This is a genomic window from Streptomyces sp. NPDC020681 (assembly GCF_044334895.1).
Taxonomy (GTDB): Bacteria; Actinomycetota; Actinomycetes; order Streptomycetales; family Streptomycetaceae; genus Streptomyces.
Genome location: NZ_JBIRTX010000001.1, coordinates 1 through 111,713 on the forward strand (window position 1 = coordinate 1; position 111,713 = coordinate 111,713).

A 111,713-nucleotide genomic window follows, 5' to 3' on the forward strand; every position below is an offset into this window, starting at 1 on the left:
TGGATCGCAAGGCGGAGGAGGGAGGCATGGCGGAGCCATGCCGACCGACGACAACGCGGCGAGGCGCGGTGCCAGGGCACGCGAGCCCGGCAAGACCCAGACGACAGGCCCTAAGTGGGTGTAGGGGCGCAGGCCCCGGGGTCAGCGGGGGATTCCGTGGCGCGGGTGTGAGCGTTGGTCGCGGTGGCGGCGGGGGCCTGGGCTGATGCGGCCGGGTCCGGGGCCGACCAGGCCTGCCCGGAACAGTCCGTAGGTGATCCGCCGCGCGGCGGCCGCCTCCAGTTCGTCCCGCAGAGCGCCGCTGCGCAGCAGTGCGTCGGGGCCCAGCAGGCCCTCGACGACGGCCAGCGCACCGGCGATGTCGCCGTGGTCCAGGCGTTCGCGGACGCCGTCGAGGCAGTCCGGATGACGGTGCGCCTGGTCGATTGCCTGGAGGCAGGGAAGCGGAGTCCCGGTCAGTTCTGCCAGGAGTTCCTCCCGGCGGATCTCGGCCGGGTCGTGGTCCAGTGGGGCCAGTACGCCGTGGACCAGGCCGATCCGGTGCCGAGCTCCCCGGCAGTCCACGAGGTGTGGTTGTCCGGCCCGGTCCGGTTGTCCTGCGCGGTCCGGTTGTCCTGCGCGGTCCGGAATCCAGGACGAAGCTGCCGGTGAACGATCCGGTACCAGTGCCGAGGCGACCAGCGGGTGCAGCCGATCGGCCTCGATCGAACCGGTGCGGATCAGTTCCAGGTCGGGCAGCACCCAGGTCGCCGCGTCGGGCAGAACCCGAAGCACGGAGGCGTCGGCGTCCGCGGACGCCGACGCGATCCGCAAGACCGGCGGCCCGAGGCCCTCCGGGTCCGCGACCAATTCCAGGAACAATTGGCGTCGGGCACCGAACCGCACGGCGACGGTGCCGGCAGGCCGGCCCTCGGCGTGGAGCAGCATCCCCGCCTCGGCCGCCCACCGGTCAACGGCACATCGGTACCCCTGCGGCACCGCCCCCAGCACATCAGGGTCCGTCCCAGGACCGCCGTCACCGGGCGGCCGATCGGCCCCGGACCGGATCCGCAGCTCACCGGTCCTGCGCGCGTCCCACAGGTGACGGTGCAGGTCGAGGCGGAACCGCCGGCCGGGACGCGGGTGCGGATGACGGCGCGCGGTCTCGGAGAGGGATCCGTCCCACAACATGAGGCTGATCCGCTGACCGGCATCCGCCCAGGCCGGCGCAGTCCGGGCCACGAGGTGGACCGGGCATGCACCGGCCGGTCCCTCAGCCTCGTACCGGGCCAGAGCGATCGTCAGACCCGGGCGCAGCAGCCCGTGAGGAGCGATCCTCGGCATGTGCCAGCGCAACAGGTCAGGAGCCAAATGGCGCAGATCGGCCCGGACTTGGGCTGCGAGTTCCTGGCCATGGGTACGCGCCACGGCCCGCAGATTCAGATCGACATCGACCCCTGCAGCGGCACACGCCCCTGCCCAGTCACCGACAGTACGGCGGGCGGTCGCAGTCTCGATCATGGACGGCGGCACGGCGAACTCTCGCACGCGCAGCCAGAAGGAAAGGCGGGAATCCCCATTCGCGGTCTGAGTGAGCATCAGCACTCACCTTGCGCGGACGGGACCCCCATTCTGCCAACAGAGTGAGTCATCATCGCGGGCGAGCATAACCCTGCCCAGCCCCGATCTGCCAGGTGTTTACGGTCGGAGCGCCAACCGGGCCCTGTCGTCACGCCGTTGCCCCTGCTCAGCGGGCTCCGATGAGACCTGCGGTCTCTCCGCGACCGCCGCGCTGCTCCGGCAGTGCGAGCACCGCGAAGGCCCGGTATGCCAAGCCTCCGCGCCGTACGACCAGGAGTGCGGCGAGGAGAGCGGCGGCCGGGACGCCGAGCCACCAGCCCAGCAGGTGTACCAGGACGGAGGCGGCCACGGCCGTGCCGAGCGCCACCACGAAGACCGCCCCCAGCACGGCGGCGAGGATACGCAGGTGGCTGGTGACCGGTGCCGCGTCGCCCGCCTCGCGCTGTCCGGACCGGATCCAGGACACCATCAGCGCCAGCATCGCCGGGACGAGCACGACTCCCATTCCGTACAGCGTGAGCGCGACGGGCGAGGTGAGCCAGTCGGCCACGCGCGACAGTGCCTCCCCCGCGCCCGCTTGCGTCGGCCAGGCCGCGAACGACTCGCGGTCGGCGGAGAAGAAGCGCTGGTATCCGCGGCCGTCCCAGCCGTGGACGAGGATGAAGAACATGCCGACGTATCCGATGCCCGCTTGCAGGAAGGCCGCGTACACCCGGCCGGATGCGATGAGCCGTTCGGCGACCCAGAAGCCGAGGACGCCCTGACTCACATTCGTCGCGGCGAACAGCGCGACGAGCCAGGCGGGCAGCGCCCCGTGCCCGCTTGCGACCTGCATCGTCTCCCAGTCGGGAAAGCCCCACAGCAGCCATGCTCCGCTGGGTGCGAACAGGAGCGCGCAGTAGAGGACGGCACCCATCAGATACGGATTGGACCACCGACTGCCGTGCTCCGCACGGGCGTTGCGGACCGTGAGCTGGCGGGCGGCGGCGGTCGCGAAGCTCGCGCCTATCCCGTACGACCAGAAGACATCGACCTGGACCATGGTGCTCTCCTTCCGGAATGACACGTCATTCCGTTCTCAAGGCATGGGAAACGAGCGGTCCTTGCGGGCCTGCAGTTCAGGAAGAGCCGAGGCCGTCGAACATGAGCGCCTCCACCGTGCGGATCCATGGATCACGCATGGCTTGAGGGTCCTGAGCGTGCAGCAGCCGCACCGCTCCGGTGAGGATCATTCCGTTCACGGCGAGGCCCACGACATGGGCGTCGAGGTCACGCCGGAGAAAGCCGCGGTCCTGGCCGTTGTGGATGAAGGCGGCGGTGTACTGAGCCGCCGCCTCCATGGCCCGGCCGGCGAGTTCCGGCTCGGCCCGGTCGATCGCGATGGCGTCGTAGAAGAGAATGCGGCACAGCGCCGGCTCCGCCGCCACGAGGTCGAAGAGCTTGTGGCCGATGCGACCGACCTGTTCCCGGTACTGCTCCAACGACTGGCTGGAGCCGGGGTCCTCGTCGGCGATGGCATCCATGACCTGACCCAGGGCACGGGCGACCACGCTGCGCGCGATGTCCTCCTTGTTCTTGAAGTACCGGTAGAACGTGCCGTGCCCGGCGCCGAGTTCTCGGGCTATGTCGGAGATGCCTGTGGCGTGATAGCCGCGCTCGGCGAAGACCTTGCCGGCCGCGCGCAGTATCGCGTCCCGCTTGTCCGCCACGTCCTGCGGCATAACCAGCCCCTCTTCCAGCGGAATGACATGTCATTCTGGAACTGGACAGCAACTCCCGTCAATACCAAGGGAGTAGACAGGGCGGGTCCGCGCCGTTCCTGTGACGTGATCCCCTTCGACGCTTCCGCGCCACGCGATGCGGCACGCCGTCAGACGACAGCGACCGGAGCGATCAGCCCTTCAGTGGGCTCCGCCGGAACGGGCGTGGCCCGAGTGCTGATCAGATCGCCCGCCTCCATGGTTCCGGATCCGGAGACATCGACATGGACGCGGAGTCCGTAGGAGGCAGTGGGGTCGAGGTCGGGCACCTTCACGCTGAAAGGGACACGGCCGCCCGGCGCCAACTCGATGTCCGACTGGACCTGTGCGCCGACCACGGTGGAGGGCGCGTCGGCCCGGGAGACGTCGCGGACCTCGACGAGGATGCGCGCGGCCGGGCCGGCCGGCGCGTCAGGCGGCAGCGACACAAAGCCTGTGACGGTATGCGTCATCCCGCCCTGCCCGCCAGGGAACGTACTGCCGTCGTCTGCTCCGGCTCGCGGCCGTCGAGCCGCGACAGGAGCGCGGCGACCTCAGCGGTGATCGGCAGCCCGGTCCGTTCCTCCACGAACAGCCATTGTCCGGCCGGATTGACCTCGAAGAACACATACTCGCCGTCAGGACGCCGACGCAGGTCGATGGCGCCGTACACCAGGCCGAGGCTGCGCATGAGCCGCAGGAGCGTGTCGGTGAGGGCCGAGGGGAGAGTCACCGGCCGTACCGGTGCTTCGTGGACCACCATCCGCATGTCCACCGGGTAGCTGGTCTCCGAGGCATCGATCTCGGCCGCGAAGACACGGTCACCCACGACCGTCACCCGCAGATCGGCCCCGGGCACGAACTCCTGGAAGATCACGGGAGCGAAGCGCACGGCGTCCAGGGCCGCCAAGTCCTCCGCGCGCACCAGCCGAGTCTCCCGCCAGGCGTCGGCGGAGGCGATGAACGCCTTGAAGACGGTGCGGCCCACCCCCACCTCCCGAATGAACCGGCGCGCCTTCTCTGCCTGGTTGGTGACCAGGGTCCGAGGCAGCGTCAGCCCCATGCGGCGGGCCACTTCCCACTGGTAGGGCTTGTGGTGCGCGATCCAGTCCAGCCCGGGCGGATTGACCCAGGTGCAGCCGAGCGAATGGAACAAGCCGTGCAGCGCCTGGCTCGTCTCGCTGGTCGCGAAGCTCTGGTCCCGGGCTGTGCCCAGCGCCGGGTCGACGGTGAACGGACGCACACGCCGCCACCAGGCGACTCGGCACCGGTCGAGGCGGGTGTGGGCCGTCGGCGTGGTCAGCGTGTGGACCGGTCCCCCGGCCGCGGCGAAATCAAGAGTGATTTCGCCGCGGGCGGGGAAGTCGCCCAGGTCGACACGGACCACCTCGCGACCGGCCGTCTCCAGCCGGCGCGTCACCGCGAGGGTGTGGTCCTCGTCGTAGGAGACGACAAGGATCATCGTGGCTGCCCTGCGCCGGAGGAACCGGAACCCAGCTGGGCCAGAAGGGTGTTGTGGCTCGCCGCGACCGCGGACAGCCCCTGCTGCAGTGTGCCGACCAGCTGGCCCAGCTGGCGCACCTGCTCCGCCAGCCCGTCGGACTGGCCGGCCAGTGCCGGCGACTGGTGCGGTGTTGCGAGTACGAACGGGCTTCCGACCGGCTGGCCGAACGGAATGTCCATTGCGGGAAGCTTGTGATGCACGTCGTGCAGCGGATCCTTGGGGATCTCCTTGATGGTCCCGTCCATGATGGGGTCCTTCGGGATCTCCTTGAACGTGGGTGGCACCTGGACGGCCGGGTACATCATGTGGACCCCGTCGATGTCGCCCTGCGACAGCCCCGTGCGCTGGCCCATCACCACGCCCGGCGGCAGCGCGCTCCGCGGGATGATGGTCGGCTGGTTCGGGTTGATCGCGAACGCATTGGCCGGGTAGTGCATGATCGAGCCGAAGTCGTACGGCCCCAGGTCGTCGCCGTCGGCGACGTGCTGAAAGAAGTTGTGCTGCATGTCCGGGTCGACGTTGGTGAACACGATCGTGACCTGCTGATCGCGGTCTTCGCGGCTCTGCTCGTGCCACAGGCCCACCGTGTGGCCGATCTCGTGGATGGTGTTGCCGGTGGTGCAGTTGGTGCCCAGCGTGATCGTCTGCCGGCCGCCGCGCCGGCCGATGTTCGAGGAACACCCGCCACCGGGGACGAAGCGCACAAAGTCCGGGAACTGTGCCGCGTTGGCGGATGTCCGCGCCACGAACCGGATGCGCGTACGGGACTGCCAGTGGGCGATGGCGTCTGTTACGCGCTGCTGGTTGGGAAGGGCGGGATCGATCTCGAAGGGCACGGTCGCGTTCGGCCAGCGGCGCTGCTGGCCGCCCTCGACGGCCGGGATCCCGATCGACTCGAGCACCGGCCCCTGAGCGGCCAGATCCTCGATCTCCTGCACGCTGCCGAGCACGATGTCCCCTTCGAACATCGCCATCCCGTCCACCTCGGCGTACTGGAGACCCTTGGCACGGAAGGTCCCGCCGTCCACCAGCGCGGTGCCTGCGATCGGTCCCGAACGGAGCTCGCCGCTGCCATTGGCCTTGCGGGAGGACGTCGCCTTGCGGGCGGCCGCCTTACGGGGAGGAGTCGTCTTCTTGGCCGCGGGCTTCTTCCGGGCGGCGGTGTTCTTGGTTCGGCGGGCGGGTTCGGACGGGCCGGCGTTCATGCGTCACCTTCACTGCAGGGGGACAGAAGTACTCGGACGAGGACTTCGCACCTTCATGCGTTCCACCTCTTGCCGGTCTTCTCGTACGCCCATGCGGGTCTGTTGCCGGACGGCCGCCACCTGGCTCAGGCGTCGCGGTCGCAGCCGGCCGCCCCGTCTGGACCAGTCGGACTGCGCATGCGGTGTGGTCGGCATCAGGCTGGAGGCATGAAGGCTGAGGCCAGGCCATGGTCAAGGGGGACGCCATGACTGGTTGCGCCTCCCCTGGCCCCATCCTCCAGAAGGAGCGTGATCAGCGTGGCCCGCAACCGCCGTCTGATCCTGAGCTCGCCGTCCGAGGTCTGGCGGCTGCTGTCCGACGGCCACCGCTACGGGGAATGGGTGACAGGAACCCGGCAGGTCCTCACCGCGGACCCGTACTGGCCGGAAGTGGGCGCCCGCCTGAGGGTCCGAGTCGGCGCCGGCCCCTTGACCTTCGACGACACGTGCGTCGTCCGCATCTGTGAACCGCAACGCCGCCTGGAACTGGAAGCGAAGGCAGAACCGTTCGGTGCGGCCCGCATCGCCATGAACTTGATCCCCTGGGGCGAGAACACCCTGTTCACCCTCGACTGGCACCCCCTCCGGGGCCCCGGCACCCGGATGCACGGACTCCCCGTGGATTACGTCGTCTCGGTCCGTAACGGCATGATGCTGACGAAGCTGGCCCGGATCGCGGTGCGTGAGCACGGCAGAAGCGTTTGAGGCACCTCACCCGCCCCCAACCGCTCCGACCGCCCACCCCAGCGCCGGTAGTTCGACACCGCCGCGCCCGAACACACCCGCCCCCGCCACCAGTTGCCAAGGCGCGTCCGGCAGAGCCAGTTCCGTCGAGCCGTCGGACAGGTTCAGGGCGACCGACAAGCGGTGGGCGTCGGCCGTGGCCGTGTAGGCCAGTGCCTCCTTCGTCAGGGTCGTCACCGTCGTGCGGGCCCGTACCAGCCAGGGGTGGCGGCGGCGCAGGCCGATGAGGAGCTGGTGGAGCTGGTAGTACGGCCTGCCGTACGGGGCGAGTTGGTCGGGGTGGGCCGGGAAGGGCGGGCGGATCGCGTCGTCGCCGCCCTCGCGTTCTTCCTTGATGCCGCGGAACGCCTGCTCGTCGCCCGCGTACACGGACGGGACGCCTCCGAGGGTGAGCAGGACGACCAGCGCGTGCTCCAAGTGGCGCGCGTCGTCGAGTCTGCTCGCCAGCCGGGTCACGTCGTGGTTGCCCACGAAGGTCTGCGGGGCGAAGGTGTCGAGCAGTGCGTTGTGCCGGTCCAGGGCCCAGGCCAGTTCGTAGAAGTTGCGGTCGTTGAGGGAGCTCCAGATCGCCTTCCACAGTTCGTACTGGGTCACGGAGTCCAGCCCGCCCTCGTCGACGAACCCTGCGTAGTCGCCGTGGATGACCTCGCCCGTCAGCCAGGCGTCCGGATGCCGCTCCCGCACCCGTGCCGTCACCGTCCGCCAGAACGGCAGCGGCACGGCGTAGGCCGCGTCGAGGCGCCAGCCGGCGATGCCGCGGTCCAGCCAGTGGACCAGCACGTCGGTGACGTAGTCGGCGACGCGCGGTGAGGTGTGGTCGAGTGCGACCAGGCGCTGATGGCCCTCGAAGACGCGGAGGCTGCCGTCCGGGTCGTAGGCGGCGAGGTCGGCCAGGGCCGGAAAACTGCGGCCGACGTGGTGGAAGACGCCGTCCAGCAGGACCCGTACGCCGCGTGCGCGGGCCTGTTCCACCAGGTGCAGCAGGTCGCGTTCCGTGCCGAGGCGGCTGTCGATGCGGAAGTGGTCGACGGTGTCGTACCCATGGGTCTCGGAGGCGAAGACCGGGCCGAGTGCGAGGCCGTTGCAGCCGAGGTCTACGAGATAGTCGAGCCAGGGCGTCAGCCGGGCGAGCCGTGGGACGGGCGGGGTGTCCTTGGGCAGCGCTGCCTGCTCGGCGCCGGTGAAGCCGAGCGGATAAACGTGCCACCAGACGGAGTGCGCCGACCAGTGCATGGAGCCCCCGGAGAGTTTGGTAAGGGATTCGGTAAGGATCTCCTCAAGGACTGTCCGCGAGGCGGTCCATCAAACGTGCCGCGAGCAACAGAACCTGTCGCTCGGTCTCGGTGAGTTCACCCATCGCCGACCCCAACCAGGCGTCGCGCTCGGCCACTTCGCGGCGCAGCGCGTCCTTTCCGGCCGGGGTGAGAGAGAGCACCGACTGGCGGCCGTCGCGCTGGTCGCGGGCGCGCGAGACCAGGCCGTCCGCCTCCAGTTCGGCGAAGACCCGGGTGAGCGACTGGGGTTGCTGGTGCTCCGCCTCGGCCAACTCGCCGGGGCTTGCCGGGCCGCCCCGATACAGATTCCCCAGTACGCCCAGCTTGTTGTTGCTGAGTGCGCCCGGGGCGCGCACCGCCCGCAGGCGACGGGCCAGCCGGGTGACGCCCTGCCGGATTTCTGTCACCGATTCCATAGCAACAACAGTACGCTATCACTTACTATCTCGATATGACGAAGACCGTACCGGAAGAGCTACGGGATTCACTGGTCATCACGGCCGCGGTGCTCGCGAGCTACGGCTCCGCGCTGCTCCTGGAGGACGCAGCCCACCTCCATGTCGACATCGTCATCCAGTCCGTCGCCCTGGCCTGGGTCCTCGCCTGGACCCAGCGGGACGCCGATCGCGTGGACTGGGCCATCGGCTTCCTGGTGCTGCCCGCCGTCGCGATGGCCGCGGCGGGCACGGACGAGTTGATGTCCGACGCCGCCGCAGCCGGGGACGTCGTCTTCGCCGTCGCCGTCGCCTTCTCCATCTGGATCCGCCGCTTCGGGCCGCGCGCCACCCGGGCGGGCACCCTCGCCGCCCTGCCCTTCGTCGCGACGCTGGTGGTGCAGGGGCCGATCGGCCTGCCGGCCTCGGCGCGCGACGGCCACGTCCTGTGGATGGGCCTCGTCGCGCTGATCGCCGCCTGCTGGGTCCTCCTCGTCCATGTGGCTGCCGGCTGCGCGGGCTTGGCCGAGCCGGTACCCCGGCGGCGCTCCACAGCCCCCGTCGTGCCGCAGCAGCGGGCGCCCGCCGGGAAGGGATGGGCCCGGCTGCTGCCCAGTACGCGCATGGCACTGCAGATGGGGCTCGCGCTCGGCGCGGCGTTCCTGGTCGGACACCTCGCGTATCCCGACCACTGGACCTGGGCCGTGCTGACCGCGTTCATCGTGTGCAGTGGCGCACGCGGGCGGGGCGACGCCCTGTACAAGGGCGCGATGCGCACTTTCGGCGCGGCCTTCGGCACCGTGGCGGCCACCGGGATCGTCGGGTTGTTCGGACCGCAGGACCCATGGGCGGTCGTACTGCTCTTCGCCGTGCTCGCCCTCGCCACCTGGCTGCGCCCGCTGAACTACGCGTACTGGGCGGCCTGTGTCACCGCCGCCTTCTCACTGCTGTACGGGTACTTCGGCGAGAGTGACGCCGGGATTCTGCGCCAGCGGCTCGAGGCGATCGTGGTCGGCGCCGCGATCGGCATCGCGGCGTCCTGGCTGATCGCGCCGGTACGGACCGTCGATGTCGTACGGCGCCGGGTCGCGGACGCGCTCGCCGTACTCGCCGACGTCCTCGGCACGCAGGCCGGGCAGACCGACGAACTCGGTTGCCGGCGAGCCCGGTTCGACCGGGCCGTCGAACTCCTCGTCGAGATCGCCCGGCCGCTTCAGACCCAACGGGCGCTCGCCAGACGGATACGGAAGCCGTTCGCCGGACGGGTACGGAAGCCGTCACCGCACCTCGCGGACGCCATCGACGCCGTACGCGCCTGCGCCGACCCGGTCCGCACCCTCAGCGAGAACACGGAGCCCATCGCCGACGCCGCTGCGCCCGTACTCGCCAATGTCACCGCCGTCCGCCTCGCCATCGGCCGGCTGCCAGGCCCCGCCTACCAACCGGCAACGGTGCAGATACGGGCCGTCCGCGAGATCGACGCGGCACTCGGGCGGATCGCCCAGGTGTTCCCGCCGGCCGTGAACGGCTACGGCGCCGAGGTAGCCGGGAGCCGGCGCGAGCGGGAACAGTGACCAGGGACCGGGCGGCGCGAAGTCGGAGGGCACCGAGAGCAGCCCCTCGCCGCACGCCTTGACCAGGGCCTCCTTGCGGGTCCAGCAGCGGAAGAACGCGTCCCGGTGGTCCTCGGCCGGCCGGTCGAGGACCTGACGGCGCTCGACGGGTGAGAAGAAGGAGCGGATCAGCTCGTACATGGCGTCCGGCACCCGGTCCACGTACTCGACGTCGATCCCGACGGGCGTGTCGCCGAGCGCGACCAGGGCCAGGGCGCGCGAGTGAGTGAGGTTGAAGTGCAGGTGCGGGGCGCCCGAGAGATACGGCTTGCCACGGCTGCCGTAGCTGAACTCCACATCTCGCGGCAGGAGTTGGCCGAGCGCGCCGAGCAGCGTCCGCAGCGCCCATCGGCTCACCGTGAACCGGGCCCGGTCGACGGGCAGTCGCAGCCGGTCCGCCCGCTCCCGCTCCCGGGGCGACAGCACCTCGCGGCAATGCCGCACCCGGTGCGCGGACACGGACAGCGGTACGGCCCAGACCTCGATCACCCCGAACCGCCCCCGCCCCACACCACCTCGTCGAAGAAGGCCCGTACATCGGTGGCGGCGCCGGCGAACGGCTCGTGGGTGTTCGGGTAGTCGAAGTACTCCTGCCAGAACACCGCGTGGCCCCACGAGAGCAGCAGATCGCGTATCCACTCACCGACGAAGTGCGGAACGATCCAGTCGTAGCGGCCCTGCCCGATCCATACGGGCAGATCGGAGTTGGCCGGGGTGCGGGTGTCGGCGAGCGGCAACTCGCCCGGCAGGTAGGGGGCGTAGAGCAGGAGACCGCCCAGCCGCTCCGGGTGGCGCAGGGCCGTGATCAGCGCCATGCTCGCGCCCTGCGAGAAGCCCGCGAGCACGACGCGTTTGGCACCGACGACCGTCGCCTCCGCCGCCACCAGTTCTCGCAGCGCACCTTCACTGGCCAGCAGCGTCGGCAGATCGGCGTGGTCGAGAGCGAAGACCCGCTGATGAAACCAGGCGCGGGCCGGAGCGCCCCCCGTCAGCCCCGGGGACTGACGGGGGGCGTTGGGAAACACATGGCGCACTCCGGAGCCCGGACCGGTCAGTCCCGAGCGGAGGGCCACGTGCATCAGGGACGTGGCGTCCTGCCCCAGGCCGTGCAGCCAGATCACGCTCGTGTGCGGCTGCCCGGCCGGCGCGATGACGTCGGTTTCCACCTCCACGGCTCAGACGGCTGGCGTCGCCGGTTCGGTACGGGGGGAGGCTGGTCGGCGGAAGACCATCGAGGCGTACTGCCCGCCGAAGCCGAACGAGTTCTTCAAAACGGTGCGCACCTCTCGCTCCACCGGCCGCAGCGAAGTCTTCACATCGCACTTCGGATCCGGCTCCGTGCAGGTCACCACGGGCGGGATCACCCCCCGGCACAGCGTCAGCGCCGCGACCACCGACTCGACGACACCGGAGGCCGCCGAACCGTGCCCCGTGAGGGACTTGACGGCGCTGACGTCGATCGACTTCATGCGTTCGCCGAAGACCCGGTGCAGGGCGCGAGCCTCCGTGATGTCGTTGAGTCGGGTCGAGGTGCCATGGGCGTTGATCGTGTCGATGTCGTCGGGTGAGGTGGCCGAATGCCTCAGCGCGCCGCGGATGACACGTTCGACGGCGTCGACACGTGGCGCGGTCACATGGGTGATGTCCACCGCGATGCCCCAGCCGTCGACGACGGCGTGCGCCGTCTCGACACCGCGCCGGCGCGCGTGCTCAGCGGTCTCCAGAACCAGCGCCCCGGCGGACTCGTTGATCACCATGCCGGAACGCCGCCTGTCGAACGGCATGGACGCCTGCTCCGGCGGTCCCTGCCAGCGGGAGAGCGCCATCAACTGCCCGTACTGGGAAAGGACGTAGTGCGTATTGCGGGACACGCTTGCCGCGACGACGGCAATGCCGACGCGCCCCGTGCGCACCAGGCGGGCGGCCTCGGCGATGGCGCGCAGCCCGCCCGCGCAGGTGGCTTCGAGCCCCATGGTGATCAGCGGAGTGCCGAGGCGCTGCGTGAGCTCGGTCGGGAACGCCGACAGATCGGAGATGTCGATCGAGGACCGCTCGCTGCGCAGCCGTTGAAGGGCGGCCCTGCGGTCGGAGCCCACCGTTTTGTGGCGCGCCGCCACATTCTTCATGTACGCGACGTAGTCCTCCGGGAACGAGCCACTGGGCCCCGGCCACACCCGGGACCACATCAGCCCGGCCGGCCGGTCCAGCGGGCCGTCGACCCGCGCGTCGCGCAGTGCCTCGTCCACGGTGGCGTGCAGCAGCATGTCCACCCAGGGGCGGCCGGGTTTGCCTGCCCGGTCCTCGACGGACTTCTTGACGTCGTCGGGGATGATCCCGGCGACCCAGCCGCACGGAAGCTGGGACAGATCCATCCGGCGTTCGAGCGAGAGACCGGACCTTCCGGTGAGATTGGCCTCCCAGAACGTTTCCACCGAGCCCGCGTTGGGGGTGACGACCCCCATGCCCGTGATCACGACCTGTTGGTCAGTCACTGAACAACTCCCCTGGTGAGCATGGCCGCACCCGCCGTCGTCGCGTGCGGACCGGGGCTGAAGGTGGTCACGAGCGCAGTTCCGGCCGGGGACACGGGCCGCGGTCCGTCATGGACGAAGTCGATGGCGCCCAGCGCCGGATCGGGCTCGCGGAGCAGGCCGACGGGCGGGATCCGCCCGCGGTCCAGCGCCTCGACCGCGAGCGCCGTGTCGATCAGGCCCGCGCACTCGAAGGCATTGCCGATGGTGCCTTTGCTGGACGTGACGGGTGTGCCTGCCGTGAGCGGGCCCACGGTGCGGCACTCGTCGAGATCCGACTCCACCGAGCCGGAGCCGTGCGCCCACCACAGATCGGGCTGCCGCCCGGCCTGGTCGAGGACCGAGGAGACGGCGGTGCCGAGCGCCTGCGTGCGCTCGGACGCGCACAGCGTCTCGCACGCCAGGATCTCGGCGACGGCCGGGACTCCTCGCTCGCGGGCGGTGTCGGCGCGCTCCAGCATGATGGCGGCCGCGCCCTCGCCGAGGAGGGTTCCGTTACGGCCCCGGTCGAAGGGGCCGCTGCCCGTGCTCGCCCTGGTTCCGATGGCCTCTTCCTGGTCGAGGGCCGCGAGGACGGTGGCGGAGAGCGGCGGCTGGACCCCGACGACGAGTACGCGGTCCAGCTCGCCGCTGTGCAGGATGCGCAGGGCCACCGACAGCGCCCCGAGGCCGCTCGCGCCCGACTCCCCGTACACCGCGACGTTCGAGCCCAGGAAGCCGGCGGCCATACAGACGAACTGGCCGACCTGGGACGGAATCCCGCGCAGATAGGAGTAGTCGGGGACCTCGTCGTACAGCAGCTTGGCCAGCGGCCGAGGATCGGTCTCGGCCTGGACCGCCAGCTTCGGGATGACCTCGTTCAGCTCATCGCCTCCGCTGATGCCCGCGGCCAGGATGGTGCCGCACCGCACCCCCTCCGCATGGTCGTCCGCGCCACCGGCGACAGCGACAGCGAGCCGGGCGGCGGCGACGGCGGCGTGCGCGGTGGCACTGGCGTACTTCTGGTTGTTAACCCACGCATCGCCGTCGGGCCAGGCGATCTCGGACAGCCGCATTTCGGCCACCGGCCACGGCAGCCACGACGTCCCGGCACGGTCCGGGAACAGCGCGGTCCCGGAGAACATGGTGTCGAGGACGGGGCCCGGGCCCGATCCGGCGGCGGTGATCACTCCGGTGCCGGTGATGACGACGCCTGTCATGAGGGCACCGGTCCCTGCTGCGCCTGGCGGGGCTGGTGACGCATGCCGGTGTTGCCCCACAGGCGGTAGCCGCCGTCCACGGTGATCGTCTGGCCGGCGATCCAACTGGCCTCCTCCAGACAGAGCATGGCCACCACGTCGGCGCTGTTCTCCGCGGTCGTCATCAAGCCGCCCTGCCACGGAGTCACGGCCATCTCGTGCTTCACGCCTCCCGCGAAGTCGGGCCGCACATTGAACACATCGGTCTGCACCAGGCCCGGGCGGACGCAGTTGGCGACGATGCCGTACGGAGCGAGCTCGTACGAGAGGTAGTCGGTCAGGGTCTCCAGCGCCGCCTTGGCCGCGCCGAAGAGGCCGGCGCGCGGGACGATGCGCTGGGTCGTGGAGTTGGTGATGGTGATGAAGCGCGCGCCCGGCCGGTCGCGCATCAGGGGGATGGCGTGCTTGGCGAGCAGCCAGGTCGAGCGGGCGTTGGTGTCCTGGACGAACTGCCACTGTTCGGGCGTCGCGTCCTCCAGGGCGATGAACTTCGTGGCGGCGGCGTTCTGGACGAGGATGTGCAGATCGCCGTGGAGGGACCCGATCTCTTCCAGGAGCCGGGCCGCGGCGTCCGGCTCGCCGAGGTCCGCGCGATGCAGGCTGACCTTTGTGCCCTGTTCCTCGAGTTCGGCCGCGATCTTGCGCGCGGGCCCGGCGCGGTCGACGTAGTTGATGCACAAGGTGCAACCCCAGGCGGCGAGTTTGCGGCTGATGCCCGCGCCGATCCCCCGGGATCCACCGGTCACCAGCGCGACCCGGTCCTTGAGCGGCCGGCATTCCTCGATGCTCACGAAGAGTCCTCCTTGTACGAACGCCGCAGCATCACCACGCTCATTCGTCCTATCGCGTACACACGCGCATCGGAGTCATGCACGCGGCGCACTGATTTCAGCAGGCCACACCTGTCGTCGATCACTTCGGTGTGCTCGGTTTCGGTGGTGAACCAGAACGGGGTGTCCGGATACAGCGGCCTGACGAAGTCCCAATGCATGGAACGCATGCCGATGATCGCGCCGGGGCTGCCGTGCTGGACGACCCAGCCGGACGTGATGGCGTGGATGAACCCGCCGGGAACGATGCGATGGCGCCGGTCCACCGTCTCCGCGAAGGCGCCGCTGTCATGGATCGGGTGTTTCTCGCCGAGCAATTCCAGCAATGCGTCGAGCAGTTCGCTGCTGAAAACGACCGGTCCGTAATGGCGCGGTCCCGCCTCGGCGAGATCCTCCCAGTACATGATCGGGCGCCGCTTGGAGAAAGGTGTTGGTTCGGCGGTTCGGGATGTCGCTTCCGTCATGTCTCCCGCTTCCCTCACGCGCCGCTCTTCGAGCCGCGCGGACGCATGGCCAGACGGCCACCATCGACCGTGAATGTCTGTCCCTGGATGTAGTCGGCTTCGTCACTCGCCAGAAATGCGACCAGCCCGGAGATGTCTTCCGGCAGGCCCCATCCCGCGCCTTCGGGACTGACTCCCAGGCGAGCGGAGAGATCGGCCGTCATATCGGTTCTGATCGCTCCGGGGGCCACGGTGTTGACCCTTATCCCTTTGTGGCCCACTTCGGCGGCAAGCCCACGGGTCAGCGCTTCGAGGCCGCCTTTCGACGCGGCGTAGGACGTCTGTCCCGGGCCGGGCTGACGTACCGAATTGGACGAGATGTTGATGACGCGGCCCCAGGACTGTTCGAGCATGACGGGCACGACGGCCCGGCACATCAGGAAGGGCGCGGTGAGATTTGTGCGCAGCACCCGCTCCCACTGCGCGGTTCTGGTCAGGGCCAGCAGCCGGTCGTCGATCACGCCGGCGTTGTTGACCAGGACATGGACGCCGCCGTCCTGCTCCACGACGCTGTCCACGAGTCTGCGCACCTGCGCCTCGTCGGACACGTCGGCCTTGTGGCGGAAGACGAGGCCGCCCGCCGCCCCGATCTCCTTGGAGACGCGCTCCGCCGCGTCGTCGGCGTCGCGGTACACGAGATGGACGGTGAGTCCGTCACCCGTGAGGCGCCGGCAGATCGCCGCGCCTATGCCGCGCGATCCGCCCGTGACGACCGCGACGCGAGTGCCTTCCGTTTCCCGTTCCGTTTCCGGGGTCACGGCCGCCTCACACGCTTGTGGGCTCGAGGTGCTTCAGAATCGACTCGACCGACCTGTGGTGTGTGTCGGACTCGCTTTCCCATTCCTCCAGATCGAAGGATCCTCCGAGATCGCGGTTCACCTTTCGGGAGAGCTGTAATATGTCGAGCGAGTCGAGCCCGAGGTCTTCGACGATGGAGTGCTCGGGTTTGATCTGAGTGTCGTTCAGGCTCGGCTTCACACCCCGAATCAGGACGACCAGGGCGTCGAATTTGTCGGCCGCGATGTCCGCCATTCCAGGCCTCCACTCAAGTGGCATTCATGGGTGAATCAAGTGCGGTCCTGGGTCATGCCAGCAGACTGTGCCAGATCGCCGCAAGTGGTGACCTGTGGGCGGCTGCCGGACAGAATGTTCCAAAGAATTAACGGGTCCGTTTCGGGCGCCTTGGCACGCTGTGCGGACAGCACTTCGGATGCCGTGCGAGGTTTCGCGCGGCTTGATTGTTTCCTGTGATTTCCGGACAGCTCTGAATCAACGACCAGAAAGTTCTGGACCACCGGCGCACGAACCCTCCATCCTGCTATTCGGGAGCCCGGGCTCCGGTACGGTCCCCATTACGCGGCCAGGCAACCAAGGAAGGGCCGGACGGAAAACCGGTCAAGGAAAGGTCAAGGGGACGTCAAAGAGAGCCAAGGGGGAAGGTGTCGAGGAGGGGGGAATTGCTATGGGGCGGCGCAAGACGGCTCTGGTGAAGTCGGCCCCGTACTACGAGCTGGCGCGGTGGCTTCGGTCGCTGCGCCAGAACTCAGGCCTCACGTACCGCGAGATGGCCGACCGGGTGGGTCGTGCCGGCTGTTCCGCGGTGACGCTCTCGCGGGCCGACAGCGGCAGCGTCCTGCCGAGGCGCAGGGTCGTGGAAGCGTACGCAGCGGCGTGCGGCGTGCCCGCGCAGCAGGCCCGGGCCGTGTGGGAGAAGGCCGCGACGTCGGTCACCGAGCAACAGCGCATCCCGGTCACGGTGCTGCCGGCCCGCGGCCGGGCCCGGCGCCTCGAACTGGTCTATGAACCCGCGCATCTGCTCGAGGCAATGCACCGGCTGCGTCACGACGTCGGCAACCCGTCGCTGCGCGAATTGCAGGACCGGGCAAGGGGATCCGGCTTCGGTCCGCTGCCGCGCAGCACACTGGCGGATGTGCTGGCCGGCCTGCGGATGCCGTCGGAGGCGCTGCTGATTTCGTACGCCCTGGCGTGCGGGCAGCCCCACGACCGCATCCTGGCCTGGCGCGCCGCCTGGGACCGGGCACGCCGGGGGGCCACCGGGCGGCAGCAGGTGGCGGCGCGGCTGGCGGGCTGAGGCCAACACCGCGCAGCAGCTGGACCGTTGGACGCGCGCCGGGCGGGACAGGCGCGGATCTAGGGTGTCCGGGTGACAAGACACATGGCGTTCGAGGCTCTGCACAACTTCCGGGACCTGGGCGGATACCGCACTCAGGACGGCCGCACCGTGCGATGGGGCCGGCTGTACCGGTCCGACTCGCTGGCCAAGCTCCAGGGAGCCGACTGGGACCGCTTCCTCGCCCTCAAGGTGGGCACCGTGATCGACCTGCGCTATCCGTGGGAGATAGCGGCGAAAGGCCGGGTACCCGACAGCGACGGATTCGAGTACGTCAACCTGAGTGTGGAACACCGGCCTTACGACCAGGCGGAGATCGACCTCGGCGTGGACCCCTGGCGCTTTCTCGCCGACCGGTACGCCGAGGTCGCCCTCGACGGAGCGGCCGAGCTCCGCCAGGCCCTTGACGTCATCGCCTCCGGGACGAGCCCGCAGGTCTTCCACTGCGCCTCCGGCAAGGACCGCACCGGCCTGCTCGCCGGCCTGGTCCTCGCCCTCCTGGGAGTGTCCGAGGACGACATCGCCGCCGACTTCGCCCTCACCGAGCACGCCACCCCACACCTGATCGCCGAATGGAAAAAGGCCAACCCCGCACGAACGCTGAAGTGGCCCGGCTACGGGCGCGCTCCGGAACAGGTCATGCGACTGTTCCTGGCCGACCTCACCGCCACCTACGGCTCCGTGCACGACTACACCGTCAAACACCTGGGGGCCGACGAGACCCTGATCTCACGGCTGCGCACCCAACTCCTCGACACCTGAGCCCGTTGGGCCCTCCAGCTCGCCGGAGCCCAGGTCAGGACTCCGCAGTGTCCTCGCCCGCCGGAGCGGGGCCTGCCCGGGCGATGAGCAGAGCCACGTCGTCGTGGTCTCCCGGGTGGCGCAGGCCGCGCAGCAGCAGGTCGCAGGTTTCGTCCAGCGAGCGGTTGGGGTCGTCGAGGATGTCGAGGAGCGCTCCCAGGCGTACGTCGATCGCCTGGTCGCGGGTCTCGACCAGGCCGTCGGTGTAGAGGACGAGTTGGTCGCCCGGCTCGATGTCGAGGGTGGTGGTGTGGAAGGTGACGCCGCAGCCGCCCAGCGGTGCGCCGGTGGGCAGGTCAAGGAGCTCGCGCGTGCCGTCCGGATGGTGCAGGACGGGCGGAAGGTGCCCGGCCAGGGAGACCTGGCACTGCGCGGTGCAGGGGTCGTAGACGGCGTAGACGCAGGTCGCGATCGCTTCGCCCAGGCCGTCGGTGATGCGGTCGAGGTGGTGCAGTACCTGGGCCGGGGGCAGATCGAGATCGGCCAGCGTCCGGGTGGCGGTGCGCAGTTGGCCCATGGTGGCTGCGGCTGCGACACCGCTGCCCATGACGTCGCCGACGACGAGGGCGGTCTTGTCGCCGTTCAGGGGCATGACGTCGAACCAGTCGCCGCCGATCTCGATGGTGGCCTGGGCGGGACGGTAGCGAGCGGCGATCTCCAGGCCCGGCCGGCGCGGTGGCGGGTGGGGCAGCAGGCTGCGCTGGAGCGTGAGGGCGGTGTGGCGTTGCTCTTCGACGACACGGTGCCGCTCGGTGACATCCACGCTGGAGGTGGCCACTCCCAGCACTGTCCCGTTCGGTGCTTCGAGCCGGTAGAACGAGACCGACCAGGCGTGGTCGTGTTCCGGGTCGGCCGGGGTCCGGCCGACGGTGTACTGGTCCGTGATCGGGATGCCGGTGGCCAGCACCTCGTGCATCGCCGCCTCGAAGGACTCGTCCAGGAAGGGCAGCACATCACGGACGTGACGGCCGATGTGTTCGGCGGCAGGCACCCCGTTCATCCGCTCCTCCGCCGGGTTGACCGAGACATACCGAAGATCCGTGTCCAGCACACCCAGTCCGATCGGCGACTGGGACACCAGTCGGGCGGACAGTGCGAGGTCCCGTTCGACCTGTCGTACCGTCGTCTGGTCCGTGGCCAGGCCAAGGGCCCAGTAGTCCTGCTGGTCGTCCTGCAGCCGCATGTTGCGGAACTCGACCATGCGCGTGCTGCCGTCCTTGTGCCGGATGGGGAAGACCCCCGCCCAGCTGGTGCCGCCTTCCATGACCTGGGCGAACAGCGTCAGCACCTGCTCCAGGTGCTCGTCGCGCACCAGCAGTTGGACCGCGTACTGGCCCAGGGCCTCCTCGGTGCTGTATCCGAAGAGATCCTCGGCCTGCGGGCTCCAGAGATCGATCCTGCCCTGGGCGTCGAGGAGAATGGCCGCAACGTTCAGCACATCGAGCAGGCCGCCCGGCCCGGACGGAGCGACCTCCGTCACGTCGGGCCCGCGCCGCGAAGGCTCGGTCGCACCCATATTCCCGGGCTCTCCTTCCGACCACCGCCACGGCGTGATGCCTGGTGCCGACCAGGACCGTGCGCCGGCGTCCGTTGCCCCGGCCTCCCTATCGTCCCCCTCTACCGGTCGCTCACGCACGCCACGCGGTTGTCGACGCCCCGCGACCCGGCTGGTCCGGACCGGGGCGCATGGCCCATCGGCTCCGTGCGCCCCTGCCCGCCCCCTCAGATAGGCTGATATTGGATAAATGCGCCCGAAAAGCTGCGCCAGATTCGTCATACCCGGGACGCTGCATCGACCGTGCGTCAGCAGCGCTCGGCCGGAGAGATCGCCAGGGAGTGGCCGGCGAGCAGAGGCCCCCACACCCCGGGGTGAGGTCATTGCGTTGGACACACACCAGTCGACGAGTGATGTACCGGATCACCCCCTGTCGACGGCCGGGTACGCGGGTGTTCTCCGCGACCTGCTGCCGATCGCACTGTGGAGGTCGGATGCGGAAGGCCGCATCGAGGAGTGGTCGCTGGCCGCCCGGGATCTGCTCGGCTACGAGCGGGAGCAGATGCTGGGCCGCTACGGGATCTCGATGCTGGTCCCCGAGCCCAACCGGGAGCTGGCCGTTCAGCTGGCGGAGCGGGTCGTGGCGGGTGAGGCGGTTGTCGCGACCGTTCCCGTGCTCCACCGCGACGGACACCTCGTGCCGATGGAGATGTGGATCTGCCCGTCCGCGGACCGGAAGGGCGGAACCGGCGTCCTGGTCATCGCCGTGGAGACTTCCGCCGTGCTGAGAATGCGGGATTCTCTGGCGGCCCTGGAGGGCCTGTTCACCCAGTCCCCCATCGGTCTGGCCATGATCGGCCCCGACCTGCGCTTTCTGCGGGTCAACGACGCGCTGGCGCGGATGAACGGCGTCTCCGCGGCCGCGCACCTCGGCAAGCGGCTGGCCGAGGTCGCGCCGGGGATCAACGCCGCGGCGCTGGAGGCGGTGATGGGGCAGGTGCTGGAACGCGGTCGGGCGATGGTCGACGTACGCCGCACCGGTCGCACCCCGAGCGATCCCGACCACGACCGGACCTGGTCCTGCTCCTACGCCCCACTGCTCGGCGGCGACGGCCGGCCGACGGGACTGATCGCTTCCCTGATCGACATCACCGACGGGCAGCAGGCACAGGTCGAGGCCGAACGGGCGCGGCGGCGCTTCGCCCTGCTGGCCGAGGCCGGCACACGCATAGGGACGACCTTGGACCTGAGGCAGACGTCCGAGGAAGTGGTGCAGGTACTGGTGCCCCGGCTGGCCGACTCGGCCGACGTACAGCTGCTGGAAGCGGTGCTCGACCCCGATGAGGCCGCCGCATCCGCCCAGGGCGTGGTGCGCCGGATGGCGGCCGCCTTCCCCGACCCGTCCGCCCCCACCGCGAAACTGACGGCGGGCATGACCTTCCAGCTTCCACTCGGCTCGGTGTACGAGCAGGTGATTGTCGAGGGGCGCCCCATGAACCTCTCCCAGGCCGACATCCCCGCGTTGATCCCCGATCCGCAGGCCGAGGAGCTGCGCGCCTATCTCAGTACCAGCACGGGCTGCGCGCGACTGGTGCCGATGGTCGCCCGCGGCAAGGTGCTCGGCGCCGTGGTCGTGACGCGTACCCGCAGCCGCGAGCGGTTCGACGAGCAGGACTGCACGCTCATCGACGAGCTGGTCGCCCGAGCGGCGCTGAACATCGACAACGCGCGCATGTACACGAGCCAGCGCGAGGCGGCCCTCACCCTGCAGCACAGCCTGACGAACACCGCGCTGCCCGAAGTGACCGGTCTGGAACTCACCGGGCGCTACCTCCCGGCCAGCGACCACGAGGTCGGCGGCGACTGGTTCGACGTCATCGCCCTGCCCGAGGGCAGGACCGGCCTGGTCATCGGGGACGTCATGGGCCACGGAATCCATGCGGCGGCCGTCATGGGGCAGCTGCGCACAGCGGTGCGAACGCTGGCACGCCATGACGTCCCTCCCGCTCAGATCCTCTACTCCCTGGACGCCACCGTGGCCGACCTGGGAGAGAACGAAATGGCAACCTGCGTCTACGCAGTCCACGACCCCGCCGCCGGCGGCTGCCTGATCGCCAGAGCCGGCCATCCGCCCCCGGCCGTGGCCGACGGCCGAGGGACGATCACATTCCTCGACGGCCCCTCCGGCACGCCGCTGGGAACGGGCGGACAGGACTTCCAGGCCGAGGAGGTGCCACTGCCTCCCGGCAGTCTGCTGGCGCTGTACACCGACGGGCTCATCGAGGCCCGCGACAGAGACCTCGACCAGGGCATGCACCAGCTCGCCCAGGCGCTGCGGGACTTGGACCGCCCGTTGGAGGAGATCTGCGACCACGTCCTCGAACGGCTGCTGCCCGCCGCGGCCCCGGACGACGTCGCGGTCCTCCTCGCCAGAACGCTGGGTCCGCGGGGCTCCGTGAGCAGTCGTCCCGAGCCGCACCGCAGGGGCGCTTCCGCCCGGAAGGCGCGAGAGTGGTAGCGATGGACACTCCGGTGACAACGTTCAGCGAGGGCCCGGAAGACCCGTTCGCGGTACGGCGCGCAGCCTCGGCGGTCCTGGACGACCGCGGGATCGTCGTCGGCTGGAGCGAGCGGGCCGAGGCGCTGCTCGGCCACCCGCCCGAGGAGGTGCTCGGGCGGGCGGCGGCCGAATTCCTGGTCGACCCCCGCGACCGGGACGTCGTCCTGGACGCCGTGGCCGCCTGCGTGAGCGACCAGGGCTGGTTCGGCGTCGTGCCCATCCGGCACCGAGACGGCCAACGTGTGGAGCTGGGGTGCCGGGTCCGGGCGATGGTCAGGCGCGACTCCCCCGGTGAATGGTTCCTCGTCGCCGCGCCCGCCGAGGATGTGATCCAGTGGGAGACGGACAGGTCGGTCCTGGACGGCTTGTTCAGCCGCTCCCCCATCGGTCTGTCCGTGCACGACCCGGACCTGAGAATCCTGCGCGTGAACCGGGCGATCGCACGGTTCAGCGAGCTGCCGGTCGAGCAGCACCCCGGGCTCCGCACCAGCGACTTCCTGATCCAGCAGGACACCGACACGGTGGAGAGGCAGCTGCGGGAGGTACTGGAGACCGGCCGGTCCTCGATCTTCACCGAGCAGCCCGCCCGGCTGCGCCGGCATCCCGACCGTGAGCTGGTCGTATCGGTCTCCGCGTTCCGGATGCAGGACCCCGCCGGCCGGATCCTCGGAGTGACACAGACGGTCGAGGACGTGACCGACCGCTACCGGGCCCGCCGTCGGCTCGCCCTGCTCAACGAGGCCAGTGCCCGGATCGGGACCATGCTGGACGTGGCGAAGACGGCGGACGAGCTGGCCCAGGTGGCGGTCCCGGACCTTGCCGACTGCGTCTCCGTGGACCTGCTGGAGCCGGTGGCCCGCGGCCACGAGCCCACCCAGGAACTGCTCGGACCGATGCGCAGGGCGGCCGTCCGCAGCGTCCTGCCGAACACGTCGGAAGTGATGTATCCGGTGGGCCAGACGATTCACATCCCGCCGGAGACGCTGCAGGCACGGTGCCTGGCCGAGCAGCGCGCGCTCCTCGACGCGCGTCTCGAGGGCTCCACCGCTTGGCTCACCATGGACCCGGACCGGGTCGAGCGGGTTCTCGCACTCGGCATCCACTCGCTGATGGTGGTGCCGCTCGTCGCACGAGGGCTCGTACTGGGCCTGCTCAATCTGTGGCGGTCGCAACGGCTCGAGCCGTTCGAGGAGGACGACCTCACACTCGCCGAGGAGTTCGCCTCCCGCGCCGCCCTCTGCATCGACAACGCGCGCCGCTACACCCAGCAGCACGAGGCGGCCCTCACCCTGCAGCACAGCCTGCTCCCGCACGACGTGCCCAAGCACCCGGCGGTCGAAGTCGCCCACCGCTACCGGCCGGCCGACGCAACGACCGGCGTCGGCGGTGACTGGTTCGACGTCATCCCGCTCTCGGGGCTTCGCGTCGCCCTCGTCGTCGGCGACGTGGTCGGCCACGGCATCCACGCGGCGGCCACCATGGGCCGGCTGCGTACCGCCGTACACACCCTGGCCAACCTTGACCTCACGCCGGACGAAGTCCTCTTCAACCTCGACGATCTCGTGGACCGGCTGGCCGCCGAGCAGGAGCCGACCGACGAACACTCTCCCCAAGTCGTCGGCGCAACCTGCCTGTACGCGGTCTACGACCCGGTCTCGCGGCACTGCGCCCTGGCCCGCGCCGGCCACCCGCCGCCCGCGGTGGTGAACCCGGACGGACAGGTACACCTCCTCGACGTGCCCGCAGGCCCGCCGCTGGGCCTGGGCGGACTGCCGTACGAGGCCGCCGAGTTGCAACTGGCCGAAGGCAGCCTCCTGGCCCTCTACACCGACGGCCTCATCCAGGGCCGCAAGCGGGACATCGACGAGAGTCTGGCCGATCTGTGCGAGGCGCTGGTCGTGCCCGCCGGCTCGTTGGAGGAGACATGCAAGGCGGTGGAGGACGCGCTGCTCCACGACCGGCCCTCCGACGCCGTTGCCGACGACGTGGCCCTGCTCGTCGCCCGTACCCGCCTCCTGGCACCGGAGAAGGTGGCCACGTGGGAGCTGCCGGTGGAGGCGACCGCCGCTGCCCGGGCCCGGATGCTGACGGCATCCCAACTGGCCGAGTGGGGACTGGAGGAGATGGCATTCACCACCGAACTGATCGTCAGCGAACTGGTCACCAACGCCTACCGCTACGGCGGCGGGCCGATCGCCCTACGGCTCATCCGTGACAGCCACCTGCTGTGCGAGGTCTCCGACACCGGCAACACCTCACCGCACCTCCGGCGGGCGCGCACCACCGACGAGGGCGGCCGTGGACTCTTCCTGGTGGCCCAGCTCACCGAACGCTGGGGCACCCGGTACACGCGCGACGGCAAGACCATCTGGACCGAACAACTGCTGTCCCCCGCGCCGGCGTCCACGTAGGCTTCGTCACCGCGATCCGGACTCCCGGAGGCTTTGATGCAGAACGCTTCGCTGCCGTACGTCGATGAGCACTCGACGGTGATTGCGGCGGGGACCGACGACGTCTGGCGCAGTCTGTGCGAAACGCTGGACCGATCCTTCTCACGCCCCGGAGCGGCCGGCTACGCGAGGCTGGTGGGATGCGCCGACCGCACCGTGTCCGGGCCACGGCCTCTTGCCGAGGGCTCGGCCTTTCCCGGGTTTCGCGCAGTTGCTGTGATCCCGAGCCAGGAGCTGGTCCTCCAAGGGCGTCATCGTTTCTCGTCGTACGCCCTGATCTTTCGCCTTGAACATGTCGGTCCCGGTCAGTCGCGGCTGCGCGCCGAAAGCCGAGCTGCCTTCCCGGGCCTCGCCGGTGGCCTCTACCGACGGCTCGTCATCGGGACGGGTGGACACGTGGTCGGCATGCGGCGTCTGCTCTCGGCGATCCGGCGTCGAGCCGAATAGCGCACCCGTGGTCCACAGCCCGAAGCGTCCCGGCACACTCGCCGGTTGAGTGGCCATCCGGAGCCGTTTTGCTGAAGCGGCAACAAAACAAGACCCGCTGCGACCTTCCCCGCATGATCGGCACCAGCGCCGGCACACGGCAGCGCGAGAGCCCTGGAGGATTCATGTCGCAGCAGGCCACGGACGTCACTCACCGGCTGGTCGCCGCACCCGCGGGCCGGATCCATCTCGTTGAGCAGGGTTCCGGGCCTCTGGTGTTGCTCGTGCACGGCTTCCCCGAGTCCTGGTTCTCCTGGCGCCACCAGCTGCCGGTTCTGGCCGCAGCCGGGTATCGCGCCGTCGCCGTCGACGTCCGCGGCTACGGCCGGTCCTCCAAGCCCGAGAACACGGACGCGTACCGGATGCTCGACCTGATCGAGGACAACGCCGCGGTGGTGCACGCACTCGGCGAGGAGACCGCGGTGATCGTCGGGCACGACTGGGGCTCGACCATCGCCGCGAACTCCGCCCTGGTGAAGCCGGACGTCTTCCGCGCGGTCGGACTCCTCAGCGTTCCCTACACGCCGCCCGGCGGGCCGCGGCCCAGCGAGGTCTTCGCGCGGATGGGCGGGGACGAGGAGTTCTATGTCTCCTACTTCCAGGAGCCCGGCCGTGCCGAGGCCGAGATCGAACCGGACGTACGCGGCTGGCTCGCCGGCTTTTACGCCGCCCTGTCCGCCGGCACCATGCCCGCACCCGAGGCCCCGGACCTCCACTTCGTCAGCAGGGGCGGGACGCTGCGCGACCGGTTCCCGGCCTCTGTGCTGCCCCACTGGCTCAGCGAGGACGAACTCGACGTCTACGCCGGGGAGTTCGAGCGGACCGGAATGAGCGGGGCGCTCAACCGCTACCGGAACATGGACCGGGACTGGAAAGACCTCGCGGACTTCGCCGGCGCCTCCATCACACAGCCGTCCCTGTTCGCCGGCGGCAGCCTGGACGCCTCCACCACCTGGCTGGCCGACGCGATCGACGCCTACCCCAGCACGCTGCCCGGCCTGGTCTCCTCGCACATCCTCGACGGCTGCGGCCACTGGATCCAGCAAGAACGCCACCAGGAGATCAACCAGATCCTGACCGACTGGCTCGCCTCCCTGCCCGCCTGAAGCCCTGCGGCCGAAAGGCGGCGGGAGCGGATCGATCACCGGGCCTGTCACGGCGGCGGAGAACTGTGGTGTGCTGGCGCAGTGAGCCGCGCAGCAGAAGAGACCAACCGCCGCATGCTTCGGGCACGGGACGCGATGGACCGCGCGTACGCGCAGCCGCTGGACGTCCCGGCACTGGCCCGGATCGCGCATGTGTCTCAGGCCCACTTCACACGCACCTTCCGGGCCACGTTCGGCGAAACGCCGCACCGCTACCTGCAGCGCCGCCGTGTCGAGCGGGCGATGTTCCTGCTGAGGGAGACCGACCGCAGTGTGACGGACATCTGCTTCCAGGTCGGCTTCGGAAGCCCGGGAACCTTCAGCCGCACGTTCCACGACATCGTCGGCCGGTCGCCGAGGGCGTACCGCAAGGAAGCGGCTGCCACGAACGTACCGACGTGCTTCACGAAGGCGTGGACACGGCCGAGCGCCTGATCGTTTTCACTGCCCGCACCCTCCGGCCGCCTGAGCAGTTTTGGATAAGTTTTCGTCCGGCTTGCCCGCTAGCGTGATGCACATGTTGAACGCCATCACGCACTCGCAGATCTACGTCCTCGACCAAGACGAGGCCCTTGAGTTCTACGTCGGCAAGCTTGGCCTGGAGGTCCACACCGATGTCGACCTGGGCCCCATGCGCTGGCTGACCGTCGCCATCCCCGGTCACCCGGAGCGCCAGATCCTGCTGGAGAGGCCGGGCCCCCCTGCGATGTCCGAGGAGACAGCGGAGCAGGTCCGCGAACTGGTGACCAAGGGCGCTACCGGTGGCTCGCTCATCTTCAGCACGGACGACTGCCGCAAGACGTACGAGACGCTGCTGGGCCGGGGCGTCGAGTTCACCGAGGAGCCCACCGAGCGTCCGTACGGAATCGACTGCGGCCTCCGCGACCCCTTCGGCAACAGCATCCGCTTCACCCAGCCCGCCTGAGGGCTGTCCTGTCGCAGGGCTCGACGCGCCGCGTCCCGGTGCCGTACGGCCAATGGCCCGGCACCGGGACGCGACATTGCTCAACCGCTCACCGTGTACTGACCGGCGTCAGCCGCCCAGCCCCTCGGCGGCCTTCTTGATGTCCGCCGCGAACGCGCTCACCTCGGTGTAGACACCCGGCTTGCCCGGACGCGCGCAGCCCTCGCCCCAGCTGACGATGCCGACCTGGAGCCAGGCACCCGCGTCGTCCTTGCGGAACATGGGACCACCGGAGTCGCCCTGGCAGGTGTCGATGCCGCCGGTGTCCAGGATTCCGGCGCAGAGCTCCTCGCCGGGGGTCAGGTCATCGCCGTACGCCTTCTGGCAGGTCGCGTCGTCGATGGCCGGGACCTTGGCCTTGAGCAGGTACCGCTGCTGGTCGCCGCCTTCCTTGTCCGCGCCCCAGCCGGCGATGTCGAAGTCGCCGGTGTTGAACGAGTCGTCCCCGGCGATCGGCAGGGTCGGCAGGTCGATCGGCTTCTCGAGCTTGATCAGCGCCCAGTCCTTGCCCTTGCCGTTGTAGCCGGGCGCCTGGAGGACTTCGGTCGACTTCACGCTGACCGCGTTGGGGTCCTCCAGGTCGACGACGCCCGCCGTCGCGGTGATGCCGGTGTTCGGACCGCTGCCGTCGACGCAGTGGGCGGCGGTCAGCACGATGTCCTTGGCGTACAGCGATCCGCCGCAACCCATGGACAGCCGGACCATGAACGGGAATTCACCCTGCTCGGCCTTGGTCCCGCCGACGACCTTCGTGCCTACCTCACCGGGTGGGGTCGGTGCGGGGGCGGCGTTGGCCGCGCCGGGCTGGAGGCTGAACGCGGCGAGGGCGACAGCACCGGCCGCGGTGGCCGTCCTGAGGTGCTTCAGGTAGCTCTTCAACTGACTTCCTCTCGTGGGGGGATGCGCCACACACGAGCCCACCCGCCCCCCGGGAACCGGAAGTCACCACCGAATGACATGCATGAAAAACGGCAGCACACCGCAAGGCACCCGAACCCAGTGGGGGATGAGTCCGCAAAGCGCACTTGCGATTATGTGGAACGAACAACCCGGGCAACAAGGCCGCCCCGGACGCCAACTCCCCTTCACCGCAAGCCACGTTGAGTCCATACCGACCCATCCCGACCGCAAATACCCCTGCTGTTACACGAGCGACATGAAACCTCCGGAGAACTGTGTGGCGGAGGTCCGGCTTCTTCATCCAGCCGATCGCGGGCCCGGGACGGTCGGCGGGCAGTGACTGTTTCGCGCCACCGAAACGATGAGTTCCCGCAGCCGCTCGATACACAGCCGCATGTTCTTGTACGCCGCGTCGGTGTCCGGATACCGGCTGGCGAACTGCAAGCCCTCGTGCAGTCTGGTGACCCACGCGCACACCTGGTCGCCGTACGAGACCCGGATCAGCCCGTACGCCTTGAGGTCCTGCCAGTGCTCCGACCCCGGGATGCCGCGCGCGTCGACGAACGAGACGATCGAGTACAGGTCCGGAGAGGTGGGCCGGAAGTCGGAGCCCAACAGCCGGAGTACGCGGGCGATGGGCATCCGGGACAACGGCCGGTTCTCCCGCAGCGCGGCGCGGACCATGTCCAGAGCGCTGTCGAAATCCGGCGCCTGCGCCACGGGAATCTCGATCGGCGCACCACCCACGTACCAGCCCACCGAGTTCGACCACTGGGATTTCGCCCTGGTGTGGAACGGCACGACGGTCCGGTACACCTGCTGTCCGCTGATGTCGCGGACAATGAGGCCGACGGCCGCGAGAACGCCGACCAGGCTTCCGCCGTATGGACGGCAGTACGCCTCGAACGCGGCCGCGTCCGCGCCGTCCACGAGCATCTCGTGCATGAACTTCTGGGTGGGCAGCGGCCCTTCGGGGTCGAGTCCGAGGTCGACAGGGAAGTTCGGCAGCTTCCCGTCGCATTGGGCGATGAATTCCCGCCAGCGGGCGACGATCGCGTGCGTGTCGTCGATCTGATCGGCGTTCTCGCGCTCCGTTGCGCAGAAGTCGACATAGCTGGCGACCGGTTTCGACTCAACAGCCCGGCCTTCGAGACCGGCTGCGTAGAGTTCGTGGATCTCGGCGGCGATGCGCAGGATCGAATACGAGTCCACATTGCTGTGGTCGAAGGCCATGTAGACACTTGTGCCGTCGTCCCTGACAACTGCCGTGAAAATGAAGTTCGGCCAGGTGAGCGCGTCCGCCGCGATGTCGAATCGGTCCTGCAGATAGTGGGTCAGCGTTGCCGCGTCGGGAAAGTCTCCGATGTCCTCGCGGTGCAGTACGACGGACTCGGCGTCCAGCGTGAAGCGCCGCATCTCGTCGCCGATCCAGCGGAAACCGCTGCGCAGCGTCTCGTGTCGAAGTGTCCAGGCCCGCAGCGCGCCTTGGAGGACATCGAGATCGACCGGTCCCGGGATGTCGAATGAAGTGCCGAGCCAGGTCGGCACGAACAGGCCATCCTCACGTACCGATCGCGCCGTTCGAACGTGGGACTCCTGTACGTACGCGGGCGGGCGGGAATCGTCCGGCAAACGAGTCGCGGCCTCGACGACCGCCGGATGGAGCACCCATTCCACGAGATGTCCGGGCCGGATCTCGCAACGCTGGATGTCGGACATTCGCAAGGGGCTCTCCGTTCACACGCCCTCGGGACGCAGGTAGGGCAAAGACACAACGAGACCAACGATTCGGATGATCCGAAAGAAACGCCGTAGGGGCGATTCAGCAAACGCGGCGGAAAACGGCGCGGCAGACCCCGGGTCCTGTGACGTGGAGTCGGAGGGGTGGCACGATGGGTATACAGGCCCTATCAGTGGTCGGTCCAAGCTTCTTGGAGCACTTATGAATATCGCGCTCCCGTTCCGTGTCTTCATCGCAACGGCCATGACCGGCCTGCTGCTCACCGCCTGCTCAGGTTCCGACGGGTCCTCGGACGCGTCGGGATCGCCGTCCGCCACAACTGGGACATCGCAGCCGCCAACGCCATCACAGTCGCCGTCCCGCGCCACACCCACCCCTTCACTCTCGGCGACCACCCCGCCGGGCACACCGGCGCCCACCACACCCGCGCCCGGCGGCACCACGCAGGCGATCGGCCCCGGCCGCCTCCAGCCGATCTGGCCGTTCACCACGCTCACCCAAGCCCAGGCGTGGCAGCGTGACTATCGCTCCGGCGGGCACCAGCCCTGGCATCTCGACCCGGAACAGACCGCGTTGTCCTTCACCCAGGGCTACCTCGGCTTCCGCGACATCGACCGCGTCACCACACGCAACATCAGTGGCTCGCACGCCCGCATCGGCGTCGCGACGAGCGGTCCCGAGGGCGGCACCGCGGCGACGATCCACCTCGTTCGGTACGGCACCGGCTCCGACGCCCCGTGGGAGGTCGTGGGCACCGACGACACGACGTTCACCCTGACCCTGCCCGCGTACGGTGCAGTCGTCCGGTCCCCGCTGCAGATCGGCGGCCGTATCACAGGCGTGGACGAGAGCATCCGCATCCAGGTGCGCCAGCCGTCGTCCAAGGCGCCGTTGGGCAGCTCATGCTGCGGCTCTGCGGGCGGGGACAACCAGCCGTGGAAACAGTCGGTGTCCTTCTCCGGCGCCCGCGACACGGTCCTCACGGTTGTCGCATCGACCGGCGGTCATGTCGCCGAGGTCGAACGCTTCGCCGTCACGGCGGTGCGCACCGGATGAGCTACATCTTTGAGCTCACACCTTGCCGCCGAAGAAGACCTGCACCTCCTGGATGAGTCCGTCCCGGACGGTGATCGCCTCGACGTTGCGGTGTCTGTCCCCCGTCGTGAGTTCGTACTCGTAGTGGACAAGGACGAGCTCGTCGTCGGCGGGTGTGACATGCAGCAGTCGATGGTCCTTGAACCGGTCGGCGGTCGGAAAGCACCGCTCGAAGAACGCCGTCTTGTCGATGTGGTCGTCCTGCGGACTGGTGAACGAGAAATCGTCGGCGTAGAGAGCGAAGGCCGCATCGCGGTCCTGTGACCTGTAGTACCGAAACGCCGCCTCGACGACGCTTGCCGGGTTGCCGGACATTCGGTCCCCCTGGTCGGAAGGTGACGTACTACGCCACCGTACAACCGCGGTTCGCACACCTCATGGGCGACACCGTGACCGGCGGGGCGGGGAGATTTCGGGGCTAAACTCGGCGAATGGCAAAGTACTTCGACGTGCACCCCGAAAACCCTCAGCGGCGCACCATCAGCAGTGTGGCTGACAGCATCCGGGCCGGCGCGCTCGTCGCATACCCGACGGACTCCTGTTACGCACTGGGATGCCAGCTGGGCAGTCGGGACGGCATCGGCCGAATCCGGTCGATCCGCAACCTCGACGATCGTCACCACTTCACTCTTGTGTGCCAGAACTTTGCGCAGCTGGGTCAGTTCGTGCACATCGACAACGACGTGTTCCGCGCGATCAAGGCGGCGACTCCCGGCAGTTACACCTTCATCCTGCCCGCGACGAAGGAGGTGCCGCGCCAGCTGCTGCACCAAAAGAAGAAGACGGTCGGAGTCCGGATTCCTGACCACGTCGTCGCTCAGGCCCTGCTCGCCGAACTCGGTGAGCCGCTGCTGTCGAGCACGCTGCTCCTGCCCGACGAGGACGAGCCGCTGACACAGGGCTGGGAGATCAAGGAACGACTCGACCACGTGTTGGACGCCGTGGTCGACTCGGGCGACTGCGGGACCGAGCCGACCACGGTCATCGACTTCTCCAGCGGCGAGCTCGAGATCGTACGCCGAGGGGCGGGCGACACCGCGCGGTTCGAGTAGCCACGCCGGTCGCATCACCACGTGTCGCGCGCAGGACTGATCTCCGCGACCCGGAGGACCGCAGGGTCAGCCGGTGGGCCGGGCGGCTCGCGGCGTCAGGGCCAGGCCGGTCGGTGTGTTGAGGCCGGTGGCCGGGAGCGTGGTCTGGCTGCCGCCGCGCGCCGGCAGTTTCACGACCCGGTTGTTGAAGCTGTCGGCAACGTAGAGGGTGCCGGCTGTGTCGAGCGCCAGACCCAGCGGGTTGCTCAGGCCGCTGGTCGGCACCGTGGTCTGGCTGCCGCCTTCCGCGCGGATCTTCACGATGCGGTTGTTGGCGCTGTCGGCGATGTACAGGATGCCGGCGCGGTTCACCGCGACGCCGGTCGGCTGGGACAGTCCGATGGTGGGCACGGTGGTCTGGCCGCTGCCGTCCGCGGCGACTTTCACGATGCGGTCATTGACGAAGTCGGAGACGAAAAGGTCCCCGTCGGCCTCCAGCGCCAGGCCCCACGGGTGGAGCAGTCCTGTGGTGGGGATCGTGGTCTGTCCGCTGCCGTCCGCGGGGACCTTCACGATCCGGTCGTTGAAGCTGTCGGCGATGTAGAGGTCGCCGGCCGCAGAGAGCGCCAGGCCCAGCGGGCGGGACAGATCTGTGGTGGGGACGGTGGTCTGTTCGCCGTCCGCGGCGATTTTCACCACCCGGTTGTTGCCGGTGTCGGCGATGTAGAGCGCGCCGGCCGCGTCCCGGGCCATGCCTGTCGGACGGAGCAGGTCGACCGCGGGGACGGTGGTCTGCTCTCCGCCGCCGGCCGGCAGCTTCACCACCCGGTTGTTGCCGTAGTCGGAGACGTACAGCGACGCGCCGCCGGTCGGGGGCGTGCTGGGAGCCGCCTCGGCGCCCGCCGGTGAGAGCGCCGACGCGCACAGCACCAACAGCCCCGCCGCGGCAGCCAGCCGCCCTCTCCACGTACCTCCGTCCCGGCCGGCGACGGCCGACGGAACGCCCGTGTGAGAAACCCTCGTCCTGCGTCCCATGACTCACCCCTGTGTTCCGTACGCCCGGCCCGATGCCGTAGCCGCCCTGCCGTGGGGGTCTGTGCCCGACCCACTGCGGGAGTGACAGGCCGTCAGCGCCCGTCGGCCACCGACCCTAGAAACAGCCGCCGAGCGTGCGGGTGCGCCACGCCACCGGCCGACGCGGCGTCCACTCCAATGCCGACGCGTCGGGCTGTCCGGCGTTCCTGCTGCTCGCGGACGCGCACGTCCGGGCAGAGGACTGATCGGCGCTTGCTGAGAACGTCAGCACATCTCAGGGACCGCGCGGTAGGTGAAACCTGGCTTCGGCGCGGCGTGCCGCTCACCGGGTGAAGATTCGGCCCACTCCACTCGAAGGGCTCAAGGAGGGTCCTCCGCCCCGGCCTCCCGAGTGGTGAGGAGCCAGGTTTCGTCTGACGGTGGATCACGTCGCTGCTGCGGACCGATGAGCCGACGCCGTGTCAGCCTTCGCAGCTGCGGCGGAAGGACCCCTCATGCGCTCTGCCCGCATTCTTATCGCCTCGGCCGCCGTGGCCGCGGCCTTCACCATCTCCACTCCAAGCGCCTATGCCATGACCATGGCCGATGACTGGAAGAAGGAAGACAGCAGCTCCTCGTCCTCAAGCAGTGACCACGGCGACTCGTCCGGCAAGCACGAGAAGCCGTGGGGCGGCGTGCACACCGGCGGCGGCGCTCTCGGCGCGACCTCGGCCGACGACTGGCAGAAGGTCGACGACTGGGAGAAGGGCTCCAGCGACAGCTCGAGCGAGATGAGCGGCAAGGAGAAGCCGGAGTCTTGGAAGCACGAGAAGCCGAAGGGCGGCGTGCACACCGGTGGCGGCGGCACGGCCATGTCCGGCAGCACCGCTGCGGCCGGCACCGTGCTGCTGCTCGGTGGTCTTGGTGCCGGCACGTACATGCTGCGCCGTCGCGGCGCAGCCGGTTCCGCCGCCGCCTGACGCGACACCTGACACCACGCACTCCCTGCCGTGGCCACCGCCTTTTCTGGCGGTGGCCACGGCGCCCCTGTCCTCTCGGCCGCAGAAGGAAAGGCGCTTTCGATGACTGGCCAGTTGCCCGCAGTCAAAGGTTCGTCGTGGAACGCTCGTACCCCTCAACGCCCCGGACGCCCGCTCATGTGGCCCGCCGTAGCGATCGTGCTGGGCGTGATCTTGCTCTGGGGCTCCATCGACTCCTCGACGCCCGGCACGGCGGCCACCGCCCCTCCGCTCGGCGTTCATGAGCCGGCGAAGGCCGCCCCTGCTGAGGAGGAAGCGGAGTACGAGGTCGAGGCCCCGGCGGAAATGTCGCGTTCCCTTCCGACACGGCTGACGATTCCCGAGATCGCCGTCGACGCACCCTTCACCGGTCTGACTCTCGGCAGGTCGGGAGAGCTGAACGCGCCGCCGGCCGATGACACGAATCTGGTCGGCTGGTTCACGTCGGGCGTCACACCCGGGGAGCTCGGCACGGCCATCGTCGCCGGTCATGTGGACACCATGACCGGCCCTGCCGTGTTCGCCCAGCTCAGCGTCTTGCAGCCGGGAAGCAGGATCGACATCGCTCGCGAGGACGGATCGACGGCCACGTTTCGGGTCGATTCCGTCGACAGCTTCAGCAAGGCGGACTTCCCCAACGAGCGCGTCTACGCCGACACTCCGGACGCCCAGCTGCGTCTGATCACCTGCGGCGGCGACTACGACCGCAAGGCCAAGGACTACACCGAGAACGTCGTGGTCTTCGCGCACCTCGACACTCCCGCGTAGCCGCGCCGACCCCCGCCGGACTGATCGGGCCGTGCACGACCATTGACTCGGGTCGCACGAGGTCATTACGTTCTGCCCATCATTTCGAACGTGTGACGAAATCTCGAACAACGTGAGGGGCTCACTCCCGTGCGCATCACCGGAGTCACCACACATGTCGTCGGCACCGCCTGGCGCAATCTGACGTACGTCCAGGTCCATACCGACGAGGGTCTGACCGGCGTCGGCGAGACGCGGATGCTGGGGCGGACCGATGCGCTGATCGGCTACCTCCGGGAGGCCGAGGCCAACCACATAGCCGGTTCCGACCCGTTCGCGGTCGAGGACCTCGTACGCCGCATGAAGTACGGCGACTTCGGGCGGGCCGGCGAGATCGTCATGTCCGGCATCGCCTGCGTGGAGATGGCGTGCTGGGACATCAAGGGCAAGGCGCTCGGCGTCCCGGTGTGGCAGCTGCTCGGCGGCAAGGTCACCGATCGGGTCAAGGCGTACGCGAACGGCTGGTACACCACCGAGCGCACTCCGGAGGCGTACCACAAAGCGGCACAGGCGGTGGTCGACCGCGGCTACCGGGCCCTGAAGATCGACCCGTTCGGGACCGGGCACTACGAGCTCGACCATGAGCAGACCGCGTACGCGGTGTCGCTGATCGAGGCCGTACGGGACGCGATAGGCCCCGAGCGCGAACTGATGCTGGAGATGCACGGGCGATTCAGTCCGGCCACCGCCGTCCGTCTCGCGCACGAGATGGCGCCCTTCCGGCCCGCCTGGCTGGAGGAGCCGGTGCCGCCGGAGAACCTCAAGGCGCTCGCCAAGGTGGCCGGAAAGGTTGATCTCCCGATCGCGACTGGTGAACGCATCCATGACCGCATCGAGTTCCGCGAACTCTTCGAGTCGCAGGCCGCCGACATCATCCAGCCGGACGTCGGCCATGTCGGCGGCATCCTGGAGGCCCGCAAGCTCGCCGCCACCGCCGAGACCCACTACGTACTCGTCGCGCCGCACAACGTCGGCGGCTCGGTGCTCACCGCAGCGTCCCTCCAGCTCGCGGGCTGTACCCCGAACTTCAAGATTCTCGAGCACTTCAACGACTTCGCGGACGCGGAGATCAAGAGCGTGGTCAAGGGCGCTCCGCAGGTGGATCCGGAGACCGGCTGCTTCGAGCTGTCCCACGAGCCGGGGCTCGGCGTCGAGCTGGACACCGACGCGGCTGCCGAATTCCCGCAGCAGCAGGCCCGGTTCGACCTCTGGTCCGAGGGCTGGGAGAAGAGGTCCCCGAAGTGACCGGCGCAGAAGTGAGCCGCGCCGTCGTCGTCGAGGCGCCCGGCGCGCATCGGCTGGTGACGGCCGCGGTCCCCGAGCCGGGCCCCGGTGAGGTGCGCGTACGGGTGGCCGCCGCCGGGATCTGCATGAGTGACCGCGAGGTGTACGACGGCCACCGCGACCCGGCGTATGTCCGCTACCCCGTCGTGCCCGGCCATGAGTGGTCGGGCACCGTCGAGGCGGTGGGCGAGGGTGTCGGCACTGAGCTCGTGGGACGCAGGACGGTCGCCGAGGGGTTCCGCGCCTGCGGGACCTGCGAGCGCTGCAGAAACGGCGAGACGTCCCTGTGCACCGCCGAGTACGCGGAGACGGGGTTCACGCATCCCGGCGCCTTCGCCGACCATGTCCTCGTCCCGGCCCGGCTGCTGCATGTGCTCGCCGACGCCTCGGATCTGCGCGCCGCCGCGCTGCTGGAGCCGGCCGCGGTGGTGGCGGCAGCCGTACGGGCCGGGCGGCCCGAGGCCGGTGAGCGGATCGCCGTGGTCGGCGCGGGCACCCTCGGTCTGCTCGCGGTGCAGCTGCTCAGCTCCTTCTCCCCGGCCGAGCTCACCGTCATCGATCCGCGGGACGCTCGTGCCGAACAGGCACGTGACTTCGGTGCGAGCGCGATCCGCAGTCCCGAGGAGGCCGAGGCGGTGCGCGGCCGCTATGACCTCGTCGTGGAGACGGCGGGTGCGCCGAGCACCGCGAACGACGCCTGTCTGCTGGCCCGGCGCGGCGGGCGGGTGATTCTCACCGGGATGTTCGCGCCCGGCGCGCACGGCATCGACCCGGTGCATCTGTCGCTGAGCCAGCTCTCGGTGCGCAGCGTCTTCGGCGCCCCGTCCGCTGCCTGGTCCTTCGCCGTACGCGCCTTCACCACCGGGCTGATCGATCCGGCACCGCTGATCACCCACCAGTTTCCACTGACCCGGTTCGCCGAGGCCGTCGCTCTGGTCGGCGCCGGTGGCGCCAAGACCGGGAAGGTCCTGCTCCTCCCCTAGTACGCGCGCCGGCTCGGGCTCCCTGACGTGTCCGTGCCGGCGCGCAACGTCCCGAACGTCATCCGATATTTCGAACGACTGCAGATCGCGGCAGACAGCCAGACCAAGGAGCCCCGTGAGCGACCCCGCCACCCATCGCCGCCCCGGCGCCGACGCCCTCGCGCGCATCGGTCACCCCTCGCCCGAGACCCATCACGACGACGCCTCGCCGCACACCTTCCCCGACGGGGGCACCTGGCGCACCGAAATACCGTCGGTCGAAGGCCCCGAGGCACTCGCCGTCGTACTCAAGGAGAGCGCACGGCTCGACGTCCCCGTCCACCGCGTCAGCCAGGGCAGTGGCGTCTGGATGCTGACGGACTCCGAGATCACCGAGATGGTGGAGTCGAGCGCCGAACGCGACATCGAGCTCTGCCTGTTCACCGGACCGCGCGGCACCTGGGACATCGGCGCCGGGACCCGCGCACCGTCCGGAGGCGCCGGGCTGCGCGCCCGCGGCCACGACGCGCTCGCGGGCTGCGTCGAAGACGCGCTGCGGGCCACCGAACTCGGCGTCACCTGCCTGCTCGTCGCCGACGAAGGCGTGCTCTGGACACTGCACCGACTGCGCGAACAAGGCGTGCTGCCGGCCGGCACGACCCTCAAGGTCTCCGCGCTGATCGGCCCCGTCAACCCGGCCTCGTACGCCGTCTACGAAGGGCTCGGCGCGGACTCCGTCAACATCCCCTCCGACCTCACCCTGACCCACCTCAGCGAGATACGCCGCACCAGCCGCGCCCCGATGGACTTCTACATCGAGGCCCCCGACGACCTCGGCGGCCATGTCCGGATGTACGAGGCGGCCGAACTGATCAGGCGCGGTGCGCCGCTGTATCTCAAGTTCGGCCTCAGCAAGGCCCCCGGGATCTACCCCTACGGCGCACAGCTTCGCGACGCCGCACTCGACACTGCCCGCGAACGCGTACGCCGCGGCCGGCTCGTACTCGATCTGCTCGCCCGGCACGGCGCAGGCGGCGGCATGTCCCCGCTCGGCTGCCACGCGCCCGGCGTGCTCAACCGCTTCCCCGTCCCCGCCCGCGAACTCCCCGCCCGCGAACTGCCCGCCTCCGAACTCCCCGCCTCCGCAAAGGACTGATCACCATGCGCACCCGCCGAGCCGCGACCGCCCTCACCGCAGCCCTCGCCCTCACCCTCACCCTCGCCGCCTGTGGCCAGAGCAGTGCGGGCGGCAGCAACGAAAAGAAGGACTCGACAGGCGGCACCATCGGCATCGCGATGCCGACCAAGTCGTCCGAGCGCTGGATAGCCGACGGCAACAACATGGTCGCGGAGTTCAAGAAGCTCGGCTACAAGACAGACCTGCAGTACGGCGAGGACGACGTCGACCAGCAGGTCTCCCAGATCGAGAACATGATCACCAAGGGAGTGGACGTCCTGGTGGTCGCCGCCATCGACGGCCGGGCGCTCAGCGACGTCCTGCGCCAGGCCGGCGAGCAGGGCATCAAGGTGATCTCGTACGACCGGCTCATCCTCGGCAGCCCGGACATCGACTACTACGCCTCCTTCGACAACGAGAAGGTCGGAGAGCTCCAGGCCGGTTACATCGTCGACAAGCTGGGCCTGAAGACCGGCGCCAAGGGCCCGTTCACCATCGAGCTCTTCGCCGGCTCGCCCGACGACAACAACACCCGCTACTTCTTCCAGGGCGCGTGGAAGACCCTCAAGCCGTACATCGACAGCAAGCAGCTCGTCGTACGCAGCAAGCAGACCGCGCTCGACCAGGTCACCACGCTGCGCTGGGACGGCGGCACCGCGCAGCGGCGCATGGACGACCTGCTCACCAGCGCGTACTCCACCGAGGACGTCGACGCCGTGCTCTCGCCCTACGACGGCATCTCCATCGGCATCCTCTCCGCACTCAAGTCGGACGGATACGGCACGGCTGCTAAGCCCTACCCCGTCGTCACCGGGCAGGACGCCGAGGTCGCCTCGGTGAAGTCGATCATCGCGGGCCAGCAGACGCAGACCGTCTACAAGGACACCCGTGCGCTCGCCAAGCAGGCCGTGCAGATGGCGGACGCCGTGCTCCACGACAAGAAGCCCGAGGTCAACGACGTCAAGACATACAACAACGAGAAGAAGGTCGTGCCTTCCTTCCTGCTCAACCCGGTCAGCGTCGACAAGTCCAACTACCAGTCCGTACTGGTCGACTCGGGCTACATCAAGGCAAGTGACCTGAAGTGAGCACGCCCGTCCTTCAAATGCGCTCCATCGTCAAGACGTTCCCCGGCGTCAGAGCGCTGTCCGACGTTTCCCTCACGGTCACGGAAGGCGAAGTCCACGCCATCTGCGGGGAGAACGGCGCGGGCAAGTCGACCCTGATGAAAGTCCTCAGCGGCGTTCATCCGCACGGGAGTTACGAAGGAGACATCCTCTTCCGCGGCGAACACTGCACCTTCCGCGACATCGGGGCGAGCGAGGCCCGCGGCATCGTGATCATCCACCAGGAGCTCGCCCTGGTGCCCTATCTCTCGATCGCCGAGAACATCTTCCTCGGCAACGAACACGCCAGGCACGGCATCATCAGCTGGAACGAAACCCTCCGGCATGCGGCCGCGCTGCTGAAGCGGGTCGGCCTCAAGGAGCATCCGCAGACCCGGGTCGCGGACATCGGCGTGGGCAAGCAGCAGCTCGTGGAGATCGCGAAAGCCCTCTCCAAAGAGGTCAAACTGCTGATCCTCGACGAGCCGACCGCGGCGCTCAACGACGACGACAGCGCCAAACTCCTCGAACTCATCCTGGAGTTGAAGGCCCAGGGCATCACCTCGATCATCATCTCGCACAAGCTCAACGAGATCGCGTCCGTCGCCGACTCCGTCACGATCCTCCGGGACGGCCGGACCATCGAGACCCTCGATGTGAAGGCGGAGAGCACCACCGAGGACCGGATCATCCGCGGCATGGTCGGCCGCGATCTCGACCACCGCTTCCCCGAACGCACCCCGTTCGACGGCGAGCCCGGTGCCCGGCCGGCCCTGGAGATCCGCGACTGGACCGTGCACCACCCGATCGACCAGCAGCGCAAGGTCGTGGACCAGGTCTCCGTACAGGTCCGGCGCGGCGAGATCGTCGGCATCGCGGGGCTGATGGGCGCGGGCCGCACCGAACTCGCGATGAGCGTCTTCGGCCGGTCCTACGGCCGCAACATCAGCGGACAGGTCTTCAAGGACGGCCGTGAGATCCGCACCAGAACCGTCCCCGAGGCGGTGGAACACGGCATCGCGTATGTCACTGAGGACCGTAAGCAGTACGGCCTCAACCTCATCGACACCATCGGCCGCAACATCAGCCTGAGCGCACTCGGCAAGGTCGCCAGACGCGGAATCGTCGACGAGCACGAGGAGACCAGGGTCGCCGAGTCCTATCGCACGAGCATGAACATCAAGGCCCCCACCGTCTTCGAGCAGGTCGGCCGGCTCTCGGGCGGCAACCAGCAGAAGGTCGTCCTCAGCAAGTGGATCTTCGCCGGACCCGAGGTGCTGATCCTCGACGAGCCCACCCGAGGCATCGACGTCGGCGCCAAGTACGAGATCTACACCGTCATCGACAAGCTCGCCGCCGAGGGCCGGGCCGTCGTCTTCATCTCCTCCGAACTCCCCGAACTGCTCGGCATGTGCGACCGCATCTACACGATGGCCGCCGGCCGGGTCACCGGGGAGATCCCGCGGAGCGAAGCGACCCAGGAAGTGCTGATGCGCCACATGACCACGGACAAGAGGTAAGCCAGATGGGCCCGGTCACCACCGACACACCGAAGGGCGCACCGCCCGCGCCCGCAGCGAAGGTCTCCGCGGCCCGCGCGCTGCTCCTGGACGCCGCGCGCCGCAACATGCGCCAGTACGGCATGCTCATCGCGCTCGCGCTGATCGTCGTGCTGTTCCAGATCTGGACCGACGGTGTGCTGCTCAAGCCGAACAACGTCACCAACCTGGTGCTGCAGAACAGTTACATCCTGGTCCTGGGCATCGGGATGATGATCGTCATCATCGCCGGCCACATCGATCTGTCGGTCGGCTCGCTCGCCGCCTTCGTATCGGCCGCCTGCGCCGTGATGATGGTCCAGCACGATGTGCCCTGGGTGCTGGCCCTGGTGCTTGCACTGGTCATCGGCGCGGCCGCCGGAGCGTGGCAGGGCTTCTGGATCGCCTACGTCGGGATTCCGTCGTTCATCGTCACGCTCGCCGGAATGCTGCTCTTCCGCGGCGGAACCCAGATCCTGCTGGGCTCCCGCTCGCTCGGCCCGTTCCCCGAAGGCTTCCAGAAGATCTCCACCGGCTACCTCCCCGAACTGGGGCCGAAGACCAACTACCACAATCTCACCATCCTGTTGGGGCTCGCACTGCTCGCCTTCGCCCTCCTCCAGGAGATCCGCGACCGCCGCCGCCAGCAGCAGTACGAGCTGGATGTGCTGCCCCGCGGCCTGTTCCTGGCCAAGTGCGCGGCGCTGGCCGCGGCGGTCCTCGCCTTCACACTGACCCTGGCCAGCTACCGCGGCGTGCCGGTGGTCCTGCTGCTGCTCGCCGCGCTGCTCATCGGCTTCGGCTTCGTCATGCGCAACGCGGTCGTCGGACGGCATGTCTACGCGCTGGGCGGCAACCAGGCCGCGGCGAAGCTCTCCGGCGTGAAGGACAAGCGCGTCACCTTCCTGGTGTTCGTGAACATGGGCGTGCTCGCGGCCCTGGCCGGTGTCGTGTACGCGGCCCGGCTGAACGCGGGTGTCCCGCAGGCGGGCGTCAACTTCGAACTCGAGGCGATCGCGGCCGCGTTCATCGGCGGCGCGTCGATGAGCGGCGGCGTCGGCACCGTCCTGGGCGCCGTCATCGGCGGTCTGGTGCTGGGCGTGCTGAACAACGGCATGTCACTGGTGGGCATCGGCACCGACTACCAGCAGGTCATCAAGGGATGCGTGCTGCTGGCGGCGGTCGGGTTCGACGTCTGGAACAAGCGCAAGGTCGGTTCATGATCCACTCCAACTCTGGGAGCCGCACATGAGCACGAGCAGACGCACCGTACTGGCGGGCGCGGCGGCAGCCGCCGCGACCCTGACAGCGACGGGCACGGCACACGCCTGGTCCGGGAGGCTTCCGTCCCGGGAGCTCTTCGGCCAGCTGGCCGACGGCACGAAGGTGTACCGCTGGACCCTCGCGAACGGAGGGACGCGGCTGAAGGTCCTCTCGTACGGCGGGATCGTCCAGTCCCTGGAGATCCCGGACCGCCGTGGCCGGCACGCCAACGTCTCACTCGGTTTCGACAATCTCGCCGACTACGTCGCCAAGTCCCCGTACTTCGGCGCGCTCATCGGCCGCTACGGCAACCGCATCGCCAAGGGACGCTTCACCCTCGACGGCCACAGCTACCAACTGCCGCTGAACGACGGGCCGAACAGCCTGCACGGCGGCGACCGTGGCTTCGACAAACGGGTGTGGGACATCGAGCCGTTCACCCACGGCTCGGACGTCGGTCTCGTCCTGCGGTACGTCAGCCCGGACGGCGAGGCGGGCTATCCCGGGACCTTGCGGGTGACGGTCACGTACACCCTGACCGCGGGCGGTGAGTGGCGGATCGACTATGCGGCGACCACCGACCGGGCCACCGTCGTCAACCTCACCAGCCACACCTACTTCCAGCTGGCCGGTGAAGGGAGCGGCGGCGTCCACGACCACACACTGGAGCTGGCAGCCGCCCGCTACACGCCCGTCGACTCCACTCTGATCCCGACCGGCGAGCTCGCGACGGTGGCACGCACCCCGTTCGACTTCCGGCGGGCGAAGGCCATCGGCGCCGATCTGCGCGAGCCGCACCCGCAGATCGTGTACGGGAAGGGCATCGACCACAACTTCGTGCTGGACAAGGGGCTCACGGCCCGTCCCGAGTACGCGCTGACCGTCGGGGAGCCGGCGTCGGGACGAGTGATGCGGATGTACACCACCGAGCCCGGCATGCAGTTCTACAGCGGCAACTTCCTCGACGGCACGCTGGAAGGCACCTCGGGGCGGCTCTACCGGCAGGGCGACGGCTTCTGTCTGGAGTCCCAGCACTTCCCGGACTCGCCGAACCGGCCGGAGTTCCCGACGACGGTGCTGCGCCCCGGCGCGGTGCTCCGGTCGACGACTGTGCACGCCTTCTCGACGCGCTGAGCCGTCCAGGAGCGGCGGGGGGCGCTTCAGGCGGTCAGCCCGCGAACGCCGGCTGGGGAAGTCCCCGGCCGGCGTCCGGCACGACCAGCAGCGAGCCCGCGAGCGGGTGCGGGGTGTGACCCACTCTGGCCGACGTGATGTACAGGTCGGTCAGGCCGGCGCCGCCGAAGGCGCAGGCCGTGGGGCGGCGCACGGGCACCGGCAAGGTGCGGTCGAGACGGCCGTCCGGTGTGTAGCGGCGCAGCGCAGCGCCGTCCCACAGCGCCACCCAGACACAGCCGTCGACGTCCACGCACAGACCGTCGGGAAAGCCCGCGCCGGCCTCGATCGCGGCGAACGGCCGTCGCCCCGACACCTCGGAGCCGGACACGTCGAAGACGTCGATGCGGCGGGTCGGACTGTCGATGTAGTACATCCGCCGGCCGTCCGGGCTCCAGCCCGTGCCGTTGCTGACGGCCACGTCGTCGAGCACGGTCGCCGGCTCGCCGTCCGCGCCGATCCGCAGGAGGGTTCCGCCGCCCGGTGCTTCGTCGTAGCGCATGCTTCCGGCCCACAGTGAGCCGTCCGGGCCGACTGCCGCGTCATTGCCCCGGCGGCCGGGGACCGGATCGCGTACCAGCCAGGAGAAGCGGCCGTCGGTGTCGTACCGGCCGATGCCGTCGCGGAGATTGACGACGAGCCCGCCACCCGCCCGCGGTTTGGCGGCGCCGACATGCTGCTCGGTGGCCAGGACCGTACGACGGCCCGAGGACGGTTCGTAGGTGTGGACGCGGGAGGAAAGGACGTCGACCCAGATCAGCCGGCCGCTCGCCATGTCCCAGGTCGGGCCCTCGCCCAGCTCGGCGGCCTCGTGCACGGCGACGTCGGGGCGGATCACGCGCTGCCCCGGTGTCCGAGCCGGGCGGAGAGCTCGCCGGCGCCCTTGGACGCCAACTCGGCCAGCTCAGTGCGCCGTTGTTCGCTCCAGCGGATGGTGGGCACCGAGATGCTCAGCGCGGCCACGACCCGCCCGGTGGAGTCCCGCACCGCCGCGGCGACACAGCTGACGTCGGGATTGGCCTCGCGTTCCTCGACGGCGATCCGGCTCTCGCGCACGCCGGCCAGCTGGCGGCGCAGTTCCTCGGGAGAGGTGATGCTGTTGCCGGTCAGAGCGGGCAGCGGCCCCTCCTCGGGCAGGATGTCCGCCAGCGCGGCCTCGGGCAGCATGGCGAGCAGCATCTTGCCCACAGCGGTGCAGTGTGCGGGCAGCCGGCGGCCGGCCGCCGAGACCATACGGACGGCGTGAGTGCTGTCGACCTTGGCGATGTAGATGACGTCGGCGCCTTCGAGGATCGCGACGTGCACGGTCTCGTCGCAGGTCTCGGCGACGCTGCGGGCGACCTGCTGGCCCTCGGCGGCGAGATCGAGCTGCTCCGCGTAGCGGCTGCCGAGCTGGTACGACCGCACTCCGAGCCGGTAGCGCCCCGGCTGATCCGGCACCGGGACGAGGTAGTTGCGCTCGGCGAGGGTGGTCAGCAGCTCATGGACCGTCGTACGGGGAAGCTGGAGGCTGCGGGTGATCTCGGGTGCCGACAGGGTGCCGCTGTCGAGGAAGAGCTCCAGAATGTCGAGAGCGCGGGTCACTGCGGGTACGAGGCGTCCCATGGCCGTTCGCCCGCCCTTTCTCATCGTCGTTGATGGTTGTTCGAAATCACGATCGCCGAACGGTATGACGAACATAGATTACTGGGGCGCGCGCGGCCCGGGCAATGGGCGCGCACCCGACACCGGCCTCGTCCCGGCGGACATCCGGCAGGCGCCCGGCAGACATCCGGCGGACAGGACGCTTCGACGGGCGAGCCCGGAAGCGAGTCGGCCTCGCCCAATTCCGCGACATATGCATTCGAGGGAATTCCGTGAAGGAAAAATGCCCTGGATGTTCGAATTCACACCCTCTTCACTGACGGCAATGCGCGCATTCGACACGGATGACCCTGTCTCACAACGACCCGGAGTCCACAAGTGAGCCAATGAAACGGCGCATTAACTGACGCGTAGCCGCGGGGAATCCTACCGGCGCTCCACTCCTTGGCGTCACCGCCGGCGTGCAGGCCCAATTACGCCCACGTGCCCAGTCCTTGGCGCACGTGCAGTCCCCGTGCAGTTGTCAGGAGAAGCCATGTCCTTCTTCGCCAGGGCATCCTGGCCCGGAGATCACCGAGACGAGATCGTCGCCGGTGCACTCACCGCAGCAGTGATCATCGTCCTCGGGTACGCCTCGGGGATCGGCGCCCCGGCTTCCGGGACCTCGGAAACCGCGGCACCGCCGGCCGGCCGGACGCCCGCCGAACCCACCGCTCCGAGCAGCCCCGGCGCCGGCGGGCATGCAGTTCCACCCGGAAACGCGGGACCCGGCACCTCGCACGGCTCATGGGCACTGCCCGCGGACCACGTGCCGGCCGGGCACGGCGGGACAGGCGCCGGAAGCCACGGCGATCACCAGGGCGGGCACGACGGACACGACGGTCCGGGGAATTCACCCGGCCCGGGAAATTCCCCGACATCCCCTTCCCCAAATCCGTCACCCACTCCCGGCGACTCGTGCCAGGACGGTCAGGTGCACCTCGCTCAGCCGCTTCTCGAATTCGTGCTCGATTCGACCTCTGTGCTGCTGGACAATCCCGTCGGTGGATTGTCGGGCGATTCGGGCAGCGGGCTGATCGGCGACCCGGCCGACGCCCCGGACGCTCCCGAACTCTGTCTCGGCGTGACGCCAACACCCTCGCTCGCGCCGCGGACAGAGGAGCCGAAGCCATGAGAAGACGCGCCCTGAGCGCAGGGATTGGCGCTGTCGTGGCGCTGCTGCTGCTCGCTCCGAACGCATCCGCCCATACCGAACTCGCTTCCTCCTCGCCGAAGAACGGGGCACAACTGGCCCGCGCCCCGCATGCCGTCGTCCTCACCTTCACCGAGACCGTCGACCCCGCCGACGTACACGTCACGAGCGAAGGCAAACGGCTGACCGTGCAGCGAGCGGCCACCGGCAAGCCGACCGCTGTCACCGTCGGCATCCCGGAACCGAAAACAAGGACCGGCGCCGGCAGCCTGAACCTTGATTGGCAGGTTCGCGACAGCAGTGACGGGCATGCCTCTTCCGGCAGCCTCTCCTTCCGGATTCGCGCGGCCGCCGGCGCCGATACGGCGCCAGGTGACTCCGGCAAGCCCTCCGCAGACACCGGCCGGGAGACCGCCGCAACGTCCGACAGGCCCGTGCACCTGGCTTGGGCCGCCGCGCGCTGGTCGGGCAATCTCGCCCTCGCCCTGTTCGTCGGAGGGCTGGCCTTCCTTGCGATGCTGTGGCCACAAGGCTCCAACGACCGCAGGACCCGCCGGATTCTGGCCGCCGCCTGGGCCTGCGGGCTGGCCGCAACGGTGGCAGGAGCTGGTCTGCAGGGTGCGTACGGCGCATTCGGGTCTCTCGGCGACACGCTCGAAGTGTCCACGTACCAGCAGCTGCTGGACAGCGAGGTCGGCATCGTGCTCGCCTGCCGGGCGCTGATGTGGGTGCTGGCCGCCGTCGTACTGACCGCGCTCCTGCAGGGCGGCCAGCGGACGGCGCGGTCGCCGGGGTGGCGGGTCGGAGCTGCCGTCGTCTGCTTCGGGCTGCTCCGTACGACAGGCATGGCCGGCCACAACTCCGAGGGCGACCACCCAGGTTGGGGGGCCGCCGCCGACATGGTGCATCTGCTCGGCGTATCGCTGTGGCTGGGCGGCCTCACGCTGCTGCTGCTCGGTGTACTGCCGCGGCGCCACCCGACGGAACTGTCGGCCGCCGTCTCCGGCTACTCCACACTCGCAGGCCTGTCCGTCGCGGCGATCGCGGTGGCCGGAACCGTACTGGCCTGGCAGGTGGTCGGCTCGTTCGACGCACTGCTCGGCACCGCCTACGGGCGGCTCCTGCTGCTCAAACTCGCGCTGCTGGCAGCGGTGTTGCTCATCGCCCAGCTCAGCCGGCGCTGGGTGCGAACCCGGCTCGACATCGCCGTACTGCTGCGCGGAGACCGCGCCACCGTACGGCCCTTCGTGTACTCGGTCGCGGCGGAGACGGGGCTCGTCATCGCCGTACTGGCCGCGACGAGTCTGCTGGTCACGGCCAACCCGGGCCGCTGACCCGCGCACTGCCCCGTCCCGCTCTGTCAGCCCTCTCAGCACGCAAGGAGACACACACTCATGCACCCTGACAACACCGCCGCCCCCGGCGCGCGGCTCGAGCCGCGCTCCCGCCGCGGCAACCGCGCACTACTGGCCGGCGGCCTGGGCGCCTCCCTCGCAGCCGTGGCCTGTCTGGGACTCCTCCAGGCGGCGAGTGGGGCACCCGGCCCCACCATGGCGGCCCCGGCCGCCCAGGCCCACCCCGAGCAGGCCCACCCGGCGGCCGCGCAGCCCAAGGCGGCCGACTACACGATCGAGATCACGGGCATGGCGTACAAGCAGCCCACGCTCACCGTGAAGGTCGGCCAGACCGTGACGTGGATCAACAAGGACTCCGCTCCGCACACGGTCACCACGACCAGCGGCCCCGCGAAGTTCGACTCGGGCACGCTGCAGCAGGGCGACAGCTGGTCGTACACCTTCACCGAGGCCGGGACGTACGAGTACTACTGCGCCGTGCACCCGGACATGAAGGCGTCGATCACCGTGGTGCCCGACGACTCCGGCAGCACGGGCGGCGGCTCGGCCTCCGGTGGTTCGGCCTCCGGTGGTTCGAGTTCCGGTGGTTCGGCCTCGGGCGGCAGCTCCGGAGGTACGTCGGGCGGCCACAGCGGCGGTACGTCCGGTGGCCACGGCGGTGGTGATTCGTCCGGAGGCACCTCCGGCGGCAGCAGTTCGGGCGGTACGACCGGCGGAGGCGGCGGCGACGAGCAGTGCCAAAGCGTCCAGCAGGTCCTCATGCCCATCCTGCAGCACCTCAACAAGGCCCACCTGGAACAGTCTCCGGGTCAGCAGGTCCAGGACGCGCTCAAGCTCGACAGCTACATCAAGATGCACACGGTCTGGATCGAATCGATCCTCACTCCGGCCGTGAACGGCAGCGGCGCCATCGCCGACGACACCCTCAGCGTGCTCCTCCAGCACGTCAAATCAGCCCACCTGGAGGCGTCGCCCGGCCAGCAGGTCCAGGACATCCTCAATCCCGACCAGTACGTGAAGACGCACACCGTCTGGGCCGAGCATCTGCTCGCGCCGACCGAGAAGTACCTCACCAACTCCTGCTGACCGGGACGGACAAGACGTGGGGGGGGGGGGGGGGGCGGCCCGGGGGGGGCCCCCCCCCCCCCCCCGTGGGGCGCCCCCCCCCCCCCGGGGGGGGGGAGCAAAAACCCAACGCCCCCCCCCCCCCCCCCCCGGGGGGGGGGTTGGGGGGGGGGGGGGTGGGGGGGGGGGGGGGGGGGGGGGCGGGGGGCGGGGGGGGGGGGGGGGGGCCCCCGCCCCCCCCCCCCCCCCCCCCCCCCCCCACCGCCGTCATTGTCCCTCCCCCGTCCACCGAGGTGCTGGCACATGAACACCGACACGCTCCCCACCGCCGCCCACCCGCCCGTCCCCGAGGGCCACTCCCGGCTTCCCCGCCCCGGCACGTACACAGCCGCCGGCGACCGCTGCATCGTCGAACTCACCGCCCGGCTCGGCCCGTTGGTCACCCTGCGCCGCCGGCTCACCGCGGACGAGGCCGTCCTGACCGTCGCACCGTCGCCCGACGACTGCGTCCTCAGCCTGAAGCTGACCGGCGACGCACTCGGCGGCGAGGAGCTCTCGTTCGTCAGCACCGGTATCGAGCCGGACGGCAAGGGCTCCCGGCTGCTACGCGTTCCCGGCGAACTGGCCACGGGCGACACCACCGTCCCGTCCGTCCCGGCTGCACTGACGCTGCGCGTGGTCGAGTGCACCGACGACCGGCTCCTCGCACTGGGCACCCTTCGGCTGCCCTATGGCCCACTGCGCCGTACGACCGGCTTCACTCTGTCCCGCATCCGCCCCGCAGACCGACTGCGTCTGCTCGTCGCCGCGGAGTTCACATGCCCCGCCTGACCGCCCGAATCCCGCGCGTACTGCTCGCCGCCCTGCTCTTCGCGAGCACCCTCACCTTTCTCGATGCTCCCGCCGCCCACTCCGCCGCCAGTCACCAAGTCGTCATGTCCGGCTATGCGTTCGGCCCCCGCACCCTCACCATCACCGCCGGGGACACCGTCACCTGGATCAACCGGGACAGCGCCCCGCACGACGTGAAGACGACCTCGGGCCCGGAATCCGTCCAGTCCCCCATGCTCAACAAGGGCGGAACCTGGAGCCACACCTTCACCGTCCCCGGGTCGTACGGCTACGTCTGCACGGTGCACCCCGGCATGACGGGGCAGCTCGTGGTCAAGGCCGCCGCCACACGCAAGCCGGCCCCCGCGCCGCCGGCCCCCGCGCCGCCGACCCACCAGCACCGTCACTCCGTCCCCGTCACGACGCCCTCACCTCGCATCCCCGCATCGGCCGTCCCGTCCGCCCACCAGCACGCCGGCGAGTCGGCGGCTGCCGCACCCGCCGCCGGCAGCGCCACGCCGTCCACCGCACAGACCGCCGTACCGGCCGGCCCCGCTCAGCCCACGATCGCGGCCGGCAATGCGGGTTCAGCTCGACCGCTCGACCCATTGCTCGTCCTGGCGGGCAGCATCGCCGGAGTCGCGGTGCTGTGTCTGCTCCTCGTCGGCTCGCGCTCGGCGGCCGCGTCCCCGGCCGGTGGCAACCGCGAGGACACGAGCTGATCAGGCCCGACCCACCGCTCACGAACGCGCGCCACCAACTCGACGCCGCCGCCCGGACACAGGACGAGCCCGGGCGGCGGCGCGAGCCGGGACCGTCGGCAGATGGAGAGCACCCGGCCGCCGGGTGCCGCGGGCACCCGTGGGAGAGAATCGCGAAGTGAGCGAACCTTCAGCGGCCGGCGGGATGTCCGGGCAGACCGTCTGCGGCAGCGACATGCGAACGCCGTGGCGCGACTTCCTGCGCACGGAGACCGGCAGTGCCACCTTCCTGCTGGCCGCAGTCGTGGCGGCGCTCGTCTGGGCGAATACCGGGCCCGGCTCGTACGAAGCCTTCTGGGGCACGCACCTGTCGATCGAGTTGGGTTCCCGCGGAGTGTCGCTCGATCTGCGCGAGTGGGTCAACAACGGGCTGATGACCCTGTTCTTCTTCGTCGTCGGACTCGAGGCGCGCCGCGAATTCGACATGGGAGAGCTGCGTGACCGGCGGCGCGTGACGCTTCCGCTGGTCGTCGGCATCGCCGGGATGCTGGTGCCGGTGGCCGTCTACCTCGCCGTCAACAGCGGCCATGCCTCGGTGCACGGCTGGGGCGCCGCGATGTCCACGGACACCGCCTTCGCCCTCGGCATGCTCGCTCTGCTCGGCAAGCGCCTGCCGGCGGGACTGCGCGTCTTCATCCTCACGATCACCGTCGTCGACGACTTCGTCGCGCTCGGCGTCATCGCCGTCGCCTACAGCGACACCATCGAGGTCGCCGCTCTTCTCGTGGCGCTGGGCATCTTCGGCGTCATTCTGCTGGTGCGGGCCGCCGGTGTACGCCGCGGTCCGGTGTACGCGCTGCTCTCCATCGCGACCTGGACGGCGCTGCTGAAGTCCGGCGTCGACCCAGTGGTCACCGGTCTGGCCGTGGGACTGCTCACGTACGCGTATCCGGCGGCCCGAAGCGACCTGGAGAACGCGAGCGGCCTGTTCCGGCTGTTCCGGGAACAGCCGACACCGGAGCTCGAACGGTCCGTACGGCAGGGACTGGCATCGACCATCTCGCCGAACGAGCGGCTGCAACGGATGTACCACCCCTGGACCAGCTACGTCATCGTGCCGCTGTTCGCGCTGGCCAACACCGGCATCCCGATCGGGACGACCCAGCTGTCGGAGGCCGCGAGCTCACCGGTCACGCTCGGCATCCTGCTCGGCTTCGTCCTGGGCAAGCCGGTCGCGGTCCTGGGCGCGTCATGGCTGGCAGTCCGGGTCAGCCGCGGACGGCTGCGGCTGCCGGTCGGCTGGGGCGCGACGGCGGCCGGCGGCACCATCGCGGGCACCGGATTCACCGTGTCCCTGCTCATCGCGACCCTCGCCTTCACCGGCGACCAGCTGGACGACGCGAAGATCGGCATCCTCGCGGCCGTCGTCTGTTCCTTCGCCCTCACCTGGGCCGTGTCGGCCGTGATCGGGCTGCTGCCCCGCCGTATGCAGCTCCGTGCGCTGCTGGGCGCGGCGGAGCGCATCGTCGACCTGGCCGCGCCCGTCGACGAAGAACGGGACCACATCCGCGGGCGCCCGGACGCTCCGGTCACGATGGTCGAGTACGGCGACTTCGAATGCCCCTACTGCGGTCAGGCGGAACCCGTCATCCGCGCACTCCTCGCCGACTTCGGCGACGTCCGCTACGTCTGGCGGCATCTGCCGCTGCCCGACGTCCACCCCCGGGCCCAACTGGCCGCGGAAGCGTCCGAGGCTGCGGCCGCGCAGGGCGCCTTCTGGCGGATGCACGACCTTCTCCTCGAACGCCAGGATGCCCTGAAGCCTGCTGATCTGGTGCGCCATGCGGCGGAGATCGGCCTGGACGTCCCGCGTTTCGAGCGCGACCTGCGCAAGCGGACCGGCGCCGGGCGGGTGGCAGAGGACGTGGAGTCGGCGGACCTCAGCGGGGTCTCCGGGACACCGTCCTTCTTCATCAACGGCGTACGCCACCACGGCGCGTACGACATCGCCCACCTCTCCGCCGCTGTGCGAACCGCGCGCCAGCGCGCAGCCGTCCGGCGGACGTAGCCCCGCGTCACATCCGGGCCCATCGGCCGGTTAAACCGCAACAAAGCAGGCGTAGGCTGGCCAGAACGCCGTATTGCACCGCGAACGAGTGTGGAGGCGGCGCATGACCGACCCACACGGCTTCCTCAAGTTCCCCCGGCGGCCCGTCCCGCCGCGCCCCGTCGAGGAACGGCTGAGCGACTGGCACGAGGTCTACGCCGGGCAGGCGCTGCTTCCGCTGGTGTCGGAGCAGGCCGGGCGCTGCATGGACTGCGGCATACCGTTCTGCCACAGCGGCTGCCCGCTGGGGAATCTCATCCCGGAGTGGAACGCGTACGCCACCCACGGCGACTGGCAGGCGGCGGCCGAGCGGCTGCACGCGACGAACAATTTCCCCGAGTTCACCGGGCGGCTGTGCCCGGCGCCGTGCGAGGACGGCTGTGTGCTGGCCATCAATGCGGATCCCGTGACGATCAAGAACGTCGAACAGGCCATCGCCGACCAGGCCTGGGAACGCGGATACGCGCCGCCGCAGCCGCCGGGGCGGCTCAGCGGGAAGACCGTCGCCGTCATCGGCTCCGGACCCGCGGGGCTGGCGGCGGCGCAGCAGCTCACCCGCATCGGCCACACGGTCGCCGTCTACGAGCGCGCCGACCGCATCGGCGGACTCCTGCGCTACGGCATCCCCGAGTTCAAGATGGAGAAACGGCACCTGGACCGCCGCATCGAGCAGATGAGGGCCGAGGGCACCAAGTTCCGTACCGGTGTGGACGTCGGCGGCGATCTCGACGCCGGCGAGCTCAGAAGGCGCTACGACGCGGTGGTCGTCGCCGTCGGAGCCATGGAGCGGCGGGAGCTCCCCGTCCCCGGCCGTGAGCTGTACGGCATCCATCAGGCCATGGACTACCTGCCGCTCGCCAACCGGGTCGCACAGGGCGACTACGACACCTCCCCCGTCACCGCCGAGGGCAAGCCCGTGGTGATCGTCGGCGGCGGCGACACCGGCTCGGACTGCCTGGGCACCGCCCTGCGCCAGGGCGCCGCCTCCGTGGTGCAGCTGGACATCAACCCGGAGCCTGGCGACGCCCGGCCGGACACCGAGCCCTGGCCCGTCCATCCGAAGGTCTACCGGATCTCCCACGCCCACGCCGAGGCGCGGGGGCGGCACGGCACCGATCCGCGCGTCTTCTCCTCCGCCACGCTCCGCTTCGAGGGGGACACGGCGGGCCATGTGCGGGCCCTGCGCCTGACAGAGGTGGAACCCGAGGCCAGAGCGCCGCGGCCGGACACTGAGCAGGTGATCCCGGCGGAGCTGGTGCTGCTCGCCCTCGGCTTCAGTGGCCCCGAACGGGACACCGGCCTGATCGAACAGCTCGAGCTCACGCTGGACGGCCGGGGAAACTTCGCCCGGGATGCCGATTTCACGGCCGAAACAACCGGGCACGCCGAACGAGCGGCACGTAACACGGCCGGCGGCGTCTTCGTCGCGGGCGACGCGGGACGCGGCCAGTCCCTGGTGGTGTGGGCCATCGCGGAGGGACGCGCCGCCGCCGCGGCCGCGGACCGCTATCTGACCGGCTCCACCCTGCTCCCGGCCCCCATCACCCCGGGCAGCCGCCCGCTGGCGGCATGACATCTCGGACCCGGAGCCCGGAGAACAGTCCCGCCACGGGGCTGCCCTGTGCCGGATCCTGGCGGAGACTGAAAGTACGGGGCCGTGCGGAGCCGTAAGGAGGAGACATGAGCGAGAGCTCCATGGGTGACGACGTCTATCAGCCGGACGGGTCCGAGGTACAGGACGACGCGGGGTTGCTGGATGCCGAGGACACGCTCGAGGATCCCGCGCTGCAGATCCTCTCCGACGGCTACTCACCGCCGGAGCGGCCGTGGGCCGTGGAACGGCCGGGCACCACGGCGTCGGAGCAGCACCATGGCGAGAGCCTTGACGAGCGGCTGGCCGAGGAAACGCCGGACATCCCCGTTCCCACCGGCGACGGTCTGGGAGACGCCTGGGACACCGACGGCGAGCTGATCGACGAAGAGGTCGGAGCGGATCGCGCCGGCCGGCTCGTGGCCCCGGACGAGGGGGCGCACGCCGACCTGGAGAAGGACATGGTCGCCAGCGACATCGGCATCGACGGCGCCGCCTCGGCGGAAGAGGCGGCGATGCATCTGATCCCGGAGTCCGAGCAGCCCTGACGAACGCGGCCGCTCAGTCACCCGCCGCCTCCCGTGTCATCGGCGGCTCGGCAGGCGTCTTCGGGACGGGCCCGAACAGCACCGCCCTCGCCACCTTCGGTGCGAACAGCGAGGTGAGCGGCGATGTCAAGGTCAGTACGGAGCGGAAGGCCGGGCCCACGACCGGGTCGCCCGGGTACCGCTGCTGGACGCGCTTCAGGTACCAGCCGGCGGCGCGGTCCACCGCTCGCGTGGTGACCGCGTTGCCTTCCGCGCCCGGCATTTTCTTGTCCGCGCCGGCCGAGATGTCCCAGGCCTGGCGCGAGGCCTCAAACAGCGCCTGCTGGACCGCCCGCGTCGTCGGCGTACGCCGCGCATCGGTCAGCGCGTCCCGCAAGGCGACCGCGCTCATCGCGGCGACCGCCATGCCCTGTCCGTAGATCGGGTTGAACGTGCACAGCGCGTCGCCCGTCGCGAGGAAGCCGGCGGGGCGGGGGCCCGGACGGTCGTACCGGCGGCGGACGTTCGACGTCTGGCGGAAGCCGAAGGGCGGTGTGTCCGGCTCGGCCTCGAGCAGCCAGTCGTGGATCAGGGGATGCGGGAAGCGGGCGGCGAAAGCGGTGAACCCGTCCTCGTCCGTGGGCGGTTCGTCGCCCCGCAGGCCCGACAGGATCGCCAGATAGCGGCCGTCCTCCAGCGGCAGCACCCCGCCGCCGTACACCTGCGCCGGATTGGGAAAGACGAAGTACCCGAGGGAGTCGGAGCCGAGGTTGTCGTTCTTGTTGCGGTAGTAGCGCGAGGCGTAGGCGAGACCGGTGTCGATGATCTCCTCCTCCGGGGGCTCGGCGCCGAGTTCCGACAGCCACTGCGAGGCGCGCGAGCCGCTTCCCGAGGCGTCGACCACCAGATCGGCCGGGACCGCCTGCGGCTCCTGTCCGTTGGCCCGGGAGCCCTCGCCGCGCTTGCGCAGGAGCACGCCCCGTACTCGCGAGGCGTCACCGAGCAGCCCGACGGCCTCGGTCGCTGTGACCGTCGTGATCGCGGGGTTGGCCAGAACGCGGGCGCGCACCAGATGCTCGATCTGTCCGCGGGAGCCGGTGTAGATGTACGACGTCGGCGCCGTACGCCGGAACCAGCGGCCGCTCTGCCACTGCACCATGTCCGCCGGCTGGCCGAGCCGGGGCGCGCCCGAGGCGTTCAACTCGGCCATGAAGCCGGGCAGTAGGGCTTCCAGCGCGATCTGCCCGCCTTCGAGCAGTACATGGGCGTGCCTGCCCTGCGGCACGCCCGCACGCGGCTCTGGGCCCTCGGGATACCGGTCCCGTTCGACGACTGTCACCTTGTCCGCGTGCTCGGACAGCACGTGTGCCGCCAGCAGTCCCGCCATGCTGCCCCCGACGACGACGGCATGACGCCCACCCCCGCCGGGTCCCCAACTGCCGTTCGTGCGCGCGTCGTCCGCCATGTCCGCCCCTCGTGGTCAGCGAGTCGATCCAGGACTGACCAGTATCCCGGGCGGACAGGTGGATCACGAACAGCCCTTGCGCGGGAGCCAGTCCCTGGAAGTTCGGATACGAAATCATTGTCCACATACTTGAAAGGTGGACGGCCTCTCACTACGTTCCACTTCGTTGAACGCCACAACTATGTTCAACGGACTGAACAACGCGAGAAAGGCACTTCACCGCATGAAGAAGCCCTTGAGCCGCCGCACGTTCTCCCAACTGGCCGTCGCCCCGCTGCTCGCGGCCCCGGCCGTGACCCTGCTCGGGCCCGGGACCGCAGAAGCCGCAACAGCGCCCACACGCCGCTCCGAAACCGTCCGCGCGATGAGACGCGCGGCCGTCTTCATGGACGAGCATGTCTCCTACCGGGGCGCCTACGTATGGAACTACCTGCCGGATCTCTCCGTCACCTGGGGCGAGATGGAGGCCAAGCGGACCATGTGCTGGGTCCAGCCGCCCGGCACCCCGTCGGTGGGGCACAGCATGCTGGACGCCTACCACGCGACGGGAGAAGAGGCCTGCTACCGGGCGGCCGAGCGGACCGGTCTCGCGCTCGTCGAGGCCCAACTGCCGGTCGGCGGATGGAACTACATCCACGACTTCGCCGGGGAGGAGTCCCTGCGCGACTGGTACGACACCATCGGCGCCAACGGGTGGCGGCTGGAGGAGTTCCAGCACTACTACGGCAACGCGACCTTCGACGACGCGGGCACATCGGCCGCGGCCCAGCTGATTCTGCGGCTGTACGCGGAACGCCGCGACCCGCGGTTCAAGCGGGCGCTGGACCGGGCCATCAGCTTCATGCTCACGTCCCAGTTCAGCGGCGGAACGGCCGACGGCGGCTGGCCGCAGCGCTTCCCCGCCTTCGCTGGTTCGGTCAGCCGGATGCCCTGGCCCCAGAAGCGTCCCGCGTGGCTGCCGCGCGACGTTCAGCACGGCATGGAGGACGGCGAATACACCCAGCAGGTCACCTTCAACGACGACGTGCTGGGCGAGAACATCAAGTTCCTGCTCATGTGCATATCCACGCTCGGCCGGCGCGACCTCGTCCGACCGGTGGTCCGCGCCATGTCCTGTCTGCGGCGCATGCAGCAGACCGGGCCGCAGGCGGGCTGGGGACTCCAGCACCTGTCACGCGACGCCAAGGGCCGGCTCGCGGGAGCACCTGCGGGCGCACGGTCATACGAGCCGCGCGCGCTGGCCACCCACACCACCCAGACCAACGTCCGTCAGCTCTTCCACTACTTCCGGCTGACCGGCAACAGTGCCTACCTCGCCCGGGTGCCCGAGGCCATCGCCTGGCTCGAGAGCTGCCGGCTCACCGAGCAGCAGATGGCGGAGAACCCTCTCCTGGCCGGGCGCACCCACCCGACCTTCGTCGAACTGGGCACGAACCGCGCGCGGTTCACCCACCGCTTCGGCTCCAACATCCACAACGGCGCGTACTACTTCGACCACGACCACAAGAACACGCTGAGCCACTACTCGGCCGGACGCGCCATCGACATCGCCGGACTGCGCAGCACCTACGAGGAACTGGCCGCGCTGACACCGGCCGAGGTGGCGGACCTTCGCGCCAGGTCGCCCCTCTCCCCCGGCGCACGAATCCCACTGCCGCGCTACTTCTCCCTGCGCGACCTCGAACTGACCGACCTGTTCCGGGACGCCGCACTGCCCCTGCCCGTGGTGACCGACGAACAGGCGGCGGCCCTGGTGGACGACCTCGGCTCGAAGAACTACTGGCTGACGCCCATCGACGCGGTCACCAACCCCTACACGGGGCCGGGTTCCAGGACGCCGTACGACGGTCAGGCGTATATGAGCAAGCACGTCGGCGACGTACACGACACCTCGCCGTACAACCCGCAGGATCCGCCACAGGAACTCCCGTACCAGCCGCGCGAACGCCCATGGGGGATCAGCACGTCCGCCTACGCGGCCAACATGGCGAAGCTGATCGCGAACGTGTCGCGTCAGTGACATCGTCGTCGCCTCGACGGCGACACCGGGAAGCGCCCCGGTCTCCGCCGGGACCGGGGCGCACTCCTTCACGCTGCGTCCATGTCAGCCGTTGTACGGGGCGAAAATGCGTGAGAACTCGTACGGGGACTGCGGGATGTTCGTGCACATGTAGAGCGCGCCCGTGCAGGCGTTACGGTCGCGCGTCATCTCCCAGAAGGCGAGCAGCCCGAGGTGCTTGCCCTGAGCGAAGGTGACCAGCTGACGTGCGTCGTCCTGGTTGTAGATGCGGCCGTCGTCGTTCTGGCCGAGCATCGGCGTCACACCCACCATCGCCCACACCCGGGCATCGCTCTTGGCCGGGTAGAGCGACTTGAGCTGGGTGAATGTGCTCTGCGCGGCCTGTACTGCCGCGTTGCCGTAGTCGACGTCGCGGTAGTAGTCCATCGCCATGACGTTGACGACGTCGAGGTTCACCCCCGCGTCCCGTGCCGATCTGACCACGCCGAGGCCGTCCGCGGTCAGCCCCTCGGGCAGGACGGGAAGCGTGAGGGAGATCCGCAGACCGGGATGGGCCTGCTGCAGGCGTGCCAGCGCCTGGGAGCGGCGGTTGACGGAGACCGGGTCGGCGGTGGCCGCTCCCTCGATGTCGAAGTCGGCGTAGGTGAGGCCGTAGGCGTTGACGACCGCGTCGTACTCGGCGAACAGCGCGTCGACCGAACCGCAGGCTTGGGCCAGTTCGATGCCGCTGGCCCCACCGAAGGAGATCTTGATGTCTCCGCCGCCCGCCCGGATGGCGTCGACCTGGTCCTTGGCCCAACCGGCGCGCGGGTCATAGGCGTTGAACCACATCGCCTTGCAGGCCGACGCGGTGACGAAAGCCATCGTGTAGCTCTTCACACCGCTCGCCGAAGCCATGGCGGGCATGCTCGGGGTCGGCCATGCGCCCATGTCGACGTACGGTGCGGTGCGCACCCCGCCGGGCGACGGGTTGCCGCCGGTGCTCGTCGTGCCGCTGACCGCCGCGCTGTACGCGGAGGCGTTGCCGGCGGCGTCCTTGGCCCGCACGCGGAACGCGTAACTGGTGCTGCTCTGCAGTCCGGTGGCGGCGTAGGAGGTGCCGGTCACGGAGACGGGTGCGCCGCCGTCGCGGGAGACCTCGTAGCCCGCGACCGTGCCCGAGTCGTCGCTCGACGCCGTCCAGCTCACCGTCAGGGACGAACCGGTCGCGGAGCCGACCTGCACTCCGGACGGCACGCTCGGCGCGGTGGTGTCGCCGCCGCCTGAACCGCCCGCGCAGGGCGAGCCGTTGAGCCGGCAGTTCAACGGCTCGCCGGTCCCTGAGGACACCCAGCCGAACGCGGTGGCAGCGCCGGGCGCCACCGCTCCGTTGTACTCGCGGTTCTTGAAGGTGTAGTGGCTGCCGTTCTGGGTGAGCAGCGCGTCCCAGTACGCGCCGAGCGACGTGCCTGAGGGGAGGTCGAACTCGACGGTCCAGCCGTTCAGCGCCGTGCTGCCGCCGTTGGTGACGGTGTAGGCGCCCTGGTAACCGCCCTCCCAGGTCTGGGTCTTCGAGAACGCCGCCGTCGGTGTGGCCGCGGCGGCGGGTGGGGCGAGGAACAGCACGAACGTTCCGATGAGTGTGATGACCAGCGCCAACGATCTTCGCATGGCTGTCTCTGCCTCCCGTGTGGGGGAACGAGCGCGGATTCGGGCGTGCCGGACGTGATCAGCATTGGTCCATACCAAAGCGTCAGGTATGTACGTACCGAGCCGACGGCATCGCGTCAAGACGGGCCGGTACCGGACATCCCGCGGTCACGGTGAACCCTCGGGCGGCACCCCACGTATGAGAGGAGAGCGCCCGCCGGGCGCCCGGCGTCTCGGACAGCGCCGACTCGGTATGACAGAAAGGGCCGCGGATGAGGCACGCACGGCGCAGGCTGCACGCAATCGTCCAACTGGCGGCCGTCGGCGGACTGGTCTGCGGCGGACTGATGGTGTCGAATGCCGTCGCGAGTGAGCCCTCCGCCCCGCCAGGAGGCGCGAGCAGCGGCTCCCAGAACAACGCGCTCGGCACCCGGCTCGTCTCCGAACTCGGCGACTCGCGCACCGCCGGCACCTGGATCGGCGCGGACGGGCAGCCGGTCGTCGCTGTGACCGACGCCGACGCGGCCGCCGAGGTCAAGGAAGCCGGGGCACGCGCCAAAGTCGTGCGGCACAACATGCAAAGGCTCCGCTCGGCGACCGAGTCACTGAGCGACGCACCACGCGTACCCGGAACCGCCTGGGCGATGGACTACGCGTCCAACGAGATCGTGGTGCAGGCCGACAGAACCGTCTCGGCCGCCGACTGGTCACGTATGTCCGACTTCGCCAAGGAGCTCGGCGCGTTCGTTCGGATGCAGCGCACCACCGGCACCTTCACCACCCGTGTCAACGCCGCCGAACCCATCCTCGCCCAGGGCAGCCGCTGCTCCGCCGGCTACAACGTCACCAACGGCACGGAGACATTCATCCTCACCGCCGGACACTGCGGCCCCGCCGGCACCACCTGGTTCACCCAAGGAGACCAGGAACTCGGCCCCACCACCACGAGCCGCTTCCCGGGCGCCGACTACGCCCTGGTCCAGTACCAGAACGGCCAGGTCCCCAACATCAGCAACACCGTCAACATCGGCAACGGCCAAGGGGTGCAGATCAACGGCGCCGCCGAGCCCTTCGTCGGCCAGCAGGTCTTCCGCAGCGGCAGCACCACCGGCCTGCGCGACGGCAAGGTGACCGCCGTCAACGCCACGGTCAACTACCCCGAAGGCACCGTAGCCGGACTGATCGAAACCACCGTCTGCGCCGAACCCGGAGACAGCGGCGGTCCGCTCTTCGCACAGGGCTTCGCGCTCGGCGTCACCTCCGGCGGCGACGGCGACTGCCGAAGCGGCGGAACGACCTTCTTCCAGCCCGTGACCAAGGCCATGGCGGAACTCGGAGTGAGCCTGACCGGCACCACTCCGCCGGCCGCCGACACGGGCCAGGCACCGCCGAACCCGGCGGCCTCGCAGCCCGCCGGCAACGGCGCGAATGCACCGCTGGTGCCCGGGCAGGCGAACGGTCCGCGAGTCTCCAGCATCATCGACTCCCGTGCCGTCGCACCGGGAATCGTCGTGATCGTCATCAGTCTCACCGGGCTCATCGCGACCCGTGCCATCTGGTCGGCACAGGACCGCCGCGAATTCCGCATGCACTACAACCAGAGCTGGAGCTAGGCACCTTCGTCAGCAGGTCCGCTACGCACCTTCGTCAGCAGGTCCGGCGTCGTCCGGGGCACGTGTGATCGGCAGGCAGACGCGGAATCTCGTGTCGCCCGGCTGCGAGGTCACCCGGATGTCGCCGTGGTGCTTGTTGACCACGATGCGGTGCGAGATGTCGAGGCCCAGGCCGGTCCCCTCGCCGACCTGTTTCGTCGTGAAGAAGGGCTCGAAGATCCGCGGACGGATGTCGGCCGGGATGCCGGAACCGGTGTCACGGACCTCGACATAGAGGTGGTCGCCCTCGCGCCAGGTGACGATCGTGAGGGTGCCGCTGCCGTTCATCGCGCCGAGTGCGTTGTCGATGAGGTTCGTCCAGACCTGGTTGAGCTCCGCGCCGTACGCGGGGACAGGCGGCAGATCCCGGTCGTACTCCTTCACCACCCGCACCGCCGAAGGGATCTTGGCCCGCATCATCACCAGGGTGGCGTCGAGGAGTTCATGGACATCGACCGGCTGCTGAGCGGCGCGGTCGAGCTGGGAGTACTGGCGTGCCGCGTCCACGAGGCCCGAGATGCGATTGACGGCGTCCTCGATCTCACCCATCAACAGCTCGGTGTCGATGGTGTACGTCAGCCAGCCCACCGCGGCCTGCCGGTTCTCGCCGCCCAGGCTGTCGGTCGCCTGGGACAGCCAGGCAGGGTCGAGGCCGCCGGCGACCAGGACAGGGGCGATGTCCCAGGCCCGGTCGATCTCGTGGTCCTCGAGCCAGTCCGTGACGTCGTCCTCGGCGTCGGATGCCTCGATCGCCGACAGCTTGGGCGCGTTGGAGGCGCGCTTCACGGCCTCGTCCTGCATCTCGACCAGGTGGTGCAACCGTGTGCCGTCGACCCGGCCGTCGGCGATGAGGGCCAGCTTGTGGCGCATCTTGGTCACCCGGTCGCGCAAGGTGTCGGTGGCGCGCACGGCCGCCGCCGCCGGGTTGTTGAGCTCGTGGGTCAGTCCGGCGGTGAGCGAGCCGAGCGCGACCAGGCGTTCGCGTTCGCCGATGATCGTGTTGCTGGCGCGGGTGCCGAAGAAGAGGCCCTCGAGCAGATGCAGTGCCATGGGAAACCAGGTGCGTACGGCGTGGCCGAACTCGTCCGCGGGCAGCACGAAGAGTTCGACGTCGGTGATGGCCTGCAGCGTGCTCGTGTAGGCCTGGTCCACCCGGTCGCCGAGATAGGCCTGGGTGGCTCCGGCGTACACGCCTTTCTGGTCGGTGCGGGTGAGCTCGATGTCGTCACCGTGCAGACGGCGGACCATGGCGACCGTGCCGCCGAGGAGCACGAAGAAGCAGGTGGCGTCCTCGCCCTGGACATAGACGGGCTTCCCGCCCGGCCGCACTTCGACGCGGCCACGGTCGGCGAGCCAGGCCAGCTGCTTGTCGTCGAGGGCCTCGAAGAGGAACAGCGTCTTCAGGTCGGCCGCGGTGAGCTTGTCGCGCACACTCGGGCCATTGTCCGGGGCAGTCATTGCGCCTCCAGGTAGCGGTGCACCAGGGAGACGGCCATGGCCCCTTCCCCCACCGCGGATGCGACCCGTTTGACCGATTCGGCCCGCACGTCACCGGCGGCGAAGACACCGGGCACGCTGGTCTCCAGGTGGTACGGGTCCCGTGCCAGCGGCCATCGCGCGGGGCGCGCTCCTCCGGACAGCAGGTCGGGACCGGTCAGCACGAAGCCACGCTCGTCACGGGTGACGACGCCCTCGAGCCACTGCGTGGGCGGTTCGGCACCGATGAAGACGAAAAGGAAGGAGGCATCCGCCGTGGTGACAGTGCCCGTGCGGTTGTCGCGCAGGATCAGGCGCTCCAGATGCCCTTCGCCCTCGCCGCCCGCCACTTCGGTGTGGGGGTGAACCTGGATGTTGGCGATGTCGTCGATCTGCTGCACCAGGTAGTGCGACATTCCCCGGGTCAAGTCCGCGCCACGGACGAGGAGATGGACGCGGTCGGCGTAGCGGGAGAAATAGACGGCGGCCTGGCCTGCGGAGTTGGCGCCGCCGACGATGTACACGTCCTCGCCGGTGCAACTGGCCGCTTCGAAGGCGGCCGAGCCGTAGAACACGCCCGCTCCAGTGAAATCGTCGAGGCCGGGCCCGTCCAGCCGCCGGTACGACACCCCGGTGGCGAGGACGACGGTGTGCGCGCCGATCGAGGTCCCGTCACTGAAACGCAGCACCCGGCCCGCCCCTGCCGCCTCCAGTGACACCACTTCGCGCGCACTGAGGATCTCGGCGCCGAAGCGAGTGGCCTGCCGACGTGCCCGGTCCGTCAGCTGCGCGCCGGACACTCCGTCGGGGAAGCCCAGATAGTTCTCGATCCGGCTGCTCTGACCTGCCTGTCCGCCGGTCGCGCTGCGTTCCACCAGCACCGTACGCAGCCCTTCGGAGGCGGCGTACACGGCGGCGCCGAGCCCTGCGGGGCCCGCGCCGATGACGACGACGTCGTAGAAGTCGGCGGACGGGGTGGTGCTCAGGCCGACCTGGGCGGCGAGTTCGGCCTCGGTGGGCGCCTGCAGGGTCTTGCCCTCGGCCGTGATCACCAGCGGTACGTCGTCGGCGCTGAGTCCGGCCGCATCCAGCAGCCGCCTGCCCTCGGGGTCGTCCGCTGCGATCCAGATGTAGGGCACGAGGTTGCGGGCGAGGAATTCCCGTACGGCGAAGGACGGCGCGGACCAGCGGTGCCCGACGACCCGTGTCTCCCCCGAATCCGGGTCGGGCGCTGTCGCCCACACCTCGAGCAGCGCGTCGAGCACCGGGTAGAGATTCTCCTCCGGCGGACTCCAGGGCTTGAGCAGATAGTGATCGAGATCGACGATGTTGATCGCGTCGATGGCTGCGCCCGTGTCCGCGTACGCCGTCAGCAGCACCCGTCTGGCCAGCGGGAAGAGATCCATGGCCGCTTCCAGGAACTGCACGCCGTTCATCGTCGGCATGCGGTAGTCGGCGATCATCACGGCGAGCGGCTCGCCACGCAGCTTGACCTCGCGCAACGCCGCCAACGCCTCTTCGCCCGAGGGCGCGCGCAGCACGCGGTACCGGTCGCCGTACCGGCGCCGCAGGTCGCGGGCGATGGCTCGAGAGACTCCTGGATCGTCGTCGACGGTCAGGATGGTCGGCTTGGCCATGCCCACCATGATGCGCCGCGCCGATCACGAAAGCGACGGGAATGGTGAAGGTGAGCGGGCTGACCCTGCCAGCGGCCCCGCACCGCCGAGGTGCGAGTGCCGGTACGCGGAGGAGACTGGTGTCATGACGAACAAGGCAGTCCTTGAGGGAGGTCCGGAGGATCTGCACGAGCGGATCGTCCCGATCACGCCTCCCGGACAAGAGCTGAAGATTCCGCACCGCGGCGGGTACGAACATTTCAAGATCACGTCGCGGCATCAGGACAGCCCGGAGGGATCGTTGCCCGTCTACGAATGGTGGGAACGGACCGAGATCGCCGAATAGGACCGGCAGGCGTCACGGAATAGGACCGGCAGGCGTCACCCGATGGCGGAACTCCCGCCCGGCGGGTCTTCCGGCAGGGGCAGACTGACGATGTCGGAGGGCCGCCCCGGCCTGGGGCGACGGGGCTCCCGGACCCCGGCGCCATCCCCGCCCGGCCCGCCGCCGGGCCCTGGAGCGGCAGCGTCCAGCCGCAGCACACGCAGGGCACTCACCATCCAGGCCAGCGTGACGACGACAGCCGCCGCTCCTGTCGGCAGCAGTGCTCCCGAGACGCCCCCGGCCACCAGGAGAGCGGCGACGACCACGAGCGCTGCCACGGAGCGCCGCAGGCAGAACCGGTAGGTCAGCACGCTGCGGCCGAAGCGTGCGATGCGCTGCGGCCCCTGCCAGACGGCGCACAGCCGGCGTCCGCAGCGCGTGCAGGACGTGCAACTGCCGCGGGGTTGGCCCGAGTTCTTGGACACGGCAACCTCCAGGCGCCGACGAACACCTCACGTCCGGAGACGTCACGTCCGGAGTGAGTCGTCGTCCAGCATGAGTTCCCGCACTCCGCCCGGGCAACCCCCAGCAGGCGCCGCGTTGTCCCGCCTGCGGAAGAGGGGGATCCTGGTGGTAGCGCGACCGGGTATGACCGGTGCGCCCAAGAGCGCCAGCCCCGGCCGGAAAGGGGTGAACCCATGAGGACGCTGTTGACGGTTCAAATGGACACAGAGGCGTCGAACCAGGCCATCAGGAATGGCACGTTGGGGAAGTCGATAGAGGCTGCCTTGGAGGCCATACACCCCGAGGCCGCGTACTTCACCACCCGCGACGGCGATCGTACGGCGTACATCATCTTCGACCTGCAGGACTCGTCACTGATGCCGAAGCTCTCGGAGCCGTTCTTCCTGGAGTTCGGCGCCAAGGTCTCCTACACGCCGGTCATGAACACGGAGGACCTGCGGACCGGCCTCGCCGCTCTGGGCAGGTAGCCCGCAGCTCCGGGCGTTCGACCCGCAGCCCTGGGCAGTCAGCAGGGCTCAACTCACCGCCGCCGCCTCCGCCTTGATACCGGCGAGCAGCAGCCGCATTCCGAAACGGAACTGTTCGACCGAACCGACGACGAACAACTCCTCACCCGGTGCGGCCGCCACGGGCAGCGCGTTCACCATGTCGCGGACCTGCTCCCAGCGCCGGTCGCGTACGCCCGCCTGGACCGCCATCGCCAGCGACGACGCCAGATAGGCGACGAGCGTCTGGAAACTCTGCACCGCCGTGGCCGGCGGCAGCCCGGCCGCTTCGAGCGCGCCCAGCACGCCCGCGGCGATGCGCCGCCCGTTCTCCCCCACGGGAGGGCGGGCGGCCAGGTGCGCCGTGATCCCGGGGTGCCGCAGCGCGGCGTCGCGGATGGCCTCCCCGATCGCCCGGACGCGGTCGTCCCATGCCATCGACGAGTCGGGGACCGCCACGTCGGCGACGGCCAGGTCGGCGACGGCGTCGAGGAGCGCCTCACGGTTCGCGAAATGCCGGTAGAGGGCCATGGGATCGCACCCGAGTTCCGCGGCGATGCGGCGCATCGTCATGGTTTCCGCGCCGCCACGGTCGCTCACGTCCAGCGCGGTACGGACGATCAGTTCGGGTGTGAGGAAGCGGGCCCTGGCCATGCCTCATTCAAGCATTGCGTCTACGCCGTAGACAGGCCGCTCCCCGCGTGTCTACGCTGTAGACAAGTCGCCCGGTCATGACGGCGGTGAGCGCCGTCGGGTCGAGCACGCCGGATCGAAGGAGGCGCACCATGCGCACGTCCCTTGTCCACGGCCGTTGTGCGGCTGTCTTCATCAGCCTGGGGACCCTGCTCAACCTGCTGGTACGCGATGTCGACGAGGCCTTTGTCGTCCCTGACGTCCTGGTGAGCGTCGCGCTGGCCGTTGGGGCGGCGTTGCCTGCGGATCGCGCGGTGCCCATGCTCGGATCGGCCTTCGGACTGGCCTCCGGCGTGTTCACGGTGGCGGCGTTCTCCTACTTCGCACGGGGCGAAGTCGGGGTCGGAGTCCTCCTCTTCGCACTGATCTGCGCGGCGATGACCGTGCTCTTCACCTGGCGCATCGGCCTGCCCGGCCGAGAGCGGCCGCTCGCCCGGCCGTCGACCATCCAGTCCCGCTAGGGCCTGCCTTTGGGATCAGGCCGCGTCCGGCATGGCGGTCCGCCGCCGGTCCGCTGCCCGAGGGACCCAACGAGTCGTGCATGTGCTGAACTCATCGGCATGGAGTACTCCCGCTTTCTCGACTGCCTCGCGGCCGACTTCGCCCGCCTGCGGGCCGTCGTGCCGACCGACCTCCGCGCGCCGGTGCCGAGCTGTCCCGGCTGGACCGTGGCCGATCTGACCCGCCACGTCGCCGATGTGTACCTGCACAAGACCCTCGCCATGCGGGAGGGCGCCGAGCCCGACCCGTGGCCGCCGAAGGAGTTCGCGGACGAGGAGCCGCTCGCGCTGCTCGACCGGGCGCACGCCGGGCTGCTCGACGAATTCGCCGCCCGCAAGCCGGAGGATCCGGCCGGCTCCTGGTACACGCCGGACCAGACGGTCGGCTTCTGGATCCGGCGGATGGCGCAGGAGACAGTCATCCACCGCATCGACGCCGAGCTCGGCACCGGGCAGCAGGTCTCGCCGGTTCCGGCCGACCTCGCCATCGACGGCATCGACGAGCTGCTCACGGTCTTCGTGGCGTACAGCGTCGCCGGGTGGGGCGACTACTTCACCGACATCCTGGCCGGCTCACCGGGCCGGACGTACACGGTGCGGACCGACGGAGCGGCGTGGCGGGTGCGGACCGGCCCGGGGCTGTTTGCCGTCGACGGCGGCGCCGACAGCGGCGCCGGCGACGACGCGGCCGACGTGACCGTGAGCGGCCCGCCCACGGCAGTGCTGCGCTGGATGTGGAACTGGGAGGGCGCCGGCGAGCCGGCCGGAGTGACGGTCGAGGGTGTCCCGGAGGCGGTCGAGGAGCTACGCCGCTGCATCGTCACGGCGACCCAGTAAGGCCCGGTCAGGGAGCCCAGTACGACTTGCTCAGTCCCGGGGCACTGCCGTTCATTCGTCGCTGGGGACCGTGCCGAGGTAGGCGAACAGTCCGATGCCGAGCAGGATGGCCCCCACTGCCCCTGCCGCCTTGACCCAGTTCTTGACGGGGGCGGGCGGACGCGCCGTGGCCCGCTCCGGGCGGCGGGGCGAATAGTGGACGACGACGATGTCACCCGGAACAGCCAGAACAGGACCGTCCCGCTCCTCGAAGCGGACGGTCCTGCCCTGGCGCGTGGTGAACTCGTAGATGCGGTGCCGCACGCGGGTGCGGCCGCCCTCGTTGTCCTTCTTTTCCGTCTCGAAGGCCTCGAGACAGCGTGCTTCTGCGGAAAGCCCGCTGCGCCAGGCGAGATCCAGTCTCAGTGACCGCCGGACCACCTTGACGATCGGCGGCACGCCGATGAGTGCGGCGATTGCGGGCAAGGCGTAGTTGTACTGAGCCATCAAAGTCCCCCCGGCACAGCGCTTTTCAGCCACGTTACTGCGCGTACTTGGGACCCGGAAAGGCCGCGCACACAACTATCAACGCGAACAACACGCCTTCACCGACCAGTTGACGGCTCGGCCCGGCTTCCTTAGTACGGTCCGTTCACATTGTCGATCGATCCGTAGCGGTCGGCGGCGTAGTTGCACGCGGCGGTGATGTTGGCGACCGGGTCATAGGCGTCCATCGACGTGCCGGGCACGTGATAGGCCAGGAAGGTCGGCTCGATGACCTGAAGAAGGCCCTTCGACGGCGTTCCGGCCAGGGCGTTGGAGTCCCAGTTGTTGATGGCAAGCGGGTTGCCGGAGGACTCGCGCATGATGTTGCGGTGGATGCCGTCGTACGAGCCGGGGATGCCGTGCCGGGCCATGACGTCCAGGGATTCCTTGATCCAGCCGTCGAGGTCATTGGAGTAGCTCTTGGCCTTTGCCGCGGGCTTCTTGCTGGGCAGCTTGGTCCGCGCCTCGGAGCGGCTGGCCCGCTCGGACGAGGCAGGCGCCTTGGCCTTCGCACCGATCGTCAGCTTGAGGCCGGGACGAATCAGGCGGGGGTTGTCGCCGATGGCCTTCTTGTTGTCCTTGTACAGCTGCTTCCAACCGCCGCGCACGGAGAGGTCGTCCGCGATCTCCGACAGGGAGTCCCCCGCGACGACGGTGTACGTCTTGGGAGCGGCCTTCTTCGCGGTAGCGGACGCGGAAACCGCCGTGACTTTCTTGGCGAGCTGCGGCGTCGCCGGCTGAGCGGCACTTGCTGCGGTCGCCCCGATCACCGGAATCATGAGCGCGGCGCCACCGGTGCCCGCGGCAACGAAACTGCGCGTCAGCGAACTGGACTTGGGACGACGGTGCTTACCCTTTGCGGGCATGACGAATTCCTCTCCGTCGCCTGCGAGGTGAGCTGTCGGGTTCGGGCTGGAGATGCCCGGCCGCATGGGAATGCGACTTAACCCCGAGCCGTTCCGGATTCCGGATCGGCGGCTTACCTGGGTCCCCCGCTCCTGCCGTACGTGAGTGGGTGCGGTTTTCCCGGACGGCGGCAGGATTCGGCGGTCCATCCGGATTGATGGTGACCGTAAGCGAAACGGACTTAGTCGAACAAGCCCTGAATTCGAGGACACAATCCTCGGGACGCATCCGGGGCGCCGAATTACCGTGATCCAATCCGGTCGGAAAGCTCAACTCGCTTTCTGCGGAACGAGAGTGGGCACGAAGAGGCCGCACCGCATATCGACGCGGACGTGACCCATTTCACTGGACTGGAGCGCAACCATCCGCTTTGCGACAGCGCACGAGCGAATGATAATTCGCGCGAGTACACCTAATGCGGGCACGGAGTGAAATAGAAGATGGAATTACCCGTGATGGGTCTTTTCGGACATAGCTTGCGTTATCGGCGTGCCGTCCTCTCCACGCGAGCAGGCGCAAGCCACGGCGGAGCCAGCCGGATGCGTTCGGCCGTCCGAGGCGACGGCGCGCAGCGACGGCGCCGGATGAGCCGACGCCCAACAGGCTTCCACGGGCCTACGTGGAGATCAGTTCCTGCACCAGGTCGGTCAGCGTGGCCGGCAACTGGCTGGGCCTGCCCGACCGCTCCCCCGGCGGCATGACTGGCTGCCCGGCATCGATGCCGCGATGAACCGGGGCGCGGGCAGCTCTTCCTGTCCAGGGGCGACGCGTGCCAGCCAAGCAGGCAGCGCGGGCCGCCGAACGACTGTCACAATCAGGGGCGCGCGCTCGACCTGTCCGCGATCGCCGGGACTCTCGACGGAACCACGCGCGGAGACCCCGCACTCCGGCAGGCTCACCAGGATCACATCCACATGCAGGTCGGTCCGACCAGGATCTGAGCGGGTCGCGCCAGGGGCCGCGGGGTCTCGCGCCGCTACGTCAGACCGATTCGGTCGCAGTCCGCCCGGTACTTGGGGGTGCAGATCTCGGCGACGGTGTAGACGCCGTCCTTGACGACCGTGTCCGCGATGTTCTCCTTCGTCACAGAGACGACCGGGACCAGGACCGAGGGGATGGCCTTGGTGGTCGGGCTGTCCACATCCACCTGCGCCATGGAGTCGAGCGACATGCCTCTCGCCAAAAGGATGGCCATCTCCGCCGCGGCGGCCGCCTCCGGGGCATTCGGCTTGTAGACGCTGGAGTACTGCTCGCCCGCGACGATCCGCTGCACTCCGGCGAGCTCCGCGTCCTGGCCGGTGACCGGCGGGAGCTCGGTGATGCCGGCGGCCTTCAGCGCGTCGATGATGCCGCCCGCCATGCCGTCGTTGGCGGAGTAGACACCGATGAGATTCTCCTTGCCGATCGACGAGATCGCGGCCGCCATGTTGGCGTTCGCGTTCTCCGGCTTCCACTCCTTGGTGTCGTACTCCTCGCCGACGCTGACCTTGCCGTCCAGCTCGGCATGCGCGCCACGCTTGAACATCGCGGCGTTCGGGTCGGTGACAGCACCGTTCATCATGACGATCTGCCCGTTTTTCGCCTTGCTGCCGAGAGCCGTGAGCAGCGCCTTGCCCTGGACGTGGCCGACCTCTTCGTTGTCGAAGGAGGTGTACGCGTCGATCGGGCCCTCGGCGAGACGGTCGAAGGCGACGACCGGGATGTCCGCGTCCTTGGCCCGCTGCACGCCTCCGGCGATCGACTTGGAGTCGACCGCGTCGACGATCAGCACATCGACCTTGTCGGAGATCATCGAGTCGACCTGCTGCGTCTGCAGGGCTGCGTCCTGTTTGGCGTTCGCGTAGACGACCTTGCCCTTGCCGTTCGTCAGGTCGCTGATCTTCTTCTCGATGACCGGCTTGTCGAACTTCTCGTAGCGAGCAGCCTCGTTCTCGGGCAGGAGCAAGCCGACGACTATGTCATCACTTGTCCGGACACCCGAGTCAAGGGTACTGCTGCAGGCAGCGAGCGAGACGGCCAGCGCAGAAGCAGCGACGCCAACGGTGGCGCGACGCAGATGTGCATTCATCTGTGGAAATCAACCTCCCTGACCGGCCGCGACGTTGCGGCCGAGGTGGCTGGAAGTCAACTCTGCCTACACAAATGCGTCAAGAAGTACACGATTATCGAGATGACAACGACGTTTGTTCGTTAGTTATGTGAAGACCGGCGCGCCTCCTTCACAGCTCTGCCCTCATGTGGCAGGGACGGAGGGCCCTGCTACGCTGCGCACGCGCCCCGCGGGGGAAGTCCGGTGAGAATCCGGCGCTGACCCGCAACGGTAAGCGCGCCGACTGGTCAACCAGCCCGGCGCGTAAGCCCGGTTACCCGTGGAGCGGCCGGAACTCCCCACTGCTCGCCGTGGACTGCGAGAGGGATGCCGCGCGCTCCTGGCGCCCGGGCCGCCCTTGGACACGTGTGCCCGCGGCCCGATCCGAAGGACCGCGCGTGTCAGCTCCCGCCGCCACGTCCGTCAAGCCGCGCGCCGCCGACCCGCCGCGGCGCACCCCGACGGGGCCGCCGGCAGTAGGACTCGGACTCACGCTGCTGGTGTCCCTGGTGTGCGGAGTAGCCCTCGGGGCCTCGGATCTGGCCTGGGGCGAGGTGCTGCGCTTCCTCTGGGCAGGGCTGAGCGGCGGCGTCCTGCGGCCGGACGAGGCCGCGGCGTACAGCATCGTGTGGGAGATCCGCTTACCGCGCACGCTCCTGGCCGCCGTCGTCGGCGCAGGGCTCGCGACCACGGGCGTCGCCGTACAGGCCATGGTGCGCAACGCGCTCGCCGACCCGTTCGTCCTCGGCATCTCCTCCGGCGCGGCGGTGGGTGCGAACGCGGTGATCCTCTTCGGCACGCTCGCTGCGTTCGGAGTCTGGGCACTGTCCGTGTCGGCTTTCGCCTCGGCGCTCGTCGCCATGACCCTGGTCTACACGGTGGCGCGGAGCTCGTACGGGCTGACGCCGCTGCGACTGGTGCTCACCGGCACCGCGATGTCGTACGGCTTCTCCGCGATCACCACTCTGATGGTGTTCCGCGCCGAGCGCGGCGAGGCCGCACGGTCCGCCGTGATGTGGCTGCTGGGCAGCCTCAGCGGTGCCACCTGGGGCGCGCTGCCCATCGCCGCGGGCACGGTGGTCGCCGGGGCGGCGTATCTGGCGCTCTCCTCGGGCCGGCTCAATGCCCTGGCCATGGGCGACGAGACCGCGGCCGCGCTCGGTGTGAACCCCGAACGGCTGCGGCGGGAGCTGTTCGTCGTCACGGCCGGGGTCACCGCCGCCGTGGTGGCCGTGAGCGGCGCGATCGGGTTCGTCGGGCTGATGGTGCCGCATCTGGTCCGGATGCTCGTCGGCGCCGATCACAGACGCGTCCTGGTCGTCGCACCTCTGATGGGGGCTGTCCTGCTGGTGTGGGTGGACATCCTGTCCCGGCTGCTGCTCGCCCCGGCAGAACTTCCCGTGGGTGTGATCACCGCCGTGCTGGGCGTGCCCGTGTTCCTGGTGCTGATGCGCCGCCGCGGCTATGCCTTCGGGGGGCGCTGATGCAGCTCGACATAGAGAGCGTGTCCGTCGACATCAACGGGGCACGGCTGGTGCGGGACATCGATCTCACGGTTCCGGCCGGCCGCGTTGTCGGCCTCGTCGGGCCGAACGGCAGCGGCAAGTCGACGCTGTTGCGCTGCGTGTACCGAGCCCTGCGGCCCGCGGCAGGCACGGTACGCCTCGACGGCGAGGACCTGCATGCCCTGGACGCGCGGGCCGGCGCCCGTCGCGTCGCCGCGCTGCCGCAGGAATCGACCCCCGAGTTCGACTTCACCGTCGCCGAGGTGGTCGGCATGGGCCGTCTCCCCCACCAGCGCGGCTCGGCACTGGGCCGGCCGTCGGCCAAGGACACCGAGGTGTGCCGGGACGCGCTGGACCGCGCCGGTGCCGGGCATCTGGCCGACCGGGCCTTCCTCACTCTCTCCGGCGGCGAGCGGCAACGCGTCCTGATCGCCCGCGCGTTCGCCCAGCAGCCCCGGGTCCTGGTGCTGGACGAGCCCACGAACCACCTGGACATCGCCCATCAACTGGAGATGCTGACGCTGGTACGCGAGTGGCGGCGGCCGGACACCGGGCACCCGGTCACCGTGCTCACCGCCCTGCACGACCTCAACCTCGCCGCGCAGTACTGCGACCGACTGTACGTGATCCGCCGCGGCTGCATCGTCGCATCCGGCCCGCCCGATGAGGTCCTCACCTCTGACCTCCTCGCCGATGTCTTCGGGGTGCGCGCCCATCGCGTACGCCATCCCGAGACCGGCGCGCTACGGCTGCTCTTCGACCGGCTGCCGGCGGACGCCGCAGTCCCCGTCCCCGCCCGCCACGAGTAGGAAGCACTCATGTCCTCGACCTTCGGCCGCCGTTACGCGGTCCTTGCCCCGGTGTTCGTCCTCGTCCTGGCGCTGAGCGGCTGCGGCGCCGACATATCGACTTCCTCCGAGCCGTCCAAGTCCTCCGGGGCCAAGAGAGGCGGGCCGGTCACCATCGAGAACTGCGGGAAGAAGGTGACGTACGACAAGGTCCCTGAGCGTGTGGTGACGAACGACGTCGGCATCACCGAGATCATGTTCGCGCTCGGTCTGGAGGACCGGATGGCCGGGTACGTGATGCCGGACGACAAGGGCGACCTGAACGGCGTGCCCTGGCGGGCCGGTTACGACAAGGTGCAGTGGCTGTCGAAGAAACAGATCACCCGTGAGCTGGTTCTCGACGCCCGTGCGGACCTGGTCTTCGCGGGGTGGAACTACGGCTTCAACGAGGCCGACGGCATCACTCCCGAGTCCCTTCGCGCGGTGGGCGTCGACTCGTATCTGCTCACCGAGTCCTGCCCCAACGGCAAGGACAAGGCCCGCGGCATCATGCCTCCCCTGCAGGCGCTGTACACCGACTTCACCAACCTCGGCAGGCTCTTCGGAGTCGAGGACAGGGCCGAGAAACTGATCGCCGACTTCACAAAGCGGATCGCCGCTGTTGCTGCCAGGGCGCCCAAGGGTGCCGACCGGCCCAGCGTCTTTCTCTACGACAGCGGCCAGGACAAGCCGTTCACGGCGGGCCGCTTCGCCGCGCCCGAGGAGATCATCACCAAGGCGGGCGGTGACTCCATCACCCACGATCTGGCGGACTCCTGGACGACGGTCGGCTGGGAGACCGTCGTGGACCAGAACCCCGATGTCATCGTGATCAACAACTACGGGGACCCGAGCGCCGACGCGAAGCGGACGTTCCTGCTGTCGCATCCGCCGCTGGCGAACGTCACGGCGGTCAAGAAGCGGCAGATCTTCGTGCTCGACTACGTGGACCTGGTGGAGAGCCCTCGAAATCCGGCAGCCATCGAAGCGCTCGCCACGTACCTGCGGACGCTCAAGGGCTGACCACCGGCTCGGCGGCCACGTACTGGCGAAGGTGCTGTGCCGTGAGCGTGTCGGAGGAGGCCACGAGATCCGCCGGAGTGCCGGTGAACACCACACGCCCGCCGTCGTGGCCGCCTCCCGGGCCCAGGTCGATCAGCCAGTCCGCGTGGGCCATCACGGCCTGGTGGTGCTCGATGACGACCAGCGTGTTGCCCTCGTCGACCAGCCGGTCGAGCAGGGCGAGCAGCTTGTCCACATCGGCCATGTGCAGGCCCGTGGTCGGTTCGTCGAGTATGTATGTGGAGGACTTCTCGGCCATGTGAATGGCCAGCTTGAGCCGCTGCCGCTCGCCGCCGGAGAGCGTGTTCAGCGGCTGGCCCAGGCGCAGGTAGCCCAGGCCGACGTCGGCCAGCCGCCCGAGGATCGTGCGTGCCTGGCCGGTGGTGAAGAACGCGAGCGCCTCCGCCACCGACAGGCCGAGCACCTCGCTGATGTTCTTGCCGCGCAGCCGGTACGTGAGCACCTCGGGTGTGAACCGCTTGCCCTCGCACTCCTCGCACCGCGACGCCACCCCGGCCATCATCGCGAGGTCGGTGTAGACGAGCCCGAGCCCGTTGCACTTCGGGCAGGCGCCCTCCGAATTGGCGCTGAACAGTGCGGCCTTGACGCCGTTCGCCTTGGCGAAGGCGGTACGGATCGGGTTCAGGAGCCCGGTGTAGGTCGCCGGGTTCGAGCGGCGCGAACCTCGGATCGGCGACTGGTCGGCGATGACCACTCCCTCACGGTCGGAGAGATAGCCGTGGATCAGTGAGCTCTTGCCGGACCCCGCGACGCCGGTGACGACGGTGAGCACGCCGAGCGGGATGTCGACATCGACGTCCTTCAAGTTGTGCAGATCGGCACCCTTGATGGACAGCTGTCCCCGCGGCGGCCGTATCTGCTCGCGCAGGCGGGCCCGGTGTTCCAGGTGACTGCCGGTGAGCGTGCCGGATGAACGCAGCCCGGCGACATCGCCGGAGAAACAGATCGCGCCGCCTGCTTCGCCCGCGCCCGGCCCGAGGTCCACCACATGGTCGGCGATCGCGATCACTTCGGGCTTGTGCTCGACCACGAGCACGGTGTTGCCCTTGTCGCGCAGGAGCAGCAGCAGCTCGTTCATGCGCTGGATGTCGTGCGGGTGCAGCCCGATGGTCGGCTCGTCGAAGACATACGTCACGTCCGTGAGGCTGGAGCCGAGGTGCCGCACCATCTTCACGCGCTGTGCCTCACCGCCGGAGAGCGTGGAGGCCGGCCGGTCCAGGCTCAGATAGCCGAGCCCGATCTCCACGAGGGACTCCAGGAGATGACGCAGATTGCCGAGCAGCGGGCCCACTGCGGGGTCGTCGATGCCGCGCACGAACGCGGCGAGGTCGCTGATCTGCATCGCCGAGCACTCGGCGATGTTCACACCGTCGATCTTCGAGGAGAGGGCGGCCTGGGTGAGCCGTGTCCCCTTGCAGAGCGGGCAGTCGGTGAAGACCACCGCCCGGTCGACAAAGGCCCTGATGTGAGGCTGCAGCGCTTCACGGTCCTTGACGAGCCAGGTCCGCTGGATCTTGGAGGCGAGACCTTCGTAGCTGAGGTTGCTGGAGCCCACCTTGACCTTGACGGGCGCTTTGTGGAGGAGGCCCTCCCACTCCTGGTCCGTGAAGTCCTTGAGCTTCTTGTCGGGGTCGTAGAAGCCGGAGGCGGCCATGACCGACCACTGCCAGGAATCGACGGCAAAGCCAGGGACGGTGATCGCGCCCTCGTTCAGCGACTTCCCGGTGTCCACCAGCTGGTCGACGTCGATGTCCGACACCTGCCCGAGCCCCTCGCACCTGGGGCACATCCCTTCGGGCAGGTTGAAGCTGAACGCGCCGGAGGTGCCGATGTGCGGGGTGCCGAGGCGGCTGAAGATGATCCGCAGCATGGTGTACGCATCGGTGGCGGTGCCCACCGTGGACCGGGAATTGGCCCCCATCCGCTCCTGGTCGACAACGATCGCGGCGCTCAGATTGTGCAGCCCGTCGACATCCGGGCGGCCCAGGCTCGGCATGAACGACTGAATGAACGTCGTGTACGTCTCGTTGATCAGTCGCTGCGACTCGGCCGCGATGGTGCCGAAGACCAGGCTCGACTTGCCGGATCCGGAGACTCCGGTGAAGACCGTGAGGCGGCGCTTGGGCAGATCGATGTCCACGTTCTGGAGGTTGTTCTCCCGGGCTCCACGGACCTGGATCGCGGCGTGGCTGTCGGCGGGGACCAACGGATCACCGGAGAGGCCGGCGGGCATGGAAGATTCCCTTTCCTCGGGTGCGACGGTGCGGCTCAGCCCACTGCCGCCGACGCGGTGCGTGGCAGGACGGGACCTCGGACCGGTTCCCATCCTTGCGTATCCGGACCGTGCCTGACGGCGAGGTCCGGATACGCACGCGCCATCATCCGCGCCTGGCCTCCCAACAGGCCCGCACCATGGCCAGAGTCGCCGTCTTGGTCGACCCGTTCACATCGAGATATGCCGTGGTGTCGTAGACGGTGTCGCACCCCATGGGATTGGTGGAGCCGAAACATCCACGCGTAAAGCCCGGATTGAGAACGGAGGCGGCACAGTCAAAACTGGGGCCGAGCTCGACCACGACCGACGCGCGGATATTGACACCCTTGGGCCCGTTGTTGTTCACCACCAGAACGGCCTGCGCGTCGTCGTTCGCGTTCCCTATCCAGCACACTTGAAACCCCACGCCGGGATAGGTGGCGTGCTGCACGGTTTTTCCGCACGTCCAGTTGGAATTGGGGTGGATCTCCTTCCAGTTGACGGTCGCAGCGGACGCGGGAGCGGTGGCTGCGGCCCATGCTGTGAGAACACCCACGGCAAGCCCAGCTGCGCGCGAGATACGGCGAAGTTTCATTTCATTCCTCCGATAGGCAATGCGGTAAGTCGCTGTCTCCCACTCGACAACCTGAGAGACACGGAAGGTTCCACAGAGTTGTTCTGATGCTGGATCGCCCTGGGAGAGTCACCCGCGCTGCGGATCGGCGCGGTCCGCGATCTCGTACAGGGCCTTGTCGTTCCACTGGCCGTCGAGTGCGATCTTCTTGAGCATCGGCACATTGAGCGGTGGTGTGGCCCGGGTCGCGTCGGCATCGGGGCCGAGTGAGTTGTAGGCGGTGAGCGTCACCTGGCGGCCGCCGGGCTGGGCGGCCGTGACGATCCAGCGCATCGTGTCCTTGCCGCCGTCCTCGACCCGTTCCTGGCGGACATCGATCATGATGTCCTTGCCCTTGTTCACCTTGGTCTCGTCGACACTGACCTGGATGATTCCGGGGCCGAGACCGTCCTGGTCGACGGTCATCTGCGACCAGCAGGTGCCGTCGCATCCCTCTGCGCCGCCACGGCCGTTCCTCATGGCTTGGCGGGCAGAGGCGAATTCACGCGCGTACCGCTGGAACTCGTCCGCGGTGGGCCGCATCGACCCGCCAAGTGCTTCGTCGGGCGCGGGCGGCAGTTCGTTGAGCGCGGTCCGCCACTGCGGGGACAGGGCCAGCGCCTTCAACTGCTCACGCGACAGCGGCGGCTTGTCCCTCGTCGGTGTGGGGCCCTCCACCGTGGGGGCGTTCCACTCGGTGACCTCGACCATGTCGCCGCGCGGTGAGACGTAGACGGCCCCCCACTCCTTCTTCTGGTCCCGGTTCACCCGGTATTCCACCTCGTGAACCCTGACCACCGAGCCGTCCGCGAGCTTCTCCCGCTTGCACGTGTTGTACGGGATCGACGTGCCGGTCGTCCTGCAGGCGGTGTACTGGCGGGTGGAGTAGCCGTCCGGATCGACGCGGTAGAGCTTGACGTCGATGCCCGCCTTGCCCTGGCCGTCGTCGTACACAAGGGAGGCGGCCGGGCCCAGGTGGTCGCCCGTGCCGCGGGCCTTCTCGGCGCTGAACGCGCCGCCCTGCGGCAGCAACCCCTTGAGCGTGCCGAGGAGTTGGTCGGCGGAGACCTTCGTCGACGGTGTCACGAAGGCCGGGTTCATCGGCGGCTCACCCAGCAGCGGGTCCGGCTTGGGGAACTTCTTCAGTTCTTTGCGCCACTCGTTCGCGTTGAGCCGCGTCAGGTCGTACATGACCGGCCCCTTGCGCGTGCCGGTGGCCCGCTTGGGGTCGGGCGTGTTCCACACGGTGGCCTCGACGAAAAAGCCGTCGGGCGTGATGATCTGCTTCCGTACGGACTTGGTCGCCAGTGTGGTGTACGGACCCTTGTGGCTTTCGACGCGCAGGCTTCTGCCGGACTCGCCTTCCGTCCAGGCGCGGCAGGTGCCCATGTTGGGGCCCGGGCACGTCTCGATCTGCTTGGGGTCGGCCACGCCCATCCGGAACTCGACCAGTCCCGGCCCCTTCCCGTCGTCGTAGACGAAGGACACGTGGGCGTACTCGCCGGGCTTGCGGGGCAGCACCCGCTGCTGGCTGAACGTCCCAGGGATCAGCTTCCGCCAGATCTCGAAGACCCTGGCGCTGTCCACCGACGGGGTTTCCTTGGCCACGTCGGAATCCCGGTGGCCGAGAAGTCCGCCCGCGTACGCCCCTGAGCCCATCAGACCGAGCACCAGCACGCTCGCCGTCACCGCGAGGACACGCCGGCGGCGCACGCTGCGCCGGCCGCGCTCCACACCCGCCATCAGAAGGGCCTGCTGATCGCTGTCGAATGTGTTTCCGGCACGGCGGAGCGCCTCGCCGAGTTCGTCCTCGAAAGACTCGATAGACATGGGGAACCACCAGTTCTCGGGAAGGCTTGTTGCATCTCTCTGGTCGGTCATGGCGCGAGCATCTCCAGGCTCGAGCCCAGCGCGGTCCGAAGCTTGGCCAGCGCCCGCGTCGACCTCGTCCGTACGGCAGCCGTGCTCGCGTTCATTGCCCGCGCGGTCTCCTCGACGCTGCGGTCCTCCCAGTACCGCAGCACCACCACGGCCCGGTCCTTCGGCGCCAGTTCCCCTAGCGCCTGCAGCAGCGCCATCCGCATCTCCACGTCACCGCCGGCCGCCGCCACCGCCTCAGGCACCTCGGCCAGCGGAAGCTCGGCGGCCGAACGCCGGCGCCGGTGGCTGAGAAACGCCCGAACCAGGACGGTCTGGGAATATGCCGCGGGGTTGTCCACCTTCGACATCCGGCCCCACACCACATACATCCGCCTCAGCGTCTCCTGCACCAAATCCTCGGCGAGATGGGTGTCGCCACTGGTCAGGAGGCATGCCGAGCGGAACAGATGGCCAGTGCGGCCGGCTGCGAACTCCATGAAGTCGTCCGCGCGGGACTGTCTCATGCCCTCCCCGTTCGTCACTGTCGTCGAGCGGGCTCTGCAGCCCCCTCCGCCTCACCGACGCCGTGACCCGGTGCGAATGTTTCACAGGAGATTTCGAGCACACTTCCGAGGCCGCATCCTTGCGCCCGACGCAGCCCTGCCTACGATCGGTCCGCACCACGCCTGTGGAGCTCGTCGACAGCCCGGTTCCGAGTTTCTGTTATCCGCCCGGCCGCGCAGCATCTCCCCTTCTGTGCGACGGAACCGGTCAGAGTCGGAAGCAAGGAGTCAGAGAACGTGAGCAGTGAACTCAACGCCTCGGTGATCATGGCGGCACAAGCCGGGGATCAGCAGGCCCGCGACCGACTCGTCGTTGAGTGCCTGCCTCTCGTCTACAACATCGTCGGCCGGGCGCTGCACGGGCATCCGGATGTCGACGACGTGACGCAGGAAATCATGCTGCGTGCCTTCGCCGGTCTGGGCGGACTGCGTGACCCGGACAGCTTCCGGTCATGGCTGGTGGCCATCGCCGTGAACCAGATACGTGGTCATTGGAGGCAGCGCCAGGAAGCCCCGGTCGACGGCGGGCTGGACGACGCGTACGACCTTGCCGACCCCGGCGCGGACTTCGTCGATCTGACCATCACCCGCCTCGGGCTGTCGGGCCAGCGCCGCGAGGTCGCCGAGGCGACCCGGTGGCTCGACGAGGACGACCGGTCGCTGCTCTCGCTGTGGTGGCTGGAATCGACCGGCGAGCTCACCCGGACGGAGGTCGCCGCCGCCATCGCGCTGTCCCCGCAGCACACGGCCGTACGTGTGCAGCGCATGAAGGACCGGCTCGAGGTGTCGCGGCTCGTCGTGCGCGCCCTTTCCGCCGAGCCGCGCTGTGTGCTGCTGGAGTCGCTGGCCCACGAGTGGGACGGCGTGCCCTCGGCGCTCTGGCGCAAGCGCATCGCCCGCCACGCCCGGGACTGCACGGTCTGTTCCGGCTTCTCGGCCGGGCTGGTTCCGGCGGAGCGCCTCCTTGTCGGGCTGGCGCTGGTGCCACCGGCGGCCGCCCTTCTGGCACTTCCCGGGCACCCCGATCTCACGACGGTGGCCGCTCATCGGGAGATGTCCGGCCCCGAGGCCTCCACGCCGACGGGTGCGGCGGGTGGCCCGAGCCGGAGCGCGCAGCGCCGTATCGATCGCGCCCGGCGCCGGCGCCGTACGACCACGGTGGCCGTGGCGGTCGCAGCCTTTGTCACCGCGGGCGGGGCCATGCAGGTGTTCAGCGACGATCAGGACGCCGAGACAGGGGCACGCACTTCGACGGCCACGCAGGCAGATGGGGCCCTGCCGCTGACGCCGTCCGCCGAGACCACGACGTCCGCTCCTTCGCCTTCACCGAGCAGCGCGCGGCCCTCCCCGTCGCCCACGCCGAAGCCGTCGAAGAAGCCCGCGACCAAGAAGCCATCGCCACGCCCGTCCACCCAGGCGCCCGACCCCGAACCGGAGCCCGATGCACCGACGTCGTCCGTCGACCAGGTCGTGGCACTCGTCAATCAGGAGCGGGCGAAGCAGGGTTGCGCGCCGGTCAGCGGCAATGACCGGCTGGACACGGCGGCCCGGCTGCACTCCGAGGACATGGCTGCGAAGGACTACTTCTCCCACACCAGCCTGGACGGCAGAAGCCCCGGGGACCGGATCACCGCCGCCGGCTATCAGTGGAGTACGTACGGCGAGAACATAGCCCGCGGACAGCAGACCCCCGAGTCCGTGATGGACAGCTGGATGAACAGCGAGGGCCACCGGGCCAACATCCTCAACTGCGACTTCAAGGAGATGGGCGTGGGGATCCACGAGGGGTCCGGCGGACCGTGGTGGACGCAGGCGTTCGGAACGAGCAGCTGACGGACTACTCCTACCCGGTGCCGCGTGTGGCGTCGTGACGCCACGGCGAGTCCATGCCGGGCGCACACCGTGACGTTGGAGCCCGCCGGACGTTGACCACGTCATGAAGAAGCGAAGCATGGCCGCTGTTGCCTCACTCGTCACCGGCGTTGTGGCATCCCTCATCGCCCCCGCCCCCGACGCCCACGCCGACTCACTCGGCGACGCACTGGGCCTTCCGCTCGCCGTGCCGACGGTCGCGGACGCATCCCTGCAAGACGTCGAGGAAGTCCTCCCCGCCAAATGACCGGGGCGGCGGGTTGTCGCCCGCGCTCACGGTGAAGTGACCTCCCGGGCAGGCCCGTTCACTGCTCGCGCATGCCCCACGGCGAGCCGTACTCGGTGAGCAGGTCCAGGAAGGGACGAGCGGGAAGGGCCTCCGGGCCGAGGACGCCGCTGCCCGACCAGGTGCCGGCCGCGATCAGTTCCAGCGCCACGACGGGATTGATCGCGGTCTGCCACACGACGGCCTGGCAGTCGTACTCGCGCATCGACCACTGGTTGTCGACCACGTGGTACAGGTAGACCTCGCGCGGCAGGCCGTCCTTGGTGCCCTTGATCCAGGTGCCCGCGCAGGTCTTGCCATGCATACGCTCCCCCAGCTTCGCTGGGTCCGGCAGGCAGGCCGCGACCATGTCCCGCGGCGAGACCTGGACGACGCCCGATCCGTCCGCCGCCGGCACCGGCACCGGTTCGGTGCGGTCAAGGCCCAGCAGGTGCAGGGTCCGCAGGGTCTGGATGAAGTCCTCGCCGAGTCCGTACTTGAAGGTGACTCGCCGCGCTTCCACCCAGCGAGGCACCAGCAGGACCTCCTCGTGCTCGACATTGACGCACTCCACGGGTCCGATCCCCTCGGGGAAGTCGAAGACCTCGGGCTCGCTGAACGGGGCGGTGGTGAACCAGCCGCGGTCCGCCTCGTAGACCACGGGCGGATTCAGGCATTCCTCGATGGTGGTCCAGATGCTGAACGACGGCGCGAAGTCATAGCCGTCGACCGTGAGGTTCGCACCGTCGCGGATGCCGATCTCCTCGATCTCGTCGAAGAGCTCGTCGGCGGCGTGCCGCGCGAACACGTCGGACAGTCCCGGCTCGACGCCCATGCCGACGAGGGCGAGCGATCCGGACTTCTCCCAGTCGGCGGCGAGCTCGAACTGGGCGTCGCCGAGTTTGACGCCGGGGACCTCGTACGGGCGCTCCGGATGCGGGTGGGACAGGGACATCGCCATGTCGAGGTAGCGCGACCCGGCGGCCAGCGCCGACTGGAACAGGGGCATCACAAAGCGCGGGTCCGTGGCGTTGAGCAGCACGTCGCAGCGCTTTCTGCGCAGCAGCTCGGTCACGGCGCTCTCGTCGCTCGCGTCGATCCGCTCGGCGCTGAAGCGGTCGTCCGGAGCGAGGGCCGCGACGGCGGACTCGGCGCGGGAGAGGTCGTAGTCGGCGACGACCATGTGGTCGAAGAAGGACCGGCGGGCCGCGATCCGGGTGATGGCGGTGCCGACTCCGCCGGCTCCCACGAGAAGTACACGCATGGCCAAACTCCTTTTCCCGGATACAGCGTGCAGCGCGCCGCTGTCCGGCGCGAATCCTGTCGCTTCGATCCAACGCCTGGGCCTCTGGTCACGTCAATGGTGTTGGCATAAGGTCGCCACCGGTACGTCAGGACGGCTGTCGTACGACGTCGAGTGCAAGGAGCGTGCCGTGGCCAAACCAGTGGTGCCCGAAGAGGCGCGGCGACGTCGCCGGCCCACAAAGAACGGGTCGGTGCTCTCGGAGCAGCTGATCATCGACACCGCGCTGCGCATGCTCCGGGAGCACGGCGGTGCGGGCCTGACCGTCCGCCGGCTGGGCATCGCGCTGGGCGCGGACCCCAGCACGCTGTACCGCTATTTCAGCGGCATCGACGATCTCACGCTCGCGATCGGGAACGTCCTCATCGGACGGGCGATGGCAGGCTGGAAAGCAACCGGAGAATGGCGTGCCGACCTGCGGGAACTGGGACTGCGGATCCACGCCGCGTACCTCGGGCATCCGCAGGCAGCCGTGCTGACCGCCAGCCGGGTCACCGGCAAGGCCAATGAGGTGACCGCCGACGAGACCATCCTGGGCATGCTGCGCACCGCCGGATTCGCGGACGCCGACGCCGTCCGGATCTACCACGCCTTCATCGACCAGAGCCTGGCGTTCGCCGCGCTGGACGCGGCGTCCCTCGCCCTGCCGGCGGCAGCGCGCGCCGCGGACGAGGAGGTCTGGCAGGCCACGTACGCCCGGCTGCCCGCCGACACCCACCCCCACATCGCGGCCACCGCGCACCTGCTGGTCGGCCGGATGAACGACAGCGCCTATCCCACCGCGCTCGACATGCTCCTCGACAGCGCCGCGACCCGGCTCGGTCGAAGCTAGCCGCAGGTCGCTGGACCCGGCGCGGGTCAGCGGAGGCAAGGAAGCTCAAGTCTTGCTCTGAACCAGTGCCGGCCGGGATTCACCCCCAACCGGCCGGAGAACACTGACACCAAGGACAGAGCTGGACGGACGGGGGAATCTTGTGCGGACCATATTGCGGCGACCCGCCTCGGCGGCGCCCCTGACGCTGGATCAGTACGACATCGCCCACCTGGCCGGTGGGCCGCGACGCGTGGCCGAAACCGCGCTCATCGCTCTGAGCAACCGGGGCGCCGTCACGATCAGCGGCCCTCGGGTACGCGCCACGGGAAGGCCCGCCGACCACCCGGTCGAGCGCGCGCTCACCGCCCTGTGCCCGAAGGGGAAGAGCCTGGCTCACGTACTCGCCGTCGTACGGCAGTGCCCCGAGACCGACGAGATCGGGCACCGGCTCGTCTCGTACTGTCTGCTCACCCGTTCCCGCCATCGCGTCACCCACACAGGCAGGCGGTACCTGGAGAAGGCCAAGCAGGAAGGGACCTTCCCTGCCTACGTCTTCGACGGGCCGAACGCCCTGACGGACAAGCCGCTGCGTCGTGCCGTCGCGGAAGCGACACCGCTGTCGCCGGGCCTCGGCCGGGCACTGATCCGGATGGGACGAGCCATCGACTCGGACGCCTACGACAATTCGGACGGGAGCGCCGACTCGGGCTCCGGCTCCGGTGCCGCTCACAGCTGTGGCGGTGGTGGTGGCGGAAGCGGCAGCGACTGATGACCGCGCCCGGCTAGCCGAGCCGTGCCGCGGGCAGCCAGTAGTCCAGATACTGGCGCAGGCCGGACAGTTCAGTTCCGTCCGCCCGGTAGGCGAGGTAGCCGTCCGGCCGGACGAGGCCGTGCGCCGTGCCGGGCCAGGGCCCTTGCGTGCCGAGGTGGTGGACGGTGATCAGGTCGGTTCTGCCGTGGCTGACGACCGCCAGGGCGTCCGGGTTCCAGACGTCGCGCGGGCCGCACAGCAGCAGGTGGTAGCCGGGGCCTGATGCCCGGGCCTGGAGTCCCGGCGGGGTGTCGGGCAGCCGGTCGCCCGCACGGGGGCCGGCGCGGCGATGGCGTGTCCCCTCGGTGGTGAGGGGGCTGCGCCGGTAGTGGATGGCAAGCTCGGACACCGTACGGAACGCTCGGGCGCGCAGGCTGGTGAAGCGAAGCCCCAACGGCAGCAGGCGCGGCACCAGTTGGGTCCTGACTTGCCGGATGACCAGGTTGCGGCTGGTGGCGGCGGTGAAGGCGCGGTCGGTGAGGCGAAGCACGGTACGGCCCACCGGCGCGCGTTCCTTCTCGTAGGTGTCGAGCAGTGCCTCAGGGGCGTCGCCACGGCAGGTGAGGGCGAGTTTCCAGCCGAGGTTGAGCGCGTCCTGGATGCCGATGTTCATGCCCTGCCCGCCGGCCGGGCTGTGGATGTGGGCAGCGTCGCCGGCAAGGAAGGCGCGGCCGGAGCGGTAGTGGGCGGCGCCGCGGTTGTGCAGCCGGAAGTCGGTCATCCATACCGGATCCCGCAGCCGCAGCCCGTCGTCGGTGTACTGGTCGGCGATCGCCTGGAGTTGACGCAGGCTCACCTTGTCTTCCGGCGCTTCCGGCGCTTCCGGCGGACGCATCGTGAGCAGGCGCCAGGCGGCCGGCGACTCCAGCGGGAAGAAGAACAGCAGCCCGGTCCCGGACAGATAGGCGTGGGCGGCGCCGCGTTCGAGGCCGTCCACCTCAAGGTCGGCGAGCAGGAACGTCTGCGGATAGGAGGAGCCCTCAAAGGCGATGCCCGCAAGGTCGCGCACGGTGCTGTGCGCCCCGTCACAGCCGACGACATAGCGCGCGCGGACCGTCTCCTCCTCGCCGTCGCCGCGGCTCAATCGGCAGGTGACGTACGCGTCATGAGGCGTCAGGTCCAGCAGCTCGGTGCCCCGCTCGACGGCGGTGCCCCGCTCGGTGAGATGCGCGTCGAGCACGGCCTCGGTCTCGGCCTGGGACAGAAACAACAGATATGGATACGGGGTGTCGGCGCAGCCGATGTCGAACAGCGGCACCTGCGCCACCCGGCCCGGCGCATGAATCCGCAGCCGCACCGCCCGATTGCCGCGCGCGACCAGCTCGTCCGTCACGCCGGCCCCGGCCAGCGCCTCCAAGGTGCGCGGCTGGATCGCCAGAGCGCGGGACTCGCGGGCCCGGTCCAGGCTCCGGTCGACGATCCGGAACCGGGTGCCGTACGCCCGCAGCTGAGCCGCGAGGGCCAGCCCCGTCGGGCCCGCGCCGACCACCAGAACATCCAGCGGTTCCGCCATGGATCCACCGTAGCCCGACGGCCGCGACGTCGCGGAGCTGCTTCGGGCCGCCGGTCAGTGGCCGGTGTGCTTGCCGATGAACAGCTCGGCGAAAGCCGCGGCGGCCGTGGGTGAGGTGAGGATTCTGCGCAGCCGCGCGGTCATGGCCCCCTCCCGGAACGGATCGCCCGACGAGGCTCCGTGCAGGATCTCCGAGAGCCACTGCGAGAACTCCTGGTCCTGCCACACGCGCGGCATGCACGACGCCGAGTAGCCGCTCAGACCGCTGTCGTCGCCGCCGCTGCAATACGCGGCGAGCGCGTCGCCGAGCAGCAGCGCGTCGTGCAGCGCGAGGTTCATGCCCTTCGCGGCGATCGGCGCCGCGAGGTGGGCCGCGTCGCCCGCCAGGTACAGCCGTCCGTACGACATCGGCTCCACGACGTAGTTGTGCATGTCCAGCACGCGCTTCTCGATCAGCCGTCCCTCGGTGAGCGGGCCGGCGCCCTGCGCCGACAGTCGCTGGTGGAGCTCGGACCAGACCCGCTCGTGCGGCCAGTTCTCCGGATCGTCGCCCGGAGGGCATTCGAGGTAGTAGCGGGTGACCTGTGGGCTTCGGGCCATGTGGGCGGCGAATCCGCGCGGATGGATGCCGAAGACGACGCAGTCGGAGGACGGGGGTGCTTCGGCGAGGAGGGCCAGCCAACCGATTCCGTAGTCGTGCCGGGCGATCGTGGTGTCCGGCGGCATGCAGGTGCGCGTCACGCCGCGTGCGCCGTCGCAGCCCGCGACGGCATCACAGTCGATGCGCAGGCGCGTGCCCGTCTCCGGGTCCGTATAGGAAACCGAGGGACGGTCCGTGTCGAGGGCGTCCAGTTCCACGTCGCGTACGCCGAAGCGGATGTCGCCGCCCGCGTCGTCCGCATACGCACGCACCAGATCCGTCACCAACAGCGGCTGCGGATAGACGAAGTGACGGTGCCCCGACAGCTCGCGGTAGGGGAATCTGTGGCGCTCACCCGCAAAGCGGAACTCGCACTCGCTGTGTGCCTGTGCGCGTTCCAGCAGCCGGCCCGCCAGTCCGCGCTGTTCCAGGGCGCGTACCGCCCATTCCTCCAGGAAGCCCGCGCGGGGCCGCTGTTCGATGAATTCCCTGCTCTCCGTTTCCAGCACTACGCAGTCGACGGAGGCGGCGCGCAGGATGTTGGCGACGGTGAGCCCGGCGGGGCCCGCGCCGACGATGACGACGCGGCTGCGCTCAAGCGATACAGAAGTGGCGGAGGAGGCGGCAGTCATCCGAGAATTATGACGGTGATCCATCAACATCAGGGGCCGGAACCGCCATTGAGCGATCGACGGGTCAGTGACCCGCGAGCAGCTTCACCGCCACGACCGCCGCGCCGATCAGTGTGTCCAGCAGGCCCGAAATGAGCGCGCTCAGCGGCCCGTTGCCCATCCGCAGTCCGGCCCGCCACCCCCACAGGAACAGCGTCGCGACCTCCACACCGGCGGCGATCAGCAGCGCGGTTTCGAGATGCATCACGCCCAGCGCCGACAGGCCGATCAGCACGAGCGGGCCCACTGCGACCAGCATCAACGGGCTCGAGACGAACAGCGACGTCCGGATCTCCGCCCGGGTCGCGCGCCGCCCGAACACGGCACGGTGCGACTGTTCGTCGGCGACGAGTGTGGCCATCCACACCCCGAGCGCACTGACCGTCACGGTGAGCGCGGCTTCGGCGTACTCGGGCTGGTCCGCCTCGGCGAGGGTCACCACGACGGCGGTCAAAGTGATGGCCGCGTAGATGCGCTCCTTGAGGCGTGCGGCCGTGGTGTCGCCGGCGCGGGCCGCGGTGGCGGCGGTCTCGCCTGCCCCGGGTTGCGGTTCCGGGTGCGCCGCCATGCGTACGCCCTTCCGCCGTGAGCCGCCGTGCCCGAAGGGCACATTTCAGTGACACACAGTAGGCGAACGGACACAGAGGGACCTACTCGACGGGCCAGGTGTGCACCGGCGCGTTCAGGTGCATGTAGTCGATGTACTGGCGGGTCATCCGCCGCAGCGCCTCATGGTGCCCGGCGTGGGTGGTGGAGTCGATGTGGTGGAACATCTCCTTCTGCCACACCGCGCCGTTGCGGCCGGTCACGCACCGTTGCTCGATGATCCCCAGCAGTGGCTCCCGCCATGCGGCGTCCATGCCCGTGCGCTCAAGACCCTGGTGGGCCAGCGGCAGGAGGCGCCTCAGTACGAGCTCGGACACCGGCACCTCACCCATTCCGGGCCAGTACAGCCGCGCGTCGATGCCGTGCCGCGCCCCGGCGTGCAGGTTGTCCTCCGCGGCCGAGAACGACATCCGCGACCAGACCGGGCGCTCCTCGTCGACCAGGGCGCGTGTCAGCCCGTAGTAGAACGCGCCGTTCGCGAGGACGTCGGCGACCGTGGGGCCCGCGGGCAGCACGCGGTTCTCCACCCGCAGATGGGGCTTGTCGTGCGCGACGGCGTAGACCGGGCGGTTCCAGCGGTAGATGGTGCCGTTGTGCAGCGTGAGTTCGCCCAGTTCGGGCGTGTCGCCGACGTCCAGCGTCTCCTTCGGGTCCTGCTCCTCGCACATGGGCAGCAGGGCCGGGAAGTAGCGCACATTCTCTTCGAAGAGGTCGAAGACACTGGTGATCCAGCGCTCTCCGAACCACACCCGGGGCCGTACCCCCTGCACCTTGATCTCTTCCGAGCGCGTGTCGGTGGCCTGCTCGAAGAGCGGGATACGGGTCTCGTGCCAGAGCTCCTTGCCGAACAGGAACGGCGAGTTCGCGGCCAGCGCCACCTGCACCCCGGCGATCGCCTGCGCGGCGTTCCAATAGCTTGCGAAGTCGTCCGGCGAGACCTGCAAGTGAAACTGGGTACTGGTGCAGGCCGCCTCGGGCGTGATGGTGTCCGCGTAGGTCCGCAGCCGGTCCACGCCGTCCACCTCGATCCGCAGATCCTCCCCGCGCGCCGCGAACACCTGCTCGTTGAGCAGCCGGTACCGCGGGTCCTCCGACAGTGCCGACTCCCCCACGTCCGGCTGGCGCAGTGTCGGCAGGACTCCGACCATGATCAGATGGGCGCCGACCGCCGCAGCCCGTTCCTCCGCGTGGTTGAGCGCGCCCCGGATCTCCTCCTCCCACGAATCGGGACCACCGGCCGTCAGGCGCCGCGGCGGGATATTGATCTCCAGGTTGAAGCGGCCCAGCTCGCTCGCCCAGGCCGGATCGGCGATCGCCTCGAGCACATCGGTGTTGCGCATCGTGGGCTCGCCGCGCGCGTCCACGAGGTTGAGTTCGATCTCCAGACCCACCTGGGGCCGCTCGGACTCGAATCGTGACTCGCGCAGCATCTGCGCGAACGCGTCCAGGCATTCCTGCATCTTGATCCGGTACCGGCGGCGGTCCTCACGGGTGAACACCAGCGCCGGGACATCGCGTCCCATCGGCCCTCCCGAGTCCACTCGGCAGACACCCCAGTCCAAGAATCCCACCAGTCGGTGCGTTATGCGATGTATCGCCCTTTTCTTTCCGCTTCTTTCCACACAGTGCGAGCACGGGATGCACAAGGCTGACCGATGCGCCCGCCAAGTGACCAGCCGACCAAGAGCACCCGTTGGTCCAGACCTATTGACGGTAGGTCTGGACCACTTTACGTTCAGCGCCGACAGGTACCGGTGGGAAGGGAGCACCTCATGTTCGGTCGGAAGTTACGTCTGCTCGCGGTCGGCCTGGCGACGGCCTGCGTCGTGCAGGGTCTGGTCGCGGCGGCACCGAGTGCGCCGGACGCGCACAGCGCACCGCAGGCCGAGACCTGCGCGGTCAAGTCGAAGCCCGCGGGCAAGGTGCTCCAGGGGTACTGGGAGAACTGGGACGGCGCGGCGAACGGCGTGCATCTGCCCTTCGGTTGGACCCCGATCACGGACAGCCGCATCCGCGACCACGGCTACAACGTGATCAACGCGGCCTTCCCGGTCATCCGCTCGGACGGCACCGTCCTGTGGGAGGACGGGATGGACTCGACGGTGAAGGTCGCGACCCCGGCCGAGATGTGCCAGGCCAAGGCGGCCGGTCAGACGATCCTGATGTCCATAGGCGGCGCGGCGGCCGGTATCGACCTCAGCTCAAGTGCCGTGGCCGACCGGTTCGTCGCGACGGTCGTGCCGATCCTCAAGGCGTACAACTTCGACGGCATCGACATCGACATCGAGACCGGTCTCGTCGGCAGCGGCAACATCAACCAGCTGTCGGCCTCCCAGGCCAACCTCATCCGCATCATCGACGGCGTGCTCGCCCAGATGCCGTCGACCTTCGGCCTCACGATGGCGCCCGAGACGGCGTACGTCACCGGGGGCAGCGTGGCGTACGGCTCGATCTGGGGCGCGTATCTGCCCATCGTGAAGAAGTACGCGGACAACGGCCGGCTGTGGTGGCTGAACATGCAGTACTACAACGGCAGCATGTACGGGTGCTCCGGTGACTCGTACTCGGCCGGCACGGTCCAGGGGTTCACCGCGCAGACGGACTGCCTGAACCGAGGACTGGTCATCCAGGGCACGACGATCCGGGTTCCGTACGACAAGCAGGTCCCGGGACTTCCGGCGCAACCGGGCGCCGGCGGCGGCCACATGTCGCCGAGTCTGGTGTCGCAGGCCTGGAATCACTACGGCAACGCGCTGAAGGGCCTGATGACCTGGTCGATCAACTGGGACGGCTCGAAGAACTGGACGTTCGGCGACAACGTCAAGGCGCTGCAAGGCCGTTGAGATCGCGGAGTGCCGACCGGCCCGGTCATCACCGGGCCGGGCCGACATGTTGAGAGCTTCGGGTGGTCCTACGGCAGCTTCGCGAACGGCGAGACGAAGGCGCGGGCTCCCGGAGTGTCCAAGCGGTACGTGACGTTCGTGGCGTAGCACGGGGTGTCGCCCGTGATCGTGGTGGCAACCAGGGTGAGCCTGCCGCCCAGCGTCGCGAAGTTGGGGCCGCCCGAGTCGCCGTAGCAGGCGCCGCCGTTGCCCTGAGGCGCGGTCATGGCCAGGCGTACCCAGCTGTCGTTGAGCGCATTGAAGGTGACCGGGGCCTTCATCCGGACACCGCCGCCGGGGTGCGTGTGGCCGCCCGGGCCCCGCCGGGCCTCCTGGGTTCCGTATCCGGCGACGAAGAACGAGGTGTCGTTCAGCCCCTGCGAACCGAGTGCGCCGAGCGCTCCGGCCTTCGGGAGGGTGGCCGGAGTGAAGGTCCAGCGCGCCTTGACCTGGGCGGCGGGCAGTTCGATCACCGAGATGTCGTGCGTGTCCGAGGCCGGGCCCGGGAAGCCGGGGTGGCTGTGGGCGGTGCCCTGGACGGCGACGGCCCGCGCGACGGCCGACGGGTCACCGGGGTGCTCGGCCGCCGCGCTGTCGAGGGCGCCCTGGACGTCCTGGTCGAGGGAGACGTAGAACTTCACGTTCGCCGGCCAGTCGGTCGTGCAGTGCGCGGCGGTGAGGAAGGTGTCCGCGTCGATCATGGTGCCCGAGCAGACCCAGTCGACCCGGTCGGGGGTGGCGGGGTCGCCGTCGTTGTCCCAGGTCGCCACGAGGGCGCCGACCTCGGTGCGCTCCGGCGCGGGCGTCGCGTTGTACGAGTTGATTGCCGATGACGGCAGGGCGGCGGTGAGCACGAGGGCGCAGGCCGCTGTGGTGACGGTGCTCAGACGTACGGGAACGGCAGTCAAGAGAAGCCCTTCGAGGGTGTGGGACGGGTTCTCCTGTGGGGGTGATCGACAGTGAAGCGCCGCGGGGCCGCTGAGGCAAGAGTGACGGGATTACTTGGCCGGTCCTTGACCGATCACACGCGGTCGGCCGCAGGCCCACCGGTCATCCGCCGCGACTGGTGTCGATGACGCAGAAGCGATTGCCCTCGGTGTCGGCGAGTACGACGAAGTCGGGGTCGTCCGGATAGAGGTCCCAGTCGACGTGCCGGGCGCCCAGCGACAGCAGCCGCTCGACCTCGGCGGCCTGGTCGGCCGCGTCTTTCGCATACAGATCCAGATGGACCCGCGGATGGTCCTGGACCGGCGTCTCGCTGAGGCCGAGCGACAGTTGTGGCCCCGGCCGCCCTTCCGCCGGCACCAGCACCACCCAGTCGTCCTCCATCTCCTCGCGCGGGACGTAGCCCAGCGCCTGCATCCAGAATGCGGCCGCGCGCGGCACATCCGAGACACCCAGCACAACGGAACCAATTCTCAGCATGCGCCGATTCTGACACTGGTCACAGGCCGGCGGCTGCGCGCCGGACGGCGTCGAGCGTGCGCGTCACATCGTCGTCGGTCGTCGACCAGTTGCTCACCGAGATCCGCATGACGCGACGGCCGTGCCAGGTGGAGCCGCTGATCCATGCCGTGCCGTCGGCGAGCAGCCCATCGAGCACCCGCTGGGTGCGTGCGTCGTCGCCGAACTCGGCGCAGACCTGTGTGAAGACGACGTCGTTGAGAACCGTCGCGCCCTCGATCCCCGCGATGCCGGTGGCGAACGCGGAAGCGTGCCGGCACAGCCGCTCGACGAGCTCGGCCACGCCCGACCGGCCGAGGCACCTGAGCGCGGCCCACACGGTGAAGGCTCTGCCGCGCCGGGAGAGTTCGGGGACCTTGTCGATGGGATCGCCCTGTTCGTTCTGGATGAGGTAGTCGCCGCGCATGCCCATCGCGGCCCGGAGCGCGAACGGGTCTCGTACGACGGCGAGTCCGCAGTCGTAGGGCACGTTCAGGGTCTTGTGGGCGTCCGTCGCCCAGGAGTCGGCTTCGGCGCAGCCCGCCACCAGATGCGCGTACGCGGGTGAGGCTGCCGCCCACAGTCCGAAGGCGCCGTCGATGTGCACCCATGCTTCCGCCTCGCGGGCGGCGCGGATCGTCTCGGCGAACGAGTCGAAGGCGCCGGAATGGATGTCTCCTGCCTGGAGGATCACCATCGTGGGCCGCGGCCCGGCTGCCGCCAGTGCGTTCCGCAGCTCCGCCGGCTCGATACGCCCCTGATCGTCCGCCTTCACCGGCTCGGGCTCACCGAGCCCCAGGTAGCGCAGCGCCAGGTCGATGGCCATGTGGCGGGACTCGCCGACGACGACGTGCACGGGTGGCCCGCCCACGAGCCCGTCGCGGGCGACATTCCAGCCGGCGCGCCGCAGCACCGCGTCACGCCCGGCCGCGAGGCAGGTGAAGTTCGCCATCGTGGCCCCGGTGGTGAAGCCGACGGCACTGTCGGCCGGCAGGCCGAGCACATCGAGCAGCCATGCCCCGGCGATGTCTTCGGCGGCGGTGTGCGCGGGTGTCACGGAGCGCATCACGCAGTTCTGGTCCCAGGCGCTGACGAGCCAGTCGGCGGCCAGCGCGGCCGGTTCGGTGCCACCGACCACGAACCCGTAGAAACGCCCGCCGGGAAACGCGGTGAGCCCCGGTTCACAGGCCGTGGCCATCAGCTCGACGACGTCGGCGGGGCTGCTCGGCCCCTCCGGCAGCGCGGCACCGAGCGCGCGCACGATCTCGTCGACCGAGGCGCGCGCCGGAACGGGGCGGTCAGCCAGGCTCGCCAGCCAGCGGACGGCCTGGTCGTAGGCCTGCCGAAGCGCCGCCTCGCGCGCGTCCATGCTTCGGACTATGAGACAGCCGACGCCGCCACGCAAGCCACGGAGCCAGCAGCCGCGCTCCCCCTTGCCATCATCTCGATGCCGCTCGAACGTCACGGCGGTCGTACGGACCTCGGTCCGGCGCTCCCCTCGTGGTTCGCCCCGCACGGACACCGGACGGCGTCGCTCTGCGCCCGCGGGCGTGCACGGCCCAGTGCTCCGGGCGCGTGGGTCATCAGCGCGCGCAGGTTACGGACCACATGCCGGTCCCGGAAGAGCTCCCAGCGCAGCAGCCAACACGCTGCCAGCGTCAGATACAGCAAGGCGTGAACCGGCCGCCTTCGGCCTGCATGGAGTCTGCCGAGCGCGAGCGCGAACTGCAGTGTGCTGCGCCGTGCGTTGGCTCGGCGGGCCGCGCGCAGCGCGTCCCGCAGTTCCCGTTCAGCGGACCGGTGGTCCCCGGTCGCCAGGTGGAACTGCGCCCACGCGTGGTTGAGTTGCGCGGCACCCGTACTGATCTGCCGGGCCTGCTGGTTGATGCTGTCCGCCTGACGCAGATGGTGCTCTGCTTCATGGGCGGGACCGTGCCGAAGGAGGATCTCGGCCAGCCGGACGTGGTGGAAGGCCCTGCCGGCCAGCCGGCCAGGAGCGATCGCCTGTGCCTCGACGTACCGGACAAGGGCCAGTTGGTGCTCGCCGCGCGCTGCCGCAACCCGGCCCCGGTAGTGCACTGCGGTGGCCACTGGCTGGACCGACTCGTCCTCCGAGGCACCCGCTCCCGTGCCGGATGTTCCGACGGCGATCGCTCGGACGAACCATGTGTCCGAGCCTTCGGGATCCGTATAGAACTGGCACATTCCCCGCGCGGCCAACAGTTCGGCGCGGTGGGACGCCGCGATCGGCGTACCCGCGAACTCCGTCTCGGTCTGGTCCAGCAGACGCTGGGCCCGACGGTAGTTGCTGGTGTCGATGAAGTAGTGGGCCAGCACAGTGCGGGCGCGCACCACGTCGTCAGGGACGATCGCGTACCGGCCGGCACTGTGGATCGAGGCCAGGCGCTCCCTGCCGGCGTTGTCGATATTGGCGTGGCACCTGGCGAGGGCGAGCCAGAGGGCGGTGGTGCCGCCGACGGAGTCGCTGATTGCCTGAACCGCCCGCGTGGCGTCCGCCAGAAAGGCCTGGTCCTCGCGGAACGCGGTGTTGCCCTCGCCTTTCATGACCATGCTGTTGATGACATGGGCGACGAAGTCCCTGAAGAGAGGCGTCACCGCCAGTCCCGCGGAGGAGGCCACACGGCGAAGCCGGTCGACGAGTTCGAGCGTGCTCAGGCCGCTCTGCTCCAGGGCGTCCCGCATGCTGTTCTCGAACCGCTGGGGCGCGGCCGCCACGAAGTCGGTCTGCCAGCCCTCTACAGACAGCCTGCCCGCGTCGCTCATGATCCCTGAGTGGTGAATTCGTAGAGCAGGCTGTGGATCGAGTACCGGCTGTTGACCTGCGAAGGGCGTACGAGACTCATCCGGCACGCCGCGCGCAGCACCGCCGCGAACGCATCGTCGCGTTCGATGCCGCTGATCCGCTGGAGATCGTCGTAGCCGAAGGTGTCACCGGCCCGCCTGGTGCCGAAAGCACCGATGAGCTGTACGACCGTGGCGCGCCCGTGTGTCTCCTCCAGTTCGGCGAGGGCCTGCGCGAAGAGATAGTTGCGTACCCGAAGGCCCAGTGGCTCATCGCTCTGCGCACTGTCCGGGCGGCCTTCTCCCAGGTCGCCGAGTTCTTCGAGTACGTGCTCGATGGGCCGGCCACTCTCCAGGTAGGTCCTGACCACCAGTTTGATCAGGAACGGATTTCCCTCCGTCCGCTGAGCGACGACCTCCAGCTTCCGGTCCGACAGCGAAACCAGACTCGGATCGTCGCTGCCGATGTGGCGGACCAGGGCGAGTGCGTCCGTGGTCGGCAGGGGCGGTACGAGTCTGCTGATGACGTGCCTGCTGTGGTCCGGGTACCGGTTGGTGAGCAGCAGCCGGTGCGGCTGCCGCAGTCCGACGCGGCGCAGCGACTCGACGACGTTGGTGGCGTCCTCAAGGCCCTCCAGGTTGTCGACCACGAGGAGGATGCGCTTGTCCGGGTCCAGAGCATCGAGGTGATCATGGAGTCGTTCCTCCCACAGCGCGCGGCTGACCTCGGTGTCGAGGCCCAACTGGCGTGAGATCGAGCCGATGACGTCCTGCCAGTACGCCAGCGCCAGCGGGTCGCGCTCGCCGAAGGCGCTCTCGCGTGCCGCGTTCTTCGCGGAGGTCCAGACGATCCGGTCGAAGTGTCCTGTGCGACGGCACCGGTCGACGAGATCGAAGGCGAGAGCTGTCTTACCTGCGCCTCCGCCCCCGTACAGGCTCAACACCCAGTTGCCGCCGGGACCGGTGAGGATGGTGTTCAACTCGGTGATCAGAGCGTCCACGCCGAACAGCCGGTCGTGATCGACCCCGGTGGCGTAACGGCGCCATGATCCGGCGGAGTTGACTCCCTCGGCGGTGCCGTTTCCCGAGTCGTCGGCATCGGCCCCCGAGCCGATCGCGGGCACCGGGCCGGAGCCGGGGAGTGCGGTGGCCTCTTCCAGCCGCGCTTCACCGAGGCCGAAAGGCAGCCCGAAGGTGAAGGGGCGGCCTGTGCGCACTGCCAGGAACACTCCCGCGGCCAACCCGCCTACTGCGAGCGCGCCGAGAACGGCGACGAGTGCCCAGCCGTTGAGGTGGTCGGCGAGTGCGTCGATGATGTCGTTCACCAGAGGCTCCCCCGAACGCACACTGTGCGGCAACGGTAGCAACGCGCCACGGCTTCACGCCTGCGTTCCCCGGACCAGCACCGTGCACCTGGCACTCTGGCTGAAATCACACCGTGCGCTCGGCGTCCCCCGTCCGTGGCCTATGCCGCCGTACAGGCGCTCCCTAGCATGGTCGTCCTACCGACCTGACTTCGACAGACGCGGGTGAGGACTGGATGCAAGGGGAGTCGTGGCGCCCAGACGCCATCGACACGAAGGTGCCCAGCGTGGCACGCATGTATGACTACTTTCTGGGGGGCGACGACAACTACCAGTCGGACCGCGATGCGTGCGAGCAGCTGCTGACCCAGGTTCCCAGCACCAAGACACTGGCCGTCAACAACCGCCGGTTCCTGCAGCGTGTGGTGCGAATGCTGGCTGCCGAGTACGGCATCCGCCAGTTCATAGACCACGGGTCGGGCCTTCCCACCCAGGACAATGTCCATCAGGTGGCGCAGGCCGTCGATCCGGCCTCGCGGGTGGTCTACGTCGACAACGACCCCATTGTGCTGGCGCACGGCCGCGCGCTTCTGGAGGAGAACGAGCGCACGGCGGTCATCCAGGCCGATATGCGGGACACCGAAGGCATCTTCGGCCATGAGGAGACGACGCGACTGATCGATTTCAGTCAACCGGTCGCGGCTCTCTTCGTGTCGGTGATGCACTGCATTCCGGATGAGGACGACCCGGCCGGCCTCGTCCGGCACGTGGCGGAGCGCCTCGCGCCGGGGAGCTACCTGGTCGTGTGCCAGCTCGTCAGCGACCAGCCGGAGATCCGGAAGTTCGTCACCGACTTCATGGCGGAGGCGACCGGCGGCCACTGGGGCCGGGTGCGCGAGGAGCACGAAGTCGTCGAGTACTTCAACGGCTTGGAGATTCTCGAGCCGGGTCTGGTGGAGGTCTCCACCTGGCGTCCCGACAACGATCTGGCCCCGGTGCAGCAGACCCAGGAATGGCTCGAGTGGGGCGGCGTCGGTCGGCTCGCGTAGCCACGACCGCTGTTGGCGCGATCGATTGCGCGACGCTGTACCCGACCGCACGAACCGACCGCACGACGTGTGCCCTGGTGGAGCGCCCGATCCGGGCGCTCCACCAGGGCCACAGCCGCTTCAGAGGCTCTTGACGCGCTCGCGCAGCGTTGCGAGCGACTGCGCCGGAGTGAGCGCGCAGGCGCCGAGCCGGTCGAGCATGTCCCGGTACTGCTCGACGACCGGCGGACGCTGGTTGAACGTCGAGTCCGTGAGGTGCTCGATGTACACGGCGTCCTTCAGGTCGCCGAGGGCGAAGCGCAGATAGGTCACGCCGGTGCCGATGCCCACGGCGGCCGTCACATCCAGCGGTGCGATCTGCACCGTGACTCGCGGGCGCTCCATCATCTCGACGAGGTGCTCGAGTTGGGCGCGCATGACGTGCGGGCCGCCGACGGCGCGCATCAGGACGGACTCGTCGATGATCGCCCACAGGTGCGGCGCACCCGGCTGGTCGAGCTGTCGCTGGCGTTCCTGGCGCAGTTGCACCCGGCGCTCGGCCTCGTGCAGGAGGATCTGTCCGGGCCCCGACTGGATCACCGCGCGGGTGTAGGCGGGCGTCTGCAGCAGGCCCGGCACATAGAACGGCTCATAGGTGCGGATGCGCTCGGCCGCTCCTTCGAGGGCGACGAGCGGGGTGAAGAAGTCCGACAGCACGTCGCTGTAGGAGCGCCACCAGTCCGACTGGCGCGACTGTGCCACCAGCTTCAGGAACTCCGCTATGGGCTCGTCGCCGGTCACTCCGTACAGCGCGAGAAGCGCCAGAGCGTCCGCCGTCTTGCAGCCGCTGCGACCCAGCTCGATTCGGCTTGTTTTCGACCGCGAGAAACCGAGCCGGACGTCGACGTCCGCGGGGTCGAGTCCAGCGGCTGAGCGCAGCTCGCGCAGTTTGCCGCCCAGGATCAGTTTCAGAGCGGTCGGGTTCTTCTCTGCCGAGCCCAGGGGCCGTACGAACAATGAGGGGTTCGGATCGGCTGCAGCCATCGCTCGCTCCTGCGGACTCCGGGAAGAGGCCAGTATCCAGCACGGGCACCCGGCCTATACGGAACATGCCGTTCCTACAGCGTTTTTCAGCCGTCCCCGGAGCCATTCCCTGAGGCGATCACAGCGTCGAAGTCACCGCTCCGGGCGCCCGCCACAAACGCGGCGAGCTCCTCGCGCGTATAGATCAGAGCCGGACCCTGGGGGTCACGGGAATTGCGGATGGCCACCTGCCCTCCCGGCAGCGCGGCCACCTCCACACAGTTCCCCGTCGCGTTGCTGTGACTGCTCTTCGTCCATGCCACCGGAGTCAACGCGGCGGCCTTCATACCGTTGAAGAAGTGCTCCACTGCAACAACCTCTCGCCGTACGTACGTTCGCTCGCAGTCAACTTCAACGACTGCAATCCCAGATGCAATTGCAATCCCGGGTGTTACTCGACGATACTCGTCCCACGGCGGCTGCCGCATCCGTGACGATCGAAGCCCCCAGGGGGACGTGACCCAGTGGCCATCCACGTGTCAGCCTCATCGAGCACACGCACCAGGCGCGGACCCCGTCTTCATGTCGGCGAACCCGTCGCCCCAACGCTGTCTCGGCTGCCACGCCCGGATGTGCAGGAGCGCGGCCCCGATCAACGAGGCCTGGATCAGGGCTTCAAGCTGCCCGGATTCGCCGCCTGCGGTCTTGACGGACAGCTGCGGAACGCTCCTCAGGCGCGTTGTTTCGTCGAAGCGACCCTCCGCGGCTGGGCGCTCGAGGCCCTCGTCCCGGACGCCTCCCTGGTCGTCAGCGAACTGGTCACCAACGCCGTCCTGCACGCACTGGACCCTGCGTCCCTCGATGCCCCCGAATACCCCGTCTGGCTCGGGATCTTCCTCAACCCCGACGACCTGGTCTGCGCGGTCACCGATCCGAGCTCGAGCCCGCCCTGCCAGCGCGACGCCGACGCCGGCTCGCTCGGCGGACGGGGTCTCAGCCTCGTCAGTGCGGTGAGCGACAGCTGGCAGTGGTCCTTGACGCCGCCTCAGGGCAAGACCGTCTGGGCGACGCTGGCTCTTCCCGTTTAGACCTCCTGGTCACACGGGCGTACTCAGCCAGTCGGCGACCGCTTCGGCTATCGGCTGCTCGGTCTGGAGCTCCACGAAGCCGAACTGACCCCCTTGGTTGCACTCCAGGAACCACCACGTCCCTTCGGAGTCCTCCGCGAAGTCGAAGGCACCGTAGGCGAGTCCGGCGAGACGCTTGTACGTGGCGACGGACCGCTCGATGCGATCGGGGACGTCGACAGGCTTCCAGTTGTGCCCGGTGTCTCCGTACCGTCCGTCCACCTGTCCCGGGTCCGAGACCTTCCTGGCGGCGAACAACTGGTCACCCACGCTGGTCAGCCGGATGTCGGCGCGCTTGGGGATGTAGCGCTGCAGCAGGGTGGGCCCCGCGGCGACACCGGCGAAGTCGGCGTCCGGCGGCACGAGCGTGGTGGGCAGCGCCATCGGCGGATCGCTCGGCGGCTTGCCCGAAACGGCCTTCACGACAATCTGCCGGTACTGCTCCGCAAAACGCTGCGCCACCTGCGGATAGGTGGTGATGATCGTGGCCGGCACCGGGAAACCGCTGAGGTGCGCCAGGCGCAGCTGCAACGGCTTGAGCCTGGCCTTTGCGGCAGCGCCGGGATCGTTCATCCAGCGCGCCGCCGTGCAGTCCAGCATTCCGTACAACGCCTGCCCGCTTTCGGCGGACAGCCAGGCGGACGGCTCCGCGGCGTGTGCCGCCGGCTCATTGGGCCTGCGTATCCAGATCGAACGCAGACCGCTCATGCTCACGACTCGCCCGCCCGTCGACAGGTAGCCGCGGAACTCCCCGCGTACGTACTCGGCCGACAGCGCCCCCTCACCCGGCAGGTCGGCGGGGTCGAACCGGACCAGCGGAACGCCTCGTTCGTGCAGCTGAGCCACCACCATGTCGGCGGTCACATCCTCCTCTGAAGTGAGGATCAGCACCGTCATCGCGCGCGACCGGGCTCAGTCGTCGAAGTGGGTCGCGGAGCCGGCCGTCGAGGTGGTGGTGCCGGCCGCAGCCAGCAACGCCCTGTCCATGATGGCCGGACGCCCGTCGGGCAGGACGTTCAGCTGCAGGGTGGGGTCGTAGGAGTACTGCCCGAGCACCGGTGCCTGCTCGGCCGGACGTGCGTAGTTCCACGCAAACGGTTTCATGCGATTCTCCCTGCCCCGACTCGGGGCCGCCTGGGGCCCCTTCAGGGCCACATGAGTAGCAATACGTGAAGATCGTGTAGTGGTTTCACCACCTAGCGTCAACTTGCCGTCCACCCCGGCCCGTTGACGCCTCCTTTACAACTGGTTAGACGCTGAATGGTGCCAACCCGTGCCCCTCAACAGAGAGTGACGCCGATCACTTCCCGAGAAAAAAGCCTCGAACGACCACAACCTCCCCCACTTTCACGGGAATTTAAGGCTCAGGGGATCCTCCAAGGTTGAAACGGCGTTACTCCGGAGACCTCTCTCGATTACAGAACGTCAGCACCGTGGTCCGATTTGTCCGGCGCAACCACCGACCGGGTGAGCGGAACGCGGGCCAGCGCGACGACACCCGTGGCGATCATCGCGACGCCGAGAAGTTGCGGCAGCACCCACCAGCCCGAGCGGAGATGCTCCTCGTACACGACGATGCCGAGCGCCAGGCTCACCGTCGCGTCGCCGAGGGTGATCGCCGGCTGGGAGGCGACCAGCGGGCCCGCCTGCATCGCGTTCTCCAGCAGGAACAGCGCGCCCGCGCCGACCGCCGCGAAGGCATAGGTCTGCCAGGCCGTGAAGAACGCCCCGACGCCCTCGTCGTCCAGAATGTGCATCGCCGACTTCATCAGCGCCGCGGTCACGGCGTAGCTGATGGCGGTCGCCGTGCCGAGACACGCGGCGCGTGCCCGGCCCTGCGGGCGGCGCAGCGCCACGGCCGCGAGCACCGTCACCGCTGCCAGACAGACGGCGAGCGCCGGGAGCCAGCGGTCGATCGGGACATGGGTGCGATTGCCGGTGGGGGACGCGGCGGCCAGCGCGACACCGAGACCTGCCACCACACCGGCCACCGCCAGCCAGCCCGCGCGCGGCAGATGGCGGCGCATCAGGAGCGAGGCGACGATCAGGGTCAGCGGCAGTTCGAGGACGAACAAGGGCTGAACAATCGTCAGCGGACCTGTCGCCAGGGCCAGCGCCTGGCACACCGCGGCGGCGATGACCGCGAGAATCCCGGCGACCCAGACCGGGTGCCGCAGCAGATCGAGCATCAGCCCGGCGCGGAAGCCGGACGAGCTCGGCACGCTCATGGCCGCCCGGCGCTGCAGCACGGTGGCAACAGCGTTGCTGAACGCCGCGCAGAGCGCGAGCAGGACCGGCAGCAGGGTGTGCACCGTGGTCGGCCTCCGGCGGTCAGGTGTCGCCTTCAATCACCTCATGGTGGTCACGCACCTGCCGTCCCCGCGATCCGGCGCGGCCGGGCTGCGGGTCGCGCACCACGCGCCGACAATGGGACAAAGGGCCCGGCTGAGAGGAACGTGCCCATGCGCGCAGAGTCGTCTTCGGCCGCGCGGACAGGGGCTTTCACCGCGGTCGCGCTCGCGCTCTTCTGCATCCAGCTCGACTTCTTCGCCCTGAACCTGGCCATCCCCGGCATCGCCGACGAGTTCGGCGTCACCGCCGCGGCCGCCCAGTGGACCCTCTCCGCCTACATGCTCGCCGTCGGCTGCTTCTTCATCGTCGGCGGCAGGCTGGGCGATGTCTTCGGCCGCCGCGGCACCCTGCTCGCCGGCCTCACGCTGTTCGCGGCCGGTTCCGTCGGGTGCGCGCTCGCACCCGGACTCGCGCTGCTGGTCGTGGCCCGAATCGTCCAGGGCATCGGCGCCGGCTTCGTCTTCCCGGTGTCCGTCGCCGTCATCAGCAACGCCTTCCCCGACGAGACCCGCGCCCGCGCGCTCGGAGCCGCCTTCGGCATCGCCAACATCGGCACCGCGCTGGGCCCGTTCGTGGGCGGCGGCTTCACCGAAGGGCCGGGCTGGCGCTGGATCTTCTGGCTGCTCGCACCGCTGAGCGCGCTGGCGCTGCTGATCGCGATCGCGTACGTCCCCGACTCCAGGGACACCTCGGTCCCTCGCCAGCTCGACCTCATCGGCTGCTTCACCATCGTGTGCTGTCTGGCAGCCGTCACGCTGGCCGTGGAACGCGGCAGCGCCTGGGGCTGGGACCACGCCCGCACGCTCACCCTCTTCGCGGTCGCGGTCGTGACCGGAGGACTGTTCCTGCTGCGTGAACGGCTCGCCCGCCACCCGCTCGTCGACCTGCGGCTGTTCCGCAACATCCCGTACGTCCTGGTCACCGGCATGGGCTCGGTCGCCAACATGGGCTACGCCGTCACCGTCTTCCTCGCCACGCTCTACCTCCAGGGCGTACGCCACCTGTCCCCGTTCGTGGCAGGCATCGTGTTCCTCGCCCCCGCCCTGGTCGTGGCCCTGACGGGACCGCTCGGCGCCCGGTTGTCGCAGCGGATGCGCCCCACCGCGGTGATGGCACTCGCCGGAGCGATCGCCGGGACCGGGATGATCACCCTCACCCATGTCACGGCCTGGTGGCTGTATGTCCCCGTGTTCGCCTGGTGCGGGCTCGGCCTCGGGCTCGGCTGGACGTTCTCCAGCGTCGCCACCCAGCAGGTCGTACCGCCCGCCAGGGCCGGCGAGGCCTCCGGCGTACTGCTCACCTTCCTGGTCACCCTCGGCGCGATTGCCCTCGCGGGGGCCGCCAGCGCCATCATCGCGATGACCCCGGAGAGGACGCCGGAGGAGGCCTACGACACGATCCTGCGCTTCGGCGGAGCCGTCATCCTGCTGGCGTCCCTCGTCGTGATGGCCGTACGCCACCGGCTCGTCGTCCACGGCAAGGTGCCGCCGCTGTCCATGCGCGCGCCCTGGCCCCCGGTGGAGGCGGACGGCGCAAGCACGCGGGGCGGGCCATGAGCAGCGGCCGCACTGCCGAACCGGAGCACCGCACTGCGCCTGCGCCGGACCGCACGGCGATCGCGCACCGGGCGATCCGCGTGACCACGGCGGCCAGCGCGGGGTTCTATCCGTTCGTGTACGGCGTGGACCGGCCGGCGATCGCGCTGTACGCCCTGTTCGGGCCCGTGGCGCTCGGCATGCTGTCGCCGATCCCCGGCTCCGGGCGGCAACGGGCCGCCGTGATGCTGCGCGCCCTGCCGGTGGGTCTCGCGCTGGTCGCTCTCGGGACGGCGCTGGCCGTGCACACCTGGGCGGCGGTGCTCGGGATGCTGGTCGTCGGGTTCGTCCTGGCCTTCGGGGCGGTCGGCGGGCCGCGCCCAGCCGGAGCCGCACCCGGGCTCCAGCTGTTCTACATCCTGGCCTGCTTCCCGCCGTACGCTCCGGAGCACCTCGGCGAGCGGCTGACCGGACTCACGGTCGGCGTGCTGCTCCTGGCCGCCTGCGAGGTCTTCCTGCTTCCGGCGCCGCCGACCGCCTCGTACCGGCAGGTCCTGGCGGACGCCGTCGCGCTCGCGGGCCGTGCGGCCGCCGGGTCCGCGGATCCGGCGGACCGGTTGCGCGAAGCCGGCCGGCAGATGCGGCTCTCCCACATCCCGCCTGCTGAGCGGCCTGCCGGCGCCGGGCGGGCGGACCGGGCTCTGGGGCAGGCCGGAGGCGCGGCCCGCAGGCTGCTGGAGCAGCTCGCCCGGATGCGTGACCACCCGCGAGCCGCCGACGCCAAGGATGCCGCGTCCGCCGAACTCCTCGGCCGTGTCGCCTCGGTCTGCGCCGCCACGGCGACGGCCCTGCGAACCGGCCGGCCGCCGCCGAGGCCGGGCTCCGAGGACCTTCGGGCGGCGGTACGGGAGTTCCAGGCGGTGCGCATCGCGGAGGCAACCGGACCGCCGCGGGACATGCCGATCCCGGTGCTCCGGCGTCAGGCCTCGGTCCTTGCGATGGCCGAGTCGACGCGGCTCCTGCAGACCGCGGTAGGCATCGGTCTGGACGGCAGACGCAGGCCGTCGGTCCAGCCGCGCGAACTCTTCTGGTACGCGGATGTGAGCACGGCCTTGCTGTGGTGGCGGCGACTGGCAGGCAACCTCACGCTGCATTCGGTCCAGTTCCAGAACGCCGTCAGGACCGCGCTCGCGTTGGGCGCCGCCCGGCTGGTCGCCGGCTCCCTGGATCTCTCGCACGGCTTCTGGGTGCTGCTCGCCGTGCTCACGCTCGGCCGCACCACTGCGGGAGGGACGTGGGCGGCCGTGCGTTCGGCGCTGGTCGGCACATTCGCGGGCGCGATCGCGGCGGGCACGCTGCTGCTGGTCGTGGGGCGGGACACCGACGTGTACGCGGTACTGCTCGCGCCGGGCATGCTGGCCGCGTTCGCGCTCGGGCCGCTGTTCGGGATCGCCTGGGCGCAGGGCCTGTTCACGCTGGTGGTGTCGACGGCGTTCGCCCAGATCGCGCCCGCCACCTGGCAGATCGCTGAGGCCAGGATCGTGGACGTTGTCACCGGCAGCACAATCGGCCTGCTGTGCGGGCTGCTGGCCTGGCCCACGGGCGCCCGCCGCGAGGTGCGAAGAGCCATGGCTGCGCTGCTGCGCTCCTGCGGTCCGCTGGTCGACGGGACGGTCGTCGTGCTCACCGCCTCCCCGCCGGGTGCCGTGCCCGTGCCGTCCACACGCCTCGTGCTGCACCGGCTACAGCTCGCCGAGGCCGCGTATCACCAGCTCCGCAGCGAACCGGGCGGGACGGCATCGGCCGCGCCCGCGGACTGGCATGCCGTGCTCATTGCGGCGAACCACGTCCTGTACGGAGCCCAGGCGCTGCCCCGCCTCGACCTGCCTGCGGACGCCGTCCCTCCGGACGTCGCGGCGTGGGCCCGTACGACCGCCGGCCGGCTCGTCCTGACCACCGAACGGGTCGCCGCGCTGTGCGCCGGTGAAAGACCGCCACCGCCGGCGGCGTACGCCTCCCCCGCCGAGGCACCCGCCTTCCCTCGTCTGCCCCTGCTCATCGACCTCGAGCACTGGCTCGGCAGCCTGGGCGGACAGCTCGCCCGCATCGAGCGTTCGCTGCCGGGCGGCTGAGCCGCAACAGGAGCCGCGGCGGCCGGGCAGGCCCACCCGACCCGCGCTCCGGAGCGGTGCTGGGTACGATCGGATGTGATCGCCGCTCGGTTCACCGGGCTTGCTGACAGCTCACACGGGACGGCCGAGCGGAGCCAGGGAGGCCGCGATGACCACGATCTCCCTCAGGACCGCGCCGCTGCGGGGAGGGCTCACCCTCCCGTACGCCGAGGCCGGCTACGGCGGGACGCCCGTCGTGTTCGTGCACGCCCTCGCCGACTCCTGGTGGTCCTTCGAGCCCCTGCTGCGGCGTCTCCCGGTGTCATTGCACGGCTACGCGCCCACCCAGCGCGGCCACGGCGACGCCGACCGGCCTGCCGAGGGCTACGGTCCCGAGGACTTCGCCGCCGATCTTGTGGACTTCCTCGACACCGTCGGGATCGACCGCGCCATCCTCGTCGGATCCTCCAGCGGCGGCGTGCCCGCGCGGATCGTCGCGGGCAGCCACCCCGATCGCATAGCGGGGCTGGTGCTCCTCGGCACCCCGGCCGCGCTCGCGGACAAACCCGCGATGGCCGGGCTCCGGGAGGCCGTCGACGGGCTCTCCGATCCGGTGCCCCGCGCGTTCGTCGAGGACCTGATGAGCGGCATGGTGGCCGGCCAGGTCGCCCCGGGACTCATCGAGACCATGCTCGAACAGAGCCTGAAAGTCCCCGCCCACGTCTGGAAGGAGACCTTGCACGGTCTCCTCGAAGCCGATCTGCCCGCCACCCTCGCCGGCATCCTGGTGCCGACCCTCGTCATCTGGGGCGACCAGGACGGGTTCCTGCCGCGCAGTGACCAGCAGACGATCCTCGACGCCATTCACGGCGCGCGCCTGATCACATACGAAGGCGTGGGCCATGTCGTCCACTGGGAGCAGCCGGAACGCGTCATCGCCGACCTCGTCGAGTTCGCCGCCCGCACCGCACCCGCCGGTTCTGCCGGTGCCGCCGGTACGCCGTGACGCCGTGACGCCCGGGGATCTGTGAGAGGAGCACGGCCATGTCCCAGCCGACGGCTCCGGGCGACCGTCCCGCACGGCCGTCGCGTGGGCGCAGTCGATGGACGTCGTTCATCGCTGATCCCCCGACCGCGGAGAAGCCGTCCCGCGGCCTGCACGAGGCGGCCAACCCGGACCACCGGCTCCGCGTCGAGCACGACCAGAACACCCTGTTGATCCATCTCAGCGACGAGGACGGTGACGGGTGGACGACCGTCGCGGTCGACCGGACCACGCGTCAGTGGACCGTCGCCCAGGACACCCGGCAGTCGGACACCGCACGTCTCGCCTACGAGGGTCTGTACGGGCCGGCGGAAGAGGATCACTGACCACTGATCACTGATCACTGAGACGAGGACGCCTCGGCGCGTTCGTGGCCCAGGAGTACAACCCCGTTTCTGCTCGCCTCAGTTGTCGGGGGTCTGTGCGCGGTAGCTCGCGAGGGTGTGTTCCAACGCCTCTTCGAGCGGGGTCGCGGTGGCGCCCAGGCGGGTGGTGATCTTGCTGCTGTCGACGATGAACGGTTCCGCGAACTCGTACTGCATCTCGATCAGTTCGCGCACGACCGGGTTGAAGATCCCGATGGCGCGCAGCCCGAGAGCGGGCATGCCGCGCACCTTCGTACGCGGCTGTCCGGCCAACCGGTAGACGATGTCGACAAGTTGACGCGTTGTACGGGTGCTGGGGTCGTTGGGCAGGTGCCAGATCTCGCCTGGGGCTTCGGGATGTTCGCCAAGGAGCGCGAGGCCTTCGCCGATGTCGGGGATGTAGGTGTAGGTGTGCGGCTGGTCGGGGTCGCCGAGGACGGTGGCCGTCCTGCCGCGCAGCGCCGGCTGGAAGACACGGTCGCCGAGGTTGGACTGGAATCCGCCGTGCGGGCCGAAATAGTCCGAGGCGCGGCCGATCACCACCTCGACGCGGCCCGCCCGGTGCGCGGCCAGCAACTCGTCGGCCATCCGGCCACGGAGGCTGCCCTTGCGGGTATGGGCCGCGTTCGGCCTGGTCTCGACGAAGGGCCGGCCCGCCGGACGGCCGTACATGTAGACGTTTTCCATGCTCACCAGCCGCGCTCCGGCGGCCTCGGCGGCGGCAAGTACGCCTGCCTGGAGGGCCGGAAACCGCGCGGTCCACTGGTGGTACTGCGGATTGAGGACCTGGTAGACGACCCGCGCGCCCCGCGTGACCGCGGTGGTGAACGCTGGATCAGCGGCGTCGCCTCCGACGACTTCGACGTCCTTGGGGACCGGCGCCGAGCCGGACCGGTTCACCAGGCGGACGCTCTCACCCCGACGGCGCAACGCGTCGACCGTGGCGCGGCCGACCGCTCCGGCTCCGAAGACCACATGGTTCGGGGTGTCGTTCATCGAGTCGCTCCTTCGGGCGTCCAGGTGGGCAGCAACCGGTACAGCAGAACTCCGGACAGGCCCGAGAAGACCAGCGCCCCGGTGGCGCCGAAAACGGTGAACTGCTTGTCGACGCCGATGCCGGCGAGGCCCGCGATCGGGAAGGAGAGGAAACCTGCCGTCCAGACCGCCCAGGAGCGCAGCGGTCGGATGCCCGTCCGGCTCGCGGGGGGAAGCGGGGTCATCGTGATCACCTTCATTTCTGCACGACGTACAATTAATGTACGTTGTCCAGAAAAGGCAGTCAACCGACCACGCGGCCTTGGCGGCGGAAGGGGCGGCTGGAGATGGAGAAGACCCCGGGGAGAGGCAGGCCCGGCAGACGGCGGACCCTCGACGAACAGGACATCCTCGACGCGGCCATGCGTCTGCTGACCACGCGCGGCGCCGACGCGGTTTCGGTGCGCGGGATCGCGGCCGAGGTCGGTGTGGCGCCCAACGCCGTGTACACGTACTTCCCCGACAAGGCCGCCGTGCTCCGCGGTCTTGTCGAGCAGATCCTCGGCGAGGTGGACCACGGCGACTTCGCCGACCCGGATCTGCCGTGGCGCGAGCGCATCCATGCGCTGGTCGCCGATATCCGCACCAGGCTGCTGGCCCGTCACGGAGCCATCGAGCTGCTGCTCTCCGGTCCCATGGACGGGCCCAACGCCCTGGCGCTCGGCGAGACGTTGCTGGCGATCCTCGCCGATGCCGGGCTCGGCGACGACGATGCCGCCCGGGCCCAGTACCTGCTCATCGTCCATGTGCTCGGATCCGTCGCCCTGGAGGCAGCGGAACTGGACCGCCATGCACCGGCGCCGCCCGAGGCGCAGCGGATCGCCGCGCGGCGGACGGCGCTTCGGGCCGTGCCAGCCGGCCTCTATCCGCGCACCGCCGCCGCCGGCGAGGTGATGGCCGGCTTCGTCTCCACGGAACAGTTCGCCTGGGGCCTGGACCGGGTGCTGGACGGGCTGCCGCTGCGGCGCGACGCCGGCTAGGGCGCTGTTCTACGACACGCCGTGGCGAGGGTCGCGCCCGATCATCCCGAGCAGCCGGTCCTGAAGCGGTGCGTCCTCGGGGACCGGCACCTCCGGGCCGAAGACCTTCACGCCCGGACCGAACGCTTCCGGTGTGCGCAGCATCTCCAGAACCTCCTTCGGAAGCGCCGAGGTGGACGACCACATTCGTTCGACGTCCGCCGGGTCCATCGTGTCGTCCTGACCGGTGGCCCGGGCGAGGTCCCACCCGTGCAGCACCATGTCGTCGCTGATGACCTGGTCGATCTGCTGCGCCACCGTCATACGGCCGTTGGGGGTGTCGCATTCGGTCCCGGCGCTGTTGGGGTCGTCGAGCACGGCCTGGACGTCGGCGCGGGCGGACTTGAAGGCTCCCAACGGGTCTTCCGTCAGCAGTGGTGCGGGGCTGAGCGAGCGGCCGAGCGGACGCAGCATCACTCCGTGCATGTCGATGATGTGGCCCACGACGTCCCGGGCCGTCCAGTCCTCGCACGGCGACTGGTTGGACCACTGCTCGGACCCAGCGGCGGCGACTCTTCTCTCGAAGGCGTCGGCGTGCCGGCGGTATCGGTCGGCGATCGCGTTCATGCTTCTCCTCGTTCCGTGGTGAGCGTGCAGGAGTTGGACTGTGGCCGCGGCCAGGACTCATCGGTCCAGCGGAAGAATGTCAGGAAACGCCGGCCGCGGAGCGGCGGCCGCTCTTCGCGGCATGGACCTCGCGCAGCAGTGCCGCCGCAGCCGCACTGGTCGGATTGCCCGTGACGGTGACGGTTTCCCACGCCGGTACGGTCCCTGCCAGCCCGACGAAGTGCACTCGATCGGTCTTGACCGCGAACGACTGCGGCACGAGCGCCACGCCGAGCCCGCACGTGACCAGATCGAGCAGGGAGTGCGTATCGGTCACCTCCAGCGAGACATGGCGTTCGACGTCCGCCGCGGCGAGCACGTTGTCGACCAGGCCCCGGGTGCCCCAGTCCGGGTGGAAGTCCACGAACTGCTCGTCGCACAACTCCGCCAACTCGACCTGCTCCCGGCCTGCGTACGGATGCTCGGGCGCGCAGGCCAGAACGATCGGCTCGCTGGCCAACGGCTCCAGCACGACGTCGTCCGGGCAGCGGGCCGGCCGGGAGACGAACGCCAGGTCCAGCCTCCCCGCGCGCACGTGGTCGATCAGTTCGCCGGATCCTCCCTGGCGCAAGGCGATCTCCAGACCGGGGTGAGCGGCCCGGAAGCGTGCGAGCACGGTCGGAAGGTGCACCGCGTGCAGGCACTGCAGGGAGCCGATCGTCAGGCTGCCGCGCAGCAGACCCTGCACTGCCGCCACGGCGTCCCTGGCGGCGTCGGTCGCCGACAGGGTGCGCCGGGCCTCGACCAGCAGTGCTCGCCCGGCCGCGGTCAACTCGACCTGTCGGGTGCTGCGCAGAAACAGCGAAGCTCCAAGTTCCCGCTCGAGCGAGCGGATCGAGGCCGACAGCCCGGACTGCGCCACATGCAGACGCTTCGCCGCCCGCGTGAAGTGGCATTCCTCCGCGACGGCGACGAAGTACTCGAGCTGCCGGAGTTCCATGATTCATCACCAGTGCTGCTCAAAGGGATCAGATTCTTATGTTGGACAGCTTAAACGGGAGGGCGGAGGCTGAAGCGGTACCCGGATGAATCTCCAGAAGGAACCTCCATGAAGACACGCACCATCGGCGACGTCCAGGTCGGCGCGATCGGTCTGGGCGGGATGCCGATGTCCATCGAGGGGCGCCCCGACGAACAGCGTTCGGTTGCCACGATCCACGCCGCGCTGGAGGCGGGCGTGACGCTGATCGACACCGCGGACGCCTACCACCGCGACGCAGACGAGGTCGGCCACAACGAATCCCTGATCGCCCGCGCCGTGGCCGGCTACAGCGGCGACACCTCGGACGTGCTGATCGCGACGAAGGGCGGTCACCTGCGTCCGGGCGACGGCTCGTGGACGTTGAACGGCTCGCCCGAGTACCTCAAGAGGGCCTGCGAAGCTTCGCTCAAGCGGCTCGGCGTCGAGGCCATCGGGCTCTACCAGTTCCACCGGCCGGACCCGACGGTCCCCTACGCCGAGTCGGTCGGTGCCGTCCGCGATCTGCTGGACGCGGGCAAGATCCGCTTCGCGGGGATCTCCAACGCCGGTCCCGATCAGATCCGGCAGGCCAACGAGATTCTGGGCGGCCGGCTGGTGAGCGTGCAGAATCAGTTCTCGCCCGCATTCCGCTCCAGCGAGCCGGAGCTGGAGCTCTGCGCCGAACTGGGCATCGCGTTCCTGCCGTGGAGCCCGCTGGGCGGGATCTCGCGCGCCGGCGAGTTGGGTTCGCGGTTCGCCGTGTTCGCGGACGTGGCGCAGGCGCGCGGGGTGAGCCCGCAGCAGGTGTGCCTGGCGTGGATGC

The 111,713-nt window shown here is 69.5% G+C and carries 105 protein-coding genes, 1 pseudogene and 2 riboswitches (1 of these 108 running past the window's edge); of the genes and pseudogenes, 51 read left to right on the forward strand and 55 right to left on the reverse strand.

Annotated features, from left to right (window positions below):
• Positions 1–141 precede the first annotated feature (141 nt).
• From ACH4YL_RS00005 to legP, 6 genes are all read right to left on the reverse strand, one after another.
• Positions 142–1,578, reverse strand: a complete 1,437-nt coding sequence (locus tag ACH4YL_RS00005) for a hypothetical protein (RefSeq protein WP_398503157.1) — start codon at positions 1,576–1,578, stop codon at positions 142–144.
• 148 nt (positions 1,579–1,726) lie between these two features.
• The gene (locus ACH4YL_RS00010) at positions 1,727–2,602 is read right to left on the reverse strand and encodes a hypothetical protein (RefSeq protein ID WP_398503159.1); all 876 of its coding nucleotides are present in this window, start codon (positions 2,600–2,602) and stop codon (positions 1,727–1,729) included.
• Between the two features lie 76 nt (positions 2,603–2,678).
• Positions 2,679–3,281 (reverse strand): TetR/AcrR family transcriptional regulator, encoded by a 603-nt coding sequence (locus ACH4YL_RS00015; protein ID WP_398503161.1) that lies wholly within the window; start codon positions 3,279–3,281, stop codon positions 2,679–2,681.
• 149 nt (positions 3,282–3,430) lie between these two features.
• A complete protein-coding gene (locus ACH4YL_RS00020) occupies positions 3,431–3,772 on the reverse strand; it encodes a YbaY family lipoprotein (RefSeq protein WP_398503163.1) in 342 nt (113 codons plus the stop codon).
• The gene (locus ACH4YL_RS00025; protein ID WP_398503165.1) at positions 3,769–4,761 is read right to left on the reverse strand and encodes an MvdC/MvdD family ATP grasp protein; all 993 of its coding nucleotides are present in this window, start codon (positions 4,759–4,761) and stop codon (positions 3,769–3,771) included. The genes ACH4YL_RS00020 and ACH4YL_RS00025 overlap by 4 nt, the downstream gene beginning before the upstream one ends.
• Complete coding sequence (gene legP, locus ACH4YL_RS00030; protein ID WP_398503167.1) at positions 4,758–6,008, reverse strand: Dot/Icm T4SS effector Zinc-dependent metalloprotease LegP; 1,251 nt, start codon at positions 6,006–6,008, stop codon at positions 4,758–4,760. The genes ACH4YL_RS00025 and legP overlap by 4 nt, the downstream gene beginning before the upstream one ends.
• A gap of 297 nt (positions 6,009–6,305) precedes the next feature.
• On the opposite strand from legP, the gene ACH4YL_RS00035 reads away from it, so the two are divergent.
• Entirely contained in the window at positions 6,306–6,752 is a 447-nt protein-coding gene (locus ACH4YL_RS00035) for an SRPBCC family protein (protein ID WP_398503169.1), read from the forward strand.
• 6 nt (positions 6,753–6,758) lie between these two features.
• Here ACH4YL_RS00035 and ACH4YL_RS00040 read toward each other — a convergent pair whose 3' ends face one another.
• Positions 6,759–8,024 (reverse strand): alpha-amylase family protein, encoded by a 1,266-nt coding sequence (locus ACH4YL_RS00040; RefSeq protein ID WP_398503171.1) that lies wholly within the window; start codon positions 8,022–8,024, stop codon positions 6,759–6,761.
• 43 nt (positions 8,025–8,067) lie between these two features.
• The gene (locus ACH4YL_RS00045; protein ID WP_398503173.1) at positions 8,068–8,481 is read right to left on the reverse strand and encodes a MarR family winged helix-turn-helix transcriptional regulator; all 414 of its coding nucleotides are present in this window, start codon (positions 8,479–8,481) and stop codon (positions 8,068–8,070) included.
• Positions 8,482–8,516: 35 nt separating this feature from the next.
• On the opposite strand from ACH4YL_RS00045, the gene ACH4YL_RS00050 reads away from it, so the two are divergent.
• Entirely contained in the window at positions 8,517–10,073 is a 1,557-nt protein-coding gene (locus ACH4YL_RS00050) for an FUSC family protein (RefSeq protein ID WP_398503175.1), read from the forward strand.
• A gap of 45 nt (positions 10,074–10,118) precedes the next feature.
• Here the strand turns inward: ACH4YL_RS00050 and ACH4YL_RS00055 are convergent.
• The 8 genes and pseudogenes from ACH4YL_RS00055 to ACH4YL_RS00090 all read right to left on the reverse strand — a co-directional run.
• Positions 10,119–10,622, reverse strand: a pseudogene (locus tag ACH4YL_RS00055) (4'-phosphopantetheinyl transferase family protein); the annotation flags it as partial.
• Positions 10,598–11,284, reverse strand: coding sequence for an alpha/beta hydrolase (locus ACH4YL_RS00060; RefSeq protein WP_398503177.1), 687 nt, complete (start codon positions 11,282–11,284; stop codon positions 10,598–10,600). The gene ACH4YL_RS00060 and the pseudogene ACH4YL_RS00055, both read right to left, overlap by 25 nt.
• 3 nt (positions 11,285–11,287) lie before the next feature.
• Entirely contained in the window at positions 11,288–12,604 is a 1,317-nt protein-coding gene (locus ACH4YL_RS00065) for a beta-ketoacyl-[acyl-carrier-protein] synthase family protein (protein WP_398503179.1), read from the reverse strand.
• Complete coding sequence (locus tag ACH4YL_RS00070) at positions 12,601–13,842, reverse strand: beta-ketoacyl synthase N-terminal-like domain-containing protein (RefSeq protein ID WP_398503181.1); 1,242 nt, start codon at positions 13,840–13,842, stop codon at positions 12,601–12,603. The genes ACH4YL_RS00065 and ACH4YL_RS00070 overlap by 4 nt, the downstream gene beginning before the upstream one ends.
• Complete coding sequence (locus tag ACH4YL_RS00075) at positions 13,839–14,672, reverse strand: SDR family NAD(P)-dependent oxidoreductase (RefSeq protein ID WP_398503183.1); 834 nt, start codon at positions 14,670–14,672, stop codon at positions 13,839–13,841. The genes ACH4YL_RS00070 and ACH4YL_RS00075 overlap by 4 nt, the downstream gene beginning before the upstream one ends.
• Positions 14,669–15,175 carry a MaoC family dehydratase gene (locus ACH4YL_RS00080; protein ID WP_398503186.1) on the reverse strand — a complete coding sequence of 169 codons (507 nt, stop codon included), beginning with the start codon at positions 15,173–15,175 and terminating at the stop codon, positions 14,669–14,671. The genes ACH4YL_RS00075 and ACH4YL_RS00080 overlap by 4 nt, the downstream gene beginning before the upstream one ends.
• A 14-nt stretch (positions 15,176–15,189) precedes the next feature.
• Positions 15,190–15,972, reverse strand: a complete 783-nt coding sequence (locus ACH4YL_RS00085) for an SDR family NAD(P)-dependent oxidoreductase (RefSeq protein WP_398503188.1) — start codon at positions 15,970–15,972, stop codon at positions 15,190–15,192.
• Between the two features lie 7 nt (positions 15,973–15,979).
• Positions 15,980–16,246 carry an acyl carrier protein gene (locus ACH4YL_RS00090; protein ID WP_398503190.1) on the reverse strand — a complete coding sequence of 89 codons (267 nt, stop codon included), beginning with the start codon at positions 16,244–16,246 and terminating at the stop codon, positions 15,980–15,982.
• A 430-nt stretch (positions 16,247–16,676) separates the two neighbouring features.
• Here ACH4YL_RS00090 and ACH4YL_RS00095 point away from each other — a divergent pair, with 430 nt between their 5' ends.
• Positions 16,677–17,306 (forward strand): helix-turn-helix domain-containing protein, encoded by a 630-nt coding sequence (locus tag ACH4YL_RS00095; protein WP_398503192.1) that lies wholly within the window; start codon positions 16,677–16,679, stop codon positions 17,304–17,306.
• Positions 17,307–17,378: 72 nt separating this feature from the next.
• Positions 17,379–18,107 carry a tyrosine-protein phosphatase gene (locus tag ACH4YL_RS00100; protein WP_398503194.1) on the forward strand — a complete coding sequence of 243 codons (729 nt, stop codon included), beginning with the start codon at positions 17,379–17,381 and terminating at the stop codon, positions 18,105–18,107.
• A gap of 34 nt (positions 18,108–18,141) precedes the next feature.
• Here the strand turns inward: ACH4YL_RS00100 and ACH4YL_RS00105 are convergent, their stop codons facing one another.
• On the reverse strand, positions 18,142–19,662 hold the full coding sequence (locus tag ACH4YL_RS00105; RefSeq protein ID WP_398503196.1) for a SpoIIE family protein phosphatase: 1,521 nt from the start codon (positions 19,660–19,662) through the stop codon (positions 18,142–18,144).
• Between the two features lie 367 nt (positions 19,663–20,029).
• Between ACH4YL_RS00105 and ACH4YL_RS00110 the strand changes: the two genes are divergently transcribed.
• From ACH4YL_RS00110 to ACH4YL_RS00135, 6 genes are all read left to right on the forward strand, one after another.
• The gene (locus tag ACH4YL_RS00110; RefSeq protein WP_398503198.1) at positions 20,030–22,159 is read left to right on the forward strand and encodes a SpoIIE family protein phosphatase; all 2,130 of its coding nucleotides are present in this window, start codon (positions 20,030–20,032) and stop codon (positions 22,157–22,159) included.
• Positions 22,160–22,161: 2 nt separating this feature from the next.
• Positions 22,162–24,612 (forward strand): SpoIIE family protein phosphatase, encoded by a 2,451-nt coding sequence (locus ACH4YL_RS00115; RefSeq protein ID WP_398503200.1) that lies wholly within the window; start codon positions 22,162–22,164, stop codon positions 24,610–24,612.
• A gap of 36 nt (positions 24,613–24,648) precedes the next feature.
• Entirely contained in the window at positions 24,649–25,098 is a 450-nt protein-coding gene (locus ACH4YL_RS00120) for a hypothetical protein (RefSeq protein WP_398503202.1), read from the forward strand.
• Positions 25,099–25,262: 164 nt separating this feature from the next.
• Entirely contained in the window at positions 25,263–26,243 is a 981-nt protein-coding gene (locus ACH4YL_RS00125; RefSeq protein ID WP_398504329.1) for an alpha/beta fold hydrolase, read from the forward strand.
• 81 nt (positions 26,244–26,324) lie between these two features.
• The gene (locus ACH4YL_RS00130) at positions 26,325–26,717 is read left to right on the forward strand and encodes a helix-turn-helix domain-containing protein (RefSeq protein WP_398503204.1); all 393 of its coding nucleotides are present in this window, start codon (positions 26,325–26,327) and stop codon (positions 26,715–26,717) included.
• 82 nt (positions 26,718–26,799) lie between these two features.
• On the forward strand, positions 26,800–27,207 hold the full coding sequence (locus tag ACH4YL_RS00135; protein WP_398503206.1) for a VOC family protein: 408 nt from the start codon (positions 26,800–26,802) through the stop codon (positions 27,205–27,207).
• Positions 27,208–27,315: 108 nt separating this feature from the next.
• Here the strand turns inward: ACH4YL_RS00135 and ACH4YL_RS00140 are convergent, their stop codons facing one another.
• Both ACH4YL_RS00140 and ACH4YL_RS00145 read right to left on the reverse strand, forming a co-directional pair.
• Positions 27,316–28,125, reverse strand: a complete 810-nt coding sequence (locus ACH4YL_RS00140) for a S1 family peptidase (RefSeq protein WP_398503208.1) — start codon at positions 28,123–28,125, stop codon at positions 27,316–27,318.
• A 318-nt stretch (positions 28,126–28,443) separates the two neighbouring features.
• Positions 28,444–29,865, reverse strand: coding sequence for a condensation domain-containing protein (locus tag ACH4YL_RS00145; RefSeq protein ID WP_398503210.1), 1,422 nt, complete (start codon positions 29,863–29,865; stop codon positions 28,444–28,446).
• A 223-nt stretch (positions 29,866–30,088) separates the two neighbouring features.
• Between ACH4YL_RS00145 and ACH4YL_RS00150 the strand changes: the two genes are divergently transcribed.
• Positions 30,089–30,943 (forward strand): hypothetical protein, encoded by an 855-nt coding sequence (locus ACH4YL_RS00150; RefSeq protein WP_398503211.1) that lies wholly within the window; start codon positions 30,089–30,091, stop codon positions 30,941–30,943.
• A gap of 15 nt (positions 30,944–30,958) precedes the next feature.
• Here ACH4YL_RS00150 and ACH4YL_RS00155 read toward each other — a convergent pair whose 3' ends face one another.
• Positions 30,959–31,297 carry a nuclear transport factor 2 family protein gene (locus ACH4YL_RS00155; RefSeq protein WP_398503212.1) on the reverse strand — a complete coding sequence of 113 codons (339 nt, stop codon included), beginning with the start codon at positions 31,295–31,297 and terminating at the stop codon, positions 30,959–30,961.
• A 116-nt stretch (positions 31,298–31,413) separates the two neighbouring features.
• On the opposite strand from ACH4YL_RS00155, the gene ACH4YL_RS00160 reads away from it, so the two are divergent.
• A complete protein-coding gene (locus tag ACH4YL_RS00160) occupies positions 31,414–32,034 on the forward strand; it encodes an L-threonylcarbamoyladenylate synthase (RefSeq protein WP_398503213.1) in 621 nt (206 codons plus the stop codon).
• A gap of 66 nt (positions 32,035–32,100) precedes the next feature.
• Here ACH4YL_RS00160 and ACH4YL_RS00165 read toward each other — a convergent pair whose 3' ends face one another.
• Positions 32,101–33,048, reverse strand: a complete 948-nt coding sequence (locus tag ACH4YL_RS00165; RefSeq protein WP_398503215.1) for a hypothetical protein — start codon at positions 33,046–33,048, stop codon at positions 32,101–32,103.
• 494 nt (positions 33,049–33,542) lie between these two features.
• On the opposite strand from ACH4YL_RS00165, the gene ACH4YL_RS00170 reads away from it, so the two are divergent.
• The 9 genes from ACH4YL_RS00170 to ACH4YL_RS00210 all read left to right on the forward strand — a co-directional run bounded on the left by ACH4YL_RS00170 (position 33,543) and on the right by ACH4YL_RS00210 (position 43,317).
• Positions 33,543–34,007 carry a hypothetical protein gene (locus ACH4YL_RS00170; RefSeq protein ID WP_398503217.1) on the forward strand — a complete coding sequence of 155 codons (465 nt, stop codon included), beginning with the start codon at positions 33,543–33,545 and terminating at the stop codon, positions 34,005–34,007.
• Positions 34,008–34,109: 102 nt separating this feature from the next.
• Positions 34,110–34,814, forward strand: a complete 705-nt coding sequence (locus ACH4YL_RS00175; RefSeq protein WP_398503219.1) for a class F sortase — start codon at positions 34,110–34,112, stop codon at positions 34,812–34,814.
• A 129-nt stretch (positions 34,815–34,943) separates the two neighbouring features.
• Complete coding sequence (locus tag ACH4YL_RS00180) at positions 34,944–36,098, forward strand: mandelate racemase/muconate lactonizing enzyme family protein (protein ID WP_398503220.1); 1,155 nt, start codon at positions 34,944–34,946, stop codon at positions 36,096–36,098.
• Positions 36,095–37,120, forward strand: a complete 1,026-nt coding sequence (locus ACH4YL_RS00185; RefSeq protein ID WP_398503222.1) for a zinc-binding dehydrogenase — start codon at positions 36,095–36,097, stop codon at positions 37,118–37,120. The genes ACH4YL_RS00180 and ACH4YL_RS00185 overlap by 4 nt, the downstream gene beginning before the upstream one ends.
• A 115-nt stretch (positions 37,121–37,235) precedes the next feature.
• Positions 37,236–38,255: a hypothetical protein gene (locus ACH4YL_RS00190; RefSeq protein ID WP_398503224.1), complete on the forward strand. Its 1,020-nt coding sequence runs from the start codon at positions 37,236–37,238 to the stop codon at positions 38,253–38,255.
• Positions 38,256–38,260: 5 nt separating this feature from the next.
• A complete protein-coding gene (gene chvE / locus ACH4YL_RS00195) occupies positions 38,261–39,364 on the forward strand; it encodes a multiple monosaccharide ABC transporter substrate-binding protein (protein WP_398503225.1) in 1,104 nt (367 codons plus the stop codon).
• Positions 39,361–40,902, forward strand: coding sequence for a multiple monosaccharide ABC transporter ATP-binding protein (gene mmsA, locus ACH4YL_RS00200; RefSeq protein ID WP_398503227.1), 1,542 nt, complete (start codon positions 39,361–39,363; stop codon positions 40,900–40,902). The genes chvE and mmsA overlap by 4 nt, the downstream gene beginning before the upstream one ends.
• Positions 40,903–40,907: 5 nt before the next feature.
• Positions 40,908–42,143, forward strand: a complete 1,236-nt coding sequence (gene mmsB / locus ACH4YL_RS00205) for a multiple monosaccharide ABC transporter permease (protein WP_398503229.1) — start codon at positions 40,908–40,910, stop codon at positions 42,141–42,143.
• Between the two features lie 25 nt (positions 42,144–42,168).
• Entirely contained in the window at positions 42,169–43,317 is a 1,149-nt protein-coding gene (locus ACH4YL_RS00210) for an aldose epimerase family protein (RefSeq protein ID WP_398503231.1), read from the forward strand.
• A 34-nt stretch (positions 43,318–43,351) separates the two neighbouring features.
• On the opposite strand, the gene ACH4YL_RS00215 is transcribed toward ACH4YL_RS00210, so the two are convergent.
• Positions 43,352–44,191: an SMP-30/gluconolactonase/LRE family protein gene (locus tag ACH4YL_RS00215; RefSeq protein ID WP_398504330.1), complete on the reverse strand. Its 840-nt coding sequence runs from the start codon at positions 44,189–44,191 to the stop codon at positions 43,352–43,354.
• A complete protein-coding gene (locus tag ACH4YL_RS00220) occupies positions 44,191–44,961 on the reverse strand; it encodes an IclR family transcriptional regulator (RefSeq protein WP_398503233.1) in 771 nt (256 codons plus the stop codon). The genes ACH4YL_RS00215 and ACH4YL_RS00220 overlap by 1 nt, the downstream gene beginning before the upstream one ends.
• Positions 44,962–45,913: 952 nt before the next feature.
• Between ACH4YL_RS00220 and ACH4YL_RS00225 the strand changes: the two genes are divergently transcribed.
• The 8 genes from ACH4YL_RS00225 to ACH4YL_RS00260 all read left to right on the forward strand — a co-directional run bounded on the left by ACH4YL_RS00225 (position 45,914) and on the right by ACH4YL_RS00260 (position 54,330).
• Positions 45,914–46,114 (forward strand): hypothetical protein, encoded by a 201-nt coding sequence (locus ACH4YL_RS00225; protein ID WP_398503235.1) that lies wholly within the window; start codon positions 45,914–45,916, stop codon positions 46,112–46,114.
• Positions 46,111–47,466, forward strand: coding sequence for a copper resistance CopC/CopD family protein (locus ACH4YL_RS00230; RefSeq protein WP_398503237.1), 1,356 nt, complete (start codon positions 46,111–46,113; stop codon positions 47,464–47,466). Before ACH4YL_RS00225 ends, ACH4YL_RS00230 begins: the two co-directional genes overlap by 4 nt.
• A 60-nt stretch (positions 47,467–47,526) precedes the next feature.
• Positions 47,527–48,573 carry a plastocyanin/azurin family copper-binding protein gene (locus ACH4YL_RS00235; RefSeq protein ID WP_398503238.1) on the forward strand — a complete coding sequence of 349 codons (1,047 nt, stop codon included), beginning with the start codon at positions 47,527–47,529 and terminating at the stop codon, positions 48,571–48,573.
• Between the two features lie 282 nt (positions 48,574–48,855).
• On the forward strand, positions 48,856–49,383 hold the full coding sequence (locus ACH4YL_RS00240) for a hypothetical protein (protein ID WP_398503240.1): 528 nt from the start codon (positions 48,856–48,858) through the stop codon (positions 49,381–49,383).
• Positions 49,371–50,105: a plastocyanin/azurin family copper-binding protein gene (locus ACH4YL_RS00245; RefSeq protein ID WP_398503242.1), complete on the forward strand. Its 735-nt coding sequence runs from the start codon at positions 49,371–49,373 to the stop codon at positions 50,103–50,105. The genes ACH4YL_RS00240 and ACH4YL_RS00245 overlap by 13 nt, the downstream gene beginning before the upstream one ends.
• Before the next feature lie 184 nt (positions 50,106–50,289).
• Entirely contained in the window at positions 50,290–52,152 is a 1,863-nt protein-coding gene (gene nhaA / locus ACH4YL_RS00250; protein ID WP_398504332.1) for a Na+/H+ antiporter NhaA, read from the forward strand.
• Between the two features lie 103 nt (positions 52,153–52,255).
• Positions 52,256–53,764: a glutamate synthase subunit beta gene (locus ACH4YL_RS00255; protein WP_398503243.1), complete on the forward strand. Its 1,509-nt coding sequence runs from the start codon at positions 52,256–52,258 to the stop codon at positions 53,762–53,764.
• 107 nt (positions 53,765–53,871) lie between these two features.
• Positions 53,872–54,330: a DUF5709 domain-containing protein gene (locus ACH4YL_RS00260; RefSeq protein WP_398503245.1), complete on the forward strand. Its 459-nt coding sequence runs from the start codon at positions 53,872–53,874 to the stop codon at positions 54,328–54,330.
• A 13-nt stretch (positions 54,331–54,343) separates the two neighbouring features.
• Here ACH4YL_RS00260 and ACH4YL_RS00265 read toward each other — a convergent pair whose 3' ends face one another.
• A complete protein-coding gene (locus ACH4YL_RS00265; RefSeq protein ID WP_398503247.1) occupies positions 54,344–55,774 on the reverse strand; it encodes an FAD-dependent oxidoreductase in 1,431 nt (476 codons plus the stop codon).
• Between the two features lie 223 nt (positions 55,775–55,997).
• On the opposite strand from ACH4YL_RS00265, the gene ACH4YL_RS00270 reads away from it, so the two are divergent.
• Positions 55,998–57,794 (forward strand): pectate lyase, encoded by a 1,797-nt coding sequence (locus ACH4YL_RS00270; RefSeq protein ID WP_398503248.1) that lies wholly within the window; start codon positions 55,998–56,000, stop codon positions 57,792–57,794.
• A gap of 84 nt (positions 57,795–57,878) precedes the next feature.
• On the opposite strand, the gene ACH4YL_RS00275 is transcribed toward ACH4YL_RS00270, so the two are convergent.
• Positions 57,879–59,444 carry a cellulose binding domain-containing protein gene (locus ACH4YL_RS00275; protein WP_398503250.1) on the reverse strand — a complete coding sequence of 522 codons (1,566 nt, stop codon included), beginning with the start codon at positions 59,442–59,444 and terminating at the stop codon, positions 57,879–57,881.
• Between the two features lie 251 nt (positions 59,445–59,695).
• On the opposite strand from ACH4YL_RS00275, the gene ACH4YL_RS00280 reads away from it, so the two are divergent.
• Entirely contained in the window at positions 59,696–61,036 is a 1,341-nt protein-coding gene (locus tag ACH4YL_RS00280) for a S1 family peptidase (protein ID WP_398503252.1), read from the forward strand.
• Positions 61,037–61,057: 21 nt separating this feature from the next.
• Here the strand turns inward: ACH4YL_RS00280 and ACH4YL_RS00285 are convergent, their stop codons facing one another.
• Positions 61,058–62,533, reverse strand: coding sequence for an ATP-binding protein (locus ACH4YL_RS00285; protein WP_398503254.1), 1,476 nt, complete (start codon positions 62,531–62,533; stop codon positions 61,058–61,060).
• Positions 62,530–64,188 carry an FAD-dependent oxidoreductase gene (locus ACH4YL_RS00290; RefSeq protein WP_398503256.1) on the reverse strand — a complete coding sequence of 553 codons (1,659 nt, stop codon included), beginning with the start codon at positions 64,186–64,188 and terminating at the stop codon, positions 62,530–62,532. The genes ACH4YL_RS00285 and ACH4YL_RS00290 overlap by 4 nt, the downstream gene beginning before the upstream one ends.
• Before the next feature lie 124 nt (positions 64,189–64,312).
• Between ACH4YL_RS00290 and ACH4YL_RS00295 the strand changes: the two genes are divergently transcribed.
• Positions 64,313–64,513, forward strand: coding sequence for a DUF5988 family protein (locus ACH4YL_RS00295; protein WP_398503258.1), 201 nt, complete (start codon positions 64,313–64,315; stop codon positions 64,511–64,513).
• 35 nt (positions 64,514–64,548) lie between these two features.
• Here the strand turns inward: ACH4YL_RS00295 and ACH4YL_RS00300 are convergent, their stop codons facing one another.
• On the reverse strand, positions 64,549–64,977 hold the full coding sequence (locus tag ACH4YL_RS00300; protein ID WP_398503260.1) for a hypothetical protein: 429 nt from the start codon (positions 64,975–64,977) through the stop codon (positions 64,549–64,551).
• Positions 64,978–65,280: 303 nt separating this feature from the next.
• Between ACH4YL_RS00300 and ACH4YL_RS00305 the strand changes: the two genes are divergently transcribed.
• Entirely contained in the window at positions 65,281–65,484 is a 204-nt protein-coding gene (locus ACH4YL_RS00305; protein WP_398503262.1) for a hypothetical protein, read from the forward strand.
• A gap of 48 nt (positions 65,485–65,532) precedes the next feature.
• Here ACH4YL_RS00305 and ACH4YL_RS00310 read toward each other — a convergent pair whose 3' ends face one another.
• Positions 65,533–66,156 (reverse strand): TetR/AcrR family transcriptional regulator C-terminal domain-containing protein, encoded by a 624-nt coding sequence (locus ACH4YL_RS00310; protein WP_398503264.1) that lies wholly within the window; start codon positions 66,154–66,156, stop codon positions 65,533–65,535.
• Positions 66,157–66,287: 131 nt separating this feature from the next.
• Between ACH4YL_RS00310 and ACH4YL_RS00315 the strand changes: the two genes are divergently transcribed.
• Positions 66,288–66,656, forward strand: coding sequence for a hypothetical protein (locus ACH4YL_RS00315; RefSeq protein WP_398503266.1), 369 nt, complete (start codon positions 66,288–66,290; stop codon positions 66,654–66,656).
• A 99-nt stretch (positions 66,657–66,755) separates the two neighbouring features.
• Complete coding sequence (locus tag ACH4YL_RS00320; protein WP_398503267.1) at positions 66,756–67,532, forward strand: maleylpyruvate isomerase family mycothiol-dependent enzyme; 777 nt, start codon at positions 66,756–66,758, stop codon at positions 67,530–67,532.
• A gap of 51 nt (positions 67,533–67,583) precedes the next feature.
• Here the strand turns inward: ACH4YL_RS00320 and ACH4YL_RS00325 are convergent, their stop codons facing one another.
• The 3 genes from ACH4YL_RS00325 to ACH4YL_RS00335 form a co-directional block, all read right to left on the reverse strand.
• Positions 67,584–68,018: a DUF3592 domain-containing protein gene (locus tag ACH4YL_RS00325; RefSeq protein ID WP_398503268.1), complete on the reverse strand. Its 435-nt coding sequence runs from the start codon at positions 68,016–68,018 to the stop codon at positions 67,584–67,586.
• A 131-nt stretch (positions 68,019–68,149) separates the two neighbouring features.
• Entirely contained in the window at positions 68,150–68,923 is a 774-nt protein-coding gene (locus ACH4YL_RS00330) for a transglycosylase SLT domain-containing protein (protein WP_398503270.1), read from the reverse strand.
• Between the two features lie 4 nt (positions 68,924–68,927).
• A riboswitch (cyclic di-AMP (ydaO/yuaA leader) is annotated at positions 68,928–69,116 on the reverse strand.
• An 823-nt stretch (positions 69,117–69,939) separates the two neighbouring features.
• Positions 69,940–71,031, reverse strand: coding sequence for a substrate-binding domain-containing protein (locus tag ACH4YL_RS00335; protein ID WP_398503272.1), 1,092 nt, complete (start codon positions 71,029–71,031; stop codon positions 69,940–69,942).
• Between the two features lie 214 nt (positions 71,032–71,245).
• Positions 71,246–71,332, forward strand: a riboswitch (cobalamin riboswitch).
• Positions 71,333–71,450: 118 nt separating this feature from the next.
• On the opposite strand from ACH4YL_RS00335, the gene ACH4YL_RS00340 reads away from it, so the two are divergent.
• Genes ACH4YL_RS00340 through ACH4YL_RS00350 form a run of 3 tightly spaced genes read left to right on the forward strand, consistent with a single transcriptional unit; the run spans position 71,451 to position 74,407 of the window.
• Positions 71,451–72,536: a FecCD family ABC transporter permease gene (locus ACH4YL_RS00340; RefSeq protein ID WP_398503273.1), complete on the forward strand. Its 1,086-nt coding sequence runs from the start codon at positions 71,451–71,453 to the stop codon at positions 72,534–72,536.
• Positions 72,536–73,366 (forward strand): ABC transporter ATP-binding protein, encoded by an 831-nt coding sequence (locus ACH4YL_RS00345; RefSeq protein ID WP_398503274.1) that lies wholly within the window; start codon positions 72,536–72,538, stop codon positions 73,364–73,366. Before ACH4YL_RS00340 ends, ACH4YL_RS00345 begins: the two co-directional genes overlap by 1 nt.
• Positions 73,367–73,375: 9 nt before the next feature.
• A complete protein-coding gene (locus tag ACH4YL_RS00350) occupies positions 73,376–74,407 on the forward strand; it encodes an ABC transporter substrate-binding protein (RefSeq protein ID WP_398503276.1) in 1,032 nt (343 codons plus the stop codon).
• Here the strand turns inward: ACH4YL_RS00350 and ACH4YL_RS00355 are convergent.
• The 4 genes from ACH4YL_RS00355 to ACH4YL_RS00370 form a co-directional block, all read right to left on the reverse strand.
• On the reverse strand, positions 74,397–76,700 hold the full coding sequence (locus ACH4YL_RS00355) for an ATP-binding cassette domain-containing protein (protein WP_398503277.1): 2,304 nt from the start codon (positions 76,698–76,700) through the stop codon (positions 74,397–74,399). The genes ACH4YL_RS00350 and ACH4YL_RS00355 overlap by 11 nt on opposite strands.
• 145 nt (positions 76,701–76,845) lie before the next feature.
• Complete coding sequence (locus ACH4YL_RS00360) at positions 76,846–77,316, reverse strand: hypothetical protein (protein ID WP_398503279.1); 471 nt, start codon at positions 77,314–77,316, stop codon at positions 76,846–76,848.
• Between the two features lie 108 nt (positions 77,317–77,424).
• Positions 77,425–79,164, reverse strand: coding sequence for a hypothetical protein (locus ACH4YL_RS00365; RefSeq protein ID WP_398503281.1), 1,740 nt, complete (start codon positions 79,162–79,164; stop codon positions 77,425–77,427).
• 47 nt (positions 79,165–79,211) lie between these two features.
• Positions 79,212–79,718 (reverse strand): SigE family RNA polymerase sigma factor, encoded by a 507-nt coding sequence (locus ACH4YL_RS00370; protein ID WP_398503283.1) that lies wholly within the window; start codon positions 79,716–79,718, stop codon positions 79,212–79,214.
• A gap of 276 nt (positions 79,719–79,994) precedes the next feature.
• Between ACH4YL_RS00370 and ACH4YL_RS00375 the strand changes: the two genes are divergently transcribed.
• Both ACH4YL_RS00375 and ACH4YL_RS00380 read left to right on the forward strand, forming a co-directional pair.
• Positions 79,995–81,590, forward strand: coding sequence for a sigma-70 family RNA polymerase sigma factor (locus tag ACH4YL_RS00375; RefSeq protein WP_398503284.1), 1,596 nt, complete (start codon positions 79,995–79,997; stop codon positions 81,588–81,590).
• A gap of 118 nt (positions 81,591–81,708) precedes the next feature.
• Entirely contained in the window at positions 81,709–81,876 is a 168-nt protein-coding gene (locus ACH4YL_RS00380) for a hypothetical protein (RefSeq protein WP_398503286.1), read from the forward strand.
• Between the two features lie 58 nt (positions 81,877–81,934).
• Here the strand turns inward: ACH4YL_RS00380 and ACH4YL_RS00385 are convergent, their stop codons facing one another.
• Positions 81,935–83,158 carry a saccharopine dehydrogenase family protein gene (locus ACH4YL_RS00385; RefSeq protein WP_398503288.1) on the reverse strand — a complete coding sequence of 408 codons (1,224 nt, stop codon included), beginning with the start codon at positions 83,156–83,158 and terminating at the stop codon, positions 81,935–81,937.
• A 169-nt stretch (positions 83,159–83,327) separates the two neighbouring features.
• On the opposite strand from ACH4YL_RS00385, the gene ACH4YL_RS00390 reads away from it, so the two are divergent.
• Together ACH4YL_RS00390 and ACH4YL_RS00395 are read left to right on the forward strand one after the other, a co-directional pair.
• The gene (locus ACH4YL_RS00390; protein ID WP_398503290.1) at positions 83,328–84,029 is read left to right on the forward strand and encodes a TetR/AcrR family transcriptional regulator; all 702 of its coding nucleotides are present in this window, start codon (positions 83,328–83,330) and stop codon (positions 84,027–84,029) included.
• A 142-nt stretch (positions 84,030–84,171) separates the two neighbouring features.
• Complete coding sequence (locus tag ACH4YL_RS00395) at positions 84,172–84,780, forward strand: TIGR04222 domain-containing membrane protein (protein ID WP_398503292.1); 609 nt, start codon at positions 84,172–84,174, stop codon at positions 84,778–84,780.
• A 13-nt stretch (positions 84,781–84,793) separates the two neighbouring features.
• On the opposite strand, the gene ACH4YL_RS00400 is transcribed toward ACH4YL_RS00395, so the two are convergent.
• From ACH4YL_RS00400 to ACH4YL_RS00415, 4 genes are all read right to left on the reverse strand, one after another.
• Entirely contained in the window at positions 84,794–86,335 is a 1,542-nt protein-coding gene (locus ACH4YL_RS00400) for an FAD-dependent monooxygenase (RefSeq protein WP_398503294.1), read from the reverse strand.
• Between the two features lie 54 nt (positions 86,336–86,389).
• Positions 86,390–87,607 carry a 4-hydroxybenzoate 3-monooxygenase gene (locus ACH4YL_RS00405; protein ID WP_398503295.1) on the reverse strand — a complete coding sequence of 406 codons (1,218 nt, stop codon included), beginning with the start codon at positions 87,605–87,607 and terminating at the stop codon, positions 86,390–86,392.
• 64 nt (positions 87,608–87,671) lie between these two features.
• Positions 87,672–88,214 carry a hypothetical protein gene (locus ACH4YL_RS00410; RefSeq protein WP_398503296.1) on the reverse strand — a complete coding sequence of 181 codons (543 nt, stop codon included), beginning with the start codon at positions 88,212–88,214 and terminating at the stop codon, positions 87,672–87,674.
• 82 nt (positions 88,215–88,296) lie between these two features.
• On the reverse strand, positions 88,297–89,775 hold the full coding sequence (locus tag ACH4YL_RS00415; RefSeq protein ID WP_398503297.1) for a glutamate--cysteine ligase: 1,479 nt from the start codon (positions 89,773–89,775) through the stop codon (positions 88,297–88,299).
• Positions 89,776–90,024: 249 nt separating this feature from the next.
• Here ACH4YL_RS00415 and ACH4YL_RS00420 point away from each other — a divergent pair, with 249 nt between their 5' ends.
• A complete protein-coding gene (locus tag ACH4YL_RS00420) occupies positions 90,025–91,095 on the forward strand; it encodes a chitinase (RefSeq protein WP_398503299.1) in 1,071 nt (356 codons plus the stop codon).
• Positions 91,096–91,163: 68 nt separating this feature from the next.
• Here ACH4YL_RS00420 and ACH4YL_RS00425 read toward each other — a convergent pair whose 3' ends face one another.
• The 5 genes from ACH4YL_RS00425 to ACH4YL_RS00445 all read right to left on the reverse strand — a co-directional run bounded on the left by ACH4YL_RS00425 (position 91,164) and on the right by ACH4YL_RS00445 (position 96,704).
• A complete protein-coding gene (locus ACH4YL_RS00425; RefSeq protein WP_398503301.1) occupies positions 91,164–92,042 on the reverse strand; it encodes a trypsin-like serine protease in 879 nt (292 codons plus the stop codon).
• A gap of 142 nt (positions 92,043–92,184) precedes the next feature.
• A complete protein-coding gene (locus ACH4YL_RS00430) occupies positions 92,185–92,559 on the reverse strand; it encodes a VOC family protein (RefSeq protein WP_398503302.1) in 375 nt (124 codons plus the stop codon).
• A gap of 19 nt (positions 92,560–92,578) precedes the next feature.
• The gene (locus tag ACH4YL_RS00435) at positions 92,579–93,946 is read right to left on the reverse strand and encodes a pyridoxal phosphate-dependent decarboxylase family protein (RefSeq protein WP_398503304.1); all 1,368 of its coding nucleotides are present in this window, start codon (positions 93,944–93,946) and stop codon (positions 92,579–92,581) included.
• Between the two features lie 92 nt (positions 93,947–94,038).
• Complete coding sequence (locus ACH4YL_RS00440) at positions 94,039–95,361, reverse strand: hypothetical protein (RefSeq protein ID WP_398503306.1); 1,323 nt, start codon at positions 95,359–95,361, stop codon at positions 94,039–94,041.
• Positions 95,358–96,704 carry an NB-ARC domain-containing protein gene (locus tag ACH4YL_RS00445; protein ID WP_398503307.1) on the reverse strand — a complete coding sequence of 449 codons (1,347 nt, stop codon included), beginning with the start codon at positions 96,702–96,704 and terminating at the stop codon, positions 95,358–95,360. The genes ACH4YL_RS00440 and ACH4YL_RS00445 overlap by 4 nt, the downstream gene beginning before the upstream one ends.
• A gap of 215 nt (positions 96,705–96,919) precedes the next feature.
• Here ACH4YL_RS00445 and ACH4YL_RS00450 point away from each other — a divergent pair, with 215 nt between their 5' ends.
• Positions 96,920–97,732, forward strand: coding sequence for an SAM-dependent methyltransferase (locus ACH4YL_RS00450; RefSeq protein WP_398503308.1), 813 nt, complete (start codon positions 96,920–96,922; stop codon positions 97,730–97,732).
• 120 nt (positions 97,733–97,852) lie between these two features.
• Here the strand turns inward: ACH4YL_RS00450 and ACH4YL_RS00455 are convergent, their stop codons facing one another.
• Positions 97,853–98,755 (reverse strand): helix-turn-helix domain-containing protein, encoded by a 903-nt coding sequence (locus tag ACH4YL_RS00455; protein WP_398503310.1) that lies wholly within the window; start codon positions 98,753–98,755, stop codon positions 97,853–97,855.
• An 86-nt stretch (positions 98,756–98,841) separates the two neighbouring features.
• On the reverse strand, positions 98,842–99,102 hold the full coding sequence (locus tag ACH4YL_RS00460; protein ID WP_398503312.1) for a DUF397 domain-containing protein: 261 nt from the start codon (positions 99,100–99,102) through the stop codon (positions 98,842–98,844).
• Positions 99,103–99,366: 264 nt separating this feature from the next.
• Here ACH4YL_RS00460 and ACH4YL_RS00465 point away from each other — a divergent pair, with 264 nt between their 5' ends.
• Positions 99,367–99,822, forward strand: coding sequence for an ATP-binding protein (locus ACH4YL_RS00465; protein ID WP_398503313.1), 456 nt, complete (start codon positions 99,367–99,369; stop codon positions 99,820–99,822).
• Positions 99,823–99,831: 9 nt separating this feature from the next.
• Here the strand turns inward: ACH4YL_RS00465 and tgmB are convergent, their stop codons facing one another.
• The 3 genes from tgmB to ACH4YL_RS00480 form a co-directional block, all read right to left on the reverse strand.
• Complete coding sequence (tgmB, locus tag ACH4YL_RS00470; protein WP_398503315.1) at positions 99,832–100,758, reverse strand: ATP-grasp ribosomal peptide maturase; 927 nt, start codon at positions 100,756–100,758, stop codon at positions 99,832–99,834.
• Between the two features lie 15 nt (positions 100,759–100,773).
• Positions 100,774–100,965 carry a putative ATP-grasp-modified RiPP gene (gene tgmA / locus ACH4YL_RS00475; RefSeq protein ID WP_398503317.1) on the reverse strand — a complete coding sequence of 64 codons (192 nt, stop codon included), beginning with the start codon at positions 100,963–100,965 and terminating at the stop codon, positions 100,774–100,776.
• Positions 100,966–101,276: 311 nt separating this feature from the next.
• A complete protein-coding gene (locus ACH4YL_RS00480) occupies positions 101,277–102,173 on the reverse strand; it encodes a DMT family transporter (RefSeq protein ID WP_398504334.1) in 897 nt (298 codons plus the stop codon).
• A 150-nt stretch (positions 102,174–102,323) separates the two neighbouring features.
• Here ACH4YL_RS00480 and ACH4YL_RS00485 point away from each other — a divergent pair, with 150 nt between their 5' ends.
• The 4 genes from ACH4YL_RS00485 to ACH4YL_RS00500 all read left to right on the forward strand — a co-directional run bounded on the left by ACH4YL_RS00485 (position 102,324) and on the right by ACH4YL_RS00500 (position 107,230).
• Positions 102,324–103,769, forward strand: coding sequence for an MFS transporter (locus ACH4YL_RS00485; protein WP_398503319.1), 1,446 nt, complete (start codon positions 102,324–102,326; stop codon positions 103,767–103,769).
• Complete coding sequence (locus tag ACH4YL_RS00490; RefSeq protein ID WP_398503320.1) at positions 103,766–105,880, forward strand: FUSC family protein; 2,115 nt, start codon at positions 103,766–103,768, stop codon at positions 105,878–105,880. The genes ACH4YL_RS00485 and ACH4YL_RS00490 overlap by 4 nt, the downstream gene beginning before the upstream one ends.
• A 148-nt stretch (positions 105,881–106,028) precedes the next feature.
• Positions 106,029–106,865: an alpha/beta fold hydrolase gene (locus tag ACH4YL_RS00495; RefSeq protein ID WP_398503321.1), complete on the forward strand. Its 837-nt coding sequence runs from the start codon at positions 106,029–106,031 to the stop codon at positions 106,863–106,865.
• Between the two features lie 38 nt (positions 106,866–106,903).
• A complete protein-coding gene (locus ACH4YL_RS00500; RefSeq protein WP_398503323.1) occupies positions 106,904–107,230 on the forward strand; it encodes a hypothetical protein in 327 nt (108 codons plus the stop codon).
• Positions 107,231–107,308: 78 nt separating this feature from the next.
• Here ACH4YL_RS00500 and ACH4YL_RS00505 read toward each other — a convergent pair whose 3' ends face one another.
• Both ACH4YL_RS00505 and ACH4YL_RS00510 read right to left on the reverse strand, forming a co-directional pair.
• Positions 107,309–108,265, reverse strand: coding sequence for an NAD-dependent epimerase/dehydratase family protein (locus ACH4YL_RS00505; RefSeq protein WP_398503324.1), 957 nt, complete (start codon positions 108,263–108,265; stop codon positions 107,309–107,311).
• Entirely contained in the window at positions 108,262–108,489 is a 228-nt protein-coding gene (locus ACH4YL_RS00510) for a hypothetical protein (protein WP_398503326.1), read from the reverse strand. The genes ACH4YL_RS00505 and ACH4YL_RS00510 overlap by 4 nt, the downstream gene beginning before the upstream one ends.
• A 102-nt stretch (positions 108,490–108,591) precedes the next feature.
• On the opposite strand from ACH4YL_RS00510, the gene ACH4YL_RS00515 reads away from it, so the two are divergent.
• The gene (locus tag ACH4YL_RS00515) at positions 108,592–109,284 is read left to right on the forward strand and encodes a TetR/AcrR family transcriptional regulator (protein ID WP_398503328.1); all 693 of its coding nucleotides are present in this window, start codon (positions 108,592–108,594) and stop codon (positions 109,282–109,284) included.
• Positions 109,285–109,293: 9 nt separating this feature from the next.
• Here ACH4YL_RS00515 and ACH4YL_RS00520 read toward each other — a convergent pair whose 3' ends face one another.
• Positions 109,294–109,890 carry a TIGR03086 family metal-binding protein gene (locus ACH4YL_RS00520; protein ID WP_398503329.1) on the reverse strand — a complete coding sequence of 199 codons (597 nt, stop codon included), beginning with the start codon at positions 109,888–109,890 and terminating at the stop codon, positions 109,294–109,296.
• Positions 109,891–109,969: 79 nt separating this feature from the next.
• A complete protein-coding gene (locus tag ACH4YL_RS00525) occupies positions 109,970–110,869 on the reverse strand; it encodes a LysR family transcriptional regulator (RefSeq protein WP_398503330.1) in 900 nt (299 codons plus the stop codon).
• A 108-nt stretch (positions 110,870–110,977) separates the two neighbouring features.
• Between ACH4YL_RS00525 and ACH4YL_RS00530 the strand changes: the two genes are divergently transcribed.
• Positions 110,978–111,713 carry the 5' portion of an aldo/keto reductase gene (locus ACH4YL_RS00530; RefSeq protein ID WP_398503332.1) on the forward strand. Its footprint extends 125 nt past the window's final position, so 736 of the gene's 861 nt are visible here — the first part of the coding sequence; it begins with the start codon at positions 110,978–110,980; its stop codon lies off the right edge, out of view.

Coding starts and splice junctions, on each gene's coding strand:
- ACH4YL_RS00370 (WP_398503283.1), bottom strand. CDS start 79,718: ATGAGACAGTCCCGCGCGGACGACTTCATGGAGTTCGCAGCCGGCCGC.
- ACH4YL_RS00500 (WP_398503323.1), top strand. CDS start 106,904: ATGTCCCAGCCGACGGCTCCGGGCGACCGTCCCGCACGGCCGTCGCGT.
- ACH4YL_RS00015 (WP_398503161.1), bottom strand. CDS start 3,281: ATGCCGCAGGACGTGGCGGACAAGCGGGACGCGATACTGCGCGCGGCC.
- chvE (WP_398503225.1), top strand. CDS start 38,261: ATGCGCACCCGCCGAGCCGCGACCGCCCTCACCGCAGCCCTCGCCCTC.
- ACH4YL_RS00385 (WP_398503288.1), bottom strand. CDS start 83,158: ATGCGTGTACTTCTCGTGGGAGCCGGCGGAGTCGGCACCGCCATCACC.
- mmsB (WP_398503229.1), top strand. CDS start 40,908: ATGGGCCCGGTCACCACCGACACACCGAAGGGCGCACCGCCCGCGCCC.
- ACH4YL_RS00095 (WP_398503192.1), top strand. CDS start 16,677: ATGGGGCGGCGCAAGACGGCTCTGGTGAAGTCGGCCCCGTACTACGAG.
- ACH4YL_RS00175 (WP_398503219.1), top strand. CDS start 34,110: ATGACTGGCCAGTTGCCCGCAGTCAAAGGTTCGTCGTGGAACGCTCGT.
- ACH4YL_RS00290 (WP_398503256.1), bottom strand. CDS start 64,188: ATGGCCAAGCCGACCATCCTGACCGTCGACGACGATCCAGGAGTCTCT.
- ACH4YL_RS00450 (WP_398503308.1), top strand. CDS start 96,920: ATGCAAGGGGAGTCGTGGCGCCCAGACGCCATCGACACGAAGGTGCCC.
- ACH4YL_RS00150 (WP_398503211.1), top strand. CDS start 30,089: ATGAATATCGCGCTCCCGTTCCGTGTCTTCATCGCAACGGCCATGACC.
- ACH4YL_RS00430 (WP_398503302.1), bottom strand. CDS start 92,559: ATGCTGAGAATTGGTTCCGTTGTGCTGGGTGTCTCGGATGTGCCGCGC.
- ACH4YL_RS00525 (WP_398503330.1), bottom strand. CDS start 110,869: ATGGAACTCCGGCAGCTCGAGTACTTCGTCGCCGTCGCGGAGGAATGC.
- ACH4YL_RS00235 (WP_398503238.1), top strand. CDS start 47,527: ATGCACCCTGACAACACCGCCGCCCCCGGCGCGCGGCTCGAGCCGCGC.
- ACH4YL_RS00270 (WP_398503248.1), top strand. CDS start 55,998: ATGAAGAAGCCCTTGAGCCGCCGCACGTTCTCCCAACTGGCCGTCGCC.
- ACH4YL_RS00135 (WP_398503206.1), top strand. CDS start 26,800: ATGTTGAACGCCATCACGCACTCGCAGATCTACGTCCTCGACCAAGAC.
- ACH4YL_RS00080 (WP_398503186.1), bottom strand. CDS start 15,175: ATGACGGAAGCGACATCCCGAACCGCCGAACCAACACCTTTCTCCAAG.
- ACH4YL_RS00490 (WP_398503320.1), top strand. CDS start 103,766: ATGAGCAGCGGCCGCACTGCCGAACCGGAGCACCGCACTGCGCCTGCG.
- ACH4YL_RS00330 (WP_398503270.1), bottom strand. CDS start 68,923: ATGCCCGCAAAGGGTAAGCACCGTCGTCCCAAGTCCAGTTCGCTGACG.
- ACH4YL_RS00105 (WP_398503196.1), bottom strand. CDS start 19,662: ATGGGTGCGACCGAGCCTTCGCGGCGCGGGCCCGACGTGACGGAGGTC.
- tgmB (WP_398503315.1), bottom strand. CDS start 100,758: ATGACGGTGCTGATCCTCACTTCAGAGGAGGATGTGACCGCCGACATG.
- ACH4YL_RS00360 (WP_398503279.1), bottom strand. CDS start 77,316: ATGAAACTTCGCCGTATCTCGCGCGCAGCTGGGCTTGCCGTGGGTGTT.
- ACH4YL_RS00240 (WP_398503240.1), top strand. CDS start 48,856: ATGAACACCGACACGCTCCCCACCGCCGCCCACCCGCCCGTCCCCGAG.
- ACH4YL_RS00345 (WP_398503274.1), top strand. CDS start 72,536: ATGCAGCTCGACATAGAGAGCGTGTCCGTCGACATCAACGGGGCACGG.
- ACH4YL_RS00320 (WP_398503267.1), top strand. CDS start 66,756: ATGGAGTACTCCCGCTTTCTCGACTGCCTCGCGGCCGACTTCGCCCGC.
- ACH4YL_RS00220 (WP_398503233.1), bottom strand. CDS start 44,961: ATGGGACGCCTCGTACCCGCAGTGACCCGCGCTCTCGACATTCTGGAG.
- ACH4YL_RS00515 (WP_398503328.1), top strand. CDS start 108,592: ATGGAGAAGACCCCGGGGAGAGGCAGGCCCGGCAGACGGCGGACCCTC.
- ACH4YL_RS00485 (WP_398503319.1), top strand. CDS start 102,324: ATGCGCGCAGAGTCGTCTTCGGCCGCGCGGACAGGGGCTTTCACCGCG.
- ACH4YL_RS00435 (WP_398503304.1), bottom strand. CDS start 93,946: ATGGACGCGCGCGAGGCGGCGCTTCGGCAGGCCTACGACCAGGCCGTC.
- ACH4YL_RS00405 (WP_398503295.1), bottom strand. CDS start 87,607: ATGACTGCCGCCTCCTCCGCCACTTCTGTATCGCTTGAGCGCAGCCGC.
- ACH4YL_RS00295 (WP_398503258.1), top strand. CDS start 64,313: ATGACGAACAAGGCAGTCCTTGAGGGAGGTCCGGAGGATCTGCACGAG.
- ACH4YL_RS00265 (WP_398503247.1), bottom strand. CDS start 55,774: ATGGCGGACGACGCGCGCACGAACGGCAGTTGGGGACCCGGCGGGGGT.
- ACH4YL_RS00510 (WP_398503326.1), bottom strand. CDS start 108,489: ATGACCCCGCTTCCCCCCGCGAGCCGGACGGGCATCCGACCGCTGCGC.
- ACH4YL_RS00495 (WP_398503321.1), top strand. CDS start 106,029: ATGACCACGATCTCCCTCAGGACCGCGCCGCTGCGGGGAGGGCTCACC.
- ACH4YL_RS00120 (WP_398503202.1), top strand. CDS start 24,649: ATGCAGAACGCTTCGCTGCCGTACGTCGATGAGCACTCGACGGTGATT.
- ACH4YL_RS00040 (WP_398503171.1), bottom strand. CDS start 8,024: ATGCACTGGTCGGCGCACTCCGTCTGGTGGCACGTTTATCCGCTCGGC.
- ACH4YL_RS00400 (WP_398503294.1), bottom strand. CDS start 86,335: ATGGCGGAACCGCTGGATGTTCTGGTGGTCGGCGCGGGCCCGACGGGG.
- ACH4YL_RS00155 (WP_398503212.1), bottom strand. CDS start 31,297: ATGTCCGGCAACCCGGCAAGCGTCGTCGAGGCGGCGTTTCGGTACTAC.
- ACH4YL_RS00415 (WP_398503297.1), bottom strand. CDS start 89,775: ATGGGACGCGATGTCCCGGCGCTGGTGTTCACCCGTGAGGACCGCCGC.
- ACH4YL_RS00020 (WP_398503163.1), bottom strand. CDS start 3,772: ATGACGCATACCGTCACAGGCTTTGTGTCGCTGCCGCCTGACGCGCCG.
- ACH4YL_RS00520 (WP_398503329.1), bottom strand. CDS start 109,890: ATGAACGCGATCGCCGACCGATACCGCCGGCACGCCGACGCCTTCGAG.
- ACH4YL_RS00410 (WP_398503296.1), bottom strand. CDS start 88,214: ATGGCGGCGCACCCGGAACCGCAACCCGGGGCAGGCGAGACCGCCGCC.
- tgmA (WP_398503317.1), bottom strand. CDS start 100,965: ATGAAACCGTTTGCGTGGAACTACGCACGTCCGGCCGAGCAGGCACCG.
- ACH4YL_RS00010 (WP_398503159.1), bottom strand. CDS start 2,602: ATGGTCCAGGTCGATGTCTTCTGGTCGTACGGGATAGGCGCGAGCTTC.
- ACH4YL_RS00285 (WP_398503254.1), bottom strand. CDS start 62,533: ATGACTGCCCCGGACAATGGCCCGAGTGTGCGCGACAAGCTCACCGCG.
- ACH4YL_RS00125 (WP_398504329.1), top strand. CDS start 25,263: ATGTCGCAGCAGGCCACGGACGTCACTCACCGGCTGGTCGCCGCACCC.
- ACH4YL_RS00420 (WP_398503299.1), top strand. CDS start 90,025: ATGTTCGGTCGGAAGTTACGTCTGCTCGCGGTCGGCCTGGCGACGGCC.
- ACH4YL_RS00325 (WP_398503268.1), bottom strand. CDS start 68,018: ATGGCTCAGTACAACTACGCCTTGCCCGCAATCGCCGCACTCATCGGC.
- ACH4YL_RS00260 (WP_398503245.1), top strand. CDS start 53,872: ATGAGCGAGAGCTCCATGGGTGACGACGTCTATCAGCCGGACGGGTCC.
- ACH4YL_RS00335 (WP_398503272.1), bottom strand. CDS start 71,031: ATGAATGCACATCTGCGTCGCGCCACCGTTGGCGTCGCTGCTTCTGCG.
- legP (WP_398503167.1), bottom strand. CDS start 6,008: ATGAACGCCGGCCCGTCCGAACCCGCCCGCCGAACCAAGAACACCGCC.
- ACH4YL_RS00170 (WP_398503217.1), top strand. CDS start 33,543: ATGCGCTCTGCCCGCATTCTTATCGCCTCGGCCGCCGTGGCCGCGGCC.
- nhaA (WP_398504332.1), top strand. CDS start 50,290: ATGTCCGGGCAGACCGTCTGCGGCAGCGACATGCGAACGCCGTGGCGC.
- ACH4YL_RS00145 (WP_398503210.1), bottom strand. CDS start 29,865: ATGTCCGACATCCAGCGTTGCGAGATCCGGCCCGGACATCTCGTGGAA.
- ACH4YL_RS00280 (WP_398503252.1), top strand. CDS start 59,696: ATGAGGCACGCACGGCGCAGGCTGCACGCAATCGTCCAACTGGCGGCC.
- ACH4YL_RS00210 (WP_398503231.1), top strand. CDS start 42,169: ATGAGCACGAGCAGACGCACCGTACTGGCGGGCGCGGCGGCAGCCGCC.
- ACH4YL_RS00310 (WP_398503264.1), bottom strand. CDS start 66,156: ATGGCCAGGGCCCGCTTCCTCACACCCGAACTGATCGTCCGTACCGCG.
- ACH4YL_RS00505 (WP_398503324.1), bottom strand. CDS start 108,265: ATGAACGACACCCCGAACCATGTGGTCTTCGGAGCCGGAGCGGTCGGC.
- ACH4YL_RS00255 (WP_398503243.1), top strand. CDS start 52,256: ATGACCGACCCACACGGCTTCCTCAAGTTCCCCCGGCGGCCCGTCCCG.
- ACH4YL_RS00070 (WP_398503181.1), bottom strand. CDS start 13,842: ATGACAGGCGTCGTCATCACCGGCACCGGAGTGATCACCGCCGCCGGA.
- ACH4YL_RS00455 (WP_398503310.1), bottom strand. CDS start 98,755: ATGGCTGCAGCCGATCCGAACCCCTCATTGTTCGTACGGCCCCTGGGC.
- ACH4YL_RS00365 (WP_398503281.1), bottom strand. CDS start 79,164: ATGTCTATCGAGTCTTTCGAGGACGAACTCGGCGAGGCGCTCCGCCGT.
- ACH4YL_RS00165 (WP_398503215.1), bottom strand. CDS start 33,048: ATGGGACGCAGGACGAGGGTTTCTCACACGGGCGTTCCGTCGGCCGTC.
- ACH4YL_RS00380 (WP_398503286.1), top strand. CDS start 81,709: ATGGCCGCTGTTGCCTCACTCGTCACCGGCGTTGTGGCATCCCTCATC.
- ACH4YL_RS00245 (WP_398503242.1), top strand. CDS start 49,371: ATGCCCCGCCTGACCGCCCGAATCCCGCGCGTACTGCTCGCCGCCCTG.
- ACH4YL_RS00160 (WP_398503213.1), top strand. CDS start 31,414: ATGGCAAAGTACTTCGACGTGCACCCCGAAAACCCTCAGCGGCGCACC.
- ACH4YL_RS00315 (WP_398503266.1), top strand. CDS start 66,288: ATGCGCACGTCCCTTGTCCACGGCCGTTGTGCGGCTGTCTTCATCAGC.
- ACH4YL_RS00275 (WP_398503250.1), bottom strand. CDS start 59,444: ATGCGAAGATCGTTGGCGCTGGTCATCACACTCATCGGAACGTTCGTG.
- ACH4YL_RS00025 (WP_398503165.1), bottom strand. CDS start 4,761: ATGATCCTTGTCGTCTCCTACGACGAGGACCACACCCTCGCGGTGACG.
- ACH4YL_RS00045 (WP_398503173.1), bottom strand. CDS start 8,481: ATGGAATCGGTGACAGAAATCCGGCAGGGCGTCACCCGGCTGGCCCGT.
- ACH4YL_RS00005 (WP_398503157.1), bottom strand. CDS start 1,578: ATGCTCACTCAGACCGCGAATGGGGATTCCCGCCTTTCCTTCTGGCTG.
- ACH4YL_RS00115 (WP_398503200.1), top strand. CDS start 22,162: ATGGACACTCCGGTGACAACGTTCAGCGAGGGCCCGGAAGACCCGTTC.
- ACH4YL_RS00355 (WP_398503277.1), bottom strand. CDS start 76,700: ATGCCCGCCGGCCTCTCCGGTGATCCGTTGGTCCCCGCCGACAGCCAC.
- ACH4YL_RS00230 (WP_398503237.1), top strand. CDS start 46,111: ATGAGAAGACGCGCCCTGAGCGCAGGGATTGGCGCTGTCGTGGCGCTG.
- ACH4YL_RS00090 (WP_398503190.1), bottom strand. CDS start 16,246: ATGGCGGACATCGCGGCCGACAAATTCGACGCCCTGGTCGTCCTGATT.
- ACH4YL_RS00350 (WP_398503276.1), top strand. CDS start 73,376: ATGTCCTCGACCTTCGGCCGCCGTTACGCGGTCCTTGCCCCGGTGTTC.
- ACH4YL_RS00440 (WP_398503306.1), bottom strand. CDS start 95,361: ATGAGCGACGCGGGCAGGCTGTCTGTAGAGGGCTGGCAGACCGACTTC.
- ACH4YL_RS00050 (WP_398503175.1), top strand. CDS start 8,517: ATGACGAAGACCGTACCGGAAGAGCTACGGGATTCACTGGTCATCACG.